Below are 115,343 nucleotides of genomic sequence, written 5' to 3'. Positions count from 1 at the left end.
GTATAGTCCTTCTGTCGATGGGAAAGGAGGTATGGAGGTGGGGACGCAACAACTCGGAGCCGCTATTGACCGTGCCTTCACGAATCACCAGCAGACGGATGAAAATGAGTCAGTCGCAATCTGAACCAGGCAGTACAGCACGAACGTTATACTACGTCACCTTTGAAGTGGAAAGTGGAGATCGGCTCGAATTCAAAGTCAATGGCGAAGAGTATGGTTTGTGTGCTGAGGGGGACGAAGGACGGCTCTCGTTCAAAGGAACGCGTTATGTAGGCTTCAAGCGATATAATCGCGTATATTCCGAACGCCTACGGGGTTAAACTGAGCAGCTTACGCCAGAATGGCGTGAGTTTTTTTTGATTATTTGTTGGACAAGCGTTTCTTAATGGGCCTAACGTGTTTTTATATAAGAAGAGGCTTATAAGATTATGATCGAAGGATCATTACAATAGAGGAGGCAATCAATATGTCATTTACAGATCAGGTCGTTGTTGTAACCGGGGCCGCTCAGGGAATAGGACGAAGTGTGGCTGAGGCTTATGCGGTCGCTGGAGCCAAAGTTGTACTTGCCGATCACAAGGAAGCCGAGGGTGCCGCAGCCGCAGCTTCCATTCGTAATGAAGGCGGAGAAGCCATTTTTGTGCAATGTGATGTTCGGAGCGAGCAGGATATTACGAATCTTTTTCGCACAACCATGGAAGAATTCAAGCAGATCGATGTTCTGGTGAATAACGCAGGGCTTGCAAAATGGAAGTCCCCCTATGAATTAACGCTGGAAGAATGGGACGATGTACTCAATACCAATGTGAGAAGTTGCTTTTTGGCGAGTCGGGAAGCAGCCAAACATATGAAAAGCAATGAACATGGAGGTGCCATTATCAACATGGCTTCTACCCGTGCACTGATGTCTGAACCAGATACCGAAGCTTATGCCGCATCCAAAGGAGCGATTGTAGCTCTGACACATGCGCTGGCGGTCTCATTGGGCAAAGACCAAATTCGGGTCAATTGTATCAGTCCGGGATGGATTGAGACAGGTGACGTGGAGAAATTGAAAAAGGAGGATCATGAACAGCATCCCTCCGGTCGTGTGGGTGTTCCTTCGGATATCTCCCGTGCTTGTTTATATTTATCTGACCCAAGCAATACCTTTGTCACAGGGACCAACCTCGTTATTGATGGAGGCATGACCCGAAAAATGATATATGAGGACTAGAACCGGGATTGAGCCGGGCGAGCCCTAAGCTGTCCCAACTTAAGAGTAATAAGCCCAAGTTAAGCACTTGGGCTTATTTGTTTTTAATAACTCGGTTGCTATAATAAATGTGATTTTACAACAGTAGAGGAATGGAGGGAGTATATGTTCGGGAAACAATCCCGGAAGGTATTTTGGCTGTTACTGCTGATCGGAGGGATGATAATGATAGGGAATGAGTCACCTGCTGAAGCTGACGGCGCAGATATACGGGCGGCCTGGGTATGGCAGGCACAGTCTGTCAACGGAGATGAGCTGTTGGCCAATGCAGCTAAACATAAGATAAACAGGCTGTACGTGAATGTAGACATGACGCTGCCCAAGGAGGTATACCAGACGTTTATAGCCAAAGCAAGCCATGCAGGTATTGCGGTTGAAGCGCTGGGAGGCGATCCATCCTGGGCACTCAGTGGCCGTGAGGGTCCCATGCTCAGATTAGCGTCGTGGGTAAGTGATTACAATCAAGCTGCTGAACCCAACGAGCAATTTGATGCCATACATCTGGATATCAAGCCCTATGTGTTACCAGCCTGGAAAGAAGATGCCAAGCCACTGGTGCAATCCTGGGTAGCCAATATGAATCTGTTATTTGAGCAAGTGAGACAGGATGGCGCAGTTGCAGTGAATATTGACCTGCCATTTTGGCTGGATTCCTATACCGTCACAGGAAATAGAGTTTCTGAGGATGCAGATAACGAACCATTGTCACGTTGGTTCATTGAACAAGTGGAGCATGTCACTTTACTCGCTTACCGTGATAACGCGCAAGGGAACAATGGTATTATACGTTTGATTGAACAGGAAATGAACTGGGCAGATGCCAGCCATGTGAGCGTCACGGTTGGGTTGAACACCAAGCCCATGCCTGGCGAGGAGTTCACGTCATTTGCCGGGAAAGGTGCAGCACAACTGGAAAGTGTTATTGAAGAAGTTGCCTCCGCATTCGGCGAGCATAGTTCCTACGCAGGTTCTGCTGTACATGACATCGTATACTGGGGACAACTGGAGCCGTCGGAACTGCCATCACCGGAGATTCCATCCAATCAGCCAGAGATTCGAGGAACGTATATCTGGGAGGCCTCTCAGGTGACGAATGACGGGGGAGAGCACATACTAGCATTTGCTAGAGAGCAGAATATTAACTGGTTGTATGTCCGTTTGGACCTGGATCAACCCTATTCCAGTTACCGCAGTTTTGTGAAACGGGCAAAAGCGCAGGGCATTGAGATCCATGCGATGGGTGGACACCCCATCTGGGGCAAAAAGGAGAATCGTCCACGCATTCAGCGATTGATTGATTATGTGAAAAACTATAATGCTGAGTCCGAACCGGATGAACGATTTGAAGGCATCCATCTGGATATTGAGCCTTACACATTGCCAGAGTGGGAGAATAGTCGGGACACCTTATTGACCGAATGGGCTGCCAACATTACATTTTTCCAGGAAGAAACAAAGAAGGACAGTGATCTCGAAACAAGCGCAGATCTTGCTGTATGGCTGGATAGCTTCGCGTTGCCAGGAAAGGATACATCTGTAGCGGAGTTTATGATCCGTACACTCGATCATGTGTCGCTGATGGCTTTCCGTAACAACGCCGAAGGTTCCAATGGGATTGCTGCTGTTGTGAGTCAGGAGATGGAGATCGCGGATCGTTTCGGTAAAAGTTTGATGATTTCGGTCGAAATGAAGCAGAATCACGAAGGTCCTCATATTTCTTTTTATGAAAAAGGGGCAGCGGAGATGGAACTTCAGCTTGCCAAGCTTCCGGATCTGTTGGCCGAATATCAGGCTTATCAAGGCAACATTGTTCATGCCTATGATTATTGGATTGAAGCCAAGCCTTAAACAGGCGAGTATTATAAGAAACGAGTTGCTTCGGGACTTCACCTTGGGTGAGGTTCCGGGCTTTTTTTTATGGAAAAAAGATGGAATCGTGTCACCGAATGGGCTCCTGCACAATACGATGTACGGTGATGAACAGCTGAAACAAGGGAGGAAACAGACTATGGCTGTTGTTAAAGCCAACTCAGAGGACGTCAAGCTGCTGGCTAGGCTCATGAGGGCAGAGGCTGAAGGTGACGGCGAACAGGGTATGTTGCTTGTGGGCAATGTAGGTGTGAACCGGGTGCTGGTGGATTGTCTAGACTTTAAGGATATTCGCGATATCAATCGTATGGTATTCCAGAATCCAGGAGGCTACGAGTCAACACAGAAGGGTTACTTCTACCAACGGGCGAGGCAATCCGAGATTCGTCTGGCACAACGGGTGATCAATGGAGAGCGCATCTGGCCAGCGAGCAATTCATTGTGGTTTTTCCGACCTGTGGGCGACTGCCCACCAACGTGGTATGACCAGCAAAATACAGGACGTTTCAAAGCGCATTGTTTCTTCAGTCCTTCAGGCGAAGACTGTCCGGAAGTATATTAAATTTTGGGAGGAATCATCATGATTAATCAGCCTTATCAACCAACAACTCAAACACTGGGTCAGCAAGCAAATTCTGTGTTGGGTCAACAAGCTAATTCTCAGGTTCAAGGTACTTCTTACAAAATCGGTAACGGAATGCCTACCATGTCACCAACGCCAGGGATGGTATCACCAAGCTCCACAAGTGTACCGCCACTCGTATCCAGTGGAAGCCCAATGACACCAACTGGTGCAGTGATTACAACAACAGCTCCACAGTTTGAGCAGTCATACATTGAGAATATTTTACGTCTGAACCTTGGTAAATTTGGTACGTTCTACATGACATATGAAGGTAACAAAGAATGGAACGCTCGCATATTCCAAGGTATTATTGAAGCAGCGGGCCGTGACCACATTATCATCAGTGACCCGAAGACAGGAAGACGGATCATGCTGTTGATGGTCAACTTCGACTATGCTACATTTGATGAGCCGTTGCTGTATCAATATCCAGGAGTGGTAGGCAATTACCCGCAAGCTCCAAGCAGATAATCATTGGCACCTCATCATGTTGATAGATAACTGACATGTCTAACACATATTGATATACTTTGCTGTCCTGAATGTGGAGGTAATCCGCAGACAGGACAGCTTTTTACATAAACATATATACGAAGGTTACTATAGGTTTAGAGTTATACGTAACCTTTTGGCGATAACATGGCACTTATACATGAATAGAACAAGCAGCATGCTTATATGAAGGGAGTCCATAGCATTGAATTCATGGATTGAAGGAGCGATGAAGGGCGAACCTGAAGCTTACGCACAACTGATGTCTCAATATCGCGGGATGGCTCTTGCTGTTGCCTATCACCGACTGGGGGATACATTTTGGGCTGAAGATGTCGTGCAGGAGGCGTTTACTGAAGCCTTTGGCAATCTATCCAAGTTGGAGGACTCAGAGGCTTTTCCCGGGTGGTTCAAGGTGATCGTGGAGAGGCAGTGTTATCGCTGGCTAAGACGCAAGCAACATACCATGATTCCAGTTCAGGAGCTGGAGCATGTATTCCATGAAGAGGATCAGGCGCATAATCCGGAAAAACAAGCGGTGCAAAACGAAATGCATCGTACGCTGCGTGATTCTATTGCAATACTGCCATCATCGATGCGGATTGCTATTGAACTGTTTTATTTGGAAGGATACTCGCTCAAGGAAATATCGGATTTCCTCGGGGTCAAGGTACCTGCATTAAAGAAAAGACTGTTCGATGCCCGATCCAAACTCAAGCGCTCTATTCCTGCAAGGGATCTGGTCTCTGTATTCAGTGACTTGTATGAAGGGGGAAAAGGATTGTTACACATTATGAATGGGGATCACGCTGCCAATCGTCTAAGAGAGAGTGGAATCGAGGGAGAGATCCTCGTATGGAGAGAATTGTACACGTTTGGACCGGTTGCCAAAGATATGAAAGATGCAAAGGAGCGGAAGAATCGGGCATACGTATTAGAACAACAGTTGGGCATTCCACCGGCGGAATACTTGAAGATTGAGGAGCTTGAGCGCAAGTTGCAGTCGTTTCAACAATATAAGGAAATTGTCTTATGGTTCGAATACGATCTCTATGATCAGACGATGTTATCGTATCTGTTACATTATTTCAGAGGACAAGCACTCCAGAATACGAAACTGAATCTGCTCTGTATTGACTCGTATTCAGAGATTGAGCACTTTAGAGGACTGGGACAGCTTACCTCCACACAGATTGAACGTCTGTCCGGCAGTTGGCATGTGATTGAGAGAAACGAGTTACAAGCCGGTGCACAGTTCTGGGAAGCCTATACGTCGACTGATTTCCGGCATCATCTGGATTACTTGCAGGCAGACACTTCTGCACTACCCTTTGCGAAAGCTGCCTTTAAGGCACATTTGTCCCGTCTGCCATCTGTATCGAACGGTCTGGGGCTGATTGAGCAGACCACACTGGAGACCATTAGAGCAGGGGTAGAGCATCCGTATCCATTATTTCGCGAGGTAGGGGACAAGCTGCATATTCTCGGGATGGGTGATCTTGAATACTGGGCACATCTGAAGCGGATGACAGAAGGACCTCATGCTTTACTTCAGATGAGCGGTGCAACCACTTTCCCTAATTTCAAGCAGCATGATGAAAAATTCCGTGACGGAGTCCTGTCGCTAACGGAACTCGGAATTCAGGTGTTGAATGAAGAAGTCGATTGGGCACTGCTGAAGCAGGATGAATTCTGGATCGGTGGATTGCATAACGCAAGCGGGAAACAAGCCAAGTGGCGCTGGAACCCCGCTTCGGAAACCGTAGTGGAGATTGAGTCGACATCGTAATCAGTGGATAGAATCTGAGAAAATAAAGTATTGCAAAAAGAGAGTATCCAGCCATGTCGAAGCATGAGCGACGATGCTCTCTTTGGTTTGATTAGGAATTAGTTGTGATTCTCAAAATGATTTCCTCCTTTTTTAATAGTTGTTTGACTAGATGTATACCTGTACAGTAAACTGTACATATTACAGTTTACTGTACAGGTATACACTAAAGTGTAAAGGAGTGAGGTTATGAATCAGTACACTGCAAAGCGTATCTCAGAAATTCTTCAAGAAGATGATACTAAGATGAATCTGAGGACGGTTCGGTACTATACACAAATAGGCATGGTTCCTCCGTTAGAGTTGGTAGGAAATAAAAGAGTATATACCGATAAACACATTCATTATTTTCGAGCAATTATAACTTTATCAAGAACTGGTGAGAACTTAGCATCCATCCAAGAAAAATTAAATTCTCTTTCTTTAAATGAAGTGGAAAAAATCGGCCAATTGATGAGTTTATATAGTCCAGACCGTGTCTTGGAAAACGAAACTCTGACAATAACAGATGATGTTTCAATTACATTAAGTCCTCGAGTTTCTGCCGAATTAAAACAGAAGGTCATTGATTCTGTTTCACAGGTTTTAAGGGGGGAATCTAATGATGTTTAATCTACGGCTGGCTAAAAAAAAGATGGAAAAAGAAGAAGGAATGAATCATTTATGGATTGAGCTCACCTATGTCAATAATTTAACTGAAAATGCATTATTACGTATTCATCTCCCAAAAGGCCTTTATCGAGGGTTGAATTTGAATGGGAATTTCGAAACAGAAACAGATGAAATAAAATTAGGTTCACAAGATAAAGACGTATTTATTGAGTTTTACACACAGTCCAGAATAGATTGTGATGAGGCATTGATTAATGTGGAATTATGTTATCAAAGTAGTCATGATAATTGGAAAGCAATAAAACAGGGCATAACAGTTCGCTTTGTAGACGAAGAAGATGTAAAAGATGAGCATATCGACCATCAAGTCATTGAACGGGTGATGAAACTCGAAATTAATTCGTCTAACAAGGCTGAATCAGATAAGGAATTATTAGTTATCAGACCAAGAACGTATCAAACAAGGGACAGTGAATATGCTTATCTTGAAAAGGACTATCGAATAAACTACTAGTAGAAGGGAGCGCTCAACGTATTTTACGAATGCGTAAACTTATTGATAATGTGATTGTAAAGCACAATAACAAAGGGCAGGTGATTAAAAATGGACAGAGAGGTAATCGAATATTCCGTAGAATTCCAAGATTCTTATGGAATCATATACACTCGAGAATTGAGAGCTGAAAGTATAGCTGAAGCCAAAATTATCATTCAAAATAACTACCCTGATGTTGTAGTTCGAGCAGTCACACGTATTACAGAAAATGAAAAGGAATAACTATCTGATGATCTGGAATTTAATCATTTATCAATACAAATACACACATTGCAGAGGATTCAACTAGTGTAAAAATAAGAATCATAACGGCGTATTTAGAAAAAATTATTTCCGGGAAACAGCGTAATCGAGACTTTTGTTAAAGAAAAAAGGCGTTTGTGCCATTTCGTTGTCATAGGACACGGATTGACTGTGTAGTGTAGAATTATATAATAAAAGAAGCATATCTTTTTTATTCGACAGAACAAGATGGAGGTGGAAGCATTGGGAAGTTGAAATTGCATATGAGCGGCAGAATGGCAAATATCCTACATTTTCGAAGGAGGTGGACCTATTTGCCGAAGAATGACGGCAAATAGGATGAAAATTTGAGTGACCCCTTACCGAGTATTTTAAATTTAGTAATCATTGGTTTACTTGTATTAATGAATGGTTTCTTTGTGTCGGCGGAATTCGCGATGGTGAAAGTTCGTGGAAGCCGGATTGAGGCTTTGGTGGAAACAGGCAACAAAAATGCCATCTATGCTTCCAATATCGTACGTAATCTGGATGCATATCTATCAGCTTGCCAACTAGGTATAACTTTGGCTTCACTGGGACTCGGGTGGCTGGGAGAACCGGCAATTGCACATCTGTTAGAGCCCATGTTTACCACATTTGGACTGGGACCAGTCTACGTTCATGGAATCTCTATTGCCATTGCATTTGTGATTATTACGATCTTGCACATTGTACTGGGAGAACTTGCTCCCAAAACGATGGCGATTCGAAAGTCTGAGACGATCACGTTGTGGTCTGCGGCTTTGCTAACGTTCTTCTACAAGTTAATGTATCCATTCATATGGGCACTGAACGGTATGGCTAACGGCTTGTTGAGACTGTTCCGAATGGCACCAGCTTCGGAGATGGACGACGCGCATAGTGAAGATGAATTACGTATTCTCATGAAAGAAAGCAATAAGAGCGGTTTAATTGATAACACTGAATTAGCACTTGTTGATAATATATTTGATTTTACGGATACAACCGCCCGTGAAATTATGATTCCGCGGACGGAAATGATCTGTCTGAATGCCAATGAGTCCATGCTGGAGAATCTGGAGATTGCCAGCGAAAGTATGCGAACAAGGTATCCGGTATATAACGGAGACAAGGATCATATTATCGGCTTTATTCACATTAAGGATCTGATGCGATCCCAACTTACGGATACCATCTCCGTAATCCGGCCCATCCTGGCTGTGCCAGATACCACCCTGATCAGTGATCTGCTCAAGCGTATGCAGCGTAGCAAGACACAGATTGCGATTCTAATTGATGAATACGGGGGAACCTCCGGGCTTGTCACACTTGAAGATATCATGGAAGAGATCGTAGGCGAGATTCAGGATGAATTCGACCAAGAACGTCCTGCCATTGAGCAAGTGGATGAGATGGAATACTCTATTGATGGATTGATGCTGATTGAAGAAGTCAGTGAACGATTTGGACTGGAGATGGATCGTGCCGATTACGATACAATCGGGGGCTGGTTATACTCCAGAGTAGATGCCATTCCACCTGAGGTCGGTCAATCGGTTGAGTATGGGGGTTATGTATTTGTCATTCAAGAGACAGAGCATAAGCGGATTTCCCGAGTAAATGTGATTAAGCTGGAACTGTTGGTTGAAGAAGAAGGCGCGTAAGCCGGATCGAAATTGTAACAAATGAAGCTGTATGGTGACGTAATGGTCAACGTACAGCTTCTTTGCATACTCATGATTCTTTGGGTGCATGAATGACAATATCAGCATAACGGTTCTCCGTGACAAAGCTATTTTTGATATCAATTCGCTTATAAGTGACGTAAACATTCTCTCCAGGAGCGAGATCATGCTGGATATTCAGCTTTTTTCGAGCAATCCCGAAAACACGTAAAAATTGGACATGGGAGAGGGTGCGACCGCTCTGCTTGAGGAAAAGAAAAGCAAGGATGGGAGACAGTACAAGTCCCCAGATCATAAAGGGCAATACATAGCGGTCAATCCCCATGCTTATCCAGCTTTCACGGGCTGTAGCCAATAAATATATTAAGGTCCCTGCGGTAAGCGCACTCACCAAGATAACAAGCCAACGTTTGAACGAGCCGGAAACTTCGATATGTAGTTCATTCGGATTGGAGCTGTGACGATGCCTTTTGGATTTGGATTGAAATTTACTCAAGTTATACACCTCATTTGCAAATCTTGTTGGTTAATATGGTTTCGTGTATCCATTACCCAATACATACGGGCTGGAATAATTTAGGTTTCAACCATGCTGGAGATGCATGCAAAGACAAAAGACGCTGCCGACAGAAACATCGGAGCGTCTAATTTTTTTTTGAAACCTGTCACCTGATCCGTCCGTTTATACCCTTACACAAAATCAAGTATGGAAGCGGAGGATGGATCAATATGCGGAAAATGAATAATAAGAGTGCAGCATCTATGCTAAAAATAACCTTTGTTGCCTTGTTAATGGTGCCAACAATCCTGGCTATACCTACGTCCGAACCAGCCGTTGCAAGCCCGATGATCAACGTGTCCTCTGGTGCCCTTACAGCTCCGCCACCGCCAGAACCATCCATCCATTCGCTTGCTACCACTCGAGAACTTGGACATATCTATCAAGCGGTCGGTGCACTCATTCCTGGGGGTGGACTATCGGCTATCGTCAATACCAAGACCATGACATATACAGCAATGAAGACACTTTCCGTAGATTATCGACTTGAGCGCTGGACAGGAACAGCATGGGTAACTTTTAAAACGAATTCCAACAATGCAACGAATACAAACTTACTGAATGCCGCATCGGATTGGACCGTTATGCCAGGATATTATTATCGCGTTACCAGTATTCATACAGCGTATGATGGAAGTACCACGGAAACAAGCAAACATGTCTCTGGCACCGTGTTATTCTGATCTTATCGACGGGTGCTGCCGGGAAACTTCTGCTCTTGAAAATCGTTGGCAATAGCAGTCATTTCTTCTTCCGAAAGGGTGCCAAACAGACTCATATTGTTGGAACCCATCATCCACTGAAAGGAGTTATAGGGTGGGCCGATATACATCAGTGCTTCCGTGCCATCCGCCAGCTTTACGGTGCTCATATCACGAAGCATGGCCCCTTCAATTTTCTCCCCAGGCATGACATAGATATAATCAAACTGGATAATCTCATCTTCTATGCTTTTGCCTTCACTGGTATATTGAACTCTCATTTGGTTGGACTCATAATAATCGTCTGGATTCACAGGGTTTTCAGTATCGAGCACGAGTTCGAATTTGACCTTGTTGAATCGCTCGGGAATGGCCTTGGATAAAAGAAAGTCACCCATGAACCCTTCACGTGCAATCTCTTCCGTAACAAGTACTGGACGAAACTGATGGCTCGATAACTCATACGAAGGTGTATTTAGAGCCTCTTCTTCTTGTACTTTAAGAATGTCGTCCAAGCTGGTTTCTGGTGGTGGAGGCGTTTTGGCTGTTGACGGATCAGCCCCCAGATGGGTCGTGCGATCCTCGATAATAATGGATTTCATGCCATTGCCCCAATCCTTGATGGATTGCACAAAAGGGGATACTGCTTGCGTACCGGACGGCAGGCTGAAAATAACGGCCCCAATAGTTACGGATGCAGCGACTACAACAGACAGCCGTAAAGTACGTATTCTTTTTTTGCGTAAACCGATTCTGTTAATTTCCCTGTGTACCTTCTGCCAGGATTGCTGCATGGATTCGGTATGGGAGGCGGAAGGGGCAGAGACGGCCTGATGGAAAGCCTCATCAAAAGCCAGATCAAACGCAGCGTCGAAATATTCATCTTCCAGCTCTGAATCGAATGGCTCCACAAGTTTATCGGACTTGCCTTTGCTCAATGCTTCCACCCCATTCCTTATGTAATTTCTTCTTGATACTGCCGCGGGCTCTGAACAAACGTTGCTTCACAATGTCTTCGGAGGTATCCAGCAGTTCGGCCATCTCTCGGTAGGAGAGACCTTTTTTCCACCGTAACTCCACCAGTACACGATATTCCGGTTTGAGCTGTCTGAGATAATATTCAATAGACTCTTCCATCATCTGCGTTTCTACCATGCTTTCCACGGAAGCTGCCGTCTGATTCATCGTCTCCATATCTATAAAAACACTATCCGTATCCACTTGGTTACGGTTATTTTTATTTTTTCTCAGATAATTAATAGCTGTGTTCCGCGTGACGACCTTGAGCCAGGCTTTCAGTTTGACCTCGTCTTCAAAGATGGGTTTGTTTTTAATGATTTTGATAAAAGCTTCCTGAATAATATCTTCTGCTGCAGCACGCTCCTTGATGATATAAACGATAAGACCATGTACCATATTATAATATTCATAATACACTTCTTCTTGAAGTGCAGAGCCTAAATTATGGAAATCTGAGGCTAGTAGTAACTGAAGCCGATTGGCCATGATGTTCTCCTTTCTGGTGAACAATCCACAAACATTGGTATCATTACATTTTACAACATAATATGGAAACGGTACAATGGGAGGTTGGTCCGGGAAAAACCAGATGAGGGAAGTGTGTATAACATGCGGGAAAGTTTGCTGAAAATTAATAAAAGGCCGTCTCGCCAACCATGAATACATGGTTGCAAGACAGCCTTTTCGACTGTTCAGAGAGTATACATTACAGGAGATAACTCTCCGTGATCAGTTAGAATGCCCAGTCTCCCTTAAGGAAGATGGCTTCACGTTCGCCGTTTGCCGTGATACCGTAGATGTCCGTCTCGGCAGAGCCCATCATGAAGTCCACATGGGTGATGCTGGTGTTCATGCCACGAGCTGCAAGCTCTTCAGGAGACATCGTTTTGCCACCTTCGATATTGAATGCATAGGAACTGCCAATCGCAAGATGGCAAGACGCATTCTCATCATACAATGTAGTGTAATACAGGATACCACTCTCAGAGATCGGTGAATGGAAGGGAACCAAAGCGACTTCGCCGAGGTAATGAGATCCTTCATCCATGGAAATGAGTCTTTCCAGCGTATCCTGACCTTCTTCAGCATGAAAATCAATGATACGTCCGTTCTCGAATGTGAGTGAAAAACGATCAATGATACTGCCGCCATAGCTAAGTGGTTTGGTGCTGGACACTTTGCCGTTTACGCCATGCTTGGCTGGAGCGGTGAATACTTCCTCTGTCGGGATATTCGCAACAAAAGGGGTGCCTTGCTCATTCACGCTACCCGCCTGCGCCCAGATATGACCTTCTGGAAGCTCGACAGTAAGATCGGTCCCTGGGGAGAGGAAATGCAACGCTTGATACCTCTTGTTGTTCAGTGCAACGGCTTTGGTCTCCAGTCGTTCAATATGCTGCTCCCAAGCCGCTACAGGGTCCTCCAGATCGGCTCTCACCGCAGCAAAAATGGCTTCCCACAACTGGCTAACCTGCTCAGCTGCCGGGAGATCCGGGAATACTTTGGCTGCCCAATCGGGGGAAGGACAAGCCACACCCGTCCAGCTCATTTTATCCGCCTGTTGATACTGACGGTACTTGGCCATCGCCTGACCAAATGTACGCTGATGGGTCGAGATCCGCTCAGGGTCAATACCTTTCATCAGGTCAGGGCTGGATGACAATACGGTCAGAAAGGCTGCATTATTGGCTGCCAATTCTTCAAGCTCCGCTGCATGCCATTTCGGCGGCTCTTGGAAGGATTCCTCAGGGGCCATCTCAAACCGCAATCGATTGACGGTTTCATCTCCGTATTTTACAATCACCTGCTTGGCTCCAGCTTCATATCCTTTACGTACCAGCAAACGTACGAATTCAGCGGTATCAATCATAGCAGAGATGACAAATACTTGCCCTGGTTGCACGTTAGCACCTACTCTTACAGCCAGTTCAGCGTAACGATCCAGTTTTTGTTCAAAACTTAACATATGAGTTCCCTCCAATTGTTGAATTGTTGACCTGTTGACACAGGAAAAGAGAGGAGTAATCTCCTCTCTCCTAAATCACATCAAACGGGATTAAAATGCCCAGTTTCCTTGCAGGAAGATCGGCTCTTCCGCACCTTCGGAGGTCACGCCGTGGATGTTCATTTCTCCAGATCCAATCATGAAGTCTACATGAGTGAGGCTTGAGTTCATGCCACGTTCAATCAATTCTTCTTTGGACATCGTTTTACCACCTTCCAGACAGAAGGCATAGGCATTACCAATCGCCAAATGGTTGGAGGCATTTTCATCAAACAAAGTATTGTAGAACAAAATATTCGTATCCGAAATTGGGGATTGATGTGGAACAAGGGCTACTTCACCCAGATAGTGTGCACCTTCATCCATCTCGATCAGGTTTTTGAGTGCATCCAGTCCTTGTTCAGCGGTGTAATCTACGATTCGACCGTTCTCGAATGTAAGGGAGAATCCGTCAATCAGGTTGCCGCCGTAGCTCAGTGGTTTCGTGCTGCGCACTGTACCGTTAACACCCGTTTTCAGCGGAGCCGTGAATACTTCTTCCGTAGGCATATTGGCAATAAAGACATGTCCTTGCTCATTCACACTTCCACCGGATACCCAGATATGGCCTTCTGGAAGTTCGATGGTCAAGTCTGTGCCTGGAGCTGTATAGTGAAGCTTCTTGTATTTCTTGTTGTTCAGCAGATCAGCGCGGGAATCCAGGTTTTGCAAATGGGTTTTCCATTCGGCAACAGCATCCTGTTCACCGATCCGTACTGTTTTGAAAATGACATCCCACAGGCGGTCCACTTGTTGCGCTTCCGGCAGATCCGGGAACACTTTAGCTGCCCATTCAGGAGAAGGAACGGCTACGATAGACCAGCTGAATTTGTCAGCCATCTGATAAGAACGATATTTTTCGAGCGCTTTGCCGCGCACTTTTTGGCTAGTAACAATCCGTTCCTGAGCTACACCGTTCAGCAGATCCGGATTTTCAGCGATGACGTGCAGAATAGCGGCACCTTCTTCAACGAGTTCAGTCATTTCAGCTGCAAACCATTTTGGTTCAATGGAGAAGGCTTCATCAGGGGCAAGATCGTAATGAAGACGTGTAACAGTTTCATCACTCCAGTTTACTTTGACCAATTTCGCACCTTTACCGTAAGCCGCTTTGACAATCAGTCGTACAAAATGTGCTGCCGAGATTGGAGCGTTAACCACAAGTGTCTGTCCAGGATGGACATTGACACCGACTTGTACAGCCAGTTCAGCATATTGCTGCAGATTCGTTTCAAAAGTATTCATGCTATTTTTTCCTCCAATGTGATAATAATATCGTAGCTTGTTGGCTATTATAGTCCTCATTACAACTATGTAAGGACTCAGAATGGTTCCTTCATTGAATAAGGTATACGTTGCTACGTTATATATTGTACAATTAACCAATAATAATTACCAAACTAGGTTTACCAGAAATGTTGGAGACCGACTGTAGATGAAAGATTAAAGGAGAGAATGATAGTGAATATTGAAATTATAAGTGCTGAAATGCGCCGTGAAGGTGAAAAAGGATACGTGGGAAATACCGTTTACCGCACAGAAGGCGAAAAGTCAGTATATGAAATTACCTTCATGAGCAAGAACGGAAAAGATTGGGACTATAGCTTGCATTTCACGGAGCAATCTGGAGATGAAGATGAGTTACTTCGTATGGACGAGCTGCTTGAGAATGATGACGATCTGTACAATCAATTGCTCGATGCTGCTCTGGAGGCATTTCCGGCTTAACTGGCCGAGATGTTCTTGTTCTATTGTGTTGTGTCGATGACTATACTAGACGGTGTATGCCCGAAACAGGGTGTATACCGTCTATTTTATTGGAAATGTTGAATAGATGATCCAGAAAAGGGAAGTCTACGAGATGATGGAACCAGAGAGACAATCCGCCTAATGGGAGGTAACCGTGAATGGCATCTGACAATCTGATTACAGAAGGGTTGACGGGACTTGAAGAAGTCGCGCCCGATATTCTCAGTCTACGTACACTATTCGTTAATGTCGTGTTCATCGGAGAGCCAGGAAGCAGGAACTGGGTCCTCGTGGACACCGGAATGGCGAGGTTCACAGATCATATTGTTCAGGTTGCAAGCGAACGTTTTCAAGGTCCGCCATCTGCAATCATATTGACACACGGTCACTTCGACCATGTAGGAACCGTTATTGAGCTGGAACAATTCTGGGGTGTGCCAGTGTATGCTCATCCGCTTGAAATTCCGTATTTAACGGGATTAAAAGATTACCCGCCAGCGGACCCTTCTGTAGGTGGAGGTCTAATGTCCAGATTGTCATTCGCTTATCCCAATGAGGCAATCAATCTGGATGATCGGATATTCAGTCTGCCCAAAGATCATTCCGTTCCAGGCGTATCGGGATGGGAATGGGTGCACACACCAGGTCACACACCTGGACATGTGTCACTGTTTCGGGAAGCGGATCGTTTGCTGATTGCAGGGGACGCAATCATTACGGTGAAGCAGGAATCGCTGTGGAGTGTGTTACTTCAGGACAAACAGTTGCATGGCCCACCATCTTATTTCACAACCGATTGGCAGGCTGCTCATCAATCTGTCCAGCATATAAGGCATCTGGAGCCGAAACTTGCAATTACCGGGCATGGGCATGCTTTGAGCGGAGATATGCTGAGTGAATCCTTGAAGCGGCTTGATCTGGACTTTGAAGAGAGCACTGTGCCGGATCACGGCAAATATGTGGATTAATTGAACCAACATATGAAAGCAAGCAGAGACAGCCGCAGCGGATTGCAGCTGTCTTTTTTGTCTTTATATCATGAATTTGTTCTCTATCATAGATTGGTATTTTGTGCTCGGGCATGATATAGTCGAGCCGTATAATATAACCTTAGTATGCAGGAGGTACATATAACGATGACACAGCAAAATGCAGCATTTGAAGAACAATTTGGAGGGATTCCAGCCATTTGGCTTCGTTTTAATCAGTTTGAAGCGGCAGTTATTCCAAGCGTGGGTGCCAACCTCGTTGCTTTCCGTGATACAGAAAAGGGTTTCCGTTATTTGAGAGAGCCGAATCAGGATCAGATGGATGAGTTTATGGCTGCACCAGCGGTCTATGGAATTCCGATTCTTTCTCCACCGAACCGTTATGAGGATGGACGTTTCCCTTGGAATGGTAAAGTCTATCAGTTGCCTGTGAACGAACCGGCTACAGGTAACCATTTGCATGGATTTTTGCATGATGCCGAGTGGAAGGTCGAGGGATATGGTTCTGACCAGCTAGAGAGCTATGTCTTGCTTAGCCAGGACGTGAAAGAAGGACATACATTCCATCAGTATCTGCCGTTTACATTCACGGTGACGCTTCGTTACTCATTGAGTAGCCAAGGACTTCAGCAACAATTGATCGTCCGCAACAACGGGACTGAATACATGCCGAATTTGTTTGCATTCCACACGGCGATTGCTGTACCTTTTGCACCGGATAGTCAAGCCTCGGATTACACGGCCAAAGTTACCATTGGACAACGTCGTGAATTGAACGAGCGTTCTCTGCCAACAGGACAATTTCAACCGCTTACACCTGAGGAAGAACAATTGAAGAAAGACGGGGTTAGTCCGTTCTTTGCTGCGATGGATAACCATTACACTGCGGAACCGCAGAATGGACGTAACTATATGGAACTTACGGACAACCGTACTGGAGACAAACTGGTATATGATGTGGGTACATCCTACAAGCACTGGATGATCTGGAACAATAACATGGGTGGCGAATTCTTCTGTCCTGAACCACAGATGAACCTGGTTAACGCTCCTAATGTTGAAGGCATCCCGGCAGAAGAAATCGGATTGGTCGGTCTGGAACCAGGTGAACTATTCGAACAAAGCAGCCGATTGTATCCAATTGCATCACAAAAATAATTCACGCTCGTTTTGCGCTACGCTTACAATTTTGTCGAAAAGGTGAAAACCTGCTCGCAAATCATGTATAATATGACGAGATACACAAGCTTTGTAGAGACCCAAACCATCTTTTTGGAGGAGGACAAGCAAGTGGAATACCGCATTGAGAGAGATACGTTAGGCGAAATGAAAGTACCAGCCGACAGGCTGTGGGGAGCTCAGACGCAGCGCAGCAAGGAGAACTTCCCGATTGGCAGTGAACATATGCCGATGGAAGTGATCCGTGCTCTTGCCATTTTGAAAAAAAGTGCTGCGGCCAGTAACCATAAATTAGGTAAATTATCTGCGGCTAAGTCCGATGCTATTGCTTATGCAGCAGACGAGATTATTGCAGGCCGAATTGATGACCATTTCCCATTGGTAGTATGGCAGACTGGTAGCGGAACACAATCCAATATGAACGTGAACGAAGTGATTGCGAATCTGGGGAACCAACTGCTGGAGCAAAAGGGCAAGGAAGAGCGTCTGCATCCGAATGATGACGTGAACATGTCCCAAAGCTCTAACGACACATTCCCAACGGCTCTTCATGTCGCAGGTGTTCTGGCTGTTGAGGATCAACTCTTGCCGGCCATTGCGGTATTAAAAGCTACTTTTGCAGACAAGTCGGAGGCATTCAAGGATATTATCAAGATTGGACGTACCCACCTCCAGGATGCAACACCAATTACGCTTGGTCAGGAGATCAGTGGTTGGGAAGCCATGCTTGGCAAGAGTGAGCGTATGATCCGTGAAAGTGTACAGTATCTGAAGGAGCTTGCAATCGGCGGTACAGCTGTCGGAACGGGCATTAATGCGCATCCGGACTTTGGGGACTTCACTGCCAAGGAGATTGGCAAACATACGGGGAAAGATTTTGTATCTGCACCAAACAAATTCCACGCACTTACAAGTCATGATGAAGTTGTGTATGCGCACGGTGCGGTTAAAGCGCTTGCAGCTGATTTGATGAAAATTGCCAATGATGTCCGCTGGTTGGCCAGTGGTCCTCGTAGTGGATTGGGCGAGATCCGTATTCCGGAGAATGAGCCAGGCAGCTCCATTATGCCAGGTAAAGTCAACCCAACTCAGAGCGAGGCCATTACTATGGTGGTTACGCAGGTCATGGGTAATGATGCAGCGATTGGTTTCGCGGCAAGTCAGGGTAATTTTGAACTGAATGTATTCAAACCGGTTATTATCTATAACTTCTTACAATCCGTGCAACTCCTGGCAGACTCCATTATTGCGTTTAATGACAAGTGTGCCGTAGGCATCGAGCCTAACCTGGATCAGATTGAACATAATCTGAACAATTCACTCATGCTGGTTACAGCGCTCAATCCGCATATTGGTTATGAGAATGCAGCCAAAATTGCGAAGCTTGCACATAAAGAAGGCTTGTCTTTGAAACAGGCGACGTTACAAACGGGTCTGCTTACCGAAGAGCAATTTGATCAATATGTCGATCCAGCCAAAATGATCGCTCCAAAGGCCTAAAATAAGCTAAAATGAGTAATATAGATCAATGATGAGGACGACCTGCAGAAGCAGGTCGTTTTTCTTATGCTTATCGATGAACTTAAAGCTTGTCAGACTATACGTATACATATAAACTACATATGCACCAGTTTTAATTTAATTGAATGGGATTCGTATATATTTGGAGGTTTCCGCGTTGTCAAAAACGAGAAGATTTACGATACGCTCCAAAATTTTATTGGGCTATCTTGTGGTTGTGCTTTTGTTTGGAGCTGTTCTGCTAGTGCTTACGGCCCAAATTAATGTGTTACAGAAGGAAAATGATTTTATCTCCCATCATGATCTGGAAGTACATAATCTGACCAACGCGATTGAAAAAAATGTCTTGAACATGGAGACAGGACAGCGTGGATTCATGATTACAGGCAATGAAAGTTACTTGGAGCCTTACTCCCAAGGCCTATCCCAGTGGAGTTCCAACTATGATCAGTTGAATGCTCTCATTAGCGATAATCCTTCACAACAGCAGAGTCTGCAAAACATCAAAGCTCATATTACACGCTGGATTGAGATTGCTGGGGAGCCGTCGGTGGACTTGAAAAAGCAAGGGGATCAAGCGAAAGTTGTTGCATTCTTTCAATCTGATCCGGGTAAAACTGAAATTGATCTACTGCGCTCTCAACTTACAACCTTCCGTAACACAGAGATCTCTCTGACCGAGGCGAGGGTTACTGAACTTGCCAGACGCAGTTCCACACTACTGACGATTATGTACACGCTGTGGGGTATTATTGCAGCATTATCCATTGCCGCTGCGATTGTGATATCAGGAAATATCGTCAAAACGTTGCGAGATGTTATGCAAACCATCAGTGATATCTCCAAAGGTGGAAACCTGAAGCAGAGGATCCAGGTTCGGACACATGATGAAGTGGGAGACCTGGGTCACGAAACCAACAAATTACTGGATGAAGTACAGGAACAGAATCGGGTCAAGGACCAGATCACAGGCATTGCCACACTCTTACAGAACCCGACCAATCTGGAGGGATTGTCCCGCTTGTTCCTGAACGAGCTTGCCAAGTTGTTTGAAGTTCCCTATAGCGTTTTATATTACTGGAAAGACAATCGACTGCTGCGCGTGGCTGCATATGCTGGGGATGGAGAGAAAGAACGTTCGCTCGGTAAAGTGTCGCTTGCCCCGGGTGAGGGGCTTGTAGGTCAAAGTGCTGTCGAGAAGCGAGTTCTACGCATGAATGATCTACCGCAGAACTATATCCGGATCTCTTCGGGGCTCGGGTATACATCTGCCACATCACTTACTGTAGTACCGATCCTGTTCGAAGGGCGAACGATTGCGGTAATCGAACTTGCTTCAATGAAGCCATTGCAAGAGAATGATATGAAGCTGATGCAAGAACTGACGGACATTTTTGGAGTTTCACTACACTCGACCGTCACTCGCATGGAATTACAGCAATTATATGATGAGTCACAAGTTCTGAATGAAGAATTACAGGCACAATCGGAGAAACTTCAGGCTCAGACCGAAGAGATGCTGTCTCAGACGGAAGAACTGCAAATGCAGACCGAAGAGCTTCATATGCTTAATGATCGCCTGGAAATACAGAAGAGTGCTGCTGAGACATCAGCCAATGAACTTGCAGTTGTGGCGGATCAGTTACGAACAAGCTCGGGATACAAATCCGAATTCTTGGCGAACATGTCTCATGAACTGCGGACACCGCTCAACAGCATGCTGATTTTATCCGAAATCTTGTCTGAAAATAAAAATCAACACTTGAATAGTGAAGAGCAGAACTATGCTTCGGTCATTCACAAGTCAGGTAAAGACCTGCTGAATCTGATCAATGATATTCTTGATCTATCCAAGGTAGAGGCCGGGCAGATGGAAGTGGATTTTGATGATGTTTATCTGAGCAGTCTGCCTGAAGTCATGAATCAATATTTCCTGAAAACAGCTGAGCAGAAAAAAATAGATTTCCGAATTCAGCTCCAAAGTCCTTTACCGGAAACCATCGTGACTGACGAGATGAGAATGCATCAGATTCTCCGAAATCTGCTCTCGAACGCATTCAAGTTCACCAGTGAGGGTGAAGTTGCCTTAACGATCTCCAGAATGAGTCTGGCTCATCCTGAGGTGAAAGACCAAGAGACCGACGTGATTGCTTTCTCCGTCAGTGACACAGGGATTGGCATAGCGGAAAACAAACTTCTCCAGATCTTTGATGCATTCAAACAGGCGGATGGGGCTACGGCACGTAAATATGGCGGAACAGGGCTTGGCCTGTCGATCTCTCAATCGCTTGCAACTTTGCTGGGGGGGTCAATCTCGGCAACAAGTCGTGAAGGACATGGCAGTGTGTTCACTCTGTTCCTGCCATTGCGAAGAGATGAACCTGAGACTATGAATGTATCGCGGTTGTTCTTGAATGAGGTGGCTAGCACTGCACCTGAGATTAATAAGCTTCCTTCAATGACTTCCGAACAATCGGATATTTTATTGACACCTCTGGAAGAGTCTTTGCTTAGTGGTCGGCAAGTGCTTGTCGTTGATGATGATATACGAAATGTATATGCGCTGGCTAACGCTCTCGAACAATACGGCATGAATGTCATATCAGCCCAGAATGGGTATGAATGTCTGGAATTGTTGGAGCGTGGAGGAGTCAAGCCTGATATCATCATGATGGATATTATGATGCCGGAACTGGATGGTTATGAGACGACTCGCCAGATCCGTGAACGGCTTGGCATGACCCAGCTTCCGATTATTGCACTGACAGCCAAGGCCATGAAAGAGGATCGGGAGAAATGTATTGCAGCAGGAGCTTCGGACTATCTCAGCAAACCGCTGAATATCAAAGATGTGTTATCCCGTATGAAATTATGGATGAATCACGAAACCATGGAAATCTGATCTAAAAACCTATGCCAATTACAGGGAAGTGCGCTGTAATTAGGTCATAGGTTTTATTTTTTTGCCGTGTAAGCTTTATTCAGAAAAATGATGTTATAATACTTAACAACAAATAAAAGTTAAACGACTGAATATGGATTTAATTCGAAAAATAATGCGAAATTTAGTTATAGTAATAAGAATGACATAATATCGTGTTATATATATGGGAGGTAGTGTCCATGCAACTTACGGTTAAAGAGGCTTTACAGGTATACCCGTTGTCAGAGGCTAAACTGGTTGCGGGTGGAGAAGGGACTTCACGGATGATGAAATCCGTTAATGTCATGGACGCTCCTGATATCGCGGATTGGATCAAATCCGGAGAAATGTTGTTCACTACCGCTTTTATTATGAAAGACAGTGAAACAGATGCACTGCGTTTGATGCGACGCTTGAATGAACGTGGCTGTGCAGGACTAGGCATCAAGCTGGGACGTTTCTGGCAGTCCATTCCCCAGGGTATTGTCGAGGAAGCCGATCGACTTCGTTTACCATTACTTGAACTTCCTTTTCAATTCACCTTCTCGGACCAGATGAATGCCTTGTTCAAGGCTGAACATGAACGTAGTAACCGATTGCTGCATGAGGTCGTGCAGAAGCAGAAGAAATTAATGCAGTTTGCACTGCAACAGCAGCCACACCGGAATGTGTTTGCCGAACTTGCCACAGTGTTGAACTATCCGCTTGCCGTTATTGGTTCTCGTGGGCATGTGCTCTATGGCAGTGAAGGCATTGCGGGAGATGCGGTAACACAGGGCTGGCCTTGGAAATCCGTCATGCACCGAGTGAAATGGAATCAAGGAAGCTGTCACCGCGTACCCATCAAGCAAAATGATGAAGAATACGGATCGTTGCTTGTGTTTACCGATTCAGCCCTATCGCTTCGAGCAGAAGAAGAGCTGTTCCAGCAGGCTGCCGATGTACTGGCATTTTATATGGATATGACTTATCGTGAGCATATTAATCCGACCGTGCAAGATGAGATGCGTACACTGCTTTCACAGTATCTGGATAACAAAATGACTGTTCAGGAATTGACCACCTTGAGTGAAAACAAAGGAATCCATCTGTTCCAGGGAACCTATCAGTGCGTGTTGATCACGCTTGAGCCGACTCTGTTTGCCGAGGGTAAGCTGCTTAAACAGATTCATCGTGAGTTGCAATACAATCCGCTGATGCAATTCACGGCCTCACAGCATTTTCAGATTGAAGATGGCATTCTGTCCATCTATACCTGTCCAACAGGGCGAGATTATGGAGAGGAACTGTCAGGTTTTCTGTTAAGCCGTTTCGGTGATGTTCTGGCAGCGCAAGAAGCAAAAGGGGCACCGGCTCCACGCTTCTGGATCAGCAAAATGAAACATGAACCCAAATCGCTCCGTGAAGCATACCAGGAGTGTCTGGATACACGACAACTGGCTCGTCGATTCGGCATGAAAGACCGTGCGTTGCAATTTGAAATGCTTGAATTTGCCTATGTGTTCCAACACGTACCGGATAACATCATGGAGAACTACTGCAATAAAGTACTCGAACCACTACTTGCTAGGGACGGTGATCCCAATCAGGTGCTGATGAATACATTAGAGTCCTTTATAGAAAATGATGGACTGATCAATGAAGCTGCCAAACAGCTGTTTGTGCATCGCAACACGGTCACTTATCGGATGGAGAAAGTTGGCAGCTTGCTGCAAATGGACTTTAAGAAAACGAATGATCTGCTTAAATTAAAGCTGGTATTCACCTTCCGCAAGTTTGTACGGGACAAAGCAGCTGCAAGACCGCACAATGTTCAACTTTAGACCGCACATTGTGCGACATGACAATGCTACCGGGTCAGACCCCCAAGAACCGCATTCCCTTGATGGAGTGCGGTTCTTTCATGTTTAAGGACCACAAAAGCTGATCTTCCCGTGCACAGCAAACAAATCACAACTCTGATGTTATGTTATATTACAAAATTGCGTAAATATTGTTGTCGCGACATTGAACGACACTTAGAATGAAGAACAATAATCCACAACAGACCGGAGGTTTTAACATGAGCGACTTAACTAAACTTGTTAACAACTGGTCTATCACACAGTTTGTGCATACGTTTGGCGGCTTATTTGAGGAATCACCATGGGTGGCTGAGCGGGCCGGGCTTTTAAGACCTTTCAATTCATTTGAACAAATGATGAAAGTGATGAAAAACGTGGTTCAGGCATCGGATGACCAGGTGAAGTTACAGTTACTTCGAAATCACCCGGATCTTGGAGCGCGAATCAGCATGAGCAGCAACTCCGTTCAGGAGCAGGCTGGTGCAGGACTTGATTCCCTCTCACAAGAGCAATACAACGAACTTCAACAATTAAACAAAGCATATACAAGCCAATTTGGCTTTCCTTTCATATTGGCCGTTAAAGGCCATACCGCAAGCTCCATCCTTGAATCCATGAGGCAACGTCATCGCCGAGGCAGGGAAGAAGAATTCGAGACTGCATTGAAGGAAGTCTTCAAAATTGCAGGTATTCGTTTGGAGCAGTGGCTTGCACAGATCGGTCATGAACATGAGTTCGTGAGCAAGCCAGCCGCAGTGCAGCAGCGGACCATGTATTACGGCAAAGGGGATGTGTGGATGTACCGTTCCTACGCCAAACCGTTAACGGGTATACAGTCCATCCCGGAATCTCCGTTCATGGGACGCAGCAATATTCTGTTTGGATTGAACATCAAGGTGGCTGTGCAGGGGGGTGAATTCTTGCCATCTTTTGCAGAAGGGGATAATTCGCTGGTGGTCGCAACCGATTCAATGAAAAATTTTATTCTCAAACATGCAGCGGATTACACAGGGGCAACGGTGGAAGGATTTCTTGCGCTGGTGAGTCGGCGTTTCCTGGAGACGTATCCGCAGATGAGCAAGGTTCAGATGACAGCGGACCAGATTCCTTTTGAAGATATACCCATTGGATTAGAAGGGAATTATCGACCGAGTGCGCTCGTATTTCGTTATTCGCAGAATGATCGTGCGACAGCTGCCGTGGAAGCGGAACGAACAGGAGACTCGATTGAACTCAGCAACCATTTCAGTGGTGTAGCCGATCTGAGACTGATCAAGGTCAAAGGCAGTGAATTTGCCGGATTTATGCAGGATGAATATACCACTCTTCCAGAGACATGGGATCGACCGTTATTTATTTTCCTGAACATCAATTGGCGTTATGAAGATCCGAGAGATGGTATGGATGATCAGCGTGGACGGTATGTGGCGGCGGAACAGGTTAGAGACTTGGCTGCTGCGGTATTTCATGAGTGTCGATCCGCTTCCATTCAACATCTGATCTACCAGATTGGACGAAGGTTGTTAAGTCGATTTGAGCAACTGAGTGAGGTTTCATTTGAATCCAACAATCGGACGTGGGAGACAGTGCTGGAGGAAGTGCAAGAGGGAGAAGGCAAAGTATTTACCGAGCCGAGGCCACCATATGGATTCCAGGGTTTCTCGATGACAAGGGATGATCTGGGAACAGACGGCCGTGACTCTGGGAAAGCAGGTGACGTCTAATGTCGATGTCTGAAGGACGAATTACAACACATGTGCTGGATACATCCAAAGGCGTGCCTGCTGCGGGTGTTCGGATCGAACTGTATACCCTGAAGAGGGATGGAGAACAGGAAAGCAAGACAAAAGTGGCTGAATCGGTGACCAATGCGGATGGGCGTTTGGATGCACCGTTGCTGGATGGAGGCAAGTTGGAGCCGGCGATATATGAGCTTCAATTCTATGTCGAGAGTTATTACGCACAGCGTTCGTTGGAGGAGCTGGGGCAGGCATTATGGACGATTGTTCCGATTCGTTTTGCCGTATCTGATGCCTTAAGCCATTACCATATTCCATTATTGATTGCTCCAGGAGGTTACAGTACATACCGGGGAAGCTGAATATGCACACATCCGGTTCTGATTCAGGGGGGGGAGGGTCATCCACATGACAACATTTGATACCATCATCCGGGGGGCCCGGGTGGTGCTGAGAGATCGGGTAGAACAACTGGATATTGGCATTACGGGTGAGAAAATAACGGAACTGTCCAAGCGGCTGACTGCTGGTGAAGCGACTTGCATCATAGAAGCTGAGGGGCTTACAGTGATGCCGGGTGTCGTGGACATTCATGTACACTTCAATGAACCTGGACTCGCCAGTTGGGAGGGATTCCGATCGGGTTCGGCAGCCCTTGCCGCAGGGGGAATCACCACCTATGTCGATATGCCACTTAACGGCGTACCGCCAACCACAAGGCCGGAAGCATGGGAAATGAAAATGAAAGCAGCGGCAGACCAATCGTATGTTGATTATGCGTTCTGGGGAGGCTTGGTTCCCGGCAACCGTGAGGAACTTGCTCCACTGTCACAGCTGGGTGCTGCCGGATTCAAGGCATTTATGTCCGAGCCGGGAGGCGAAGGGGAAGATATCTTTGCCAGAGCCGATGATCATACGCTATTGGACGGAATGCATGAACTTGCAACATTAAAACGTGTGCTGGCACTTCATGCAGAGGACGAAGGCATCGTTGCCGAACTCGGCGCGAAAAGCATTGCTAAGGGAAAGACGGAACCGATGGACTATGTCCAGTCCCGTCCTGTGGAAGCCGAAGTCGTCGCGGTTGCGCGAGCGTTGAAATACGGTGAACAGACTGAGTGTGCGCTGCATTTTGTGCATATTAGTACCCGGGAAGCCCTGGATCTAATTGCAGATGCAAAACGGCGTGGGCAGGATGTGACTTCGGAGACATGCCCTCATTATCTGACGCTGACCGATCAGGATGTTGTCCGATTGGGTGCTATAGCGAAATGCGCTCCACCTCTTCGCAGCTCTTCCGAGCAGGAGCGGTTGTGGGATGCACTGACTTCGGGATTGATTGATGTTATTGCCTCAGATCATTCTCCATGTCCGCCATCCATGAAACAATCTGATAACTTCTTTGAAATCTGGGGCGGCATATCCGGTGCACAAAGCACACTGCTAATCATGCTGGAGGATGGACATCTTCAGCGAAATATCGACCTCCCGTTGCTCGGAAGAGTTCTCTCCCTGCAACCTGCCAGAAGGCTTGGTCTGGAGAGTAAAGGGGAGATTGCCATTGGCAAAGATGCAGATCTGGTCCTGATTGACTGGGAGAAGAGCACAATCCTGAACATGGAGAATCTTCTCTATACGCATAAACAGAGTCCTTATGTGGGACGTACATTTAAGTGTCAGATTGCAGACGTATTTTGCCGTGGTCAGCGCGTTTACAACTCGGAATCCGGGTTATCTCCCGTGCCTATCGGGCAACACATTGCGGCTTACTCTGCTAGTCCCATTGAAGCGGGAACGGAGGAGACGTCATGAATGAGTCTGGAGTATATCGGTCATCCGGTACAAATAACGCACCTCTTACTTTGCCAGATGTGGAACAGGTGGAGCTGCAAGCCATGCTTGACTGGCTGTCGACCTATGGTGCGGATGCACAGGGCGGCGTCACACGACTGTTGTATGACTCGGCTTGGTGTGAAGCACAAGGTGCTCTTGCTGCCAAAATGCAGGAGAAAGGGCTGTCTCCCGAGTTCGACCAGTCCGGTAATCTGTATGGCACACTCAAGAGTGAGGGTAAGGAATCAGCGAATGGTGCTGAAGAATTACCGATAGTCACCGGATCACATATTGATACTGTGGTGTATGGCGGCAAATATGATGGTGCTTACGGTGTGGTGGCGGGTGTCCTTGCTTTGGAGTATTTGCAGAAGCATTTTGGAGCACCGAAGCGAACACTTCAAGTGGTATCCCTATGTGAGGAAGAGGGAAGCCGATTCCCTTTTGCGTATTGGGGTTCACGCAGTATAACAGGAATGACAGCTCTCCAAGACGTAGAGCAGTTGAAGGATCAAGACGGCGTTACATTTGCACAAACGATCCGGGATGCGGGTTTTGGACCTGATAGTGCATATAGACCTGCCGCGAAAAATTACGGTGCCTTTATTGAGCTTCACATTGAGCAAGGTCAGGTTCTGGAACGTCTCGGACATTCGATTGGAGTTGTATCCGACATTGTAGGTCAGAAGCGGTTCAGTATTACCGTAAGTGGTGAAGCAAATCACGCGGGAACGACGCCGATGTCCTGGCGCAAAGACGCACTTGCCGGAGCAGCCGAGATGATTACTGCAGTAAGAAATATCGCATTGGAAGCAGGAGAACCGCTGGTAGCCACGGTTGGGCGAATCACAGCCGATCCAGGTGTTGGGAATGTAGTTGCAGCACGGGCGGTGTTTTCATTGGATATCCGCCATATCCGGCAGGAGAGTATTGATCGCTGCTGGCAGGATATGCTTCGGGCTTTTAGTCGAATCGCAGCCGAGCAGCAGCTCGGACTGGACTGGGAAGAACATCTGTCGGTGACGCCCATTCCTATGAATGCAGAAATGATCTCAGACATTCAGGATACCTGTGAGCAGGAGCAGTTGTCCTATTGGCTGATGCCAAGCGGCGCGGGACATGATTCGCAGATTTTTCAGCCAGCTTGTCCAACAGCCATGATATTTGTGCCAAGTCAGGACGGTATCAGTCATAATCCACTTGAATATACAGCTGAGGCAGACCTGATGCACGGTTTTCGAGTTCTGGTCCGGCTACTCTATAAATACGGTTACGGGAGTTGAATGAAGATGTCCACCTATAAAGAGTTATCTCCGTCCTTGCGGACCATTATGACCCCGGGGCCGGTTGAAGTTGATCCACGTGTTCTTAGAGCATTATCCTTTCCGATCCTGGGTCAGTTTGACCCGGAGTTCACATCCTTAATGAACGAGACGATGGCGATGCTGCGTGAGTTATATATGACAGATAACGAGTGGTGTTATCCAGTCGATGGTACATCCCGTTCAGGCATTGAAGCTGTGTTGGTTAGTCTGATCCAGCCCGGTGACAAAGTTCTTGTTCCGATCTACGGACGATTTGGACATCTGCTGGTTGAGATCTCGGAACGCTGCGGTGCAGAGGTTGTCTTTTTTGAAACAGAATGGGGAACGGTATTTGATCCCGAAGAGGTGATCAAGGCGATCCATACCCATAAACCAAGTCTGGTTGCGATGGTTCACGGTGAGACTTCCACCGGACAGATGCAGCCCCTTGCCGAGATTGGCAAAGCCTGTCGCGACCTTGATATCTTACTCGTCGTGGATGCTGTAGCAACCATTGGCGGGACTCCGGTGGAGACGGATGCCTGGCATCTGGATGCGGTGATGGGTGGCACGCAGAAATGCCTGTCCGTTCCTTCAGGGATGGCACCTCTCACGTACAACAGTCGTGTGGAACAGAAACTGATGAGCCGCAAAACAGTTGAACGCGGACTGCGAGATGCAACCAGTGCGCGGGCAGAAGGCCGCACTATTGCCAGCAATTATTTTGACCTGAGCCAGTTGCAGGATTACTGGAGTTCAGCGCGGTTGAACCACCATACGGAGGCCACCTCCATGCTCTATGGTCTTCACGAAGGATTACGTATTCTGCTGCAAGAAGGATTGGAGGCCAGGTTCCAGAGACATCTGGTGAATGAACGTGCGTTGGTCGCTGGAATTCAGGGAATGGGATTGCAGTTGTATGGGGATATGTCCAGTAAACTTCCGGTGGTTACTTGTATCACAATTCCGGAGGGGATTGATGGTGAGTCGGTGCGCAGCATGTTGCTGGACGATTTCAGCATTGAGATTGCCAGTTCATTCGGACCGTTGAAAGGACAAATCTGGCGGATCGGTACAATGGGATTCAGCTGCCAACGCAAAAACGTACTTCATGTGCTGGGAGCGCTGGAAGCTGTTCTTCTCCGTCATCGTCACGTGTTACCAGCCGGTGAAGCGGTGCAGGCAGCGATGGATGTGTATGCAGGGAAGGAGGGCGCCTTATGTTAAACCAAATGCCAATCTCCAGAGAGGTGATGGTCACCACTCCTCATTATCTGGCGAGTGCAGTAGGAAGCTCAATCCTCCAGCAAGGCGGGAATGCTTATGACGCTGCTGTTGCGGTCAGTGCAGCACTGGGTGTGGTATATCCGCATATGACCGGACTTGGAGGGGATGCCTTCTTCCTGATTCATGACGGAGCCAGCGGTGAGATTACCGCCTATAACGGAAGTGGTCGCTCAGCAGCAGGCATTCATGCGGAGACGTTCAAAGCGATGGGCATGAATGCCATCCCTCAGCGCGGTGTGCTTAGTGCCATCACGGTTCCGGGAATGGTGGATGCCTGGTGGGAAGTCTGGTCCCGATACGGTAAGTTACCGTGGGAGCAACTGCTTGAACCTGCCGCGCAGTATGCGGAAAAAGGATGCCCTGTATCCCGAAATCTCCGCCTGTGGATGGAAAGGGATGAAGATTTCATTATGGGGCATACACCGCTGCGAGCGGTATTTGCCCCTTCGGGTACACTTTTACAGGAAGGCGAGCTGCTGATCCAGTATGAACTCGCTAACTCCATTCGTCTGATTCAGACGGGAGGGCGAGATGCTTTTTATACAGGGGAGCTTGCGGATCGTCTAACTTCGGCTATTCGTGAGGATGGGGGCATGCTTGCACCAGCAGACTTTGCAGGGCATCGGGGCGAGTGGGTGAAACCGGTTAGTACGGGGTATCGTGGCTATGAAGTTCATCAGATGCCGCCCAACTCGCAGGGATTCTCCATGCTGATGATGTTAAATATGCTGGAGCATACGGATCTGTCCTCGGTTGCACGTACTTCACCGGAATTCTATCATCTGATGGCGGAAGTGGTGAAAAAGGCGTTTCGTGATCGTGACCAGTATCTGACGGACCCGGATTTCAGGGACATTCCGCTGGAACATCTGTTATCCAAGGGTTACGGAGACCAATTGTGGAATGAGATTCAATCTGCTCCACCTGTGGCCCAGCCGTTTTTGTCCAAAACGATAGGCCAGGACACGGCGTATGCAGCGGTTGTTGATAGCGAAGGCAATGCCGTTTCCTTCATTCAGAGCCTGTATTTTGACTTTGGTGCAGCGTATGTTCCGGGGGATACGGGGGTTATCATGCAGAACCGGGGGTCGTTTTTCTCCTTAGATCCGAGGGATGCCAACGTACTGGAACCGAATAAACGCTCATTCCACACTCTCATGCCGGGCCTTGTTACACGAGATGGTAAACCATATATGCTCGTGGGAACACAGGGAGGAGAAGGCCAGCCGCAGACACAATTATCGGTGCTTACCGGAGTGCTAGATTACGGGCTGAACATTCAGGAAGCGATCAGCCTGCCGCGTTGGGTGTACGGACGTACCTGGGGTGAAGAAGGTGATACGATGCGTGTGGAGAACCGATATCATGATGACGTATGTGCAACCCTTGCCCAGTGGGGACACAACGTTGAAGCCAGAGCCCCGTGGGATGGGATTATGGGACAGTCGCAAGGCATTGTCATTCGTGAGGACGGCATGATTAGCGGCGCGGCAGATCCGAGAGGCGATGGCATGGCTATTGGGTGGTAACAGCTATAAGAACACTTATAAACTCAACTAGATATTTACACGATAACAGCGGTCGGAAGGTTAGTCTGTAATCGGCGTGCAGGTGTAAATAGGTATGAGTTGAACGATATAGACAGACACAGATAGGGGAGATTGGCATGGGAACGATCCTGCTGAAAGGCGCACAGCTTGTGACGATGAATGCAGAAGAGGAAGTGTTCATTGGAGATCTGTTAATCGAGGATAACAAAATTAAGGAGATTGCAGATCACATTGACGTTCAGGCTGACCAAATCATTGATGCTCGCGGCAAAGTGTTGTTGCCAGGCTTCATCCAGACGCACATTCATCTGTGTCAGACCTTATTCCGTGGACGTGCGGACGATCTGGAACTGATGGATTGGCTCCGTCAACGTATCTGGCCGCTGGAAGCAGCACATGACGAGGAGTCCGTCTATTATTCTGCAATGCTCGGATTGGGCGAATTGATCTCCAGCGGAACCACGACCATTCTGGACATGGAGACGGTACATCACACGGACTCGGCGTTTCAGGCGATGGCACAGAGCGGCATCCGGGTCATCTCTGGCAAGGTGATGATGGATCATGGGGACGAGGTTCCGGAACCCCTGCGTGAGGATACAGCAACTTCGCTGCAACAGAGTGTGGATCTGCTGGAGAAATGGAACGGGTTTGGCGGAGGTCGCATTCAATATGCTTTCTGCCCACGCTTCGTTGTATCGTGTACCGAAGAATTGCTGGTAGAGGTGCGCGACTTATCTAATAAATATCATGTCAAAGTCCACACCCATGCCTCCGAGAATCGTGGAGAGATCGAACTGGTAGAACACGAACGCGGAATGCGCAACATTGTATACCTTGATCATATCGGTCTGGCTACCCCAAGATTGGTGCTGGCCCACTGTGTATGGCTAAGTGAGGAAGAGAAAGAGATCATTCGCAAACGTGGTGTCAAAGTCACTCACTGTCCAGGATCAAATATGAAACTTTCCTCTGGGGTAGCGGATATTCCAGATCTGCTTAATCGTCAGATCGCGGTTGGAATCGGGGCCGATGGTGCGGCGTGCAACAACAATCTGGATATGTTTCAGGAAATGCGCCTCACCGCTCTGATGCAGAAGATTCCTCATGGTCCAACGGTGATGGATGCCCGGACCGTATTGCGCATGGCTACCATGGGTGGTGCAGAGGTGCTCGGCTTGTCGAAGGAAATTGGCAGTCTCGAAGTGGGCAAAAAGGCAGATATGCTGCTGCTGGATCTCGATGATTTCCACACGTACCCTTCCTATGAGACAGATGTCTATTCTCGCGTGGTCTATTCGGCAACACGTAGCTGTGTGGACACCGTTATTATCGATGGCAGCATTGTACTCAAGAATCGTAAGATTCAGACGATTGATCGTGGCATTGTGCTGCGTGAGTCGGATAAAAGCATTGCGAGATTGATGAAGCGCATCTGATCGAAGGAAGCTTATGCGATTCCAGAAAGGATGGAGACCGATATGGAAATGCATGATCTGTGTGCAATCGCAGCCCGTGATACGCGCTGCGTGCTCGCAACAGCGATCAAGGTAGAGGGTCATGCTTACCGTAAGCAGGGAGTCTCTATGCTGTTGACTGAGGATGGGCAAATGTATGGCAGTATCAGTCCGGGATGCCTGGAGAGTGATCTTCAGGCCCGGGTAAGCCATGTGCTGGATACAATGCAAATGGAATTTGCGGAGTACGACATGCGTCCCGAGGATGATCTGTCCTGGGGTGAGACGGTTGGCTGCGGTGGACTTGTTGTTGTGCTGCTTGAACCTGTGTGTGGTGAACTCCGACATACGTTACAGAAGATGCATGAGTGTTTTCAATCCGGCGTTTCAACAGCGTTAACCCGAACGTTCCAAAATGATTACACAAGGGTTCAATATGGCTGGAGACGGATTGAACCAGCGGGTACCGGGCGCCAGCCAATCTTGCGTCCTTCGCTCGTCCCTCCTCATGATCGCGTGGCGGATTATAATCCAGCTTCATTGCAGGTTAATGTACAGCATAGCAGTGGAAATACCAAGCATGAACATACGGGATCAACACAACATTCTCCGGATATACCTCACCTTATGCTTGTACCTGAAGTGGTACCTGCTACGTCAAATGGATCTCAATCTTCCCATCTATCCGGTGATTCACAACATATCTCTGATGCTGAGGCTGAAATATCGACAAACGATACGGTTTCAACGAATCCCTGGGACCTTCCGCAACAACTCACTTCGCTGTACACACCTAAACCTCGCCTGATTATCATCGGAGCCGGGAATGATGTTATTCCTGTTGCCAGACTCGCCTGGTCTGCAGGATTCCGTGTAGTGGTAGCCGATTGGCGAGAGTCCTTGTGCACCTCGGACCGGTTCCCAGGAACCGAACTTGTGCTGGGTTTCCCACGTGAGATCATGCCTCTGTTAAACATAAACAACGGAGATTATCTGATTCTGATGAGTCACAATTTCCCCCGCGAACGTGAACTGTTGGAGATGTTAGTGGACTGTGAGTATGCGTATCTTGGCATCATGGGTTCCAAAACACGAACAGCCCGTCTGCTGGATGGCTTACCACCGTTGAAATATGTGCATTCTCCCGTTGGTTTGAGCATCGGAGCGGACGGTCCGGAACAGATCGCCATCAGCATTGCAGCGGAATTGATCGCATGTAAACATAAGGTTTCTTCCTTAAGTTCCGAGTTCGGGCAGAAGGGGAGCGTTGCACATGCGAATGACGGGCATAGTTCTGGCGGCAGGTAAGAGTTGTCGCCTTGGTCGAGATAAACTCTCAGTTGTCATGCCAGACGGCAGGTCACTGGCTGCATGGTCACTGGAAGCTGCACTGAATTCGGAGCTGGATCAAGTGATCTGTGTAGTCAAACCGGAAGATTCATTGGCATGGCTGCCTATAAAATGGGTTGATTCAGCCGCATATGCTAATCATGCCACAGCACGACTTCGAATTGTGGCCTGTGCTGACTATGCTTGCGGTATGGCCAATTCTCTTCATTCTGGCGTATTGTCCGCCATGGAGTACAAACCGGAGGGCATTCTCATGTTACTGGGTGATCAGCCTTTGTTAAAAACGCAGGATATTAATCGGGTGACGACAGCACTGGCTACCCACAAACTGTGTGACTATGTCGCAGCTACCGACGGTGAGGGAGGCAAGCCGCCCGTTGCTTTTCGCTCCCACATGTTCGGACCTCTGTTGTCTCTGCATGGAGATGAGGGGGCACGCAAGATTATGCGCAGCGCTAACTATTCGGGTGTACATGTACCCCTGTCTGAGACTAGTTTCTGGGATGCGGATACGGAACCGGAATTGGAACGCATTTTGAATCATGTATATGAATCGGAGCAGACAGACTCATGAACAGGAGAAGATGAAAAATTATGTTTAATTTAATGACATGAACAGGTCAGCCAGGCAGTCTGGTTGGCCTGTTTGTCTTCTTTTATCATGTGATGAAAGAGAGTCTGTGTTAGCTTTCGATAGATCATAATGCATCAAGCACAAATAGAACGCAGGTTTTATACATTTATCCAAAACGATGTAAAGGTAATTGACGTTGCTGCTGAACTCTCATATGATTTGAAGAATTATCTGGATCAGACGGTTGAATTTCCTGCCCAAGGAAGAGAGAGAAAGGGGATGCAGCGATGGTAACACCGGCATACGGTTCTGGAGCATTGCCATCGGTATGGCAGCCTGAGAACCTGCAAGAACTGCACACGTTGAGAAGTAGACTCAAGGGGATATGTTGTTTTACGGGAGGCGGAACATTGCTGCGAACTCAATGGGAGGGTGGCTTGGTTCCAGCGCCTGAACACATGATAAGCCTGGCTCGTATTCCTGAAATGAGCGGTATATCTATTCTTGGAGATGAGATTGTCATTGGAGCAATGACCCGATTAAAGGAATGTGCTGCACAAGCGTTGCTGCATCAACTGCCGATCTTGCAAGAAGCGGTGAATGCAATTGCGGCCCCTTCCATTCGTAATGTGGCAACCATTGGCGGGAATATTGTGTCCGGAGTAGGTGATACGCTGCCTGCTTTGCTTGTATATGATGCGAAGCTGCAGTGGTTGACGGATAGCGGAATCGAGACCCGCAGCGTGTCTTCCTGGCTTCAGGGTGGACGGGATGGCAGCCGTAATCCAGGGGATGTATTAATCTCGATTCATATCCCGATGAGACCGTCCTCTCTGCTTAATGTGGACAGTGGACATAGGTCTGCTGTACGAGAAGTTTCCTTTTACCGCAAGTTGGGTCGACGGGAGACGTTCAGTGCATCGCTGGTGACGGTTGCGTTGTATGGAGAGATTGATTCGGATAACCGCTGGACCAAGATTGCGATTGCTGCGGGCGGGGGTTCAGGCATGGCGATGCGACTTCTGGAGTCGGAACAACAGCTTCTTGGTAGCGAAGCTTCTGTCATGCAAGCGGCAACTCTTGCAGCTGCAGTGGCTAGCGAATTTACGACTTATGGTGATGCATTTGCAACAGAACATTATCGCAAGCAGACCGCAGCCAACATGCTTGGCGCCGGGCTATGGGAGGTACTTCACGAATAGATTGATGGAATCAAGCAAAGGGGGAGAGGGATCATGCTGCTGAATCGGAAACAGAGCGGGAAACGCTGGCACCTGCGGCCAGATGGGGCACCCAAAGTAACAGGCCAGCTTCATTATCTGACGGATATGACGCTACCTGACATGATTCATGGCAGAGTATTGCGAAGCGAATATCCTTATGCACGGATATTGTCTATAGATACTTCGGAAGCTGAGGCGTTGGAAGGTGTCTATGCAGTTCTGACCTCCAAAGATGTGCCTGGTCTGAATCGTTTTGGTATTGCGACCCCGGATCAGCCCGTGTTCTGCGAGGATATTGTACGTTATGTTGGTGACGCCATTGCAGCAGTTGCTGCGGATTCTCCGGAACTTGCGGCACTTGCGCTGGACGCGATTTGCGTAGAGTATGAGGAACTCACTCCGCTGAATAGTACAGACGCTGCGTTGGCTCCCGGCGCACCAGAGCTGCATGAGCACGGTCCAGGTAATGTGCTGCATCGCACGGAGATCAAACGTGGAGACGCAGAGCAAGCCTTTGCCACTTGTGATCATATCGTGACTGAGACGTATTATACGCCTCGCCAGATGCATGCGTATATGGAGACAGAAGGTGGCCTGTTTGTCCCGGATGAAGAGGGAAGGCTGAATGTATACGCGGCAACGCAACATGGCTATAAAGACCGGATGCAGCTTGCGCGCATTATTGGTTGTCCTGAAGAAGATATCCGGGTGGTGTCTTCACCGATTGGTGGTTCATTTGGGGGAAAAGATGAACTCAACGTACAGCCCTATGGTGCTTTACTGGCCTTGAGATGCGGGCGTCCTGTGAAAATGCATAATTCACGTAAAGAATCCGTACGTGCAGGGTTGAAACGGCACCCAATGAAGATTGAAATGCAAACTGGCATGAGTCGAGAAGGTATCATCAAAGCGCATCGTGTCCGCATTACAGCAGATACCGGCGCTTATGCCACACTGGGTGCACCGGTGCTGAACTTCTGTACTGAGCATTGCCTTGGACCCTATGCCATCCCTCATGTGGATGTGGAAGGTGTGTCTGTGTATACCAATAACGGGCTGTCAGGTGAGTTTCGCGGATTTGGCGGGAACCAGGCGATTTTTGCCATGGAAGGCCAGATGGATCGCCTTGCAGAAATCATGAACATGGACCCTTGGGAGTTCCGCAGACGTAATATGAGGGAAAAGAATGATCCCGGACCGCTGAATCAACGGATTCTGGTTACGGATGGACTATCCCAAGTGTGGGAGGCATTGGATCGCTCCGAACTGTGGCAAAAACATCAGCAACCCCCGACAGATCCTTCTTTGCCGCCATGGATCAAGCGTGGAGTCGGAGCAGCCATCGCCATGCACGGTGCAGGGCTGGGATACGGGATTCCGGACCCTGCGGGAGGCCGTCTGTCCCTGAATAACGAAGGCAAGATTGAGGTTGCGTTCAGCTACGAGGAATTTGGTCAGGGGCTTATTGCAACGCTGGAAATTATGTTATGTGATCTATTCCAATGCAGTACATCGGATCTCAGTATCATCATTGGAGATACGGATCGTGTGCCACACAGCGGATCAAGTACAGCTTCACGTTCAACAACGATGGCCTGGATGGCTCTTCAACGTTTGCAGACTCCATTTCGTTCCCGTGCTCTCACTGTTGCGTCTGAAATGTCGGGCATTCCGGCAGATGAACTGGTGACAGGGCCTGGTGGTATATGGCGTAAAGGCCAGCTTACTGCCGAAACTTCAGAAGTAGAATCAGAATCAGGCTTTATAGTTTCGTATGCTGAACTCGCGACGCAGGGCAAAGCCGCTGAATGGATTTTCGATACAAAGTTTGATTACCCAACTACGCCTGACAATGTGGTAGGCGGGCATTATTTGTATACGTATGCGGCGGTTGCGGCAGAGGTGGAAGTGAATACTTTGACCGGAGAAACCAAGCTGCTGGATACACGCCATGTTGTAGCGGCAGGCCCGGTGATCAACCCTATGGGCTTTATTGGACAGATTGAAGGCGGTAGTGTGATGGCGCTTGGATTCACGTTGACCGAGGATGCGGTCATGCAGGATAGCCGTTATGTAACCACTAATCTGGATACGTATCTGATCCCAACCATTCAGGATATTCATACCAATCTGGAGGTTGAAGCTATTGAAGACTTGCCCGAAGGTGATGCGTTTGGACCGAGGGGGATTGGTGAGATTGGTTCCGTAGCGCTTGCGCCAGCCATTACAGCCGCAATTCATCAGGCGACAGGTGTATGGGTTAACCGTCTTCCTGTATCGAGGGAACAACTGGTCAGACCTTTAAATGTACCTTTGCAGGAAGGAGTGAGTCCATCATGAGTAAACCACTTGAGAATCACTGGACAGCCGTTGTGAATGGCGAAGAGAAACATCTTGAGATCGCGCAAACGACCCGACTTGTCGATGTGCTTCGGAGTCATTTGCAACTAACGGGTACCAAAGTATCCTGCGAAGTCGGTCGCTGCGGTGCATGTATGGTTCTGATGGATGGAGAGCCCGTGAATTCTTGTCTTGTCATGGCTTATCAATGTGATGGAAGTGACATTACGACGATTGAAGGTCTGCACGGGGACGAGAAAGGCACTCTGCATCCGATTCAACAGGCTTTTGTGGAGGAAGGTGGCTTCCAGTGCGGCTACTGCACTCCGGGCATGGTGATCTCAACCAAGGCATTACTGGATGCACATCCTGAGCCTTCTCAAGAACAGATTGAAACGGGATTGTGTGGGAATCTGTGTCGTTGTACCGGCTACGGTGGCATTATTCGGGCGGTATGCAAGGCAGGGGAACGCTGTGTGGTAAAGGAAACGTCTGCCGAGGAAACCGTTAGTTGAGCCGGGACGCAGGACGTAGACAAAAAAACAAGGAGAATTGAAGAAACATTCATTGAAAAAGCATCCGATCCAGGAATGCTTTTTTTGTTTTTGTAGGTTTTCTGCCAAGTACATTCATCTAACGGGAGATGAAGTTTAGGCCCGAAACTGGTTAGATAATGAACCGTTTTCGAATTGTCTTCAATATTGGTGGGACGATGGACAAATGGCGTTCAAAGTACTGGTACAAAAGAATTTCAAACATTCTCATTCACCATATATTTACAAAAATTGATGCACATGCTATGTTTAAAATGAAAGCGCCATCATGAATGGGTTCATTGACATTTCATTATCATATTTCACTTGGGAAGGAAGATGGAATTGATGAAAAATTTGCTCAAAAAGGCAACCGCAATGATGCTGGCATTGGCCCTACTGATTGGATTAATGACAGCGCCCGTTCATGCAGACACACCATTGTTCACCATCGAAAGCGAAGATGCGCAGCTCACCCCGGATCTTCAAGTTGTTACTTCAATCTATGGGCAACCCAAGCCCGGATTCTCAGGTGCCGGATTTGTCTGGATGCAGAACTCTGGCACACTAACTTTTACAGTGACTGTCCCGGAAACCGGCATGTACGCAATCTCCACACGATATATGCAGGAACTCAGTGCAGATGGCAGGTCACAAAATTTAATCGTAAATGGTGTTACGAAAGGTGCGTACATGCTGCCTTACAGGACAACATGGTCAGACTTCGATTTTGGCTTTCACAAGTTGAATCAGGGTGCCAACACGATTGAGCTGAAGGCTGGCTGGGGCTTCGCGTATTTTGACACCTTCACAGTGGATCATGCGGATCTGGACCCCTTGAATGTACAACCAGTTCTGAGTGATCCTGAAGCTACACCGGAAACTCAAATTTTGATGAATTATTTAACGGAGGTATACGGAAACAATATTATTTCTGGTCAGCAAGAAATCTATGGAGGAGGGAATGACGGAGATACAGAGCTTGAATTCGAATGGATTCATGATCTGACCGGAAAGTATCCGGCAATCCGTGGCTTTGATCTGATGAATTATAATCCGTTGTATGGTTGGGAGGACGGTACAACTGATCGCATGATTGATTGGGTGAATAACCGTGAAGGTATTGCAACAGCTTCCTGGCATATCAATGTACCTCGTAATTTCAATACGTATGAGCTTGGGGACTTTGTGGATTGGAAAGAGGCTACTTACAAGCCAACCGAAACGAATTTTAATACAGCAAATGCGGTAATTCCCGGTACCAAAGAGTATCAATACGTGATGATGACCATCGAGGATCTGGCAGAACAATTACTGATTTTGCAAGACAACAACGTGCCGGTTCTGTTCCGTCCGTATCATGAAGCAGAAGGCAACGGTGGGCTGAACGGGGAAGGTGCATGGTTCTGGTGGGCTTCGGCAGGCGCAGAAGTGTACAAAGAGCTATGGGATCTGCTATATACCGAACTGACCGAGACGTATGGCTTGCATAATCTGATCTGGACTTACAACAGCTACGTATACAGTACTTCTCCTGCCTGGTATCCGGGCGATGATCAGGTAGATCTCGTCGGATATGATAAATACAATACGATCTACAACCGTTATGACGGCTTGTCCGGCGTACCGAATGAGGATGCAATTACCTCGATTTTCTATAAGCTTGTTGAGTTGACGAACGGTACGAAAATGGTAGCCATGACGGAGAACGACACGATTCCAAGTGTGAAAAATCTGACCGAGGAGAAATCAGGATGGCTGTACTTCTGTCCTTGGTATGGCGAGCATCTGATGAGTTCTGCTTTTAATTACCCGGCAACATTGAAAACGCTTTATCAAAGTGATTATGTCATTACGCTGGATGAGCTGCCAAATCTAAAGGTTAACAATCCCAATCCCAGTGCATCCATCACACCTGGAAACGTTGAATTTGACAAATACACACCCAATCAAAGTGAAAAAACCGTAACTGTGAATGCAAACGGCAATACGCTAACTGCTCTCCGGGCAGGCAACAATGCGTTGACCGCAACAACAGATTATACCTTGAACGGAAGCACATTGCTGCTGAAAAAAGCTTACCTGGCAACTCTGCCAGTTGGCGAGCATTCGATTGTTCTGGATTTTAATCAAGGTCAGGACCCTGTTTTAAAAGTTAAAATTGTGGATTCAACACCGAGTACGAATGCTTCGATTTCTCCTGTGAATGCAACATTTGATAAAGCGACGAATCCGGCGCAGGATATTAGCGTATCTCTCACCTTAAATGGCCGTCAGCTTACAAGCATCACGAAGGGGGATGTTACGCTTGTATCAGGTCAGAATTATACAGCGTCCAGCTCTGCTGTTGTTCTGAACAAATCCTATCTTGCCACGCTTCCGCTGGGCCAGAACGTGTTGACCTTTCATTTCAATGGAGGAAATAACGCTGTGTTAACGGTGAATGTGGCAGACAGCACGGTTACTGTGCCAGCAGGGGATTTGACGATTCAAGCTTTTAACGGCAATACAAGTGCATCCACCAACGGAATTTCACCCAAATTCAAATTGGTCAACTCAGGCAATTCGGCTATTCCGTTAAGTGATGTAAAACTCCGGTATTATTATACAATTGACGGGGAGGAAGCTCAGAGTTTCTGGTCCGACTGGGCCAGTATGGGCAGTGCGAATGTAACGAGCCAATTTGTTAAACTGGCGACTCCAGTTGCCGGAGCCGATCATTATCTTGAAGTGGGCTTTACAAGTGCGGCGGGATCACTGAATGCGGGCCAGAGCGCAGAGATTCAAACACGCTTTTCCAAAAACAATTGGACGAATTACACACAGACTAACGATTACTCGTTCAAGGCATCTGGCAGCCAGTTCGCAAACCATGATAAGGTTACCGGGTATGTGAACGGTCAGCTGGTATGGGGAATTGAGCCGTAAAGGTAGATAGCACGTTTAATGGGCTGGATCAGGGATTGAACCTCTGATCCAGCCTTTTTATGGTGTAGAAGGTGTACACCGATTAGACGGAATGTTCTTTTTCACTTTTAGTATGTGACGATGTATCCATGTCTGTTAATATGCGATCTATTATCTTTTTCGTATGGCCCATGATGAACTGAAGAAGTACACCTGCACAACATACGGTTATCAACGTTCCAAGCCCGATTGGCCCACTTAGCAGAAACGCCAGAATTAAAAATACAAGGTAAATGAATGTTCTCGATACAAATAAGGGCATTTGAGTGATTTCATGCAAGATTAATGTTAAGCGGTCAATCGGAATGGGTGCAAAATTGGTCTGTAAATAAATCGCCGTGCCGATACTTATGATCACTAAACCAATGAAAAAAGTCATTAATTTGCTGTACCAAACTTCGGGTGTGATCAAGGAATCAGATACATAAAGCCAGATATCAATCCCCACACCAGTAATGAATGCGGTGACGAGTCCCAAAAACTCGGGTTTTTGCTGCTTCAAAAGCGAATTACATCCAATTAATAGGAAAGCAATGATGACCTCCCAGCTACCTACACTTAGCCCTACATGATGTGACAGCCCTACCAGAAGTGCATCAAACGGTGAGGTACCCAGTTCAGATTGAATGGTAAGGGAAATGCCAAGTGTTAAGATTAGAATACCTGCGACAAAAAGTACATATTTCAAATTCATTCAACCTCTTTTTGATATTATGTTGCAAACACAACAAAATTGAGATAAATTCAATGTAACCCTTTTTTATTGCATTTGCAACAAACGATTAACTTGTTAAAGGAATGTGAATATAGATGACGATTCGTATAGAGATATGTACCATTGAACATGTATGTGAACTGCAGGAGATTAGTTATGAGACGTTTAATGAAACGTTTAAAGAGCAAAATTCACCCGAAAATATGAAAGCTTATCTGGAAAAGGCGTTTAATCGGGAGCAATTGGAAACGGAACTGTCCATTGTGGATTCACAATTTCTTTTTATTTATGTCAACGATAAACTTGCCGGGTACATGAAGGTGAATATCAATGATGCTCAGTCTGAGAAGATGGGAGTGGAATCCCTTGAGATCGAGCGGGTATACATTAAGAAAGAGTTCCAAAAACATGGGCTTGGTAAAGTACTGCTCCATAAAGCCATAGAGATGGCAACTGAACATCAGAAGAGGAATATTTGGTTAGGCGTGTGGGAGAAAAATGAAAATGCCATCGCCTTTTATGAAAAGATGGGGTTTGTACAGACAGGAGCTCACGCTTTCGTTATGGGAGATGAGGAACAGATTGATTTTATAATGACCAAAACGCTACTGTAACTGGATCATCCAGGGAAAAGCTTGGGAGAAAAATGCTATTGAGCAGAATTCTTTTGAGCTTTTTTATGTTTTGCCAGAACCGTTGAATAATAAAATGAAGAAATCGATGAAATTTAATACATAATAAATATTATGTAAACTTATTATTTTCGATGACCTTCATAAGCTGCATCTATGGCTTTAGTAAAAGTTAAAGGCCTGATTAATACATAATTAGCAGTATAATTTTGCTCAATAATCGTGAAGGTAATAGGCTGATCTCAAGGATCACCAATACAATTTATTAGTTTATTTCTACGTTTGGACAGTCAGCCGAAAATCGTTTTCGTTCGTATTTTGTTAGATAGCGTTACGTTCTTAATAATCAGTAAATAAGTTGTATATACCTCATGTTAAAAGAACTTTTTGCGAATGAAACGGATGTGTTAATCCACCATGTTGAATTATTTAGTTTTAGAGCGGAAAATGGAAATTAAAATTAATATTTCAGGTGAGAAATCAGGAGGATTGACTCTTTAAACCAGCCGAAAAAAGGAGCGAAATCGATCAATATATTAATTGGATAAATAAGGTATATATCGTTAAAAAGGCGCTACTACGCCGATTATAGATCAATTTCATATGGATTTGCGATGGATTTAGTACCGCTTTCACGTTATGCTTTTGGAAATTGGAAAGGAAGTGGGAAAAATGGAACGCGAACTGGCGTTGGAAATTGTCAGAGTAACGGAATTGGCTGCGTTAGCTTCAGCACCCTGGATGGGACGAGGCGACAAGAACAGTGCAGATGAAGCGGCTACTTTGGCCATGCGCGCCATGTTCGATTCCGTGTCCATTCGCGGCACGGTGGTAATCGGTGAAGGTGAAATGGATGAAGCACCCATGTTGTACATTGGCGAGGAAGTGGGCAACGCTGAGGGACCTGAGGTTGACGTGGCTGTAGACCCGCTCGAAGGTACAGAAATCGTGGCCAAAGGACTAAACAACGCTCTATCGGTTATTGCAGTGGCGGGAAAAGGTAACCTGCTCCACGCACCGGACATGTATATGGAGAAACTGGCGGTAGGGCCTGCGCTTGTAGGCAAGGTCAGCATTGAAGACCCGGTAGAAGTCACATTGGAGAAAGCCGCTGCCGCATTGAACAAAAACATCTCGGACCTCACTGTGATGATTCTGGATCGTGTACGACATGAGAGTATAATCAAGACGCTACGCAAGGTTGGCGTGAGAATTAAGTTCCTCAGTGACGGTGATGTTGCGGGTGCAATGGCACCGGCCTTCCCGGAGGCGGGTATTGATCTCTATGTCGGATCTGGAGGAGCGCCAGAAGGTGTGCTGGCTGCCGCAGCGCTATCTTGCCTTGGGGGTGAGATTCAAGGTCGTCTGATGCCTGCCAACGCAGACGAATTCCAGCGCTGCTTGCAGATGGGAATTGATAATCCTTACAAAGTGTTAACGATGCAGGATATGATCGGCACAGAGGATGTCATTTTTGCCGCAACAGGTGTGACGCCAGGTGAGATCTTGGGAGGGGTACGATATCTTGCGGATGATAGAGCCGAGACGGATTCGATTGTTATGCGTGCCAAAACCAAAACAATTCGGTTTATTCGTTCCCAACACTTCCTGCCTAACAAAGAAGTACTGCACAAAGTAAGACAGCTCCAATCCACGCCAGAACCCTCGGATCGCATTTCGAGTCATGCGAAAACAATGGAACAGGCTGAATTTAGTCAATCCTCCGTTGATCATGGCGTTACAACGACGTTGTGAGCTGCACTCCCCATAATTGAACAAACAGGATCAACTTAAATCGTTTTATTGAGTTTGATAAGTAACTTGAACCCCTAAGATTACAGAGCATGAAGTTAATGAAAATACCATCTCTGGCAAGATAATAATGAGGGCTTGGATTAACCCAAGCCCTCATTATTTTTTATGTTAAAAGCATTGACAACGGTTACATGGCATGAGAAAATGTACGCGCGTACATAAATATTTATTTTTAATTACTATTTGATTTATTGATGAGCTATATATGTTGAACTAATCATTTGCACGATAACGGAGAGGATAGAAAAAACCTGAAAAAGCGAAGCTAAAAGCTTTCTGCAAGAAAGCTACTTCGGAAGCATATGCTTCGCCTTTATCCCCGGATTTTCCCCTTTAATAAAAAGGAATCGAAAAATCTGGGGGTAACAGCGATTGGAAGGTTATTCTTTCATCGTAGTGCCCGTGTAAATAATCTTTAGTTTAATTTATATAAAAGGGGGTGAAATTCATGGCATCTCGTAAAGAAGTAGCTGATCTTGCGGGTGTTTCCGAGGCGACGGTCTCCCGGGTGCTTAATGGGGTAGGTCCAATTAAAGAAGAGACACGCCGCAAGGTTCTTGAAGCTTCCGAACAGTTAGGCTATGTGCCCAGCGCTCTTGCTCGCAGTTTTGCCAGAAGTAAAAGCGGGAACCTTGGCGTAGTATTGCCTTATGTTCCGAAGGCGCATCTGTTCTCGGCGTATTTTTTCTCGGAAATGCTGAGTGGGATTGGAAGCAAAGCCAGAGACAATGGCATGGACCTGCTGGTTATGTTCCGGACACCCGGTGAAGTGATGAATTATACGGATCTGTTCCGGCGTCAGAAAGTGGACGCCTGCATTATCCTTGGTGCCAGAGATGATTATGAAGAACTGGCGGCCATGCAGCAACTTCATCAGGAAGGACACCCGTTCTGTGTCATGAATCAGCATTTTGAGGGCCAATCGTTCACGGAAGTGGATGCGGATCATGTGGAAGGAAGCAGACTTGCCATACGTCATCTTACGGATCAGGGGTATCGCAAAATCGCTTTTCTTAATGGTCCAGACAGTTATTCCAACAGCCAGGAGCGAATGGAAGGCGTTCGTCTTGGCCTGCAAGAAGCAGGTATGGAGCTGGACCCGAGTCTATTGCTTGAAGGGAATTATAGTAGACGGAGTGGCATTGAGGCGGCAGCGATTGTAGCAGATCGCCTACATGAGATTGATGCTGTATTTGCGGCCAATGACCGGATGGCTATTGGGGTCATGCATGGTTTGCGTGAGCGGGGAATCCGGGTGGAGGATTTTCCGGCATTAGTGGGTTATGACGATTCCGATGCCGCCGAGATGGCGGTTCCGCCGCTGAGCAGCGTCAGGGTTCCATTTTTTGAAATGGGTGAACTTGCAGCATCGAAGCTTATGCATGGGTCTGTGGGTGACACACATAAAGCGAATAACTCTGTTGTAGCGGTAACCGAATCAGCGAGAGCGTTGCTGCCTACCGAACTGATCATCCGTGCTTCTTCTATCCGTCAATAGTTTATTGGTACACATATTGAAAGACTTTTTATTATTCCAAAGGAGGAAATGACCATGTCAAATCGTCTTCGTGTCGGAATGGTTGGATACAAGTTTATGGGGAAGGCCCACAGTAATGCCTATCGCAGTCTGCCGATGTTTTTCCCGTCTGCCCCGCTGCAGCCTGAGATGTCTGTGATCTGTGGACGTAACGAGCAGGGAGTGCAGGAGGCAGCGAATCAGTTCGGCTGGTCCGAAAGTGTGACTGATTGGCGTGAACTAGTGAAGCGGGATGATATCGATCTGATTGATATTAACGCACCAAGTGATGCCCATAAGGAAATTGCGTTGGAAGCGGCTCGTCAGGGCAAACATCTGTTTTGTGAGAAACCACTTGCCCTGTCGCTTGCGGATTCGCGCGAGATGCTTCAGGCAGCAGAGGATGCTGGAGTCGCACATATGGTCGGGTTCAATTATCGTTTCTCACCAGCGGTGCAGTTGGCCAAAGATCTGGTGGAGAGTGGACGACTGGGTAAAATCTATCATTTCCGTGCGTTTTTCCTTCAGGACTGGATCATGGACCCTTCGTTCCCGCTGGTATGGCGTTTGCAAAAAGAAGTGGCTGGCTCCGGTTCCCATGGTGATCTGGGCGCGCATTTAATCGATCTGGCTCGTTTCCTTGTTGGTGAATTCCAGGAAGTCATCGGCATGAGCGAAACCTTCATCAAAGAACGACCACTTGCAGCCGAGATGACAGGACTGAGTGCAAAGGGCAGTTCGAATGCGGATGCACCCAAAGGAGAAGTGACCGTCGACGACGCTACGCTGTTCCTGGCACGATTCGCAGGAGGAGCGCTGGGCAGCTTCGAGGCTACACGTTTTGCAGCGGGGCATCGGAGTACAAACTCGTTTGAGATTAACGGCAGTCTCGGCAGTGTACGATTTGATTTTGAACGGATGAACGAACTGGAAGTGTATTTCACAAAGGATGAAGAGGACGTACAGGGATTCCGCCGTGTACTGGCGACCGATCCGGCACATAAATATGCTGAAGCCTGGTGGCCTGCCGGACATACGATTGGATTCGAGCACACGTTCACCCATGAAATGCTGGAGCTGGTGACAGCGATCTCTGAAGGACGACAACCATCACCAAGTTTCCACGATGGGGTCGCTTGTCAGGCTGTACTGGAAGCGGTAGAACGTTCGGTAACAGAACGGCGCTGGGTGACACTTGAAGAGATGTGAGCAAGCAAGACAGTGATGTCAGGAATAGGGTTGAACACAACTAAACTAGGCGAAAGCGAGTGAATAAACGATGAGTAAAGCACTGATTGTATGGGGCGGCTGGGATGGACATGAACCGGAGCAGGTAGCAGCGATTTTTGAACGTATTTTGAAGGAAGAGCAGTTTGAGGTTGAAGTCTCGAATACGTTGGAGTCTTATGCGGATGCAGAGAAGCTGATGGGTCTCGATCTGATCGTGCCGTTGTGGACAATGGGACAGATTGAGCAAGAACTGGTCAATAACGTATCCGCGGCTGTCCAGAGCGGTGTGGGCTTGGCTGGTCTTCATGGCGGCATGTGTGACGCCTTCCGAAATAATGTAGACTGGCAGTTTATGACGGGTGGACAATGGGTTGCTCATCCAGGAAACGATGGTGTGGAGTATATGGTGAACATGAAGCGTGGCTCTAGCCCGTTATTGGATCATATTGAAGATTTTCAGGTGAAAAGTGAACAGTACTACCTGCACGTAGACCCGGCAGTGGAAGTGCTGGCAACAACTCGTTTCCCAGTGGTGACTGGTCCGCATGCGGCGAATGGCCCCGTAGATATGCCTGTTGTCTGGACGAAACGCTGGGGCGCAGGACGGGTATTCTACAACTCCCTGGGACACCATGCAGACATTGTAGACATGAAACCCGTGACTGAAATGATGCGCAGTGGATTCAAATGGACAGCAGCAGGTAAAGAACTTGCCAAGAGTCGAGTAAGTTCAGCAACCGAAGTGTACACAGGTATGGCGGACAACCAGAACTAATGAGATTGTAGTTTGATTGCAAACGTAACTTCAGTGTTAACCATTCATCCTCAATGGATAAACCATTTCTGATCCACGGCGAAGGGAGCCCCAGGTATGAAAACAATGAAAGTAGGCATTATTGGCTGCGGTAAAATCAGCGGTATTTATATGGAAAACTGTCACCGGTTCGAGGTGCTGGAACTTGTTGCTGTTGCGGATCTCGACCGGAAACGTGCCGAGGAGCAGGCAGCAGCCTATAACGTGCCTAACGTATACAGCGTCGACGAAATCTTGGCTGATCCCGAGATTGAGCTGATCATCAACCTGACCATTCCTTCCGTTCATGCGGATGTATGCTTGCGTGCGCTTGAATCTGGTAAACATGTTTATGTAGAAAAACCACTCGCTGTTACCCGTGAAGAAGGGCAGGCAGTGCTCGAAACAGCCAAGCGTAAAGGATTGCTCGTGGGCTGTGCACCAGAAACGTTCTTTGGTTCAGGCATCCAGACTTCACTTCAATTGGTTGAGGAAGGGGTCATCGGTAAGCCGGTAGCGGCGACCGCATTTATGATGAGCCGTGGTCATGAGCACTGGCATCCTGATCCGGAGTTTTATTACGCCTCTGGTGGTGGGCCAATGTTTGACATGGGTCCGTACTACCTCACGGCATTGATCCAACTGATGGGCCCGATCAAGTCGATCGCAGGCATGACAGGTAAAGCCATGGAAGAGCGTACGATTACGAGTGAGAAAAAGAGAGGCCAGACGGTTCCCGTCGAAATTCCAACTCACGTTACCGGTCTGTTACAGTTTGAACAGGGAGCCATTGGCACACTGATTACGAGTTTTGACGTATTTGGCGGAAGTGCATTGCCACCGATTGAGATATATGGCACGCACGGTACATTGCAGGTACCTGACCCCAATACCTTCGGCGGTCCCGTTCGTTACCGTTTGTTAGGTGAACATGAATGGACGGAAGTTCCACTTCTCCCAGGATATCAGGAAAATACACGCGGCATCGGTGTGGCAGATATGGCCTATGCAGCCCACAGCGGACGTGCACACCGGGCGAGCGGGGAATTGGCATACCATGTTCTTGAGGCCATGTGGGCATTCCACGATTCATCAGATGAGCAGACGTTCTACCAGATGAAAAGCTCCTGTCAGCGCCCGGCTGCATTGCCGGTGGACCTGCCATTGTATACATTGGATAAGTAAGATAGCCATTATTCTTTATATCATGACGAACAGCCCCTTTTCCTTTAAACCAGGAAAGGGGCTGTTTTTTATTAATTCAAAAAATTTGGGGATAACAGCGGATCGAAGGTTGTTCTGTCATTGGAATGTCCAGTGTAATATTCTTTAGTTCAATTTATATAGCCATTTAGGGCTCAAATCCCGCCTGACTGATCCAGATTTCATCCTCGGCAAAATAGTCCTTCATCCGTTGAACCACAGTCTGATACGCATCTGGATGATACCAATGCTCCATCCCCACTTGCTGATAGAGCGACTCCATACCGAGTCGACGGGTCCGCTTGCCCTCACTGCCATCGCCCATGAAGTAATCGTCAATGCATACACGTTGAACCAGAGGTCTCAATATGGCCGCAAACTGTTCACTGCTGGGTAATACGGGAGCAATCGCAACCTGCGTGGGTATTCCGGCATCCCGCAACTGTTCCAGTGCACGTAATCGGCCTGCTATCGGGGGAGCAGAAGGACTGAAATGCTTGCGCATATCGTCCAGATCCGTCTCCACCGTCATGCTGACCCGAACCCGGTCACCTAAATGCTGTAGCAGATCTATATCCCGTGTAACGAGTGGACTGCGGGTCTGGACTAATACAAAATCGGGTGGATACTGTACCATCGTTTCAAGTAATGAACGCGTGATACACTCCTTGTACTCAGCGGGTTGATACGGGTCTGTACTGGATGACATGAAAAGAGTGACTTTCCCTTTCCTCAGAGCACGCTGCAATTCTCTTGCGAACACTTGGGAGGCCTCCTGTTTCACATCAACCCAGCTTCCCCAATCCTCTTTGCGAAACAAGGAGACAGGCATCTGTCTGACATAACAATAGGAACAACCGAAGGCGCAGCCTGTGTAAGGATTTAGCGTATGTGTATAGCCTTTAAGGAACCCTGTCCCCTTGTTGAGTAACGTTTTGGGTACTTTGTAAGTAAGATTCGTCTTCATAAGTTCTCATGCCTTTCACGGTAATGTGCAGGTGTGAGACCTGTATATTTGCGAAATACAGTAATGAAATAAGCTGAGTTGGGTATACCGACATGGCGGCCAATCTCGGTGACGGTGTGTCTGGTATGTTCAAGCAACTTCCGGGCTTCGGTGATTCGTTTTTCCTGTATATATTGAACCGGTGTGCGGCCTGTAATCCGCTTAAACACACGATGCAGATGATAAGGACTGCCATGACTTACGGTGGCAAGGACATCCAAGGTTAGAGGTTCGGCATAATGATGTTCGATGTAATCCGTGATCCCGTATATCCACTCCTGATCAGGTACCCGCTCGCCTGTAGGTTTACAACGTTTGCAGGGTCTGAACCTTCGTGCCAATGCTTCTTCAACATGTTGAAATATCAGCACATTTTCAGCTTTGGGTGCTCTGGACTTACAGGAAGGTCGGCAGAAAATGCCCGTTGTCTGCACGCCATAAAAGAACGTTCCATCATAAGAATTATCGTTGTGGATGATGGCATGCCAGTATTTTTCATCTATAGATTCGGGCAGTATGCGATCTTGATCTGGACTTTCCACGGTAATCACCTCATCTTTAATTATACCCCTGATTCCAAGCGATTGACGAAGTTTCAACTTAAAAAGCAAGATATCAATATTTGGGATAAAGTACCTTCCTTCAATCTGAACGAAATTTGAGCTACAATATACAAGATGGTATAAAGGTTTTGAACTCAAATGAAATTTATAGATGAAAGAGGTAGGTAGGCATGGTTCGTTTTGGCGTAGTGGGTACCAACTGGATTACAGAAAGGCTTCTGGAAGCCGCAGCACAGGTTGAAGGATTCAAATTAACCGCCGTGTATTCAAGAACTGAAGATAAGGCTAACGCATTTGCAGATAAATATGATGTTGAACACCGCTTCACCGATCTGGAAGAGTTGGCGGCAAGTGATGTGATTGATGCAGTCTACATCGCAACACCAAATACGGTTCATGCGGAGCAGGCTGAGCTTTTTCTGAGAAACGGTAAACATGTATTGTGCGAGAAACCTCTGGCTGCAAATAGCGCCGAAGTTCGAAGCATAATCGATACAGCACGAGAACACGAGGTTCTGCTCATGGAAGCGATGAAATCGACCCTTGTTCCCCAGTTCAAAATGGTGCAGAAGAGCCTGCATAAAATCGGTCCTGTCCGCAAATACGTAGCAGGATACTCTCAGTATTCTTCGCGTTACGACAAGTACAAAGAGGGGATCGTCCTGAACGCGTTTAAGCCTGAACTCGCTAATGGGGCGTTAATGGATCTCGGTGTGTATTGTCTCTATCCATTGATTACGTTATTCGGTGCACCTAACCGAGTTCAATCCCAAGCGATGATGCTGGAATCTGGCGTGGATGGACAAGGCAGTGTGCTGCTGGATTATGATGGGATGGATGCGGTTGTTACATACTCCAAAATCTCCAATTCTCATCTACCAAGCGAAATTATGGGGGAACTGGGCAGCATCATCATTGACAAGATTGGCTCACCGGAACATGCTGAGATACGATACAATGACGGTACGGTGGAGCAGCTCACAGTCGAACAAAACCATCCGGCAATGTATTATGAAGTGGAGGAGTTCGTGAATTTGGTTCAGGAAGGCAAAAAGGAATCTGACATGAACACGTATGAACGCTCTTATGTTACGATGCAGGTCATGGATCAAATTCGGAAGCAGATTGGGCTTGTGTTCCCTAACGATTGATTCAAGCGCAGGAAAGGAAGCTGAGACGAGATGAGCAGAGATGAGCATAGCAATAGTAGAGAAGAGCAGAAGAACAGCGGAGAAGATCAGCAGTCCAATGATTCTGGAGGTTTGGAACTGTCACAGATTGTTTTTATCGGAAGAACCTTCGAGGAATATATGAAGATGTTCAACCTGACGGTGGAGGATCTTACAGGCAAGTCCATTCTGGATTGTCCAGGCGGTGCTTGTTCATTTAGTAGCCAGGCGCGCAACTTGGGTGCCAACCCCATGGCCGTGGATATGGCCTACGAATATGAGATCGACGAGCTTGAAGTAAAGGGATTTCAGGACATTGAGCATACGATGAAACAGATGGAACCGGTGCAAAGCATATATGTGTGGGATCAATTTGGATCAATCCAGGGGTTAAAGGAAGAGCGAACTCGTGCCATTACAGATTGCGTCGCAGATATGAGAATGTTTCCTGACCGTTATGTGGCGTCTGTGCTCCCGGATCTACCCTTTGCGGATGAACAATTCGATCTGACGTTATCCGCCCATTTCCTGTTTACGTATGCGGATCGATTGGATGTTGATTTTCATGTTGCAACCGTAATGGAACTGCTGCGTGTGACCAAACGAGAGGTTCGCATTTTTCCAACAGTTGATCTGTCTGGCGAACGTTACAAACATATGGATGCTTTAAAATTAATACTCGAAGAACGTGGGTGCACCGTATCCGAAGAACCAACTTCATATGAGTTTCAACGGAATGCTCACACCATGCTTCAAATTGTTAAACATAATTGAACAAGATAGGAGGTTTTTTGGATGAATAAAGTTCTTATACTTGGGGGTACACGTTTTTTCGGTAAACGTCTGGTGGATCACTTGCTGTGGGAAGGGAAGTCTCAGATCACAGTCGCAACTCGTGGTAAAACGGATGTTGACTTCGGACCCGAAGTAAACCGAATCAAGATGGATCGTGAAGACCCGGAATCTCTGGCAGAGGTTGCGCAGACAGACATGTGGGATGTTGTGTACGACAATATCTGTTATTCACCGGATGCGGCGAAAGCGGCATGTGAAGCTTTTGCAGGACGCACCAAAAGATACGTTTTGACATCCACACTCTCGGTGTACGGTGATCCCAGACCTGGATTTAAGGAAACGGATTTTGACCCGTATACATATCCATTACAGTATGGGAGTGCGGAGGATTTTTCGTATGGAGAAGGCAAACGGCTTGCCGAGGCTGTATTTTTCCAGGAAGCGGATTTCCCGGTTGTGGCGATGCGCATTCCCATTGTACTCGGGATTGATGATTATACGAGAAGACTTCATTTTCATATTGAACATGTGCAAAAAGGAAAACCGATTGGCATGCCAAATCCGGATGCGGAGATTGGATTTATCAATTCCACCGAAGCGGCAAGATTTCTCGCTTGGCTTGGACATTCGTCCATTACCGGTACGGTGAATGCAGCTTCCAAGGGTGCGATTACGCTGTCAGCCATGATACATCTGATCGAGACGGTCACGGGCATGCAGTCCCAGATCCTCACGGAAACGGTGAAAGAGGACATGTCACCCTTCGGAATTGAGCAATCATGGACGATGGAGACAACCAAGGCAGAACAAGCAGGATATACGTTTGAAGCTCTGATGGACTGGTTCCCGGGACTTGTTCGTGAGGTCGCTCTTGCATTACAGTCGGAGCGGTAGAATATCGGCATGGATGGAACCAAAATGAAACTGAATGAACCTGACGAACTAACCGATTAGGATGAACGGGTCATTCTAACGAATGAACTTCAAACAGGGTGCAACGAGAGCGTAATCTCCGGTGCACCCTGTTTATGTTGTACATTTTTCTAATTTGAACGGGACTTAATTCAAATAAGTGGGACTAATCATTTACACGATAATATTTAGTCAACTCTTGCGCTTAACTCTATTTTGGCTCACGTGGGGGAGAGGCAGAAGCACGTATGCGCAGTTCTGACGGCAAAATGACGGTTTGGGCTTCGGAAGGGGCTTTTCCCTCAATCCGGTCAATCAGCATCTGTACCCCCTGAAACCCAAATTCATACGCGGGCTGTGCAGCTACAGTCAGGAAAGGATCAAAAGCAGAAGCCAGATCCAGATCGTCGAAACACACAACAGAAATGTCTTCTGGTACACGCAGTCCACGTTTGCGCAAAAGCCGGATGACCCCAATCGCCAGCATGTTGTTGGCGGCAAAAATGGCTGTTGGTTGATCCGGTTGTGAGAGCAGTCGATCCAGTCCCTCTTCATCGCTGAAATCCCGGTACCCGGTTCGAAGCACAAGCTCGGGATCAATATCAGCTCCGGCCTCACGTAAACCCGCTATATAACCTTCCTCCCGCAGTCTGGCGGTAGAAACCTCCGAAGAACCATTGACCAGTGCAATGCGCCGGTGACCCAATTGCACCAGATATCGGATCAGCTCAATCGCGCCTTCCCGGCTATCTCCGGCAATAATATCTGACGTAATGCCAGGTACGGTGCGGTCCAGAAAGACAAACGGAATGTGACGTTCCTGCAGCTGTTTCAGATGTTGGAGAGAACGATCTCCCGCCGGAGCATAAAGTACACCATCCACACGAGTAGACAGAATCGCATCTACGTAATCCTTTTCCTTATTATAATCCTCGTCACTATTGCCGAATAAAAGACGGTACCCACGAAGATGGGCTGCATCTTCAGCACCACGGGCCAGTGTTGTATAAAATGGGTTGGTAATATCCGTAATAAGCAGGGAGAGCATCTGGGTTCGTTGAAGCACAAGGCTGCGTGCATTGGAGTTCGGGATGTAACCCAGTTCGTCGATCACCTGTTGCACACGTTCACGTGTCGCGGAACTTATACGGCCTGTATGATTAATGACCTTGGAGACCGTCATGGCGGAGACGTTGGCTTTTTTGGCAATATCATAAATGGTAATCATTAGAATCTAACCTTTCCGCAACATAGTCTTACCATTCTATAGGATAATGCCAATTGACAGCAAGATAGGCTCATGCTATGTTAGGGTTACCGATAACCCTAAAGGGTTCTGAACGTCTTTACTACATAAACCATTCTGTTAAATTCGCTCATGCACGTTCCATTTTCTTGAATAGAGGAACTACATAGATAGCTGATTAATGAAATGGTTTATTGGTATTTTTTAACATGTAAACGTATTCAATTTTAAAGAAGGCTCTTGATCATCTGTGCTTGTAGCTTTTGCGTCCCACCCGGGTATCGGTTGTATCTCCGTCATTATCTCATTCTAATCAAGTGCATATGGATCAGACAGAAGGTTTCTCAATTCAACCCAAATTCTATGAAACGAATTGAAGGAGGACATTCCAGTATGACACATCAGGATTATCGTTATAAGCAGGCTTTCCCCAAGATTGGTATTCGTCCCACGATTGATGGAAGACGCAAAGGGGTTCGGGAGTCACTGGAAGAGCAAACGATGCAGATGGCGACATCCGTAGCCGAACTGCTCGCAGCCGAACTACGTTATCCTGACGGCTCCGCAGTAGAGTGTGTTGTGGCCGAGACCTGTATTGGCGGAGTTGCCGAAGCGGCCGCAGCATCAGAACTATTCAGCCGTTCCAACGTTGGCGTAACGATCACCGTGACACCATGCTGGTGTTATGGTACGGAAACGATGGATATGTCACCATCCATTCCAACAGCCATCTGGGGTTTTAACGGAACTGAACGTCCGGGTGCTGTATATCTGGCGGCAGTTCTCTCTGCCCATGCACAGAAGGGGATTCCGGCCTTTGGAATCTATGGAGAGGATGTGCAAGACGGCGGGGATACAACAATTCCCGATGACGTGCGTGAGAAATTGCTCCGGTTCAGCCGTGCGGGTCTTGCAGCCGCAACCTTGAAAGGGCAAGCTTATCTGTCCATTGGATCGGTATCCATGGGGATTGCAGGTTCGATTGTGAACGATTCATTTTTCCAAGAGTATCTGGGCATGCGCAATGAATACGTGGATATGAGTGAACTCACTCGTCGTATCGAAGAAGAAATCTATGACCCTGAGGAGTATAAGCTCGCACTGGCATGGGTGAAGGACAATTGTAGCGAAGGTCCGGACAACAACGCTGCCCATCTGCAAACAGATCGTAAACGCAAAGAGTATGAATGGGAAACGGTTGTGAAAATGACCCAAATTGTGCGTGACCTCATGGCGGGCAATCCAAGATTGGCTGAGTTAGGTTTCACAGAGGAATCGATGGGCCACCACGCGATTGTATCCGGCTTCCAGGGACAACGGCAGTGGACGGATCATTCTCCGAACGGAGATTTTCTGGAGTCGATATTAAACTCTTCCTTTGACTGGAATGGCAAACGTGCGCCTTATCTGGTTGCAACAGAGAATGATAGCTTGAATGGAGTGTCCATGTTGTTTGGTTCGCTGCTGACACATACGGCACAGATCTTCGCTGATGTGCGTACGTATTGGAGTCCAGATTCAGTACAGCGTGTGACGGGACACCAGTTGGAAGGAAACGCGAAGGATGGCATCCTGCATCTGATTAACTCCGGTTCCGCAGCTTTGGATGGTACTGGGCAACAGTCCAGAGATGGTAAGCCTGTACTCAAGCCATTCTGGGAAATTACAGATGAGGAAGTTCAGGACTGCCTGAAAGCAACATCGTGGAGACCAGCATCCGTAGAGTATTTCCGCGGGGGCGGCTATTCAGCGGATTTCCTGACCAAAGGTGGCATGCCTGTAACGATGACACGCCTGAATCTGGTCAAAGGACTGGGACCAGTGCTGCAAATCGCTCAGGGTTACACGGTCGATCTGCCTGAAGATGTGCATGATACGCTGGATCAGCGAACAGATCCAACCTGGCCATCCACCTGGTTTGCACCTGTTCTAACTGGATCGGGAGCGTTTACTTCCGTATACGAGGTTATGAATCAGTGGGGCGCCAACCATGGCTCCATCTCGTATGGACACATCGGTGCTGATCTGATTACACTTGCTTCCATGCTTCGCATACCGGTCAATATGCATAATGTCCCTGAAACGGAAATTTTCCGTCCGCGTGCATGGGGATTGTTCGGCACAAGTGAGCCGGAGAGTGCAGACTACCGTGCTTGCAGTGTGTTTGGCCCGTTGTATCGTTAAAATAAAGTTCCATTCCTGTCAAACGCCATGTTCCTTGTGAAATGAGGTAACATGGCGTTCTCTTGAAAGCTGTGTTCAGAACTCGAATACGGCTTATCGCGTAGAGTTAAGGAGGCATGAAAGAATGGGCGATCAAGCAACACATGTGCTTGCTGCCGATTACGGCGCCGGTAGTGGACGCGTAGTCCGGGGTTCTTTTGATGGAAACAGACTCTCGTTACAAGAAGTGCATCGATTCAACAACGAACCCGTGCAGCTGGGGGACGGATTGTATTGGGATTTCTTGCGACTTTTTCATGAATTAAAACAAGGCATTGTGAAAGGGACGCAAGGCATCTCTCCATCGGTCCGTTCTATAGCAGTGGATACGTGGGGAGTGGACTATGGACTGGTGGATGGTGCGGGAAGGTTGTGCTCGAACCCACGTCACTACCGGGAAGCGCGTAATGCACAGTGGATGGAAGAAGTTCTGCACCTTGTGAAAGAAGAAGAACTGTATGCCATGTCCGGCGTTTTGCCGCAGCAGATCAATACCGTATTCCAACTGCTAGGCAGTGTACGAGAGCAGGCCGAAGTTTTGCGTCCGGATGTGCGCATGTTATTTATGCCGGATTTATTTCACTATTATCTATCTGGTCAGCAGGCTTGTGAGTATACGATTGCAAGTACCAGCGGGCTGTTGCATGCAGGCGAGGCGCGTTGGAATGAACATCTGATCGGGCGTCTCGGTATACCGGAAACATTATTTCCAAAGCTCATTCAACCGGGTACCGTGCTGGGCGATTTAACAAATGAGTTGTGCGCGGAGTTACGGACTGGACCGATGCAGGTAGTCTCTGTGGGATCACATGACACCGCATCTGCCTTGGCAGCGATTCCTGCGATGGATTCAGATTTTGCTTTTATCAGCTGTGGTACCTGGTCTCTTATGGGGGTGGAGCGTGATGCACCTGTATTGGATGACCGAAGTCGTGCATGGGGATTCACGAATGAAGGGACGGTAAGTGGGAAAGTACGTACCCTGAAAAATCGTTCAGGGTTGTGGCTGCTACAGGAATGCAAACGGCAATGGGAGCGGGAGAATCGACTATATACACATGAAGAACTCATTCAACTGGCTACCTTGGTAACGCCGCATCAAAGTTATGTATCGCCGGGAGATGGCGTGTATTTGGCGCCAGGGAATATGGCTGAACGAATACGGCAACAATGCAGTGCCAGCGGACAGACAGTGCCCGGAACGACTGGAGCGATTGTACGCTGTATTCTGGAAAGTCTTGCATTGGAATTCAGACAGACGCTGGATGAACTGCAGTTGATTACAGGTACAAGACCTCGTGTCATTCATATGGTTGGTGGTGGTGTACACAATCGACTATTATGCCAGTTTACAGCCAATGCAGCCGGTGTCCCGGTGGTGGCAGGCCCGGCAGAGGCGACTTCAGCTGGGAATTGCATGCTGCAATTCCTTGCACATGGTGAAGTGAGTAGCTTGGCCGAGGTACGGGAGGTCATGGCTGCTTCCTTTTCCCCCGAGACCTATGAGCCTAAGGATACAGAGCTGTGGCAGGAAGCTTATGAAAACTACCAAAGTCTGAATCAACTCAAAAGGTAATGAACAGATTCAATGCAATGAGCATTAACGCAAAATGCTAAAAAGAAAAGTATGAGGAGTGGTGAGAAACATGTCTGAACAGCAAATAAGGGAAGAGTTGACGAAATATGCCCGCAGAGCAGTTGCCCAAGGGTTGGTGGTAGGACCGGGTGGGAATCTGAGCGCTCGTTCTGGGGGAACGATGTTGTTGTCTCCGAGTGGTTATGCACTTGAGGATCTGGAGCCTGACGAATGGATCGCTATTGATATCGAGACAGGGGAAACTAGCGCAGGATCAACACGTCCATCTTCCGAAGTATTAATGCATCTGTATAGTTATCGTGTGAATCCTGATATCCAAGCCATTGTGCATACGCATCCGGCATATACGATCGCACTTAGTCTCGTTTTTGATGAATTGCCACACTTGTTCCCTGATCAGTCCGCCTTGGTGGGCGATATCGGGTTTGTTCCATATGTTCTGCCAACGACGAAACTCCTTGCCGATGCAGTCTCAGCAAAGGTAGAAGAACATACAGCACTCATTCTCGTCAATCACGGATTGGTTACAACGGGTAAAAACCTCCGCGAAGCCTACTACCGCACCCAGGTGGTGGAAGAGAGCGCAAAAGTATATATGATCGCCAAGGCAGCTGGGGAACCCAAAGTGTTAACTGCTGAAGAATATAAGGAAATTCAATCCCTTGAGAGTGAAGCCTACCGTGTGCAGTTGCTGCAACAGCTCAAGTCCTGACACCTGATTTGACCATTAATGATTACATTCGTGATTTTAAAATATTGCTACGTTAAGGGCAGATTGCATCCGCCAGTTAAGCGCTGGAATAAAGGATGTGAAATGCTCTTTTTTAATTTTCATATTGAATTTGAGATGCTCAGAATTTAGCTGGAAAAATAAATCTCACTAATTTGATGAGAATTATTGAAATTACAATGTTTTGAAGTTATACTATCGTTAATCATCAATGAGTAACAACTACGAAGAAGTCAATTAGATAATAATTAAGTAACTAAGAGGGGTGAAATGTAGTGGGTCCTGAGCTAAACGAAATGGAGTTGGAATACGAACTGCTGAAGCAGCTTCGAGACGCGAGCGCTCCCATCGGGGCCAGTACGTTGGTTCATACTTTGGGCAAAACGTATGGTCTGAGTCAGGCAACCATCGGAAGAAGACTTATGGAGATGGATGTTGAAGGTTTTACAGTTCTGGAAGGTCGCAAGGGAAGGACTTTGACCGAACAAGGTCTGGATCGAATGAAGACGTTGGAAAGAGATTTGCAGCAAAAAAGTGTGAATTCACAGTTAATTCAGATGCTCAACCATTCCGGGGAAAAGGCTCTGTTGGATGTTCTCGTTGCCAGAAGGGCACTTGAGCGGGAGATCGCTTCCCTGGCAGCACAGCGTGCTTCGAAAGAATACATAGTACTGTTGCAAGCATCGATTGCGAACCAGCATGAATTGCTTTCCAAGAATATTATACCATACGAGGAGGACCGGGAGTTCCACAGATTACTGGCTTATGCTGCGCAAAACCAAATTCTTCTGCACGCGGTTGAACTGGTATGGGAGACAAGCCGCGATTTTCTGGAAACAGCGTATATTCGCCGGAGAGTAGGAAGTGAATTAGTTGTGGATCATCAGCAGATTCTGGATGCTATAGTAGCAGGCTCTCCGGAGCAGGCTGAAGCGGCAATGGTGAATCATATCAACCAAATGATTGATGATGTCAAACGTTATTTCGCCATGCAAAACCAATAACATTCCTTAGAATGAGACCCTGTGATAAAGGAGTTGAGCTTGTGGACACGATCTACCGTTTAGGCATAGATATCGGAGGTACTTTCACAGATGCGCTGGTGATGGACCATCAGGGCAGGGTGGTTACGGCGCTCAAGACGCCATCGATTGCAGCAGCTCCGGAACAGGCGATTTTTAATGCACTTGATCAACTCAAGGCGAATGGTGTGAACATTCGTGAGATTGATCTATTTGTGCATGGAACCACGCTTGGTGTAAACACGTTAATCGAACGAAATGGTGCAATTACAGGTCTGTTGGTGACCAAAGGATTCCGTGACATTCTTGAAATCCGGCGGTTGCGACTTGAGGATACAACCAATCTATACGGTGACAAAACAGATGCGTTAGTACCGAGACATCGTGTCAAGGAAGTTGATGAACGGGTGATTGCAAGTGGGGGAATACTTCAGCCACTGAATCAGGAACAGCTGCTGCAAGCGGTGGATGAGCTGGTGGAGGATGGTGTTACTGCTTTGGCGATCAGTTTTTTACATGCTTATGTGAATCCTGCTCATGAACAGCTTGCGGAAGATCTGATCAGGGAACGTTATCCGCAACTGTTCATCTGCCGAAGCAGCGCCATCTGGCCACAACAGCGTGAGTTCGAACGAACACTCGCAACGGCCATGAACGCTTATGTAGGTGACCGGATGGGGTCTTACTTCCTGCGTCTGCAAGAAGGGATTCAGGCATACGGCCTCAAAGCCAACTTGCTGTCCACCATGTCCAACGGTGGAATTATGACGGCTGCCAGAGCGGCTAATGAGCCGGTACGTACACTTCTGTCCGGGCCTGCTTCCGGTGTAATCGCCGCGACCCATATTGCTGAACGAGCTGGCATTCATCAGGTCATCACATTTGACATGGGTGGGACAAGTGTTGACGTTGCTCTCATCGACAAAGAACCAGCCTACTCATCTGAGAACAAGGTTGGAGATTTTCCTGTCATCATTCCTGCTGTTGATGTAACGGCTATAGGAGCAGGTGGTGGTTCAATTGCCTGGCTCGATTCCGTAGGCGTACTCAAGGTTGGACCGCGCAGCGCGGGAGCCAATCCCGGTCCAGCCTGTTATCAGCGCGGGGGAGAAGAGCCGACAACCACAGATGCCTATCTACAGCTTGGTATCCTGCATGCTGACCGTTTCCTTGGCGGACAAATGCGTCTGTATCCCGAACTTGCAGAGCGTACTCTGGGCAATCTGGGAGAGAAGCTTGGACTGAATGCCGAACAGACTGCGCAAGCCATTCTCGATGTGGCAACCGCCAATATGTATGCCCAGTTTTCCCCTCTAATGGCCCGCAAGGGCGTTGATCCTCGAGATTTTACGTTGCTCGCATATGGTGGTGCTGGTCCGATGCATGCTTTTCTGATGGCACGCGAGGTAGGTATCGGCAGAGTGCTGATACCGCCATCTCCGGGAACACTGTGTGCCATGGGCTGCACGGTCGCCAATCTCCGCAATGATTTCGTTCATACGTTACACAAAAGTACCCAAACTCTGGAGTCTGGTGAATTAAGCTCTCTTTTCACTGAATTGGAAAACCAGGGACGTAGTTGGGTCGTTGAGGAAGCCCGTGGTGGTGTCAAGCTGGACAATATTTATTGCCTATACAGTGCCGATATGCGATATGAGGGACAGGCCTTTGATATAGAGGTCACGCTGACATTGGAAGAAATTGAAGAGCCCAAGAAGGCAGGGATTAAATTCCATACATCTTACCAAAACGTGTTTGGCATCAGTCAGCCAGAGGCAGAAGTTATGTTTGTAAGTCTCAGAGCAACCATTGTTGGTGTTTTGCCTACCCATAACACGGTAGATCCGGCAAATTTGCCATTCGATGAGAGTACAGCGGAAGAACGGATCATAACCTTTGACCATGTACAGCAGACAGCCAAGGTACTGAAAAGGGGACAGATTCCATCGGTGGATGCTCCCATCCCCGGGCCCATTATTGTGGAGGAATATGATACAACGATCTTTATCCCGCCTGGATATAAGGTATACCGGGATGGCCACGGGAACGTGATTGGGGAGGTGGAAGCATGATCGGCGACAAGGTCTTTCTTGAGATTTTTAACAACCGGATTCAAGCTGCCGTGGAAGAAATGGCGAATGTTGTTCTGCGCACAGGATTCACCGCTTTTGTCAAAGAAACGGGCGATTTTGGAACCTACCTCTTATCTCCATCCGGGGAAACGTTCGGGTCACCGCTGGAGACGGGTTACAATCTGTCTCTGGGCATCCCTGCTGCTACGACCATTAACAGCATAGAAGACTGGAAAGAAGGGGATCTCGTCATATGTAATGATCCTTATTCCACCAAAGGCATGGTCACACACCTTCCAGACATTCATCTCATCAAGCCTTATTTTCATGAAGGACGAATCATCGCTTACGGCATGTGCTTTGTTCATTCATCCGATGTAGGCGGCAAGGTACCAGGGAGCGTATCTCCCAGCGCCTACGATATTCATATGGAAGGCATTCGAATCGCACCAGTCAAGCTGTATGAAGCTGGTGTTCTGAACGAACAGATCCTGCGCATGTTTCTGGACAACAGCCGAATTCCGGAGCAAAATCTCGGTGATCTCAAGGCGCTTATGGCTGCATTAAATCGGGGAGAGCAGCGGCTTGGGGAACTCATTGTACGATATGGTGTGGAGAAAATCGAGCAGGGCATCGAACATTTGCTGGAATACGCCGAGCTGAAGGCACGTGCCATCGTGCAGGATATCCCGGACGGTTCCTATGACTTCTGGGACTATCTGGAGAAAGGACCAGGGGGTTATCCTATCCGGTTGCGTTGCAAAATGACGATCGCAGGCACTGACATTCATCTGGACTTTAGCGGCACCGATCCTCAGGTGAGGGCTTCCTTCAACATTCCTACCCACAACCAACAGGGGCATTACATGTTGGTGCCCGCACTTATTCGTTATTTCCGTACGCTCGATCCAACGATTCCTTGGAATTCGGGTATGATTCGAATGGTGCGAAATTACGCGCCGCCTGCTTCCGTACTCAACCCTGAGCCGATGGCAGCTGTTGGGGCACGCGCCGCGACCTTTATTCGGCTGATGGACGTTATCACGGGAGCACTGGGGAAAGCTCAGGGCAGTATGGTTCCCGCGGCAGGAGCTGGACAAGCCTGCATCGTCATGATGGCGATGACAGATGCATCCGATGGTAAAAAAAAGGTGGGCGTGATACAGCCGATCTGTGGAGGTTCGGGAGCTAGGCCGATGAAAGACGGAATTGATGGCATGGATTTTGCGGTCGGTCATCTTCGGAATATTCCTGCGGAAACGGTGGAATCCGAGATGCCTGTGTTGATCGAGCATTATGGTCTTCGTGCCGACTCGGCAGGTGCAGGTACCTTCCGCGGTGGAAGCGGAATTGACCTGTGCGTAAGAATTCTAACACCGGATACGGTGATGACGGCCAGAAATATGGAGCGTATGGAGTTCCAGCCTTGGGGCAGACTCGGTGGCGGCGTAGGTTCACATGGAGAAGCGATTCTCAATGCTGGACGTGCAAGTGAGGATCATCTGGGAAGAATTGATGAGTTGCTACTTCAACCCGGAGAAACCGTTACATTCCTGTCGCAAGGCGGAGGCGGATATGGGGATCCATATGAGCGTGATTCTCGTCTGGTTCTGGAAGATGTAAGAAGTGGGCTGGTATCCCCCGAGAAAGCCCTTGAGTTATACGGTGTTGTGATTGACGGCCTGGAGTTGAATGAGAGCGATACCGAACAAATGCGAGCCAAGCGACCACGCCAGCAGGAGGAATTCGCCTATGGCAAGGCGCGGGAGCAATTTGAAGACATATGGAGCGATGAGATGCAGGTAACGCTGAATCAGGCCTTGCTGAATGCTCCGCTTGCACTCAGAGACTACCTGAAGCGTCAGACCATGGGCGTTGTAGAGGAGAAGTATAAGGATTCCCTATCTGTAGATCCACGGGAGATATCCAACATTATGGAAGGTTTACGCCAGCAAATAGGGTTGTATTGATCAAGTGTATAGAGACTATATAGTTCTGTCATATCGGTAAAACCAACTACATGGATGGGGGAATTTGCATGTTCAAATCCAATAAAAAACGCTTTCTCAGCCTCGCCTCTCTGACACTGGCCGGTATATTGGTGCTTTCCGCCTGCGGTGGAGCAGGCAGCTCAAGTAATACTTCCGGAGAGACCGACTCTTCAGGAGCAAGCGGAGACAAAGTTAAGCTGACGATGTTTATCTGGGCTGGTTCCAATCAGGATGTTGTTCCGAAAGAAGTGGTTGCCAAGTATGTGAAAGAACATCCCAACGTTGAAGTCACCTTTGAGGAATCCTCCAATTCGGTAATGTACCCAAAGATGGTTGCAGGCAAGCAGGCTGATGCCAACAATCCGGTGGTTAACTTCGGTTACTTCAATGCAGATGCGACGGCAAAAGGATTGAATGATGACATGTGGGAGCCACTGGATACCAGCATCGTGACCAATATCAAGGATATTCCAGAGTCCTTCCACAAGCCAGACAATAAAGGTGTGGTTTGGGGCGTGTCGAGCTTCGCCCTAGTGTATAACAAAGACCTTGTGAAAACGCCGCCTACCAGCTGGAACGATCTTTGGGATAACGAGGAGTTCAAAGGAAAAACTGCGCTCTGGGACTATATGTTCTATTCCTATATCTCCCCACTTATTGCTGCCAAAGGTCAAGAGATTGGCGCATCCTATGAAAATCCCGAGCCGGCCTTCCAGTTCTGGGCAGATCGCAGTGACCAGATTGGCACATTGGTTTCATCCAATGATCAGTTGAAGGCACTTCTGGAGTCAGGTGATGCTCTCATAGCCCCATTTAGTGCACAGGTTGCACAGACATGGATTGATGGCGGTTCTCCACTGGCCGTAGCATATCCGAGTGAAGGTGCCATCTCCTTCCCGTACACACTTCAGGTCGTGAAGGGTTCGACACCTGAGCAGGCACGTGTTGCAAACGAAATTATTAACGAATTGTTGAGCGCAGAGGCTCTGTCACAATACGCGGAAGCAACGGGTACGCCAGTAACCAGCACGACAGCTGCAGTTCCGGACAAGTACAAGGATGATCCTTCATTCTCCGTCGAAACGCAAAGTAGCGGCATTAATCCAAACTGGGATGTGCTTGCACAGAACAGTTCTTCCTGGAAAGAACTATGGGACCGGCTCGTGAAAACAAAGCTTCAATAAAAAGGATTGTTGCCAGGCACACAACGATTCCGGGTTCTGTTCTGAATCCGGAATGGAAGGGAGGGAATCAGAGATGAGCAGCGGACAAGAGACCATATCCATTGAAACAAGGGAAGTCACGAAGACTTATGGTGAACGAGCCGCCGTTGATCAAGTAACACTCCAAGTGAAAAAGGGGGAGTTCGTTTCCTTACTTGGTCCGAGTGGCTGTGGCAAAACAACACTGCTGCGCATGCTTGGCGGACTTGAGCAACCGGACCAGGGCACCATTATGCTGGGAGGCCGGGATGTTACCGGCATTCCGGCCTATGGACGCAACAGCAATATGATTTTTCAGCAGCTTGCGCTATTCCCTCATATGGACGTATTCAACAACATTGCCTATGGGCTAAAGGTGAAGAAGTTACCAAAAGCCGATATCCAACGGCAGGTAGGTGAAATGCTTGATCTGGTCCAGCTCGGAGACTATGGCAGGCGTGCGGTATCCGAGCTGTCCGGGGGTCAGGCTCAACGCGTCGCCATTGCTCGCGCACTGATCAACAGACCGGAAGTGCTGCTGCTTGACGAACCTCTCTCTGCATTGGACATGCAACTGCGTCTCGATATGCAGCGAGAACTGAAACGCATCCAGCGCGAATTCGGCGGAACGTTTATCTTTGTAACGCATGACCAGAGCGAAGCCATGAATATGTCTGACCGAATTGGTGTCATGCGCGCCGGAAAGCTGCTGCAATATGCAACCCCTGATGAAATCTATGAAAGACCGGCAGATAGCTTCGTAGCCAAGTTCATTGGAGATACCAATCTCTTCGAGACGGAAGTGTTGGGACATGATGTGAATGGAACTCGGGTAGAATGCTTCGGCAAGCCATTACTAGTGAAAGTCAGTGGTGGAAATGCCGTACCGAAAGCAAGAGTACGACATTCCTTATCGATCCGCAATGAGTATATTCGACTTGGAGAAGATGCATCTCATTGCCTGAACAAGCTGGATGGACAGGTGATTGAAGCGGTGTATGGCGGAGCAAATATTCGATACAGTGTGCAGATTGCTGAAGGTTTTCTGGTACAGGCTAGTGTGCTGCATCAGCGGGGAGCCACACGTTATAGTCCAGGTGAGCCAATACAAATTGGCTTTGACCCAGAGGACGCGCTCTTGTTATCCGAACCCATTGATGACCGTGTACAGGGGGCAAGAATATGAACCGGATCGCGGAACGGATCGTGAATCTGTATTCCTTTGGAAACCGCACATGGCTAACCCGGTTAATGCTTCTGTTGCCTGCGCTTGCTCTGATGGGCATCGTGTATCTGGGCGGGTTGCTGATCTTTGGCAGATATAGCTTTGATATGTATGAGAATGGAAAGCTTATTCGGGGTTGGGATTTGGGAGCTTATCGTGCTTTTCTGTCCGACCCTTATTATTGGAAGCTGATTGGCACGACGTTTCGCATTGCCTTCAAGGTTACGCTGTGGAGCCTTCTACTTGCCTATCCGCTGGCGTATTGCATTGCCGGTCTAAAGAAGCCTGGCATGAAGCAATTGTTGTTGCTGCTCACGTTTCTTCCGCTGCTTGTCAGTGCAGTTGTGCGTTCTTACGGATGGCAGCTGTTGCTGTCCAAACAAGGCTTCATGAACTGGTTGTTCATCCGGTTGGGGCTCACTGAGGAAGGATTCAGCATGATATACAACGAGACAGGTGTTGTCGTGGCCCTTGTCCATATTTTCCTGCCATTTATGGTCTTTCCAATCCTGAATGTATTGTCCCAAAGTGACGCTTCCTTAAAGGCAGCTGCTCAGGATCTGGGGGCGGGCAGCTGGAGAACGTTCCTGACCATTACCCTGCCTTTATCGGCAAGAGGTATTGCAAGCGGGGTACAGATTGTGTTCACGCTATGCCTCACCGCCTTCACCACACCTCAGTTGATCGGTGGGGGAAGAGTCATGACACTTCCAGTATTTATATACCAGCGTACCTTGGATACCAACTGGCCGATGGCTGCGGTTGCCAGCTTGTTCTTGCTTGTGTCTTCCATCGTTGTCTCGTTGCTTGTGAATAAAGGAGCAGAAATGCTGATGTTCCGTCGTTCCCGTAAGGGAGGTCAGGCGTATGGTTAAGTCGCATAGGGGCACCAAGCTGTTGCTCTATGTCTTTGTAGGCGCGGTAGCAATTTATTTGCTGCTGCCACTGCTGATGATTATGTTAACGTCCGTAGGCTCTGGTTCAGCAAGCAAATTTCCGCCCGAAGGTCTAACCTTGAAATGGTATGCCAATCTGAGTGAACAGACGCAGTTTCTCGATGCATTCAAGAACAGCCTTATTGCTTCTACAGGGGCGGTTCTGCTGGCTTTGATTACAGGTACACTTGCAGCGCTAGCCATCGTGCAGTACCCTTTCCCGGGTTCTGGTATCTTAAGGGCATTTTTTGTATCTCCGATGGTTATGCCGAAAATTACGCTGGGTATCGCATATCTGATTTTGTTCTCGAAAATGCATATTGCTGGCGGACTGTTTGCGCTTATTTTGGGTGAAGCGGTCATTGTGCTTCCATTCGTGCTCACTCTTGTAGGCAGTGCGTTAGCCAATCTGCACCCGGCTCATCGGGAAGCTGCCGCGGACCTTGGCGCAGGGCCGTTGCGTATTTTTTTCACAATTACACTTCCACAGCTCCGCCTATCCCTGCTTCTGTCAGGGTCAATCGCTTTTGTCTTCACTTTCGATCAGGTCGAGGCTGCACTGCTGCTGCTCCGTCAGGACAGCTACACGTTGCCAATACAGCTATTCCTGTATATGGAGAAATGGCAGGACCCAACGATTGCCGTGGTGTCTGTAGTTCTGATCGCTTTTGCGCTGGCTCTGTTTATGACGATTAAACTAGTGCTGCGCTCTGTACCAGGACTTGAGAGTTTGTTTGGTCGCAGGAAAACAAAAGGAGGTCTGGATCAAAATGAATAATTCACAGCATCTATCCCATAGCTCAGGTCTGAACCGGGACCGGGCGGAAGAAGTGATGAAAGCTCAGGGGCTAAGCGCCCTGATCGCAACTACTCCGGAGAACATTCATTATGTCATCGGTTCCCAGCTGCGTGCAAGCAACTGGACCATGCAGATTTATGCGGTTCTACCTGCCGACAGATCTGCTAAGCCATGCATCATCATTCCGACGAATCGGTTGGGCGTTGTGGCTCAGTTTGGTATTACGGGGGTGGACATATTTGCCTATAGTGACTTTTTCGTGGAAGGTTCGATCGAAGGCAAACCTTCCACTGACGACATTGATCTGTTCTATTCTCTCCTGCAAACAACGGCTATTCATCCAGGTCCGGCAGAAGCACTCAAGGCAGCATTAAAACAGCTTGAGATCGAAGATCAGCCGATTGGAATCGATGAGATGCGGATTGCTCCCGACATTCTGACGAGAATCAAGGAGGAGGTTCCTGACAGACCGGTAATACCCGCATATAAGTTGTTCCGAGAAATCCGCCTGGTCAAGACACCTTTTGAAATCGAGCAACTGCGTCAGGCTGCCCAATTAAATGAACGGATTGAGCAGGAACTAATTGACCTGATTGCCGCAGGTGTTCATGAGAAGCAACTTGCCGATCATTATCGTCTGGCTGTGATGAGAGCAGGTGGAACTCCTGCAATGACAGCGGTAGGGGCAGGACCACGCAGTGCGTTGCCACTCATCGAAAATTATTTTCATAGGATTGAGAGCGGAGATCAGATCCGTTTTGATCTTTGCCTCCAACTGGAAGGATACTGGGGAGATACGGGCCGCACGGTTGTTGCAGGGGAGCCTATCGCCTGGATGAAAAAACATTTTGCTGCGGTCAAAAGTGGATGGGAGACGGCACTTGAAACCGTGCGCCCTGGAGTCAGGGCGTCGGAAGTATTCCATGCTGCAGTGTCTCGCGTACAGCGTGAGGGGATTCCGCATTACCGACGTCAGCATGTCGGACATGCCATCGGGTTGGAACTGTACGACGATATAACCCTCTCCCCGGGTGACCAGCGGATACTGGAGCCCGGTATGGTGTTATGTGTGGAGGTACCATATTACGAGCTAGGTGCTGGTGGATTCCAAATCGAGGATACAATTGTTGTAACGCCAGATGGTTATGAGTTTCTGACTCATATGGAGCGGAAACTGTTCACTAAATAACGATAAATGGAAGGCTTCACTGACCGGCGATCAGGCCACAGTCGATCCAAGAAGCTTTCTTACTGAGAAAGTTGGAACATCCATGATTCAGCAGGGAACTAAGACGTTTCGTAACATTAGCCTTGCACTGTTCGCCGGAGGTTTTGTCACCTTTGCTTTGCTCTACAGTCTCCAACCCCTAATGCCTGAGATTAGCGATGCATTCTCCATTACACCGGCACACGCCAGTCTTACGTTATCGGTAACAACGATCGCCATGGCACTGACGATGCTGTTCATCGGGTCCTTGTCTGACTCTGTGGGCCGACGCTTTATTATGACAGCGGCACTGGTGATATCTTCTGTAATTGCTTTGCTGAGCGCATTCAGCCCGGGATATACGGAACTTCTTCTGCTTCGTATTCTTCAGGGGGTGGCACTCGCAGGGTTGCCAGCGATAGCCATGACATATCTGTCAGAAGAAATTGAACCTAGAAGTCTTGGTTATGCCATGGGCCTATATATCAGTGGCAATTCGATAGGAGGCATGGCCGGCCGTTTCATCAGCGGTGTGGTGACAGATTGGTTCAGTTGGCGCGCTGCTGTGGGTTTCATTGGTATTCTTGGACTGTGTGCAGCCGTTGTTTTTTGGCTTGTCATCCCGCCATCCCGTCATTTTGTCAAAGCTGCACCCGGATTCAAAAATCCAATACCTCTTTTGTGGTCACAATGTCGCAATCCAAGGCTGTTATGCCTGTATGGACTCGGGTTTCTCCTGATGGGGGGATTCGTGACCCTGTTCAACTATATCGGTTTTGAATTAACGGGAGAACCCTATCAACTTAGCCAGTCCATCGTTGGGAGTCTTTTTGTGGTGTATCTGATGGGTACAGTGAGCAGTACCTGGATGGGCAGGCTTGCCGATCGTTACGGTAGATCACATGTGCTTGGAATCGCGCTGGGCATTATTCTGGCTGGTGCAGTCTGTACCTTTCATCCAGCGCTTTGGGTCAAAATTATCGGACTCGCCCTGTTTGCCTTCGGTTTCTTTGGTGGTCATTCCATCGCAAGCAGCTGGGTTGGACTCGTGGCCAATCAGCACAAATCCCAGGCCAATGCGTTGTATTTATTTTTCTACTATCTTGGTTCAAGCGTAAGTGGAACAGGGGGTGGACTGCTTTACAGTCATCTTGGATGGATAGGCATTGTGGGGATGATCGGTGTGTATGTTTTGATCGGTTTTGTCTTGTGTAATTTGCTTGTTCACAGGTTGAAGGGACAGGTTACATAAATCAACTTTTTCCGACAGCTATTGCATATCCTGAAATACCGAGTATAATACTTGGTAAATAGACGAAAAGGGGATGCAATAAACGATGAAAACACATGCTGAATTGAACTCACTTCTTGTTGACGATTATCTGGATCTCCTGAACATTGCGAAACAGCTGGGTGATGACGAATGGAAAGATGCTATTCTGCAAGCATTGAAGGAAGAAGTCGATGCGAATCATCATCTGGATTCTAAAGAGGTAAGACAGGATTTATGGATTCAATTTGAAGGCATCAATGAACAAATGCATGATCTGTTAATGCAACTGAAGCATGCTGACAGTCCTGAGGAGAAAGAGCAGATTATTGAAATGATCTGGGGATTAAAAGTAGACCGTCATGCGATCACACGTAAACTTGAAACCATGAGCCGTGCCAGCGCTGGACATCAATAAGCTCTAGGTTGATTATACATTGAAAACCCGCGTGTTTCCTGGGATTATCCCCAAGGTCGCACGCGGGTTTTATTTTTGCTCTAATTTAATTGTTTACTACACTGCTAATGATGCCACTAGGCATCATTCGTAATCAAAAGCGGACTTTTTGAACTACCTCTCTTAAAACTGTTTTGCGAAAGTGCGTGCTTGCTCTATAGCCTGTTGCTTGATCTCATCCGCACGATCTTTATACTGGTTATGCCCCTCAACAAAAATGCCATCAAGCTTCGGCACGCCAAGGAAAGACATGATAATACTCAGATAACGATGACCGGATTCCATCTGAGCTGCTGGGCCTTCGGAATAAATGCCACCGCGAGCCTGAATATGCAACGCTTTTTTGTCGGACAACAGTCCAACAGGACCTTGTTCGGTATAACGAAATGTTTTGCCAGCTACGCAGATCGAGTCGACATAAGCCTTCAGAATTGGAGGGAACGAGAAGTTCCACATCGGGGTTACAAAAACATATTTATCTGCTGAGGCAAATTGATCCGACAGTTCATTCAAACGGCTAACTTTGGTCTGTTCTTCGGCAGTCAGATCACTGCCCGATTGCAGTTTGCCCCAACCACTGAAGACATCCGCGTCGATATGCGGAATATCCGAACGATACAGATCGAGGTGAACAACCTCATCAGAAGGGTGACTTTCACGATAAGCATCAATAAATGCTTTGCCCGTAGCCATGCTGAAGGAGGTTTCATGATCATGAGGATGGGCAGTAATATACAATAAGGTAGACATACAATTCTTCCTCTCTGTGCGATTAATGGGGTGAAGCATTCTTGGCAATGATGAAGCGACCGCAGTAGTATGCATCGTTTCCCCCGTTTTATACGTCAGAAAGGGATATGAATGGATTGATCATGATACTGAATTGGATGCTACGTAGTGACCAGATACTCAATCCATGTATAATATACAGGACGAGTATTTATTTTCCAAAGACAATAGGATGAGTGAGATGAGCGCACATGGGAATGGACCTGGAGAAGCAACGATTAAGCATTGAAGCAGCGAAATTGTATTATCAGTCCGATTATAGCCAGCAGGATATCGCCGCAAGGTTGGGCGTGTCGCGTCCAACCGTATCAAGGTTACTTCAGTACGCCAAAGATCGTGGATACGTCCGGATAGAAATTATGGACCCGCTGGAGGATATCGATATCATTGCCGGAGAACTCAAGTCGAAATATGATCTGGATACGGCACTTGTGTGTTTTGCCCCGTTGAAGAGTGATGAGGAAATACAGAAGCATATCAGCAAACGAGCAGCAGACTACCTTCAGGAGACGGTTCAGGATGCAGATATCATTGGGGTGACCTGGGGAACAACCATGCATGCTGTAGCACGCCAACTTCGTCCGAAGCAGGTTAAAGGTGTCGAAGTCGTGCAATTGAAGGGGGGCGTAAGCCACTCCCATGTCAATACGTATGCCGCTGAGATTGTTCATTTGTTCGCTGAGGCATTCCATACGGTACCAAGGTATCTGCCACTGCCTGTTATTTTCGACAACATTGAAGTAAAAAACATGGTGGAAGCGGATCGACATATCGGCAGAATCGTGGAACTTGGCAGACAGGCCAACATTGCTTTGTTTACCGTGGGTACTGTGAAGGAAGATGCATTATTGTTCAGGCTCGGTTACTTCAATGAAGAAGAGCAACAATTGCTGATGAACTCCGGTGCAGGTGACATTTGTTCACGCTTTTTCGACGCGGAAGGTCAGTTGATCAGTGAAGAGATTAACAGCAGAACCGTTGGAATTGATCTAGCCGAGTTGAGAAATAAGGAAAAATCAATTCTTGTTGCCGGGGGACAACGCAAAATTGAAGCCATTCATGCGGCTCTTAAAGGTCATTACGCAAATATTCTGGTCACGGACCAGTACACAGCGCAGGCATTACTTCGATTTTAATTTCAAATGGATATGGATGACAACATCTGCCACGCAAAAAGGGCGGATGTTTTGCTTTTTTAGGAAGAAAATATAACGAAGAAGAAATGTAAGTGCAACTGTGAACAAAAGTTCAAGTTGATTTTTACATATGTTCATGTTAGTGTAAGGGTATAGAAAATAACTAGTTCAGATAAGGGAGAGATTCAATTGACTACACCACAATTAGCTAAAATGATCGACCATACGTTGCTTCGTGCGGACGCAACGCAAAGTGAAATGGCCAAGTTAACCGAAGAAGCAAAGCAATATCAGTTTGCTTCCGTATGTGTTAACCCAGGCTGGGTTGCTTATGCTGCTGAGCAGTTGCAGGGTTCTGGCGTAGATATCTGCACCGTTATTGGTTTCCCTCTGGGAGCATCTACATCGGAGACAAAAGCTTTCGAAACGAAAGATGCGATTGCTAAAGGTGCAACTGAAGTCGATATGGTCATCAACATCAGTGCTTTGAAAGATGGCAAAGATGATTTCGTTGAACAAGATATTCGTGCTGTTGTTGAAGCGGCTGCGGGTAAAGCTTTGGTGAAAGTTATTATTGAAACTTGTCTGTTGACGGATGAAGAGAAAGTACGTGCTTGTCAGGCAGCTGTGCGTGCTGGAGCTGATTTTGTTAAAACTTCTACAGGTTTCTCCACAGGTGGAGCAACGCCAGAAGATATCGCTTTGATGCGTCGTACTGTAGGTCCTGATGTTGGCGTTAAAGCTTCCGGTGGCGTACGTAGCCTGGAAGATATGCAGAAAATGATCGAAGCGGGTGCAACTCGTATCGGTGCAAGTTCTGGCGTGAAGATTATGCAGGGTGGTCAGTCTACATCTTCTTATTAAGCAAAAGCATCTTATCAAGAAAAAGCTTAATAAATAAAAGTAATGTTATATTCTCTGTACTTGGGCGTTCGACTCAGGTACAGGGAATACAACTTACACTTATATTTTAATTAACGGAACTTATTGTAAGCGCTTCATAAGTTTTCTGAAAGATTACTGATAAGAATGCTTAAGAACCCTTTGAGCTGAATTTCCACATCCGGCTTAACTACCTTCAAAGGAGAGATCAAATGAAATTTCTAATTGCCCTTCTTGGTTTACTCGTTGTTTTTGGACTGGCTTATATCGCAAGCAACGGTAAAAAGAAGATTCGTTACCGACCACTGGTCGTTATGGTTGTTTTACAAGTGATCCTGGCGTATGCCTTGCTGAATACAGGAGTCGGGACATGGTTGATTGGCGGCTTCGCGTCCGTATTTAAAAGTTTGCTTGATTATGCGAATGAAGGAATTGCGTTTGTATTTGGTGATTTGACTACCGTAGGTGCAGATACCGTAGGGACACCATTTTTCCTCAGCGTATTGATGCCGATTGTTGTCATCTCTGCACTCATTGGGATATTGCAGTATATCCGAATCTTACCTTTTGTTATAAAATATATTGGTCTGGTATTAAGCAAAATCAACGGAATGGGCAAACTGGAATCATATAACGCGGTTGCTTCGGCTGTATTGGGGCAATCTGAAGTGTTCATTTCTGTGAAAAAACAAATTGGGTTGTTGCCAAAACATCGGCTGTACACCTTGTGTGCCTCGGCGATGTCCACGGTATCGATGTCGATTGTCGGTGCCTATATGTCCATGATTGATCCGAAATATGTGGTTACGGCACTTGTGCTGAACCTGTTTGGCGGTTTTATCATTGCTTCCATTGTGAATCCTTATGAAGTTACAGAGGAAGAAGATATATTGGAAGTACAGGAAGAGGAAAAACAGTCCTTCTTCGAAATGCTCGGCGAATACATCCTGGATGGATTCAAAGTTGCCATCATCGTAGCTGCGATGTTAATCGGTTTTGTTGCCTTGATTGCACTTGTTAACGGAATTTTCAGTGCGGTGCTTGGTATTTCGTTCCAGGAACTGCTTGGTTATGTGTTTGCACCATTAGCCTTTATTATGGGTGTTCCTTGGAAAGAAGCGATTCAGGCGGGAAGTATTATGGCAACCAAAATGGTATCCAACGAATTCGTTGCCATGCTTGCTCTAGCGAAGGAGACCTTATTGTCTGCCAGAACAACAGGGATCGTATCCGTCTTCCTCGTATCGTTCGCTAACTTCTCTTCCATCGGTATCATTGCCGGTGCGGTGAAGGGACTTCATGAGAAACAAGGTAATGTGGTAGCCCGCTTCGGTCTGAAACTGCTTTACGGTGCATCGCTTGTCAGTGTATTGTCAGCGATCATCGCCGGACTGTTCTTGTAAACCGGATTATTGGAAGGAGTGCTTAGGTTATGTCAACATTCAAAAGAGTACATCTGATCGTTATGGATTCTGTAGGGATCGGCGAAGCGCCGGATGCAGCAGAATTTGATGATTTTGATGTAGATACCTTCGGTCACATTGCACGTGAACGCGGAGGTCTGAAAATGCCTCACATGGCCAGTCTCGGACTGTCCAACATCAAAGAAATCGAGGGTGTCCCTGTAGCGGATGCACCTAAAGCGTATTACACCAAGATGCAGGAAGCATCCAGAGGCAAAGACACAATGACAGGTCACTGGGAGCTGATGGGTCTTTACATTGATACACCTTTCCGTGTGTTCGAGAATGGTTTTCCCGATGAGTTGATTCAGCGCATTGAAGAGAAAACAGGCCGCAAGGTAATTGGAAACAAACCGGCCAGCGGCACGGAAATTCTGGATGAGCTGGGTGCAGAGCATGTCGAAACTGGCGCACTCATCGTGTACACATCCGCGGATTCGGTTCTACAAATTGCAGCACATGAGGACGTTGTCCCATTGAAGGAACTGTATGAAATCTGTGAGTTCTGCCGTGAAATTACACTTGAAGATCCGTACATGCTGGGCCGCATTATTGCACGTCCATTTGTAGGTGAAGCGGGTAACTGGAAACGTACTGCGAATCGTCATGACTATGCACTCAAACCTTTTGGTCGTACGGTTATGAATGAACTGCAAGATGGCGGATTTGATGTGATTGCCTTGGGTAAAATCGCAGATATCTATGATGGAGAAGGTGTGACCAAGGCTGTTCGTACCGTCTCCAACATGGATGGTATGGACAAGTTGTCCGAAACGATGGATGAAGAGTTCACTGGACTCAGCTTCCTGAACCTGGTTGATTTTGATGCCCTGTACGGTCACCGTCGTGATCCGCAAGGTTATGCTCAGGCACTTGAAGACTATGATGCACGGCTGCCAGAGATTTTTGCCAAAATGACCAATGATGACCTGCTGCTGATCACAGCTGACCATGGTAACGATCCAACATACCGAGGTACAGACCATACGCGTGAATATGTACCACTGCTTGCCTACTCTCCGCGCTTCAGCGAGGGCAAAAAGCTTGATCTGCGTAGCACATTTGCTGACCTTGGTGCAACCGTAGCCGAGAACTTTGGAGTGAAAATGCCGGAATACGGTACCAGCTTCCTGAAGGATTTGAAATAAGTTTTTTTGAAAACGGGATAGGGGATGTCGGGGTAGCTGTGGCTGCTCCGCTCCTTCCATCATAATAGACTAAATGTATAACTGGAGGAGATTCATTCATGAGTACACATATTGGAGCAAAACCCGGAGATATCGCAGAAACGATCCTTTTGCCAGGAGACCCATTGCGCGCGAAGTATATTGCAGATACTTACCTTGAAGATGTTGTATGTTACAACGAGGTTCGTGGAATGCTCGGTTACACAGGTACATATCAAGGACACCGGATTTCGGTGCAAGGTTCAGGGATGGGTATTCCGTCCTTCGCAATCTATGCCAACGAATTGATCAGCGAATATGGCGTGAAAAACCTGATTCGTGTAGGTACTTGTGGCGGTATGCAGGAGCATGTACGTGTACGTGACGTCATCCTTGCACAAGCAGCATGTACAGATTCCAGCATGAACAAACACGTATTCGGTGGATATGACTTCTCACCAATCGCTACGTTCTCCCTGCTGAAAGAAGCATATGACCGTGCAACAGCTAAAGGTATGAAGATTCATGTCGGTAACGTGTTCAGCTCCGATTCTTTCTATCGCGATGACCGTTCAGTAACTGAGAAGTTGATGAAACACGGCGTACTGGGCGTAGAGATGGAAACAACAGCATTGTACACTATCGCTGCCAAGTTTGGTGTTAACGCACTGACCATCCTGACGGTAAGTGACCACTTGCTGACAGGCGAAGAAACATCTGCCGAAGAGCGTCAAAAAACGTTCAACGACATGATGGTAGTTGCCCTGGACACAGCAATCACACTGTAATTGTTGTATTTAATATTCAAAATCAATTGATTTTAATCGAAACTTTTGTTTGAAGCACGGAGTGAAGGAACCGGAATCGATTCTGAAGAAGCGAAGCGTTCGCCTAAAAGCTTTCTGAAAGAAAGCTGCTTCGGAAGGATATGCTGTCTCCAAGTTTTCTCCATCGCAAATGGAATCAGAAAAACTTGGAGACAACAGCGATCGAAGGAACGATCCGGAGCCGGAACGAATTAACATCAAAATGTTGTATAAGATGACAACAGATGTTTTTGTATTTTATATACAATAATCATTTGATTTTAATCGAAACTTTTGTTTGAAGCACGGAGTGAAGGAACCAGAATCGATTCTGAAGAAGCGAAGCGTTCGCCTAAAAGCTTTCTGAAAGAAAGCTGCTTCGGAAGGATATGCTGTCTCCAAGTTTTCTTCATTGCAAAAATGGAATCAGAAAAACTTGGAGACAACAGCGATCAAAGGAACGATCCGGAGCCGGAACGAATGGTGCTCAAAGTGTTCTATACAATCAATACACACACAAGGAGAGATCATCATGAGAATGGTAGACATTATTGCTAAGAAACGCGACGGAAAAGAACTGACAACAGCTGAGATTGATTTTGTTGTTCAAGGATACACACAAGGAGAAATCCCCGACTATCAAGTCAGCGCTTGGGCGATGGCAGTTTTCTTCAAAGATATGACAGACAAGGAACGCGCCGATCTGACGATGTCGATGGTGAATTCCGGTGAGACGATCGACCTGTCCGCTATCGAAGGCATCAAAGTAGACAAGCACTCCACGGGAGGAGTGGGCGATACAACAACACTGGTACTGGCTCCGCTTGTTGCTGCGCTGGATGTACCTGTTGCCAAAATGTCCGGCCGTGGACTTGGTCACACGGGTGGTACAACAGACAAGCTGGAATCCGTTGCTGGTTTCCACGTAGAGCTTGAAAAAGAAGAGTTCATTCGTCTCGTAAACGAACACAAGGTTGCAGTTATCGGACAAAGTGGTAATCTAACGCCTGCAGACAAAAAGCTCTATGCACTGCGTGACGTAACAGCTACCGTTAACTCCATTCCACTGATCGCCAGCTCCATCATGAGTAAGAAAATTGCAGCAGGTGCAGATGCAATCGTATTGGATGTTAAAACGGGTGCTGGTGCATTCATGAAAACAACGGAAGATGCTAAAGAATTGGCACATGCCATGGTAAGCATCGGTAACAATGTTGGACGTAAAACGATGGCTGTTATCTCCGATATGTCCCAACCACTGGGTCTGGCGATTGGTAACGCGCTTGAAGTGAAAGAAGCCATCCTTACCCTGCAAGGTAAAGGTCCAAAAGATCTGGAAGAACTGTGTCTGGCACTTGGACGTCAGATGGTATTCCTTGCTGGCAAGGCAGATTCCTTGGAGCATGCCGAGGAGAAATTAAAAGAAGTGATCCAGAATGGTAAAGCGCTGGAGAAATTCAAAGATTTCCTGGCAAACCAAGGCGGAGACGCTTCGGTTGTGGATCATCCAGATCGTTTGCCACAAGCAAAATACCTGGTTGAAGTTCCAGCAGACAAAGACGGCTATGTTGCCGGAATCGTCGCTGACGAAATCGGAACGGCAGCAATGCTGCTCGGCGCAGGTCGTGCAACAAAAGAATCTGAGATCGATCTTGCGGTTGGTCTGATGCTGAACAAAAAAGTCGGTGACCCAGTCAAAGCTGGTGAGTCCCTCGTAACGATTCATGCCAACCGTGAAGACGTAGCAGACGTCATCGCGAAGATCAAAGAAAACATTACGATTGCGGATCATGCCGATGCTCCTGTATTGGTTCATGATATCGTAACGGAATAATACAATCAGATCAGACGAGATGTAATCTCTTCCTGATTGAACATGAAAGCCCCAAAGCAATGTAATCCATCGCTTTGGGGCTTTTTGTCGTTGAGGTGCAAGTTGTTACTACTACTAGCAACTACTGGCTCTTTATTTTCTCATACGCCATCACCGAGTCCGCATTGGTATAAATATAAGGCGTGGATGGCTCAGCTACACGTGTCACCTTTTTTGCCCGAATTTCAATCGTATCCTTACCATTCACCTGTGCTGAGCCGATGCTGCCATCGATTTGCACCCAGCTATCTGTTGGAAAGCTATCTGCTTCTGGAATGTGAATCATCACGCCAAAGGGAGCCGCATCCGCGGGGCAGCACATGACGAGAAATCGTCCCAGCGCAAAGTGTGATTCATGATCCATGCTTTTGTCCCGATAAACGAACCCGGTTAAGGAGATATCTTTGCCTGCAAATTGTCGCTGGAACATATCAATCGTGCCGAGGGTTTCAGAGAAGATCTCGGGATAGACTCGGATAACCTGTTCTGCATACAACTTCTCCGCTAATTCAGCGAATTCGCGGCTATACTCGTCTGGGGGAATGAATTGTACTTTGGGAGCCGATGCAGGCTGAACGGTCGTTGGTTTTTGTGTGTGATCTTGTACATTCAATTGCGTTGCCGGGTCAGGTAAAGGCTCTTTGCGACGAATCTCGGGAGGTGCATAGGTGAGAGACATGCCTTTCTGACTGGCCATGGAGCTGCCGAGAGCCCGATCAGGTAACAGAAATCCCAGCAACAAGGGTATGGCAATCAGACCATATACCATTGAACTACGAAGGAACCCCGAGGGTGGTGGATGCTCACAGTCGCAATGAACCTCGTTTCTACCGAACAATCCATGCCATGCCATGATAACAGCAATAAACAATAAGGGAACAGGGCAGCATAACAGCAGTTTTTGCATGGTAGGAGCCAAATAATAATGAAGCGAATCACTTGAATTCAAATGAATAATGTATACCGCAAGACCGCCCATCCAGACCGCACGGATCAGGTTATGCCATTGAATGATGTGTGACCTTGGAACAGGAGGTTTGGTCATCGTATAGATAGTGTGGTTCATATCATTACCTCATTTCTATTAATCATCAGGATGAAAGTTCATAGGATTAACCATTTAAGTCATGAAGTATTTTGCTCAACCTTTATACCAGCAGATTAATCAACCATGAGCCAGCGAAGACAAGCGTAATAATGGCTAGACTTAGACCAATAACAAACCGGGTACGGAAGGTCGAGAGCAGCATCAGGGTGCTTTTGAAATCCAGCATTGGACCAAGCACGAGGAAGGATACCAGCGGCCCCAGTGCAAACGTATGTGAGAACGCAGAAGCCACAAAAGCATCAGAAGTGGAGCAGAGAGACAATACATAAGCAAATCCCATCATGAATACATAGGAGGCAACAGGACCATTACCAAGTGAGATCAGATCGCTGCGGCTAATGAATGTCTGGATGCAGGCTGTAATCAGGGCACCGATCACCAGATATTTGCTCATATCGACAAATTCATCTCCGGCGTGAATGAAGAAGCTGCGCCAGTTTTTTACATGGTTATGATCATGTGCATTTGCATGAGGTTGCGCCATTTTAAACCCAGGATGTGTCTTGACCTCTGTCCCAGCGACCTTTGGCATCCGAAGGGGATTTCGACGAACGAACAGATACACGAGCATACCTATGGAAGCAGCTACAGCAAAGGCCAGTCCCATGCGGGCAATGGTAATCTCAGGATGGGAGGGAAAGGCAAGCAAGGTTGCGGTAAATACGATGGGATTCACTACGGGACCACTCAGGATGAATGTAACTGCGATATAGGCTGGCATGCCTTTGTGCATCAACCTTCTCACTACCGGGATCATGCCACATTCACAAATGGGAAAAATAATACCGAGCAACCCTGCAACCAGCACCCCACCGATCGGATTCTTGGGCGTGAGTTTGCGGACCATTTCTTCGGATACGAACCACTGCATGAGCGAGGACAATAACACACCCATGAGCAGAAAAGGTGCGGCTTCAAGGAAAATACCTATGAATACGGTTTTCATATTTTGCAAAGCTTCACTGTTCCATGCTTCCTTCAAGTCTGGAGCCATTGTGATCAACACGGGAACAAGAAATGCACAAGGGATCAGGAAAGACAGGAGCTTCAGATTGGCTGCCATTTTCATGAAACAGACCTCCACAACTAGGACTTTGCTAAAATATATGCTTGTACGTGCAGCAACATACATCATTCCTATGTTCTAATCAACATTTTTACGATTAATCAAGATTTTTCATCATATTAGAGTTGACAACCGAGAGAAAACTGCGGTATAGTTCGGATTGCATCTTTAATAGTAATAATTACTATTAAAGTTAAAACTTAAACAGAGTGGAGGAAGCAGAAATGTCAGATCAACAGGTTCAACAGCGGGTTCCAGTAACCGTACTTAGTGGATATTTGGGTGCAGGCAAAACGACACTTCTCAATCATGTGCTTCATAACCGCGAGGGGATGCGGGTTGCTGTTATCGTTAATGATCTCAGTGAGGTTAACATCGATGCAGGTTTAATACGAGATGGTGGAGGATTATCACGTATTGATGAGAAACTGGTAGAGATGTCCAATGGTTGCATCTGCTGCACCTTACGGGAGGATCTGCTGAAAGAAGTCGAGCGGCTTGCGCTGGATGGTTCTTTTGACTACATACTGATTGAATCTACGGGTATTGGTGAGCCGGTACCTGTTGCGCAGACGTTTACGTATATCGATGAGGAACTCGGCATTGATTTGACGAAGTTCACTCGTCTCGACACGATGGTTACGGTTGTTGATGCTGCCCAGTTCTGGCGTGATTTTTATTCCAAAGAAACACTGAAGGATCGTGGACAGGAAGCGGGGGAGGACGATGTTCGCGGAATCGTTCATCTGCTGACGGATCAAGTGGAATTTTGTGATGTACTGATTCTGAACAAATGTGATCTGGTGTCGGAGGAAGAACTTTCGAAGCTTGAGAAGGCGTTACACGCCATGCAGCCAGAAGCTAAGCTTATTCGAACAACACATGGGCATATTGATCCAAGAGAGATATTGAACACAGGACGTTTTGATTTTGAAAAGGCAAGCCAGTCAGCGGGTTGGATCCGCGAATTAATGAAAGAGGAACATACCCCGGAGACTGAAGAATATGGAATTCATTCATTTGTCTATCATCGTAAACGTCCATTCCACCCGGAACGGTTGCTGCGTTGGATTGCGAAATGGCCAGATAATATCGTGCGATCCAAAGGCCTGATGTGGCTGGCAACAAGGAACCATATGGCGATCTCTTTCAGTCATGCAGGCACATCAAAGCAGCTTGCGCCAGCAGGAATATGGGTAGGTGCGATGAGTGAGGAGGAAAGGCAACTTCATTTTGGCGACACGCTGCCAAGCAGACCGGACTGGGATGATGAGTGGGGTGACCGGGTGACGAAATTGGTATTCATCGGCATTGACATGGACCGGGCGGAGATTGAACGTACATTGGATGAGACCCTTCTTACGGAGGAGGAGATGTTGATGAACTGGCGTGAACTGAAAGATCCTTTTCCAGCGTGGAGTTGAAGTGAAAAGAAAAGATCTTCAAGTGCAATAGTGCCCCTGAAGATCAATGATTATATTGTATTAAGGACTTTAGCTAAAGTACAAATCGCCAAGATAAAAATCACCGTTGCCGCTTTTTTGCGGACTAAACACAAAGGTAAGGTACACTCCATAGGAACCCGTCCATCCTTGTGGATAATAAATGGCTTTGTAACTGTGTCTTGTTTTGGTTTTATCGTTCATTGCAATCACTTTAAAATCAGCTGATTTGATGTTAATCAACTGATCTGCATATTTAGTCAGCGTTTTTTTATCATTTGCTGCAATGATACCTTTGACTGTAGTCTTAAATTTATCTTTCTGGGATTGCTTACCCAGATCAAAAATGTCGATCTCGGGATTTTCAATAACTTTAGCATCTATGTACTTATCAAATTCACTAGTGCTACCTGTTTTAAGTGCTTTACCATACATTTTGATCAATGTTAAAGATTCTTTTTGCAATTTGACTATCATCTGAGCGTCAGTTCCAGTCATCTTGACTGAGCCAGAAGTGCTTGAGTTACTTGAACTACCTGGTTTACTTGAATCTTCAGAACCTTTGGTACCTGTACTGCTGTTATTACTACTCGAACTGCTTGACTTACCGCTACCTGAATTAGTGATACTTACAACTTTGTTGCTAACATTCAGAGATACGTTGGCTCCGAGTGCTTCTGCTGTGGTACTTACAGGCAAGTATACATCACCGTCATATACCAGTGCATTCAGTTTGTCTCCAGCTTCATTCTTGGGTGTCCAAGATAAACCGTTTACTTTAAAGCTAATGTTGCTGTCGAGTGCCGCTTCAATATCCTGAATTCCGTTTGAAGCTGCTACACCCAGGGCACCGAAAGCCAAACTGCATGCTACCAATGACCCAATAAAAGTTGATTTTTTGATCTTCATCTAGTTCCTCCGTAGGTAAAGTATAATGATACCAAAGCAGTATATCATATGAAATTATATTGTGCATACAAAATTTTACTGTAACAGATATGGAGTTGACAAAAGAAAAAGCATAGGCTACTATCATTAAATAGTAATTATTACGATTAAATAAGAGGAGGCAACAACCATGAGAGTCATTGTAACTTTAGCCTGCACCGAGTGCGGGGACCGCAACTATACAACAACCAAGAACAAACGTAACCATCCAGAGAGACTTGAGATGAAGAAGTACTCTCCGCGTTTGAAGAAAATGACGATCCACCGGGAAACCAGATAAAATTTTTTTGATATTTTTAAATCGTAATATTTACGAAAAGAGGGAAAGTCATGATACTATCCTCCATGCGTGATGTTGTATTTGGATATGGCAAAGAGCCGGTCATTGATCAACTGTCGCTAGATATCCATGTGGGAGAGTTCATAGGCATCACAGGTCCCAACGGTTCTGCCAAAACGACCCTGTTAAAGCTGCTACTAGGGCTATTGAAGCCCTGGAGCGGCACGATACATATGAATCCGCAGTTGAAACGTGGGAACAAGTCCAATATCGGTTATGTGCCCCAGCAGGTGGCATCGTTTAATAGTGGATTTCCCAGTACGGTGAATGAACTGGTCCGGTCCGGGTGTTACACCAGGTTGGGATTATTCCGCAGATTCACAGCAACGCAGAATGCCATCGTTGAACGCAGTCTGCGGGAAGTTGGCATGTGGGAATATCGGAATACACGCGTCGGTGAGCTGTCCGGTGGACAGAAGCAGCGGATCTGTATTGCAAGAGCTATGGCTGGGCAACCGCAGGTTCTGGTACTGGATGAGCCAACAACGGGGATGGACCGCCACAGCCGTGAAGGATTTTACAATCTGATGCGCCACTATGTTGATGCTCATGGGATAACGATTATTATGGTTACTCATGGACTGGAAGAGATGGGAGATCGATTGGACCGATCAATTACTCTGGAGCGGCAAGAAAGTGAGGAATGGCAGTGTTTGAGTACGAATTCATGCAACGTGCCTTCTGGGCAGGTGGACTGATTGGAGTCATCGCTCCAATTCTCGGGGTCTATCTGATGCTCAGGCGGCAGGTACTAATGGCAGACACGTTATCCCATGTCTCACTTGCAGGGGTTGCGCTCGGTTCGGTCATGAATCTTAACCCGGTGATCTGCGGATTCGCCATTGCAATTATCGGTGCATTACTGGTTGAACAACTGCGTCGAAGTTACCGAACCTACAGCGAGGTACCTGTGGCAATCATCATGACTTCGGGGCTGGCTCTTGCTGTAGTGTTGATGAGTCTCAAAACCAATCTGTCCAAGACATTCAGCTCATACTTATTCGGATCTATTGTTGCGGTTAGCGATATACAGTTGTGGATGATGGCAGGAGTATGTGTCATGGGTTTACTTTTTTTCATCCTGCTCCGAAGACCGCTCTATAGCTTTACGTTTGATGAAGAGACAGCTTCCATTGGGGGCGTTCAGGTAAAAGGTTTATCGTTTGCATTTGCCATTCTGACAGGAATGACTGTAGCTTCAGCCATGCCGATCGTCGGTGTGTTGCTGGTGTCTGCTCTCATTGTATTACCTGCTGCCTTGGCACTAAGAGTGTCTCGCAGTTTTACAGCAGCGATTATTGTCGCGGTAATCACGGGGTTAATTGGTATTTTTAGCGGACTCACAACATCTTACCATCTAAATACACCACCGGGAGGAACAATTTCACTCATCCTGTTGGTCATCCTATTGACTGGAATATCAGCGCAAAAGCTGATTGCACGATATAACCGCAAGCGTCACCGTAAAGAAACGAAATCACAGCACGTTATTCTGGTCAACCATTCTAGGAGGAATACATCACATGAAATTCAGTAAAAAAGCTACGCTCGGATTGTTGTTCAGTCTCACACTTATCGTCGCAGGCTGCGGACAAAAATCCGCTTCTGATGCAAATACAGCTTCGACAGGCACTTCCGTTCCAGTCGAGACGGAAACCGCAAAATTAAACGTGCAGGTCAGCTTCTACCCGATGTATGAGTTCACCAAAAATGTGGCAGGTGATCTCGCTGAGGTGCATACCCTCGTTCCAGCGGGGATGGAGCCTCATGATTGGGAGCCCACACCACAAGACATTGCCAGCATTGAAAAAGCGGATGTGCTTGTCTACAACGGTGCTGGTATGGAATCATGGATTGATCAGGTCACCGGAAGTCTAAGCAACGCTTCACTCATTCAGGTGGAAGCAAGCAAGGGCATCAACCTGCTTGAAGGTGGAGAGCATGATCACCATCATGAAGATTCAGAGGCAACAGAACATGACCACGATCATGACCATGACCATGCGAATGAAGCGACTACAGAAGAACATGATCACGATCATGCGGATGAAGCGACTACAGAAGAACACGACCACGATCATGACGCCGAGGCAGAAGCAGGACATGATCACGATCACGGTGGACTCGATCCCCACGTATGGCTGTCACCTGCATTGGCTGTCAAAGAAGTACGTAATATTGAAGCGGGATTAGCGCAGGCTGCTCCAGAACACGCTGAACAGTTAAAGCAAAATGCAGATGCCTATGTTGCTCAACTGGAGTCACTGGATCAAGACTTCAAGGCGGCTGTGACGGATAGCAAACGAAAGGATTTCATCACACAACACGCTGCATTTGGCTACCTTGCACAGGAATACGGATTGCAACAGGTGCCCATCGCAGGATTGTCTCCTGAGCAAGAACCTTCGGCAGCACAGATGGCATCCGTTATTGATTTTGCAAAAGAGCATCAAGTGAAGACAATTTTCTTCGAAACACTGGTTTCATCCAAAGTGTCTGAGACGATTGCAAGTGAAGTGGGAGCCAAGACGGCTGTATTGAACCCGATTGAGGGACTCACCGAGGAAGAAATTGCGGCGGGAATGGACTACATTAGCGTGATGAGACAGAATCTGGAGGCTCTAAAACTGGCGCTGAACGAATAATAAAAGATCAGTTTGATGCCTTTCACCGAAAAAGGTACAATAATACAACATGCTGAGGAATGGATCGCCATTCCTTTGCCTTTTTGCAAAGCAGAGAGCACAGGGATGTGCTCTCTCTTTGTTGAATAAGGTGACCGGATCGAGGAGAACAGGAGGACACATTGCATGAGTTTAAATGAGGAACATGAAGTGCTGTTAAGTGAACAGCCTGCCCATCTGTGGAGACGACGTAAGCTGGAGCTGATGCACTGGACGGAACGTGACAAACATACGGTATCCGCGAAGAAAACAGAGATTTGGAACGGTGTTGAAGTCGATGCCGAACTTGTGAAAGCATTGTCCATACTTCAGAGTGCGGGCGTGAGGACGGAATTTTCATGTGCAGGGGTGAGTCCGCTTGATGAACCTGTCGATCATTCCCTGTATGCTTATGTTACCCTGATACAAAGTGAAGTTGCAGATCAATTCGTTCACTATGCGCTCCGTCGGATGCGGAACCGACTGCTCGTTACGCTAGAGACCGAAAAGGGCCGCTATGATCTATCTTCTTTTTTCATTGGACACAATCGGAGCTTCTGCTGGTGGATGGAGCACTGCGCCTTACAGTTCGGAAGCCGAAACGAATCGAGTGAAAAAAGCGTAGTATAAGTGCGTGTTCAAAAAGATCGGTTTTCAGTACCAAGAAGATGGAATGAAGCTAGAAATGGAGTAGCGGAGCGTAGGAAACTACGTGAGCAACGGACATTTCGGCTGAATGCCATATTCGACGCTGATGATGCCTTTAGGCATCCTTCGTAATCAAAAGCGGACTTTTTGAACAACCTCTATAAAGGATAGGCTTGTTTATTTGAAGGTAAAGGAGGTATGGTCGATTGAATAAGTGGATCAAAACGATACTGTTCCTACTAGGCTCCGTCTTTCTTACACGATTCATTCCATTTTCGTCCTTGTTTCGTAACCTGGATACGATGATTCACGAATTCGGTCATGCACTAATGACACTTGTATTGTCCGGTAAAGTGTTACGCATTGAATTGTACGCTGATCATAGTGGTGTAACTTACTCTTCCATGCTGACGCCAGGCAGATCGATCCTGGTTTCTCTGGCGGGATATATCAGTGCATCACTGTTCGCCTGGCTATTGTTCTACTTATACCGCAAAGGCTTGCACATGTGGGGACTTGGGATTATGACGGCTGTAGCTCTGGTGTCGCTCCTGTTATATGTAAGAGGGGAGTTCGGCATGTTATGGCTGACCGGGTTCATCGTCCTGAATGTGGTCATTATGATATTTGGTGCCAAGATCGTGAAGTTCTACTATCTTCTACTAGCGTTTCTTACGCTGGAAGAGTCGGTCGTTAGTGCCGTATACGTTGGATTTATGTCCTGGACTCAGCCTTCACGGGCAGGGGATGCAGCGAATCTCGCTCAGCAGACATTCCTTCCCGCTCTATTCTGGGGCACGCTGTTTGCTTTGTTTGCACTGTGGTGTGCGAACAGAGCACTCACTCTGTTTTTCCGCAAAGAAGGCACTTCGCGATCGTCACGGTCTCGGGGATTACGAAGAGCGTAAAAGGTTTAAAGGTATACAAAGCAAAAAAAGGCACTTCCTTTCTTCATGAAAGGAGAGTGCCTTTTGCTTTTGGACGTACATCTGATATTAGAGTCTGATATTGAACACATTGAACCTAATCTCCAAGATTATCCCATAACACATAAAAGTAATAAATCTCTTCCATAATCGCCTTATCATCCTCTGCCGCAACGCCGCCCTTGATCCGAGCAAGCGTGCCCAGAATATCATATATCGTTTCACGCTCTACACTGAACTGAATGCGGTTAACGACCTTATCCCAAGCTTGCATTGCGTAATTAACTTGAGACTTGGCTTCAGTCCATTGTTTTCCCTCAACCTGTTTCTCTAACGTTTGTATAGATTCAAGCAAGCGATCATCGTTGCCAAAGGGCTTTTTGAGAAAGGCTCCGCTAGCCATAATCGCAACGAATACAAGAATGAGGAAGATCGGAAGCACATATAGCAGCCAGAAACGCGTTTTCATTCAACCGCCTCCTTCATGTAAAGAGTTTAGAAAGGCCCCTCATAATCGCCCATATCGATTTTTTCGGTGATCTTATCCTTGAACAGGTCCACATACAATTTGTCATTGGGTAATATGGCGGCAAAAGCGATATCCTGTATCGTAATGTTTTGCTTTTTCAGCTGTTCACTGAGCCAATTAATATCTTTGTGTCTTTCCTCAAGATTTTGCTTAATCAGCAGGCCATCAATGATAATCTCGGTCATCAGCTTGCTCTTCGGCGGGTGCATATGCATGTCTTTTGCGGTTACCGGTTGATTCTCAGGTTTCAAAACAACCGAGAGGCTGCCATCCGGTTCCAGAATCGCATAATCTAACGTCGTAATATCAAATACATCCTTTTGCCGCAGCATCATGGTCAATTCATCAAATTTGACTCGCATTTTACTCAGGTTCTGTTCGAGAATTTTACCGTTCTGGATGATCAATGTGGGATCTGAGTCCATTAATTTGGAGATGGTGCGATTCTTCAGCGTAATATACTGAAAGATGATCGTAATGATTGTGAAAATGGTCAAGGCCACAAAATGAATCCAGGCCTTGGACGAGAGATCGGTTGCAAACGTACCTGCAATGGAACCGATTGTGATGCCGTTAATGTAATCAAAATACGTCAAGTTACCCATCTGCTGTTTGCCCAGCACCCTTGTATAGATGATCAGGGTCAGAAAGGCAATAATAGACCGTACGGCAACAACCCATGTTTCTTCCATCATATATGTATCACCTTCCTTTATTTCACCGTAGCTGTATTATGAGGTTGTTTAAAAAGTTTGCTTTTGAACATGCATTATAATAAGCTTCTCCTATGCTGGATGATCTTATGCTTGAACGCAAAAAACCGAAACCTGGGTATGTATCCCAAGCTTCGGTCTCTATAAATTCTCTATATTAGTTGAACTGATTCATTTGCACGTAACGGAGAGGAAAGAAAAAACCTGAAAAAGCGAAGCGCTCGCCTTTATTCCCGGATTTCTCCTTCGGAGAAGTGAATCGATAAAATCTGGGGATAACAGCGATTGGAAGGTTGTTCTTTCATCGGAGTGTCTGTGTAAGAAATCGTTAAACACCGGAATATGCCATAAATCCGCCATCTACCGGAATGACTGTGCCAGTGACAAAGCCGGACTGTCTTTCATCCGCAAGCCACATTAATGTGCCAAGCAGGTCTTCCGGTTTGCCAAAGCGGCGCATGGGTGTATGCGCAATAATTTTACTGGAACGTTCCGTTGGTGAGCCGTCTGGTTGCAGTAATAGATTACGGTTTTGCTCGGTCAGGAAAAATCCGGGTGCAATAGCGTTGACACGAATACCGGATTCGGCCAGATGAACGGCGAGCCACTGCGTGAAGTTGTTAATGGCTGCCTTCGCAGCGCTGTAAGCTGGAACTTTCGTCATGGGAGATGGGGCGCTCATGGAAGAAATGTTTATGACAGTAGCGGGAACATCGCGCTCTATCATATGTTTTGCAAAGATCTGAGTGGGGATGAGAGAACCGACAAAATTCAGATCCATCACCTGACGAAATCCCTCTACACTTACATCGAAAAATGTAGTGACATCACTCTTTTCCAGATCTTCCAATCTAAAAATTTCATTTGTGGTGTTGGCACTGGCGTTATTGCCACCGGCGCCATTAATAAGAATGTCGCATGGTCCAAGCTGTTCCAGTACAACATCTGCCGCCGCTTGTACACTATCGGCCTGGGTTACGTCACAGGCAATAGCAATCGCTCTGCCACCGGCAGCTTCAATCGCAGCTACAACTTCCTGCCCCTTGGACACGGTGCGGTTCAGGATGGCTACACTTGCACCGTGCCGAGCGAGTTCTTCCGCCATGGAGCGGCATAGTACTCCAGCACCTCCGGTGATTACAGCCGTTCTGCCTTCGAGACGAGATGAGCGTTCATATTGACGTTCACTCATGCTTTTGCCCTCCTTTGCAGGGAATCCCAGACGCCCCAGAGATACATGATCCCCAAAGCCCGGTCATAGAGTCCATAGCCAGGTCGGCACTGTTCTCCCCAGAGATGACGACCGTGGTCGGGTCTTGCATAACCTTCATAACCGATATCGTGATAAGCCTCAACAACCCCTGCAATATCAACACTTCCATCCTGACTGCGATGTGAGGTTTCGATAAAGTCGCCGTTATCGTAGATTTTTACATTACGAATGTGGGCAAATGGAATCCGATCCTTGAACTCGTGTATCATCCCGATAATGTCATTATCAGCATTCGCTCCCAAAGAGCCACTGCATAGTGTCACGCTGTTGTAAGGGCTATCATAAAGATTCAAATATTTCCGAACATTCTCCTGACTTGTAATAATCTTTGGTAATCCAAAGATTGGCCATGGCGGGTCATCCGGATGGATGGCCATTCGAATCCCCAGCCGTTCGGCTGTAGGAATAATCTCTTGCAGGAAATAACGTGCGTGCTCCCACATATGATCCTCGGTTACATCCTTGTAGGCTTCGAACAGACCTGTTAAATACTGCAATCGTTCCGGTTCCCAACCTGGCATGGTGAGTGCGGAGTTCTCCGTAATGCGTCGAACGAGTTCTAGAGGTTCTATATCTGCGAGTTTACTGTGCTCATAGAAGAGGGCAGTTGAGCCATCCTCCATTTCCTTGTGCATATCCGTGCGAAGCCAGTCGAAGATCGGCATAAAGTTGTAACAGATGACCTTCACACCCACCTGAGCCAGTTTCTCCATTGTTTTAATATAATTTGCAATGTATTTATCCCTTGATGGCAGGCCCAACTTGATATCCTCATGGATGTTCACACTCTCAACGACATCCAGATGTAACCCGGCCTTGTCCGCTGCTGTTTTGACAGCGAGTATTTTGTCCATCGGCCATTCCTCGCCAGCAGGAACATCGTGCAGTGCCCACACAATACCTTCAACACCCGGAATCTGCCGGATATGATCCAGCGTTACCGTATCATTGCCTTCGCCGAACCAGCGAAAAACCATTCTCATCACGTTCACCTCATCATGAATAGTAGGAAGAAAAATTCAGTCATTGAAAATAGGACGGATATGTATCCTGCAGGACAGCCAAATCGGTGACAGTTAAATGCAAGTGTTCCTGCATCAGTCGCTCTGCTGTGTCGGCATCATGCTGCTGAATGGCCTTGACCATAGACCGGTGCTGTTCAATCAGGTGATCCCACTGGTGGTCCGAGGACAGGCGTAACATGCGACTTCGATTCAAATGTACATTCATCTGCTGGATAACAGTCCAGGTGTTGCTTTTGTTGCAGCCTGCAAAAAGAGTGCTATGGAATTCCTCATCCAATTGGAACATTCGTTCATCATCCGGTTTGACCCTGCATTCCTGTTGCCATGCAAGGTTCCGTTCAAGAGCTACCATCTGTTCGTTCGGAAAGTTCTCGCAGGCTAGCCTGATGACGGCTCGTTCGAGCTGTTCACGCATGAACCGTGCTTCCTCAACGAGATCAACCTGAATCAGAGAGACGTATGTGCCACGCTGTGGATACACTTCCAGCAGACCTTCCTGAGCAAGCCTTACAAAACTTTCTCGAACAGGTGTCCGGCTGACCTGGAACTCCAGCGAAATTTCCTTCTCGGAAATAGCTGTTCCCGGAGGCATTTTTAGACTCAAAATGTATTGTTTCAGCGTGAAGTAAACGACATCTCGCGTTGAGTAAGATTGCTGCTTATTCATGGAAGACATACTGCTCGCAACAGGCAACAAACCAGCTTTGGATGATAACTTTGGGGTATATTCCACAACTTCAACTCCTTCATTGATATACTACCATACTTGTATGGTAGTATGGAAGCGCTTTATCGGCATTATATTAAATTTAGTTGATGGTTCACTTGCAGTTCAAGTGAATAAAGAGTACAATTCTGTTATTAGGTTCAAATGTTTAAACCAACAGACGTCAAACAGAGAAAATATACGCAGAAATATTGAAGAAATAGTACAGAGGTGAAACCATGGGACAAAAAGCAATTAGCGTTTTTCAAACCTGTATCCCGTTATTTCAGGTGTTAAGTGACAACCATCGTCAATCCATTTTGCTGACACTCACCGAGAAGGGTAGAATGACAGTGAATGAAATTACCGAACAGTCCAGCCTATCCCGACCAGCCATATCTCATCATCTCAAGCTGTTGTTAGAGAAGGGGCTAATATCTGTGGAACAGAAGGGCACACAGCGATATTATTCGGCTTCATTGAATGCATCGGTGGAACTGCTGAAGGAATTGGTAGCTGCTTTGGAAGAAGAGTGTCTGTAGATTAAAAGTGATAAAACATGCTTTTGCATGTGCCTTATAGGTTCGTAAGTTTAAACGCTTAATCAATAATAAATAGAGGAGTATGTATATATGACAACAACTATACAGGAAGTAACCAGTCAGGAAGTTGAACAGATTTTGGAGCAGCAACGAAAGTTTTTTCGTTCCGGGGCCACACGATCGGCAGAAGCTAGAATTGCCCGTCTGAACCAACTCAAGCAGGCGATTCAAAAGTATGAGACCAGACTGACTGAAGCTCTCTATCAGGATTTGGGCAAAAGTGAGTTCGAATCCTACACAACCGAGATCGGATTTATGATGGACAGCATCACACACACCATTCGTAAAGTGAATAAATGGGTGAAGCCCGTTAAAGTAAAAACGCAGATGGCTCTCCTTGGTTCGAAAAGTTATATCATACCCGAACCCTACGGGGCGGTTCTGATTATCGGACCGTTTAATTATCCTTTTCAACTCTTAATCGAACCATTGGTAGGTGCGATTGCAGCAGGTAACACAGCCGTGCTCAAAGCATCAGAGAATACACCTGCGGTGTCGGCTGTTGTACGTGAGATGATTGCGAGTGTGTTCGAACCGGCTTACGTACAAGTGCTTGACGGTGCAAAAGACACAACGACAGCGCTGATTAACGCGCCATTCGACTATATCTTTTTTACAGGCAGTGTGCCGGTAGGCAAGATTGTGATGGAGGCAGCTGCCAAAAATCTCGTTCCCGTTACGTTGGAACTGGGCGGTAAGAGTCCGGTCATTGTTGATGAACAGGCGGATATCAAAGTAGCTGCGGAGCGCATTATATGGGGCAAACTGCTCAATACAGGACAGACCTGTATCGCACCCGATTATTTGCTCGTACATGAGCGCGTGAAGGAACCGTTAATTACGGAGATGAAAGCAGCGATTGTGTCCTTCTTTGGTTCGGATATCCAGCACAACAAGGACTATGGGCGAATCGTGAACAAGGGACATTTTAAACGTCTGACAACTTTGATTGAGCGGGATCAGGCCAAAGTGATCTATGGGGGAGCTTCGGATGAGGAAGATCGCTTTATTGAACCAACACTGATTGATGCGGAGTCTTGGGATGCAGCAACGATGGAAGATGAGATTTTTGGACCAATTCTGCCGATCATTAGCTACCGTAACCTGGATGAAGCCATTGTAGAGATCGTAAAGCGGCCGAAACCACTCGCCTTGTATCTGTTTACTTCCGACACCCGGGTTCAGGACAAAGTGCTGCGCGAAGTTTCTTTTGGAGGCGGCTGCATTAACGATACGATCACGCATGTTGCGAATCCGCGTCTGCCGTTTGGCGGTGTTGGTCATTCCGGTGTTGGTTCGTATCATGGGCAGTACAGCTTCGAAACCTTCTCTCATCTCAAAAGTGTACTGAAAAAAAGCACCAAATTGAATCTGCCGATTCTGTATCCACCGTATGATAACAAGCTGAAGCTGATTAAGCGTTTGTTGAAATAAATAAGAAAGACAAAAAGCCTGCTACTGGACCTTATTCCAGAGCAGGCTGTTCCTGTCGGTAACGGGAGGGTGACATGCCGGACCAGCGCTTGAATTGACGACTGAAATGGGCAATATCCTTATAACCAAGCATGACGGCAATATTCTGAACAGACAGCTTCGGATTGCCCAGAAGAAGCTTCGCTTCATGCAAAACCAACTGGGACAATACAGCACGTGGAGACTGACCAAACACCTGTTTGAACACGCGATTACAGTGAGAAGAACTGATGCCCAGCTCTGCTGCAATGTCATCAATGCCATAGTGACCGTTGGACTCGTGTCCCTGTTTGAATTGCTGACTCATCAGGCCTTGCAATCGATTACGAATCTGGTGGGCGAGTTCGATCTTTTCATGTCCGTCGGTAAACCATTGCGCTGCCTCTTGCGAGACCGCCTCCCACAGATGGCCAAATAGTTCAAATACCGCAGATTGCAGCTGCATACGCTGTACCATCGTATTGGCTGTTTCATCATCCGCTGATGACATCAATTTGCGCAAAACCGGCTCGATCTGCTGTGTAACCGGACTATCCGCACTGAATCGCACTTGTTTGATGCGTGCCAGCAACGATAGGAACAATTGATCATCAATGTCAAAATGCATGCAAAAATACGTGAATCCCTTGCCGTTATGGCTCTGGCTGGAATGAATGCTTCCCGGAGGAATCAGGAGCAGTTCGCCAGCCTTTTGAATGTATAGGGTACCATTCACCATCATGCGTTGCTCGCCTTCCGTGACATAATTCAATTCATATTGAGGGTGCTCATGCGCCGGATAATCCCAGTCCATACCCACACTTCGTAAATGAATGGCGAACAGATTAACCGTTGTTTGCACATCTGGATAAAAAACTTCATGGACACTTTCTCCCAAAGTAGGAGGCAAGTACGTTGAAGACATGGAAGATTCCTCCCTTTATAGAGGTTGTTCAAAAAAAGAGCTTTTGATTACGTAGGATGCCTAGTGGCATCATCAGCATCGAATATGGCATTCAGCCGAAATGTCCGTTGCTCACGTAGCTCTATCTACGCTCCGCTACTCCATTTCTAGCTTCATCCCATCTTCTTGGTACTGAAAACCACTCTTTTTGAACTCGAATTTATATCAAATGGAATGGTTTTGTGTAACCGCTTTAATCCATTATAGTCTATCAGCTTGATTTGGGTAAATATCCGATTGATTTGATCATGGTCTGAGGTGGAACCACGTGTTAGGATGGGGCTAATGAAAACGCATGCAATCCATTTTGAGAGGGGTTATGATTCGTGAGCACATCCAAATCCATCTTTTATAATGCACATCACGCACCGATTGGTGCTTTTGCGAGTTTTACACTGGGATACAAAGGAGCCAAAGGCGGGCTGGGTCTTGAACTTGGCAAGCCGGCAGACCAGAATGTATATATTGGATTACAATCTCGCGATGGCGACAATTATCAGGCACTTCCTTTTTATGAAGCTTCCGAGGATGAGAGCAGCCGCTATGATGTAGAGAAGTTGGAGAATGGGGGCACGGCGTCGACAACAGCGTCCAAAGTTCCACAACCTCTTATTACGGCTTTTCGCGATGACGATATTATCCGTGAATTCACCTCAGGTACGGATACATGGACTGCTGGAGATCTGACGTTCCGTATCTACTCGCCTGTTCGTCCAGTACCTGATCCAACGAATGGGGATCGTGAAGAATTAATGGATGCACTCGTACCTGCCGTATTGGTGGAGATGACGATTGACAATACACAAGGTCAACAACGACGCAAAGCCTACTTTGGCTATCAGGGCAATGATCCGTACTCTGCGATGCGTCTGATCGGGGGACCGGAAGGTGGCTCCATCACAGGTGTGGGACAAGGTCGACTTACAGCAATTATGTCAGCAGATGACGGACTGTGGCCCGCACGTGGATTTACGCTGGAGAAACTCTTGCAAGAGAAACATCGGGAGAATCTGGCATTTGGACTTGGCTCAACCGCTGCACTACTGATGGAGGTGCCGGCTGGAGAGAAACGTACGTATCAATTCGCAGTATGTTTCTATCGCGGGGGCATTGTGACGACCGGAATGGACACAACGTATTGGTATACGCGGTATTTCGCCGATATTCAGGCAGCAGGCGAGTATGCACTACAACGCTTCAGTGAATTGACAGCTTCCTGTGGAGAGGTTGAACAGCGCCTTGGATCGGCTGCTTTGACCGAAGATCAATCATTCATGCTGGCTCATTCCATTCACAGCTATTATGCCAGTACTCAACTGCTGGATGCCGATGGTGAGCCACTCTGGGTGGTGAACGAAGGGGAGTATCGGATGATGAACACACTTGATCTGACAGCTGATCAGTTGTACTTCGAGCTTGCCTTGAATCCATGGACGGTGCGTAATGAGCTGGAGTGGTTTGTGAAACGATACAGTTATACGGATCAGGTTCGTTTCCCGGGGGAAGAAAAGCTATATCCGGGCGGAATTACCTTTACCCATGATATTGGTGTTGCCAATGTGTTCTCACGCCCTGGACACTCGGCATATGAACTGGTTGGCATTGACGACTGCTTCTCACAGATGAGTCACGAAGAACTGGTGAACTGGCTCTGCTGCGCGACAGTGTACATTGAACAGACACAGGATCAAGCTTTTGTGAAAAATATGTTGCCTGTTATCCAGGATTGCTTCGAAAGTATGCTTAATCGTGACCATCCTAACGCTGAGCAGCGTAACGGCCTGATGGGTCTGGATAGCAGCCGTACCCAAGGTGGAGCGGAGATTACAACCTATGATAGCCTGGATGTGTCACTTGGACAGTCTCGCAATAATATCTATCTGGCGGGTAAATGTTGGGCGGTCTATGTTGCATTGGAGAAGCTGTTCGCAACTGAGAAGTTGGCCGATCTGTCCCATCAAGCAGGGCTTCAAGCGGATCGCTGCGCTGCCAGTATTGCTGCACAGTTGACTGATGGCGGCTACATTCCAGCTGTAATTGCAGAAAATAATGATTCTCGAATCATTCCGGCGATTGAAGGTTTGGTGTTCCCGTACTTTACAGGCTGTGAAGCAGCACTGGATGTCAATGGTCGTTTTGGACCTTATCTGAAAGCTCTCCAAACTCATCTGAAGACGATTCTTGTACCGGGAACATGCCTGTTCGAAGATGGAGGATGGAAACTGTCCTCAACAAGTAATAACTCGTGGTTAAGCAAAATCTATTTGTCCCAGTTTATCGCTAGAGAGCTGCTGGATGTGGAATGGGATGAGACAGGCAAGGCAGCAGACGCGGCTCATGTCAACTGGCTGCTGCATCCGGAGGAATCCTACTGGTGCTGGAGCGACCAGATCCTGTCTGGTGTAGCGGTTGGCAGCAAGTACTATCCGCGTGGTGTAACGTCGATTCTATGGCTACTCGAAGGAAAAGGGAATCGCCTTGCGCAGATCTATGCCAGTAAGGAGGCGGTACAATGAACCAATCCGTCGTTCAAACTGCCTTGTCAGGTCCACAGTACGATGCGTGGCTGGGGTATCACTCCGAATTGCCAAGAGCGAATGGACTTGCCCAAAAGACGGCTCCTGCGTGGAGCAAGCGGATACTCGCGGAAGAGAACCATGGAGTAATCACAACAGCTCTGACCGAACTTTCACGAGGACTGGAGAAGTTGTATGGCGTGAAACCGTCGGTCAGTCATCTGTCTGATACTCAGCAAAGTGAGCGGGACAATAACACTTCCGCTCCCGCGATACGAATCGGTACTTGGACAGGAAGCAATTCGGTGGCTGGTTCGTTCAGTGAGAAAGAGCGTTCAACTGTTCAAGGAGAAGGGTACATCATTCGTGAGAACGAGACCGAGGGTGTACTGGTCATTGGTTCAGAGACCCCCCAAGGTGTGCTGTATGGTACATTCCATCTGCTTCGGGAACTGACAATGGATCAAGGAAGTGCAAGTAAGGCGGATGACGCTGTGAGCAAGTGGAGCTATATTACAGAGCAGCCTATCAATGCACTACGAATGATTAATCAGTGGGATAACGTGGACGGCAGTATTGAACGGGGTTACGCAGGAGACTCCATTTTCTACGATAACGGGGAATTTACGCTGGACTTGGGACGTATCCGGGATTACGCACGTTTACTCGCTTCCACGGGAATCAATGCTATATCGATCAACAACGTCAATGTACACCGCCGTGAGAGTCTGTTTCTGACCGAACGTTATCTTGGTGATGTGGCGAAAGTTGCCGCTGAATTCAGAGCATATGGCATTCGATTGTTCCTGAGCGCCAACTACGCAAGTCCAATTGAGATTGGTGGATTGCATACGGCAGATCCGCTGGATGCGAAGGTACGGGAATGGTGGAACATTCAAACGGCGAAGGTGTACGCAGCGATTCCGGATTTTGGTGGTTACCTGATCAAGGCAGACTCCGAGAATCGACCGGGACCGTTCACGTATAACCGTGATCATGCCGATGGTGCAAACATGCTGGCTGAAGCTCTTCGGCCATTCGGTGGATTGGTCATCTGGCGTTGCTTCGTCTATAACTGCAAGCAGGACTGGCGGGATCGTTCCACTGACCGTGCACGTGCAGCCTATGACCACTTTACGCCGCTGGACGGGCGTTTTGCCGAAAATGTCATTTTGCAGATCAAAAACGGGCCGATGGACTTTCAGGTGAGAGAGGCGGTATCCCCGCTGTTCGGCGCCATGGAAAATACAAATCAGGTGATTGAGTTTCAGATTACACAGGAGTATACCGGGCAACAGCGTCATCTCTGTTATCTGGTTCCCCAGTGGAAAGAAGTATTGGACTTTGACACATACGCCAAAGGCGAGGGTTCAGAGATCAAGCGAATCGCGGACGGTTCTCTGTATAAACGACCTCAGAGTGGCTTCGCCGCAGTATCCAATATTGGTGCAGATGCCTGTTGGACAGGACATCCACTCGCGCAGGCGAATCTATATGGATACGGAAGACTTGCGTGGAACCCGGAGCTGTCCGCGGAAGAGATTGCCGATGAGTGGGTGAGACTCACATTTGGACATGAAGACGAAGTTGTGCGGCAGGTTACGGGCATGCTTTTGACTTCATTAGATATCTATGAGAATTACACGGCGCCTCTCGGTGTGGGTTGGATGGTTAACCCGGAACATCATTACGGGCCGAATGTAGATGGATACGAGTATTCCAAATGGGGAACGTATCACTTTGCCGATTGTCATGGCATTGGTGTAGATCGAACCGTGAACAGCGGCACAGGATACACTTCACAGTATCACCCTGAGAATGCTGATCGTTATGAGTCCGTAGACACCTGTCCGGATGAGCTGATCTTGTTTTTCCATCACGTGCCGTACACCCATGTTCTGCATTCGGGTAGAACGGTCATTCAGCATATTTATGATACACACTTTGAAGGTGTTGTGCAGGCAGAGGCGTTAGCCGAGACATGGAGAGGGCTGGAGGGCAAAATCGACCCGGTTATTTTCAGTAAAGTAGCTTCATTACAGGACAACCAGGCCGAACATGCGAAGGAATGGCGGGACATGATCAATACGTACTTCTATCGGAAGAGCGGCATTGCGGATGAACAAGGTCGAACAATCTATTAAGTGGAATTACGGATGCAGATGAACTTGGCAATTAGGAAGGAAGAAAGAAGATACCTTATTTTCTTTGATGTAGAATAGACAGCATGGACATACATGAGGAGGAGATACGTGTGCGACAACATCAACTGCCCGAGACCATGAAAGCTGCTGTCATGACAGAGCCAGGACACATCATTATTGAGGAACAACCCGTCCCGCAACCAGCAGCGGATGAAGTGTTAATCCAGGTGATGGCTGTTGGGGTGTGTGGCTCGGATGTGCATTATTTTGAACATGGACGCATTGGCAGATTTGTGGTGGAAAAACCGATCATTCTGGGCCATGAGTGTGCGGGGATTATTGCTGCTGTTGGCTCGAACGTATCACGTCTGAAAATAGGGGATCGGGTTGCTATTGAACCCGGGGTGACTTGCGGACGGTGCACGGCATGCAAGGAAGGTCGTTATAACTTGTGTCCGGATGTACAATTTCTAGCGACCCCTCCGGTGGATGGGGCATTTGTACAATACATGGTTATGCGTGAAGATATGGTATTCCCGATCCCGGATCATCTGTCTTATGAGGAAGCAGCTATGAACGAGCCATTCTCTGTTGGTATTCACGCTGCACGCCGCAGCAAACTGGCTCCGGGTACAACTCTGGCGATTATGGGCATGGGTCCCGTTGGACTCATGGCTGTGGCTGCTGCCAAATCTTTTGGTGTAGAGAAGATCATTGTAACGGATCTGGAGGAAGTTAGACTGGAAGCAGCTCGCCGCATGGGTGCCACGCATACCATTAATGTGCGGAATGAAGATGCGCTGGCTGTGATTCGCGAGTTAACAAATGGTGTGGGTGTCGATACCGCATGGGAAACAGCGGGGAATCCGAAGGCGCTACAATCCGCTCTGTATTCACTTCGACGTGGAGGGAAACTTGCGATTGTGGGCCTGCCTGCACAGGACGAGATCGCACTCAATGTTCCATTTATTGCGGACAATGAAGTTAATATCTATGGCATATTCCGTTATGCCAATACGTATCCGGCAGGAATTGAATTTCTGAGCTCCGGTCAGCATGACGTCATGTCCCTGATTACAGATCGTTATTCACTCGAAGAGACACAGCAAGCGATGGAGCGCGCATTACACAATAAAAGCGGCAGTCTGAAGGTCATGGTATATCCGAACGGTATGTAAGAACAACCTGGAAAGAGTCCTGCGGTTCAGGACTCTTTTTTGTTTTTTTTTGCGAAAAGTATGGGTCAAGCTCCCATAACATGGTATAATTCATGAAGATTTTAATATATAAATGGATACACACCATATTGGTGAATAAGTACTTAGCGAAAGGAACTGAAGGTTGTGAGAGTACATGAATTTATGATACACGCTGATTTTCATCGGGATGATCTGATGTCGGTATCTTCTCAAGCGTCACGTTTTTCCTCGGATATTATTTTGTCGTATATGGAGTCTGAGCATGAGCATCGTGTAGATGTCAAAAGCCTGCTTGGAATGGCGTTACTACCCATTCGATATGGTAGTGTTGTCAGATTACAGACAAGAGGCAGGGATGAACTGGAGGCTTTGGAGTACATGTTGAATGTACTGGAGAAAGGGACGGCGTGACACCTGATTAGGTGCAAAATCACATATATCATAATTTTTTTAGCTAATCCTCAAATCCTGCTGGTACTTTGTCCAAAAAAAGAGTATAATAAAATTTAGTTTGATTCTAAAGAAGTACCCATATTAAAGGAGTGTAAATAGATTATGCCAAAAGTTGACATCCATCCAAAGACACAACTCGTAATTTTTTACGATGCAAGTGCTGATTTCAAATTCCTGAGTTCTTCCACGAAGTTCTCTAACGAAACTATGGAATGGGAAGACGGTAACTCTTACCCAGTAATCCGTGTGGACACTAGTTCTGCATCCCACCCGTTCTTCACTGGTAAACAAAGAAACGTGGATATCGGTGGCCGTGTTGATAAATTTAACCGTAAATACAACATCAACAAATAAGTTTGTCCATACATTACAAAAAACCTCGGGATTTGTCCTGAGGTTTTTTGTGTACATTAAAAATTAATTCAACCAATTATTGCGCTTACAACACATTCGGATGTACACTAGGAAACAGAGTACGAACATATTGGAGGAGGAAATAGAGATGAGCAGCATCACACATATGGTAACGTTTACACTTTACGCGGGTAAAGATACACCGGAGGCCGAAGCTTTTTTGAAGGAAAGTTCGGATGCACTGGCTGTCATTCCTGAGGTAGAGCAATTTCAGGTTCTGAGACAGGTAAGTGAAAAGAATGAGTTTGACTACAGCTTCTCGATGGTCTTTGCAGATCAGGCTGCGTATGATGCATACAACAATCACCCGGTTCACCGTCAATATGTAGAAGAGCGTTGGGAAAAGGAAGTCAGTCGCTTCCAGGAAATTGATCTTATTCAACATCATAATTAATAGTCTCCACATATAGGAAAAAAGTTGAACTACCTTATACAGCATTGAACAATGCTGTATATCTCTTTGAATATCGCGTAATTAATGAACAAAAATAACAACTTTCCGAAATCGTTTTCGAACAAATGAATTCTAGGAGGTTTTCACTGTTATGCAATTGGATCTCTCAGGAAAAACGGCTCTGGTTACAGGCGCAACCGGACAACTGGGGCGAGTCATCGCCCGCACGTTGGCAGCCTGTGGCGCCAATCTGGCTCTACATTACATAAATAATGATACCAAGGCTCGGGAGCTTCAAGGTGAGATTGAAGCACTCGGTCGTAAGGCTGTAATTGTACAGGGGGATATTACAAAGCAGGATACAGCATTTCGGATGCGTGATGAAATTCAGTCTGTCCTCGGCGGAGTGGATATCGTTGTTGCCAATGCAGTCATTCAATATGAATGGACAACGGTGTTGGAACAGTCTCCTGAAGATTACTTGAGCCAGTTCGAATCCTGTGTCATGCAGAGTGTGTATCTTGCCAAAGCTTTCATTCCACATATGCAAAGTATCAGAGCCGGTCGGTTCATTGGTATCAATACGGAATGTGCGATGCAAAATTTTGCTCACCAATCGGCCTACACCGCTGGTAAGCGTGGAATGGATGGCGTATATCGCGTACTTGCCAAGGAGGTTGGTGAGTATCAGATTACCGTAAACCAGGTTGCACCTGGATGGACAATCAGTGAACGTGATCGGTCCAGTGAGCCGGGACATGATGAGGCATATACTCGCACCGTGCCGCTGAAGCGCAGGGGTGAAGATCAAGAAATTGCCAATGCGGTAGCTTTTCTCGCTTCGGATCTGTCCTCATTTATCACAGGTGCCTATATCCCGGTAAGTGGTGGCAATGTGATGCCTGCTATCTAGTGTCTGATTTGGATTAGGGAATCTACATGAAATAACAATAAACCTAGTTTAACCGTGATCCGTTTGTCATTCGACAAGCGGATTTTTGGCATTTTGCTAACAATGAAATAACGGTTCAAGGGGCAGGTTTTTGTTTCATATATCCAGACATACATATGAGTTGGTTCGGTTTTCGGAAGATTGGGGTATAAGAATAGGTATATTAACCGAGTGGAAACATAATCAAAATGAGCAATTAAAGGAGACTCACCTATTATGAAAAAAACAGTAGCGGACGTTCTGGTTGAATCCTTATTGAACGCTGGCATCAAACGCATATATGGCATTGTTGGAGACTCCTTGAATGCGGTACTCGACTCCATCCGTCGTTCGGGTAAGATCGAATGGATTCATGTACGACATGAAGAAGTAGCTGCATTTGCTGCTGGTGCGGACGCCGAGGTCAGTGGAAGTATCGCTGTCTGCGCAGGTAGCAGCGGTCCTGGTAATATGCATCTGATTAACGGTCTGTACGACTGTCATCGCAATCGTGTTCCTGTACTCGCTATCGCTGCACATATCCCAAGTGACGAGATTGGCAGTGAATATTTTCAGGCGACCCATCCTGAGTATCTGTTTCAGGAATGCAGTGATTATTGTGAAGTCATTACAACAGCAAAACAGATGCCGCGTTCTCTGACGATGGCCATTCAGACAGCAGTCGCACGTTCTGGCGTGTCTGTCGTTGTATTGCCGGGTGATGTAGCTGGACTGGAAGCGGCGGATCTGCCTGTGCCTGAGCATGTGTATCACGCAACCAACCCCGTGGTACATCCTTCTGAGCCTGAACTCGTGAAACTGGCGGAGTATCTGAATCAAGGCAAAAAAATTACGTTATTGTGCGGTGCAGGCTGCGCGGGCGCTCGAGAACCCCTTATGCAGCTCTGTGATCGTTTGAAATCCCCGATGGTTATTGCGCTACGAGGCAAGGAATATTTGGAGTATGACAACCCCTATTCCGTGGGGCTTACGGGTCTAATTGGGTATTCATCCGGTTATCATGCCATGATGGACTGTGATGTATTATTGATGCTCGGAACGGATTTCCCATATCGTCAATTCTATCCCGAAGATGCGAAAGTCCTTCAGGTCGATATTCAATCTTCCCATCTCGGTCGGCGTACGAAGCTGGATTACGGCGTATGTGGGGATGTGAAAGCGACCATTAAAACTTTGCTTCCTTATCTAACAGAAGAACACAGTGACAAACATCTGCGTAAAAGTGTGGATCGTTACGTGAAAGTACGCAAAGATCTGGACGAGCTGGCCGTTGGAAAACCGGGTAAAAAGCCCATCCATCCGCAGTACCTGACCAAGGTTATTAGTGATGCCGCAGCTGAAAATGCCATCTTCACCTGTGATGTCGGTACTCCGACAGTATGGGCAGCCCGTTATATCGAGATGTCTCGTAATCGCAGGCTGCTTGGTTCATTTAGTCACGGGACAATGGCAAACGCTTTGCCACAGGCAATTGGTGCTCAGGTCGCTGACCCCGGCAGACAAGTCATCTCGTTGTCGGGTGATGGTGGTATTACGATGCTGATGGGTGATCTGTTGACACTGAAACAGCATAATCTGCCGATCAAAGTTGTGGTGTTTAATAATGGAGCACTCGGTTTTGTTGAGCTGGAGATGAAAGCTGCCGGATTCCTGGAATCGGGAACAGAGCTTGTCAATCCCAACTTTGCGATGGTTGCTCAAGCCATGGGCATGGAAGGTATTCGGGTTGAGGATCCGGATGAACTGGAAGGAGCTGTGCAGCGTGCGCTTCAGCATGATGGTCCTGTGTTGATTGACGTGGTGGTGAATCGTCAGGAATTGTCCTTACCTCCGAAGATTGATATCAAACAGGCGGAAGGATTCACGTTATGGATGATGAAAGCCGTGCTCAACGGACGCGGGGACGAAATTATTGAATTAGCAAAAACCAATTTGCTAAGATAGCCGTTTCGATAAAGCGGAAATGCACCGTGTGAAGTTGTAGAGATACCGACTTTCAAAGTATTGTTTATGTAAAAGAGGTAAAAGAGGTAAAAGAGGGGCACGTGACAAGACACTATCGTTGCGTGCTTCTTGAATAGAATGCTGAAAATGTGACATGTAATATAGTATGAATGCATATTATATGATTTGTTTTTATGTCGAAAGTCTATTAGAATAGGTAAAGTCAGGAAGGTTTTATGCCATTTTTGACCTACATATTGCATCATTGCATGTACGTACGTTTCATATCGTATTCATCGATCCAATCACAAGATGACACACACACATGGAGGAGAACAACATGAGTCACGCAGGAAAAGTAGCCATTATTACTGGAGCAGGAAGTGGATTGGGCCAAGCAGCAGCGCTAAAGCTGGCTGAGAAGGGCGCATCCATTGTCGTTGTGGATCTTGTCGAAGAGACAGGTCTTGAAACCGTTAAGCAGATTGAGAAGCTTGGAAGTAAAGCTATTTTTGTACAAGCAGATGTGAGTAAAGCACCTGAAGTTGAGAATTATGTGAAAAAAGCAGTCGAAGAGTTCGGACGAATCGACATGTTCTTTAATAATGCAGGGATTGCAGGTCCTGGGATCAAGCTGATTGAACATACGATTGAGCAGTTTGACCAGATTATTGATATTAACCTGAGAAGTGTATTCTACGGGTTGAAGTATGTAATTACTGAAATGCTCAAAACAGGTGGAGGTTCCATTCTGAATACAGCCTCCACAGCCGGTATTGTCGGTGTACCCGCGGTTGCACCTTACGCAGCAACCAAACATGGCGTGGTGGGTTTGACCCGAACAGCTGCAATTGAATATGGCAAGGACAACATTCGTGTAAATGCGATTGCTCCAGGTACAATTGAGACGCCGATGGTTGTTCAGTTTGGTAAAGACAACCCTGAAGTGTTCAAGGCAACCGTTGATAGCATTCCATCTGGACGCCTTGGCAGACCGGAAGAGATCGCTAACCTGGTTTCCTTCCTGCTTGGAGATGAAGCGCCGTATATTAATGGTGCAGTATATCCGATCGATGGTGCAGTTACGGCCCAATAAGAGTTCAGCTTATCGGCAATAAAATAGCTGTTAAAATGTTTAAAGAGAGGTCACTGTATGCGTACAGAGCCTCTCTTTTTAATTTCTCTTTTATACTACGCATAGTACTGCGAATCCATATCAGGCAACGTTGTGTGATGCATTGGTTTGTTTACTTTTCGTAGATGCTGAACGGTACGAACTTATGACGATGATAACGGCAATAACGACCCCGACAGCCCCAATCCAGGTGATGGATGACAATGAGACGCTGCTTACTGCGATGCCACCAATCCCTGCTCCGGCGGCCATAGCTAATTGCATGACCGAACTATTCAGACTAAGCATAATACCTGAGGATTCGGGAGCCATAGTCACGAGGTTATACTGCTGAGTTGGACCCGAGGACCACGCGGCAAAAGACCACAAAATCAGAACAAGCAAGACAGCGAGATGAGAGCTTGCCGTTATATTCAGCAGGACCAGACTCATTATATGCAGTGTCATGCCTGTGATCAACGTTCGTTTGACACCCCATCTGTCAGCACCGAATCCTCCTACTTTTGAACCGATCAGACTAGCAATACCAAATGCGAGTAAAGCTGAACTGAGTAGTGCTTCGCTCATTCCTGCAACGGTTACGAGATAAGGTGAGATATACGTGTAAGCAATGGAATAACCACCTAACCAGAAAAAGGTCACCAGCAGTGCCAGTACAATTCGTGGCTGTTTGAGCAAAGAGAGTTGATTCTTCAGCGGAACAGGCGCTTCTGCTTTGGAAGGCGGAATGGCGGCCGCGATCACCAGCATGGCGAGAATGCCAAGAACGGCGATACCGGCAAAAACGAGCTTCCAATCCCAAGATGCAGCCACAAGCCTTCCGAGCGGAACGCCAACAATTAAAGAAGCCGTAAATCCAGTGATTACTGTGGCGATTGCACTAGCTTGTTTGCCCTCAGCCGCTATTTGGGAAGCAACCGTTAATGCCGTGACAACAACAACGCCCGCCCCTAAAGCCATCAACACGCGTGCTGCGACGAACAGTCCATAACCCGGCAACAGATAGGCAAGAACATTAGCCAAAACGAATAGACCGAGGAAGTATAGCAACAGCTTGCGACGGTCCCAGCGCGAAGTCAGTGCAATAATGACAGGTGTACCTAGCGCATATACGAGTGAAAAAATCGTAATGAGCTGTCCGGCAGCGATTAAAGAGATATTCATGGTATCTGCAATGCGATCCAAAATGCCGGCAATGACATATTCGGACGTTCCTACAAGGAAGCTGACCAAGGCAAGAACATAGATTTTGAGCGTAGAAGAAGACATGGAAACATAACCTCTTTCTAATTGTAATTATTATATTTTTAGAAATATAGAAATAAAGACGATAGAACAAGACATGAATGCTCTGAATGCACCCTATCTGCGCGAATGGTAATGTTACAACCTGACAATGAATATTGGTATAAGCGTAAACTTAGGTGACCTAGTGCTACTAATAAATGTTGAGGTACTGTTTCGATATTTCTAATTATATAGAAATATAACTCAAATTTTTTATTTATTTAGCAGATAGGGAACAAACTTTTGTGCAGTCTCCGTGTTTAGGCTGTAGTAGATATACGTACCTTTCTTCTGCGATGTAAGCAGGCCACAATCGGATAGCTGTTTCAAATGATGAGACAGAGTCGATAGGGCAACCGTAACAAGGCGGCTCTCCAGATCGGCGGGACACAGGTTGCTTTCGCTCGATAAAATCTGAATGATTTTGTAGCGTGTTTGCTCGCCCAGCGCTTTATGAATTTTGACGACTTGTTCAATCTCATTCGAGTTTGATTGCATCATGATCCGTCCTTTCGTCTTTATTTCTTATTTCTAGTAATATAGAAATAACAGTAGCATATGTCGTTAGAAAAGTAAACTCTCGGTGAAGATTCCACACTTTCTACTGCGTCTGTGTTAACAACCGAAAGTCTGGAGTAACTTCCCCGGAGAGTTATGTGAGTTGTATATTACCGATCTAGGGAATCAACATAGTCTTTGGCTTCCTTCAACGAAAGACCTCGGGCTTCACGCAGTCGTTTGATCGCCATAATTTTTTTCCCTTGTTGTATAAGTGTAAGCAGTTCCTGATCCAGATCCGATTGGGCTGGTTGGCTTGTGTGAGATGTTTCCTTCGGCGACAATGTGTAATTGAAGTCAGAGCGGGCGCTGACTGTTGAACCGTTCTCCAGACGCTCCACATCACTTTTCAATTCATTTAATTGGCGTTGCAGACTGGTGACTCTGACCAGTAACACAAGGATCAGAAGCAGCAGAACGATCCATACCAAGGTGTTCATTTCCATGATGTCATGTGCCTCGCTTTCATTTATTCATATTTAGCTATTATTTAAGTTGAACCGGGATTTCCTTGACACCACGAACAATCATGCCAGGTCTCCATTCCAGTTCATTCACATCTGCCTGAAGCTGTATATTTGGAAAACGATTCAGAAGTGTGCTGACTGCAATCTCACCTTCCAGACGAGCAAGCGGTGCTCCCAGGCAGAGATGAATGCCTTTGCCAAAAGCCAGATGCGAACTTTTTTCGCGGGTAATGTCGAAGATATCAGCATCCTTAAACTGCTGTTCGTCCCGGTTGGCGGAACCAAGCGCAACAATGACAAGTTCACCTTGAGCGATATGCTCTCCACGGAATTCAATATCTTCCAGAGCCCAGCGAGATGTGCTGAACTCCAAAGGCCCGTTATAACGAAGCATCTCTTCAATGGCATTGTGAATAAGCTCGGGCTGCTTGATGAGCAGTTCGCGTTGCTCTGGATGCTCCAGCAGGGCGAGAATCCCATTGCCGATGAGATTAACAGTTGTTTCATGACCGGCAATGATTAATAAGGAGACCACGCCAAGCAGTTCTTGTTCAGTTAAGTGCTGCCCGGATTCTTCTGCAATGACAAGCTGGCTGATCAGATCAGTGCCGGGATCTCGGCGAACTTTTGCAAACCAGGCCGTAAGGTAATCCGTAAACTCCCTTGCATGCTGCTCAAACAGCTCGGCGCTCTCGGCTGTGGAAGCATCGATTACCGTATTGGACCACAAGCGGAATTTGTCACGATCCTCAAGAGGTACTCCCAGAATTTCACTAATGACAATGATAGGCAGCGGGAAGGCAAAGTCATCGATCAGATTCATTTTTTCCTGTGACGGGAGGTTGTCCAGCAGTTCATCAGCAATGTCCCGAATATGGCTTCGCATGTCTGCGACCAGTTTGGGTGTGAATGCTTTCTGCACAAGTCCCCGAAGACGTCTATGATCTGGCGGATCGGAGAACAACATATTATTCGAGAAGATGCTTTGATTGTCAGCGCCGTAACGTCGGACCATGTCTTTGCTGAATCGAGGATCTTTCAGAATCTGGACTGCATCCTCGTATCGGGTAATAATCCAGCCGAATTCCCCATGAGGAAACATGACTCTGAAAACGGGCTCATCTTTTCTTAACTTTTCATACACCGGGTAAGGGTTATGCGTGAATTCTTTCGTGAAAAACGCTGGCTTTGAGGACTCGTTGGGTTCATTCGGGTTCAAATGTAATATCTCCTCTCATATTCCTGCATAATACCTGCACCCTCTATATATTCAATACACAAGCTTTTGAAACCTTGTTTTTTCTTCATATGGATGATAGAGCAGGAAAATAGAGGAAGATGGAAGAAGACATGGTAGAGAGAATCGATTATTATGCTTGGTAAAAATGAAAATGAGGTGAACGCTGACATGTCTTACGCACAACTTCCTTTGCATCACCACCAGATTCCGGCAAGTCGAATGGTTCTTGGCTGTATGCGGTTTGGGGGTGAATGGGATGGGCTCCCCATTACTTCAGATCTTGTCGTAGAAGGTCATCGAGCGGTAGAAGCAGCTCTCGAAATAGGCATTAACCACTTTGATCTGGCGGATATTTACACACGTGGTAAGGCAGAGCATGTCTTGGGGCGAGTTTTATCCGAAACTCCCGGCTTGCGTGAACAGATCATTATACAGTCGAAGTGTGGTATACGTCTTGTGGGTGATGATGAAGGACCGCAGCGTTATGACACCTCAGGTGCACATATTCTGGCGAGTGTGGACGGTATCCTGGAACGGCTCGGCATCGATTATCTGGATATTTTGCTGTTACACCGTCCTGATCCGCTCGCCCATCCGCAAGAGATTGGAGAAGCACTGGCTGAGCTGCATCATTCCGGTAAAGTGCGCCATTTTGGTGTGTCCAACATGGGTTCGGAACAGATTCGCCTCCTTCAGCTCCACAGTAATGTGCCTCTGATTGTGAACCAGCTGGAGATGAGTCTGGACAAAATCGGATTCGTAGAAGCTGGTGTTACGGTGAATCGATCCCAAGCTAGAGATAACGTGTTTCCCTATGGCACGATGGAATATTGTCAGGCAGAGCATATTCAACTGCAAGCTTGGGGTCCCCTTGCTCAGGGGCGTTTTACTGGCAGGGTAGTTGAGGGACAGCGTCCTGAAATTGAGCATACGGCTCAATTGGTTGATCGAATGGCTAAGGAGCGTGGAGTTACACCGGAGTCTATTGTACTGGCTTGGTTAATGAAGCATCCAGCAGGGATACAACCTGTCATTGGTTCGATTCGACCAGAACGTATTCTGGCCTGTCGTGATGCAATAAATATTGAGCTTACCCGTTATGAGTGGTACGAGCTGTATTCCGCTTCATGCGGGCGTAGAATGTAAGTAGGGAATTCTGAGAGAGTGGTTCGTTTCGATCAAAATTCATAGATATTGGGTGAAATTTGAACATATAAGAAGACACAAGCTGCTGATGGCCTGTGTCTTCTTTGTAATAATGGGCTTCATTTGGTTGAAACACATGATCGAAAGTGTAATGAATCCTAAGGTCATATGGCCTACAATGCGTTTGCATGGGTAATAAGCATGCTGATTCGGAGCCGAAAACAGTGTTTAGGCACGGTTGTAAGGATAATTCACCTTCATATTTGTGCTAGAGGCTATGTCCATGGACTTAGGAAGAGTGCTGATAAGAAGGACGTTTCAACCATTTTTATCGTTTTACCGGGTAGTTGTTCGAGGGCTGTGATAAAATGATAGGAATAAGAACATACGATCTGTTTACGTGAGAGGAGACACCTTGACGATGGAGATGCTTAAACCACCCGCCGAGACATTATACGAGGTTGAATTACGTGCGCTGCGAGAGGAAGATCAGGGGAAACGTCCCCCGAACTGGCTGTTATCTCCCGCCTATGTGCGCGATTTTATTATAGGCAGGGATAAGCCTGCGTTATTAAATGGAGAAGAGATCACGATTACCCGCAAATTCTATGGCAATGACGTGTTAATTGAACGTGCCGTGGTTACTCTGGCAGGCAATCGAGGATTAATGCTCGTGGGAGAACCCGGGACAGCCAAGACCATGCTTAGCGAACTGCTGACCGCAGCGATCTCCGGTACCAGTCTAAACACGATTCAAGGTACAGCAGGCACGACGGAAGACATGATCAAGTACTCATGGAATTACGCCATGCTGCTTGATAAAGGCCCTTCGGAAGCTGCGCTTGTGCCATCACCGTTATATAACGGCATGAAGAAAGGAATTCTTACCCGTTTTGAAGAGATTACACGTTGTCCAGCTGAAGCGCAGGATAGTCTGATCAGTATTCTCAGTGACAAGGTCATGAGCATCCCGGAACTGGATGGCGGTGTGCTGTTTGCCCAACCGGGATTTAACGTCATTGCTACAGCCAATATTCGCGATAAAGGTGTTAACGAAATGAGTGGTGCATTGAAACGCCGGTTCAATTTCGAAACAATCAAGCCCATTCATAACGTGAAGATGGAAGCCAAAATTATTGAATCCCAGGCACGAAGCCTGTTATTACATAGTGGAATTGATATTGACATTAACCCGGATGTGGTTGAATTGCTGGCTACAACATTCATGGAACTGCGCACCGGCATGACACGGGAAGGCTACAAACTTGACACCCCTCAAGCATCCATGAGTACGGCGGAAGCGGTGTCTGTCTATGTCCAGAGTGCGATGACTTCCTATTATTACGAAGATAAGGCTATTGCGCTGGATCGGTTGGTGCAGAACATGCTGGGGACCATTGCAAAGGAAAACGACAAGGATCTGTCCATTCTCAAAACCTATTTCTCTAAGGTCGTAAAAGAGCGTTCCAGAGAAGAGGGAATGTGGAAGGACTATTATGAGGAGAGAAAATGGATCGGTTAACAGCGGTACTGGACCCTGATGTTGAGCAGTTACAATCCTTGTTCGAATCCCAGGTATATAACCTGAGTAATCATACGGTCTATTATCCTATTAGACACCATAGCCCTGCATGTTCGTATCACTTGTTACGATTAATTGAGGAGTACAAGCCAGATATCATTTTGATTGAAGGACCGGAGAGCGGTAATCCATTAATTTCGGTGCTGAGTGATGAGGCAACCTTACCTCCTGTCAGTCTGTACTATACCTATGAGAGTGAATTGGAGAGAGAAGCCTGCTATTATCCGATGCTTCGGTATTCACCTGAATATGTAGCTTTGAAAGAAGCAAAACGCCTGAACATTCCGGCGAAGTTTATTGATTTGGACTATCAACACTTCTCCACTCGTGCATCCAAATCCGGCCAGACAGAACAAAAGGAGATCTCCATTCAGGACGAAACCTTGCTTGCGGGCTCTGACTTCATTAACCGTTTGTGTCAAAAAACAAACTGCCGCAGTTTTGATGAATTGTGGGAAAAGGTGTTTGAGATCGGTGGCCTGGAGAAGTCTACTGAGGAATTCGTGAAGGATGTATTCACGTATTGTACCTTATCCCGAATGTGTTATTCCACGGAACGATTACAGTCTTCAGGTGATCTGGCAAGAGAAGCATATATGAAGCAACATATTAATCAAGCGGTGCGGGAGCATGACCGTGTGCTTGTCATTACCGGTGGATTTCATACGTATGGACTGTTGATGTCAGAGAAACATGAATCGGAATTGGAACAGCCAGAAATGGATAAACGGCATACAGACCGACGTTTGGAGGGACAAGGTAAACCAGGAACGTCTCAACAAAGTGCGGTTAATCCAGACACGGTTCACCAACAAATGTACCCGATGGTCTATACCTTTGCTGAAGCGGATCGGCTCAATGGATATGCGAGCGGCATGCCTTATGTAAATTATTACGATCAGATCTGGAACCAGCTGCTTCGCAAAAAGAGTACACCGTATAATCTAACGGCTCTGGACTTGTTATCCCGGCTGATGCGCCAATTAAGGGATGGTCACGAACATGTATCAACGAGTGATGCGATTGAGGCGTACAGCATGATTCAAGGTCTTGCCGGGCTTCGGGGTAAAAGGGAAGGCGGCGTCTATGAGTTGATGGATGCAGCACTCTCTTCCTTTGTGAAGGGGGAGCTTACCTTGGCGACCGATAAACCGCTGCAAGAGCTGCAGCAGTTATTGACTGGAGACGTCATTGGAAGCGTGGCTCCCAATTCATT

General features: G+C 47.0%; 103 protein-coding genes (2 of these 103 running past the window's edge). 80 read left to right on the top strand and 23 right to left on the bottom strand.

What is annotated here, in order from left to right; genetic code table 11:
* The 10 genes from MKY87_RS02785 to MKY87_RS02740 all read left to right on the top strand — a co-directional run.
* On the top strand, window positions 1-320 hold the 3' portion of the coding sequence (locus MKY87_RS02785) for a DUF2500 domain-containing protein (RefSeq protein ID WP_340962833.1). The gene continues 73 nt to the left of window position 1, outside the view; the window shows 320 of its 393 coding nt (coding positions 74-393); its start codon lies beyond the left edge, outside the window; its stop codon occupies window positions 318-320.
* A 146-nt stretch (window positions 321-466) separates the two neighbouring features.
* Window positions 467-1,216 carry a glucose 1-dehydrogenase gene (locus tag MKY87_RS02780; RefSeq protein ID WP_340962832.1) on the top strand — a complete coding sequence of 250 codons (750 nt, stop codon included), beginning with the start codon at window positions 467-469 and terminating at the stop codon, window positions 1,214-1,216.
* A gap of 204 nt (window positions 1,217-1,420) precedes the next feature.
* Complete coding sequence (locus MKY87_RS02775) at window positions 1,421-3,103, top strand: hypothetical protein (protein ID WP_340962830.1); 1,683 nt, start codon at window positions 1,421-1,423, stop codon at window positions 3,101-3,103.
* Between the two features lie 160 nt (window positions 3,104-3,263).
* Complete coding sequence (locus MKY87_RS02770; protein WP_340967368.1) at window positions 3,264-3,686, top strand: cell wall hydrolase; 423 nt, start codon at window positions 3,264-3,266, stop codon at window positions 3,684-3,686.
* A gap of 75 nt (window positions 3,687-3,761) precedes the next feature.
* A complete protein-coding gene (gerQ, locus tag MKY87_RS02765; RefSeq protein WP_445669447.1) occupies window positions 3,762-4,220 on the top strand; it encodes a spore coat protein GerQ in 459 nt (152 codons plus the stop codon).
* Between the two features lie 226 nt (window positions 4,221-4,446).
* A complete protein-coding gene (locus MKY87_RS02760; RefSeq protein ID WP_340962828.1) occupies window positions 4,447-6,030 on the top strand; it encodes a sigma-70 family RNA polymerase sigma factor in 1,584 nt (527 codons plus the stop codon).
* A 228-nt stretch (window positions 6,031-6,258) separates the two neighbouring features.
* Window positions 6,259-6,681: a MerR family transcriptional regulator gene (locus MKY87_RS02755; protein WP_340962827.1), complete on the top strand. Its 423-nt coding sequence runs from the start codon at window positions 6,259-6,261 to the stop codon at window positions 6,679-6,681.
* Complete coding sequence (locus MKY87_RS02750) at window positions 6,671-7,195, top strand: hypothetical protein (RefSeq protein ID WP_340962826.1); 525 nt, start codon at window positions 6,671-6,673, stop codon at window positions 7,193-7,195. Before MKY87_RS02755 ends, MKY87_RS02750 begins: the two co-directional genes overlap by 11 nt.
* A gap of 90 nt (window positions 7,196-7,285) precedes the next feature.
* The gene (locus tag MKY87_RS02745) at window positions 7,286-7,459 is read left to right on the top strand and encodes a hypothetical protein (protein WP_340962824.1); all 174 of its coding nucleotides are present in this window, start codon (window positions 7,286-7,288) and stop codon (window positions 7,457-7,459) included.
* 368 nt (window positions 7,460-7,827) lie between these two features.
* Complete coding sequence (locus tag MKY87_RS02740; protein WP_340962822.1) at window positions 7,828-9,144, top strand: hemolysin family protein; 1,317 nt, start codon at window positions 7,828-7,830, stop codon at window positions 9,142-9,144.
* A gap of 70 nt (window positions 9,145-9,214) precedes the next feature.
* On the opposite strand, the gene MKY87_RS02735 is transcribed toward MKY87_RS02740, so the two are convergent.
* Complete coding sequence (locus tag MKY87_RS02735) at window positions 9,215-9,661, bottom strand: hypothetical protein (RefSeq protein WP_340962820.1); 447 nt, start codon at window positions 9,659-9,661, stop codon at window positions 9,215-9,217.
* 233 nt (window positions 9,662-9,894) lie between these two features.
* Here MKY87_RS02735 and MKY87_RS02730 point away from each other — a divergent pair, with 233 nt between their 5' ends.
* A complete protein-coding gene (locus MKY87_RS02730) occupies window positions 9,895-10,407 on the top strand; it encodes a hypothetical protein (RefSeq protein ID WP_338587156.1) in 513 nt (170 codons plus the stop codon).
* Between the two features lie 2 nt (window positions 10,408-10,409).
* On the opposite strand, the gene MKY87_RS02725 is transcribed toward MKY87_RS02730, so the two are convergent.
* The 4 genes from MKY87_RS02725 to MKY87_RS02710 all read right to left on the bottom strand — a co-directional run bounded on the left by MKY87_RS02725 (window position 10,410) and on the right by MKY87_RS02710 (window position 14,734).
* On the bottom strand, window positions 10,410-11,363 hold the full coding sequence (locus tag MKY87_RS02725) for a hypothetical protein (RefSeq protein ID WP_340962818.1): 954 nt from the start codon (window positions 11,361-11,363) through the stop codon (window positions 10,410-10,412).
* Window positions 11,341-11,931 carry an RNA polymerase sigma factor gene (locus MKY87_RS02720; protein ID WP_338587152.1) on the bottom strand — a complete coding sequence of 197 codons (591 nt, stop codon included), beginning with the start codon at window positions 11,929-11,931 and terminating at the stop codon, window positions 11,341-11,343. Before MKY87_RS02720 ends, MKY87_RS02725 begins: the two co-directional genes overlap by 23 nt.
* Before the next feature lie 247 nt (window positions 11,932-12,178).
* Window positions 12,179-13,411, bottom strand: a complete 1,233-nt coding sequence (locus MKY87_RS02715) for an aminopeptidase (protein ID WP_340962816.1) — start codon at window positions 13,409-13,411, stop codon at window positions 12,179-12,181.
* Window positions 13,412-13,501: 90 nt separating this feature from the next.
* Window positions 13,502-14,734 (bottom strand): aminopeptidase, encoded by a 1,233-nt coding sequence (locus MKY87_RS02710; protein ID WP_124115192.1) that lies wholly within the window; start codon window positions 14,732-14,734, stop codon window positions 13,502-13,504.
* 210 nt (window positions 14,735-14,944) lie between these two features.
* Here MKY87_RS02710 and MKY87_RS02705 point away from each other — a divergent pair, with 210 nt between their 5' ends.
* The 20 genes from MKY87_RS02705 to MKY87_RS02610 all read left to right on the top strand — a co-directional run bounded on the left by MKY87_RS02705 (window position 14,945) and on the right by MKY87_RS02610 (window position 41,812).
* The gene (locus MKY87_RS02705; protein WP_339783347.1) at window positions 14,945-15,217 is read left to right on the top strand and encodes a hypothetical protein; all 273 of its coding nucleotides are present in this window, start codon (window positions 14,945-14,947) and stop codon (window positions 15,215-15,217) included.
* Window positions 15,218-15,396: 179 nt separating this feature from the next.
* Window positions 15,397-16,206 carry an MBL fold metallo-hydrolase gene (locus MKY87_RS02700; protein ID WP_340962814.1) on the top strand — a complete coding sequence of 270 codons (810 nt, stop codon included), beginning with the start codon at window positions 15,397-15,399 and terminating at the stop codon, window positions 16,204-16,206.
* 168 nt (window positions 16,207-16,374) lie between these two features.
* Window positions 16,375-17,385 (top strand): aldose 1-epimerase, encoded by a 1,011-nt coding sequence (locus MKY87_RS02695; RefSeq protein WP_339783349.1) that lies wholly within the window; start codon window positions 16,375-16,377, stop codon window positions 17,383-17,385.
* 132 nt (window positions 17,386-17,517) lie between these two features.
* Window positions 17,518-18,906 carry a class II fumarate hydratase gene (gene fumC / locus MKY87_RS02690; RefSeq protein WP_074095411.1) on the top strand — a complete coding sequence of 463 codons (1,389 nt, stop codon included), beginning with the start codon at window positions 17,518-17,520 and terminating at the stop codon, window positions 18,904-18,906.
* Between the two features lie 178 nt (window positions 18,907-19,084).
* On the top strand, window positions 19,085-21,829 hold the full coding sequence (locus MKY87_RS02685; RefSeq protein WP_340962812.1) for a CHASE3 domain-containing protein: 2,745 nt from the start codon (window positions 19,085-19,087) through the stop codon (window positions 21,827-21,829).
* Window positions 21,830-22,050: 221 nt separating this feature from the next.
* Complete coding sequence (locus MKY87_RS02680) at window positions 22,051-23,673, top strand: PucR family transcriptional regulator (RefSeq protein ID WP_338587141.1); 1,623 nt, start codon at window positions 22,051-22,053, stop codon at window positions 23,671-23,673.
* Between the two features lie 239 nt (window positions 23,674-23,912).
* Window positions 23,913-25,418: a factor-independent urate hydroxylase gene (gene pucL / locus MKY87_RS02675; protein ID WP_340962810.1), complete on the top strand. Its 1,506-nt coding sequence runs from the start codon at window positions 23,913-23,915 to the stop codon at window positions 25,416-25,418.
* Entirely contained in the window at window positions 25,418-25,795 is a 378-nt protein-coding gene (gene uraH, locus MKY87_RS02670; protein ID WP_339783357.1) for a hydroxyisourate hydrolase, read from the top strand. Before pucL ends, uraH begins: the two co-directional genes overlap by 1 nt.
* 46 nt (window positions 25,796-25,841) lie before the next feature.
* Window positions 25,842-27,245 carry an allantoinase AllB gene (gene allB / locus MKY87_RS02665; RefSeq protein WP_340962808.1) on the top strand — a complete coding sequence of 468 codons (1,404 nt, stop codon included), beginning with the start codon at window positions 25,842-25,844 and terminating at the stop codon, window positions 27,243-27,245.
* A complete protein-coding gene (locus tag MKY87_RS02660; protein WP_339783361.1) occupies window positions 27,242-28,549 on the top strand; it encodes a M20 family metallo-hydrolase in 1,308 nt (435 codons plus the stop codon). The genes allB and MKY87_RS02660 overlap by 4 nt, the downstream gene beginning before the upstream one ends.
* A 6-nt stretch (window positions 28,550-28,555) precedes the next feature.
* Window positions 28,556-29,797 carry a pyridoxal-phosphate-dependent aminotransferase family protein gene (locus MKY87_RS02655; protein WP_340962806.1) on the top strand — a complete coding sequence of 414 codons (1,242 nt, stop codon included), beginning with the start codon at window positions 28,556-28,558 and terminating at the stop codon, window positions 29,795-29,797.
* A complete protein-coding gene (gene ggt, locus MKY87_RS02650) occupies window positions 29,791-31,386 on the top strand; it encodes a gamma-glutamyltransferase (RefSeq protein WP_340962805.1) in 1,596 nt (531 codons plus the stop codon). The genes MKY87_RS02655 and ggt overlap by 7 nt, the downstream gene beginning before the upstream one ends.
* Before the next feature lie 137 nt (window positions 31,387-31,523).
* Window positions 31,524-32,846: a 5'-deoxyadenosine deaminase gene (locus MKY87_RS02645; protein ID WP_338587130.1), complete on the top strand. Its 1,323-nt coding sequence runs from the start codon at window positions 31,524-31,526 to the stop codon at window positions 32,844-32,846.
* Between the two features lie 42 nt (window positions 32,847-32,888).
* Window positions 32,889-34,172 (top strand): XdhC family protein, encoded by a 1,284-nt coding sequence (locus MKY87_RS02640; RefSeq protein ID WP_340962804.1) that lies wholly within the window; start codon window positions 32,889-32,891, stop codon window positions 34,170-34,172.
* Entirely contained in the window at window positions 34,138-34,788 is a 651-nt protein-coding gene (locus MKY87_RS02635) for a nucleotidyltransferase family protein (protein ID WP_340962803.1), read from the top strand. Before MKY87_RS02640 ends, MKY87_RS02635 begins: the two co-directional genes overlap by 35 nt.
* A 129-nt stretch (window positions 34,789-34,917) precedes the next feature.
* Window positions 34,918-35,082 (top strand): hypothetical protein, encoded by a 165-nt coding sequence (locus MKY87_RS02630; protein ID WP_340962802.1) that lies wholly within the window; start codon window positions 34,918-34,920, stop codon window positions 35,080-35,082.
* Window positions 35,076-35,990 (top strand): FAD binding domain-containing protein, encoded by a 915-nt coding sequence (locus MKY87_RS02625; RefSeq protein ID WP_340962801.1) that lies wholly within the window; start codon window positions 35,076-35,078, stop codon window positions 35,988-35,990. The genes MKY87_RS02630 and MKY87_RS02625 overlap by 7 nt, the downstream gene beginning before the upstream one ends.
* 33 nt (window positions 35,991-36,023) lie before the next feature.
* Window positions 36,024-38,351 carry a xanthine dehydrogenase subunit D gene (pucD, locus tag MKY87_RS02620; RefSeq protein WP_340962800.1) on the top strand — a complete coding sequence of 776 codons (2,328 nt, stop codon included), beginning with the start codon at window positions 36,024-36,026 and terminating at the stop codon, window positions 38,349-38,351.
* Window positions 38,348-38,866 (top strand): (2Fe-2S)-binding protein, encoded by a 519-nt coding sequence (locus MKY87_RS02615; RefSeq protein WP_340962798.1) that lies wholly within the window; start codon window positions 38,348-38,350, stop codon window positions 38,864-38,866. Before pucD ends, MKY87_RS02615 begins: the two co-directional genes overlap by 4 nt.
* A 366-nt stretch (window positions 38,867-39,232) precedes the next feature.
* Window positions 39,233-41,812: a glycosyl hydrolase gene (locus MKY87_RS02610; RefSeq protein ID WP_340967366.1), complete on the top strand. Its 2,580-nt coding sequence runs from the start codon at window positions 39,233-39,235 to the stop codon at window positions 41,810-41,812.
* Window positions 41,813-41,894: 82 nt separating this feature from the next.
* On the opposite strand, the gene MKY87_RS02605 is transcribed toward MKY87_RS02610, so the two are convergent.
* Window positions 41,895-42,539, bottom strand: a complete 645-nt coding sequence (locus tag MKY87_RS02605; protein ID WP_340967364.1) for a YczE/YyaS/YitT family protein — start codon at window positions 42,537-42,539, stop codon at window positions 41,895-41,897.
* A gap of 122 nt (window positions 42,540-42,661) precedes the next feature.
* On the opposite strand from MKY87_RS02605, the gene MKY87_RS02600 reads away from it, so the two are divergent.
* The 6 genes from MKY87_RS02600 to MKY87_RS02575 all read left to right on the top strand — a co-directional run bounded on the left by MKY87_RS02600 (window position 42,662) and on the right by MKY87_RS02575 (window position 49,737).
* Window positions 42,662-43,180: a GNAT family N-acetyltransferase gene (locus MKY87_RS02600; RefSeq protein ID WP_340962796.1), complete on the top strand. Its 519-nt coding sequence runs from the start codon at window positions 42,662-42,664 to the stop codon at window positions 43,178-43,180.
* Window positions 43,181-43,870: 690 nt separating this feature from the next.
* Window positions 43,871-44,953 (top strand): class II fructose-bisphosphatase, encoded by a 1,083-nt coding sequence (gene glpX, locus MKY87_RS02595; protein ID WP_340962795.1) that lies wholly within the window; start codon window positions 43,871-43,873, stop codon window positions 44,951-44,953.
* Window positions 44,954-45,461: 508 nt separating this feature from the next.
* Window positions 45,462-46,511, top strand: a complete 1,050-nt coding sequence (locus MKY87_RS02590; RefSeq protein WP_340962794.1) for a LacI family DNA-binding transcriptional regulator — start codon at window positions 45,462-45,464, stop codon at window positions 46,509-46,511.
* A gap of 54 nt (window positions 46,512-46,565) precedes the next feature.
* On the top strand, window positions 46,566-47,738 hold the full coding sequence (locus MKY87_RS02585; RefSeq protein ID WP_036613779.1) for a Gfo/Idh/MocA family protein: 1,173 nt from the start codon (window positions 46,566-46,568) through the stop codon (window positions 47,736-47,738).
* Between the two features lie 70 nt (window positions 47,739-47,808).
* The gene (locus tag MKY87_RS02580; protein WP_076217226.1) at window positions 47,809-48,534 is read left to right on the top strand and encodes a ThuA domain-containing protein; all 726 of its coding nucleotides are present in this window, start codon (window positions 47,809-47,811) and stop codon (window positions 48,532-48,534) included.
* Between the two features lie 96 nt (window positions 48,535-48,630).
* Window positions 48,631-49,737: a Gfo/Idh/MocA family protein gene (locus MKY87_RS02575; RefSeq protein WP_100527455.1), complete on the top strand. Its 1,107-nt coding sequence runs from the start codon at window positions 48,631-48,633 to the stop codon at window positions 49,735-49,737.
* A 166-nt stretch (window positions 49,738-49,903) separates the two neighbouring features.
* Here MKY87_RS02575 and MKY87_RS02570 read toward each other — a convergent pair whose 3' ends face one another.
* Both MKY87_RS02570 and MKY87_RS02565 read right to left on the bottom strand, forming a co-directional pair.
* Window positions 49,904-50,722, bottom strand: a complete 819-nt coding sequence (locus MKY87_RS02570) for an SPL family radical SAM protein (protein WP_340962792.1) — start codon at window positions 50,720-50,722, stop codon at window positions 49,904-49,906.
* Window positions 50,719-51,303, bottom strand: a complete 585-nt coding sequence (locus tag MKY87_RS02565; protein WP_340962791.1) for a bifunctional transcriptional activator/DNA repair enzyme AdaA — start codon at window positions 51,301-51,303, stop codon at window positions 50,719-50,721. The genes MKY87_RS02570 and MKY87_RS02565 overlap by 4 nt, the downstream gene beginning before the upstream one ends.
* Before the next feature lie 191 nt (window positions 51,304-51,494).
* Between MKY87_RS02565 and MKY87_RS02560 the strand changes: the two genes are divergently transcribed.
* The 3 genes from MKY87_RS02560 to MKY87_RS02550 are packed head-to-tail and all read left to right on the top strand — an operon-like array spanning window position 51,495 to window position 54,182.
* Window positions 51,495-52,475 carry a Gfo/Idh/MocA family protein gene (locus MKY87_RS02560; RefSeq protein ID WP_340914345.1) on the top strand — a complete coding sequence of 327 codons (981 nt, stop codon included), beginning with the start codon at window positions 51,495-51,497 and terminating at the stop codon, window positions 52,473-52,475.
* 30 nt (window positions 52,476-52,505) lie between these two features.
* Window positions 52,506-53,267: an SAM-dependent methyltransferase gene (locus tag MKY87_RS02555; protein ID WP_340962790.1), complete on the top strand. Its 762-nt coding sequence runs from the start codon at window positions 52,506-52,508 to the stop codon at window positions 53,265-53,267.
* 21 nt (window positions 53,268-53,288) lie between these two features.
* Entirely contained in the window at window positions 53,289-54,182 is an 894-nt protein-coding gene (locus tag MKY87_RS02550) for an NAD-dependent epimerase/dehydratase family protein (RefSeq protein ID WP_340962789.1), read from the top strand.
* A 229-nt stretch (window positions 54,183-54,411) separates the two neighbouring features.
* Here the strand turns inward: MKY87_RS02550 and MKY87_RS02545 are convergent, their stop codons facing one another.
* Window positions 54,412-55,428: a LacI family DNA-binding transcriptional regulator gene (locus MKY87_RS02545; protein WP_340962788.1), complete on the bottom strand. Its 1,017-nt coding sequence runs from the start codon at window positions 55,426-55,428 to the stop codon at window positions 54,412-54,414.
* 411 nt (window positions 55,429-55,839) lie between these two features.
* On the opposite strand from MKY87_RS02545, the gene MKY87_RS02540 reads away from it, so the two are divergent.
* From MKY87_RS02540 to MKY87_RS02480, 13 genes are all read left to right on the top strand, one after another.
* The gene (locus MKY87_RS02540) at window positions 55,840-57,630 is read left to right on the top strand and encodes an L-fucose isomerase (RefSeq protein ID WP_340962787.1); all 1,791 of its coding nucleotides are present in this window, start codon (window positions 55,840-55,842) and stop codon (window positions 57,628-57,630) included.
* 124 nt (window positions 57,631-57,754) lie between these two features.
* Window positions 57,755-59,245, top strand: coding sequence for a rhamnulokinase (locus tag MKY87_RS02535; RefSeq protein ID WP_340962785.1), 1,491 nt, complete (start codon window positions 57,755-57,757; stop codon window positions 59,243-59,245).
* Between the two features lie 70 nt (window positions 59,246-59,315).
* Entirely contained in the window at window positions 59,316-59,978 is a 663-nt protein-coding gene (locus tag MKY87_RS02530; protein ID WP_340962783.1) for a class II aldolase/adducin family protein, read from the top strand.
* A 293-nt stretch (window positions 59,979-60,271) separates the two neighbouring features.
* Window positions 60,272-61,000 (top strand): FCD domain-containing protein, encoded by a 729-nt coding sequence (locus tag MKY87_RS02525; protein WP_338587102.1) that lies wholly within the window; start codon window positions 60,272-60,274, stop codon window positions 60,998-61,000.
* 41 nt (window positions 61,001-61,041) lie between these two features.
* Window positions 61,042-63,090, top strand: a complete 2,049-nt coding sequence (locus MKY87_RS02520) for a hydantoinase/oxoprolinase family protein (RefSeq protein WP_340962781.1) — start codon at window positions 61,042-61,044, stop codon at window positions 63,088-63,090.
* Window positions 63,087-65,060: a hydantoinase B/oxoprolinase family protein gene (locus MKY87_RS02515; RefSeq protein WP_340962779.1), complete on the top strand. Its 1,974-nt coding sequence runs from the start codon at window positions 63,087-63,089 to the stop codon at window positions 65,058-65,060. The genes MKY87_RS02520 and MKY87_RS02515 overlap by 4 nt, the downstream gene beginning before the upstream one ends.
* A gap of 68 nt (window positions 65,061-65,128) precedes the next feature.
* Window positions 65,129-66,265 carry an ABC transporter substrate-binding protein gene (locus MKY87_RS02510; protein WP_340962777.1) on the top strand — a complete coding sequence of 379 codons (1,137 nt, stop codon included), beginning with the start codon at window positions 65,129-65,131 and terminating at the stop codon, window positions 66,263-66,265.
* 73 nt (window positions 66,266-66,338) lie between these two features.
* Window positions 66,339-67,469: an ABC transporter ATP-binding protein gene (locus tag MKY87_RS02505; RefSeq protein ID WP_340962776.1), complete on the top strand. Its 1,131-nt coding sequence runs from the start codon at window positions 66,339-66,341 to the stop codon at window positions 67,467-67,469.
* Window positions 67,466-68,383 (top strand): ABC transporter permease, encoded by a 918-nt coding sequence (locus tag MKY87_RS02500; RefSeq protein WP_340962774.1) that lies wholly within the window; start codon window positions 67,466-67,468, stop codon window positions 68,381-68,383. Before MKY87_RS02505 ends, MKY87_RS02500 begins: the two co-directional genes overlap by 4 nt.
* Window positions 68,376-69,221 (top strand): ABC transporter permease, encoded by an 846-nt coding sequence (locus MKY87_RS02495; RefSeq protein ID WP_340962772.1) that lies wholly within the window; start codon window positions 68,376-68,378, stop codon window positions 69,219-69,221. The genes MKY87_RS02500 and MKY87_RS02495 overlap by 8 nt, the downstream gene beginning before the upstream one ends.
* Window positions 69,214-70,431, top strand: a complete 1,218-nt coding sequence (locus tag MKY87_RS02490) for a Xaa-Pro peptidase family protein (RefSeq protein WP_340962770.1) — start codon at window positions 69,214-69,216, stop codon at window positions 70,429-70,431. Before MKY87_RS02495 ends, MKY87_RS02490 begins: the two co-directional genes overlap by 8 nt.
* Window positions 70,432-70,513: 82 nt before the next feature.
* Complete coding sequence (locus tag MKY87_RS02485) at window positions 70,514-71,701, top strand: MFS transporter (RefSeq protein WP_340962768.1); 1,188 nt, start codon at window positions 70,514-70,516, stop codon at window positions 71,699-71,701.
* An 85-nt stretch (window positions 71,702-71,786) separates the two neighbouring features.
* Window positions 71,787-72,137 (top strand): hypothetical protein, encoded by a 351-nt coding sequence (locus tag MKY87_RS02480; RefSeq protein ID WP_036613800.1) that lies wholly within the window; start codon window positions 71,787-71,789, stop codon window positions 72,135-72,137.
* A gap of 162 nt (window positions 72,138-72,299) precedes the next feature.
* Here the strand turns inward: MKY87_RS02480 and MKY87_RS02475 are convergent, their stop codons facing one another.
* Window positions 72,300-72,926: an FMN-dependent NADH-azoreductase gene (locus MKY87_RS02475; protein ID WP_036613802.1), complete on the bottom strand. Its 627-nt coding sequence runs from the start codon at window positions 72,924-72,926 to the stop codon at window positions 72,300-72,302.
* A 236-nt stretch (window positions 72,927-73,162) separates the two neighbouring features.
* Here MKY87_RS02475 and MKY87_RS02470 point away from each other — a divergent pair, with 236 nt between their 5' ends.
* The 6 genes from MKY87_RS02470 to MKY87_RS02445 all read left to right on the top strand — a co-directional run bounded on the left by MKY87_RS02470 (window position 73,163) and on the right by MKY87_RS02445 (window position 80,252).
* Window positions 73,163-74,101, top strand: a complete 939-nt coding sequence (locus MKY87_RS02470) for a sugar-binding transcriptional regulator (RefSeq protein WP_062836066.1) — start codon at window positions 73,163-73,165, stop codon at window positions 74,099-74,101.
* 213 nt (window positions 74,102-74,314) lie between these two features.
* Window positions 74,315-74,965 (top strand): deoxyribose-phosphate aldolase, encoded by a 651-nt coding sequence (gene deoC, locus MKY87_RS02465; protein WP_076215422.1) that lies wholly within the window; start codon window positions 74,315-74,317, stop codon window positions 74,963-74,965.
* Window positions 74,966-75,195: 230 nt separating this feature from the next.
* Window positions 75,196-76,386 carry a NupC/NupG family nucleoside CNT transporter gene (locus MKY87_RS02460; RefSeq protein ID WP_315935721.1) on the top strand — a complete coding sequence of 397 codons (1,191 nt, stop codon included), beginning with the start codon at window positions 75,196-75,198 and terminating at the stop codon, window positions 76,384-76,386.
* 29 nt (window positions 76,387-76,415) lie between these two features.
* Window positions 76,416-77,594: a phosphopentomutase gene (deoB, locus tag MKY87_RS02455; RefSeq protein WP_017688192.1), complete on the top strand. Its 1,179-nt coding sequence runs from the start codon at window positions 76,416-76,418 to the stop codon at window positions 77,592-77,594.
* 98 nt (window positions 77,595-77,692) lie between these two features.
* A complete protein-coding gene (gene deoD, locus MKY87_RS02450) occupies window positions 77,693-78,400 on the top strand; it encodes a purine-nucleoside phosphorylase (RefSeq protein WP_017688193.1) in 708 nt (235 codons plus the stop codon).
* Between the two features lie 550 nt (window positions 78,401-78,950).
* On the top strand, window positions 78,951-80,252 hold the full coding sequence (locus MKY87_RS02445; protein WP_215077629.1) for a pyrimidine-nucleoside phosphorylase: 1,302 nt from the start codon (window positions 78,951-78,953) through the stop codon (window positions 80,250-80,252).
* 121 nt (window positions 80,253-80,373) lie between these two features.
* Here MKY87_RS02445 and MKY87_RS02440 read toward each other — a convergent pair whose 3' ends face one another.
* Window positions 80,374-81,357, bottom strand: a complete 984-nt coding sequence (locus tag MKY87_RS02440) for a TIGR03943 family putative permease subunit (RefSeq protein ID WP_340962764.1) — start codon at window positions 81,355-81,357, stop codon at window positions 80,374-80,376.
* Window positions 81,358-81,439: 82 nt separating this feature from the next.
* The gene (locus MKY87_RS02435) at window positions 81,440-82,468 is read right to left on the bottom strand and encodes a permease (RefSeq protein ID WP_340962762.1); all 1,029 of its coding nucleotides are present in this window, start codon (window positions 82,466-82,468) and stop codon (window positions 81,440-81,442) included.
* Window positions 82,469-82,689: 221 nt separating this feature from the next.
* Between MKY87_RS02435 and MKY87_RS02430 the strand changes: the two genes are divergently transcribed.
* On the top strand, window positions 82,690-83,889 hold the full coding sequence (locus MKY87_RS02430; RefSeq protein WP_340962759.1) for a GTP-binding protein: 1,200 nt from the start codon (window positions 82,690-82,692) through the stop codon (window positions 83,887-83,889).
* Between the two features lie 69 nt (window positions 83,890-83,958).
* Here MKY87_RS02430 and MKY87_RS02425 read toward each other — a convergent pair whose 3' ends face one another.
* Window positions 83,959-84,816 carry a stalk domain-containing protein gene (locus tag MKY87_RS02425; protein ID WP_339783414.1) on the bottom strand — a complete coding sequence of 286 codons (858 nt, stop codon included), beginning with the start codon at window positions 84,814-84,816 and terminating at the stop codon, window positions 83,959-83,961.
* Window positions 84,817-84,985: 169 nt separating this feature from the next.
* Between MKY87_RS02425 and rpmG the strand changes: the two genes are divergently transcribed.
* The 6 genes from rpmG to MKY87_RS02395 all read left to right on the top strand — a co-directional run bounded on the left by rpmG (window position 84,986) and on the right by MKY87_RS02395 (window position 89,414).
* Complete coding sequence (gene rpmG / locus MKY87_RS02420) at window positions 84,986-85,135, top strand: 50S ribosomal protein L33 (RefSeq protein WP_036613813.1); 150 nt, start codon at window positions 84,986-84,988, stop codon at window positions 85,133-85,135.
* 50 nt (window positions 85,136-85,185) lie between these two features.
* A complete protein-coding gene (locus tag MKY87_RS02415) occupies window positions 85,186-85,893 on the top strand; it encodes a metal ABC transporter ATP-binding protein (RefSeq protein WP_339783416.1) in 708 nt (235 codons plus the stop codon).
* Window positions 85,839-86,732, top strand: coding sequence for a metal ABC transporter permease (locus MKY87_RS02410; protein ID WP_340962756.1), 894 nt, complete (start codon window positions 85,839-85,841; stop codon window positions 86,730-86,732). Before MKY87_RS02415 ends, MKY87_RS02410 begins: the two co-directional genes overlap by 55 nt.
* The gene (locus tag MKY87_RS02405) at window positions 86,719-87,840 is read left to right on the top strand and encodes a metal ABC transporter solute-binding protein, Zn/Mn family (protein WP_340962754.1); all 1,122 of its coding nucleotides are present in this window, start codon (window positions 86,719-86,721) and stop codon (window positions 87,838-87,840) included. The genes MKY87_RS02410 and MKY87_RS02405 overlap by 14 nt, the downstream gene beginning before the upstream one ends.
* Before the next feature lie 165 nt (window positions 87,841-88,005).
* Window positions 88,006-88,488 carry a hypothetical protein gene (locus tag MKY87_RS02400; RefSeq protein ID WP_340962752.1) on the top strand — a complete coding sequence of 161 codons (483 nt, stop codon included), beginning with the start codon at window positions 88,006-88,008 and terminating at the stop codon, window positions 88,486-88,488.
* A 224-nt stretch (window positions 88,489-88,712) separates the two neighbouring features.
* Entirely contained in the window at window positions 88,713-89,414 is a 702-nt protein-coding gene (locus MKY87_RS02395; protein WP_340962751.1) for a M50 family metallopeptidase, read from the top strand.
* A 115-nt stretch (window positions 89,415-89,529) separates the two neighbouring features.
* On the opposite strand, the gene MKY87_RS02390 is transcribed toward MKY87_RS02395, so the two are convergent.
* The 5 genes from MKY87_RS02390 to MKY87_RS02370 all read right to left on the bottom strand — a co-directional run bounded on the left by MKY87_RS02390 (window position 89,530) and on the right by MKY87_RS02370 (window position 93,648).
* Entirely contained in the window at window positions 89,530-89,901 is a 372-nt protein-coding gene (locus MKY87_RS02390) for a DUF4363 family protein (RefSeq protein WP_091029627.1), read from the bottom strand.
* A 26-nt stretch (window positions 89,902-89,927) separates the two neighbouring features.
* Window positions 89,928-90,656 carry a DUF421 domain-containing protein gene (locus MKY87_RS02385; protein ID WP_091029630.1) on the bottom strand — a complete coding sequence of 243 codons (729 nt, stop codon included), beginning with the start codon at window positions 90,654-90,656 and terminating at the stop codon, window positions 89,928-89,930.
* A 346-nt stretch (window positions 90,657-91,002) separates the two neighbouring features.
* Complete coding sequence (locus MKY87_RS02380) at window positions 91,003-91,866, bottom strand: SDR family oxidoreductase (RefSeq protein ID WP_340962748.1); 864 nt, start codon at window positions 91,864-91,866, stop codon at window positions 91,003-91,005.
* Window positions 91,863-92,930 carry a mannonate dehydratase gene (gene uxuA / locus MKY87_RS02375; RefSeq protein ID WP_091029633.1) on the bottom strand — a complete coding sequence of 356 codons (1,068 nt, stop codon included), beginning with the start codon at window positions 92,928-92,930 and terminating at the stop codon, window positions 91,863-91,865. Before uxuA ends, MKY87_RS02380 begins: the two co-directional genes overlap by 4 nt.
* Window positions 92,931-92,970: 40 nt before the next feature.
* On the bottom strand, window positions 92,971-93,648 hold the full coding sequence (locus MKY87_RS02370) for a GntR family transcriptional regulator (RefSeq protein WP_340967363.1): 678 nt from the start codon (window positions 93,646-93,648) through the stop codon (window positions 92,971-92,973).
* A gap of 269 nt (window positions 93,649-93,917) precedes the next feature.
* Between MKY87_RS02370 and MKY87_RS02365 the strand changes: the two genes are divergently transcribed.
* Entirely contained in the window at window positions 93,918-94,220 is a 303-nt protein-coding gene (locus MKY87_RS02365; RefSeq protein ID WP_017688208.1) for an ArsR/SmtB family transcription factor, read from the top strand.
* A gap of 90 nt (window positions 94,221-94,310) precedes the next feature.
* Entirely contained in the window at window positions 94,311-95,714 is a 1,404-nt protein-coding gene (locus MKY87_RS02360; protein ID WP_339783423.1) for an aldehyde dehydrogenase, read from the top strand.
* A gap of 31 nt (window positions 95,715-95,745) precedes the next feature.
* On the opposite strand, the gene MKY87_RS02355 is transcribed toward MKY87_RS02360, so the two are convergent.
* Window positions 95,746-96,657, bottom strand: coding sequence for an AraC family transcriptional regulator (locus MKY87_RS02355; RefSeq protein WP_338587069.1), 912 nt, complete (start codon window positions 96,655-96,657; stop codon window positions 95,746-95,748).
* A 365-nt stretch (window positions 96,658-97,022) separates the two neighbouring features.
* On the opposite strand from MKY87_RS02355, the gene MKY87_RS02350 reads away from it, so the two are divergent.
* The 9 genes from MKY87_RS02350 to MKY87_RS02310 all read left to right on the top strand — a co-directional run bounded on the left by MKY87_RS02350 (window position 97,023) and on the right by MKY87_RS02310 (window position 107,808).
* Entirely contained in the window at window positions 97,023-99,212 is a 2,190-nt protein-coding gene (locus MKY87_RS02350; protein ID WP_339783425.1) for a glycoside hydrolase family 52 protein, read from the top strand.
* A complete protein-coding gene (locus MKY87_RS02345; protein WP_339783427.1) occupies window positions 99,209-101,356 on the top strand; it encodes an alpha-glucuronidase family glycosyl hydrolase in 2,148 nt (715 codons plus the stop codon). The genes MKY87_RS02350 and MKY87_RS02345 overlap by 4 nt, the downstream gene beginning before the upstream one ends.
* A 137-nt stretch (window positions 101,357-101,493) precedes the next feature.
* Window positions 101,494-102,534: an NAD(P)-dependent alcohol dehydrogenase gene (locus MKY87_RS02340; RefSeq protein ID WP_445669446.1), complete on the top strand. Its 1,041-nt coding sequence runs from the start codon at window positions 101,494-101,496 to the stop codon at window positions 102,532-102,534.
* Between the two features lie 183 nt (window positions 102,535-102,717).
* Entirely contained in the window at window positions 102,718-102,966 is a 249-nt protein-coding gene (locus MKY87_RS02335; RefSeq protein ID WP_017688214.1) for an HPr family phosphocarrier protein, read from the top strand.
* A 144-nt stretch (window positions 102,967-103,110) separates the two neighbouring features.
* Entirely contained in the window at window positions 103,111-103,362 is a 252-nt protein-coding gene (locus MKY87_RS02330; protein ID WP_062834756.1) for a type B 50S ribosomal protein L31, read from the top strand.
* A 148-nt stretch (window positions 103,363-103,510) separates the two neighbouring features.
* Entirely contained in the window at window positions 103,511-103,816 is a 306-nt protein-coding gene (locus MKY87_RS02325; protein ID WP_340962742.1) for a Dabb family protein, read from the top strand.
* Between the two features lie 151 nt (window positions 103,817-103,967).
* A complete protein-coding gene (locus MKY87_RS02320; protein WP_133385095.1) occupies window positions 103,968-104,729 on the top strand; it encodes an SDR family NAD(P)-dependent oxidoreductase in 762 nt (253 codons plus the stop codon).
* Window positions 104,730-104,984: 255 nt separating this feature from the next.
* The gene (gene poxB, locus MKY87_RS02315; protein WP_340962741.1) at window positions 104,985-106,712 is read left to right on the top strand and encodes a ubiquinone-dependent pyruvate dehydrogenase; all 1,728 of its coding nucleotides are present in this window, start codon (window positions 104,985-104,987) and stop codon (window positions 106,710-106,712) included.
* A 340-nt stretch (window positions 106,713-107,052) separates the two neighbouring features.
* A complete protein-coding gene (locus MKY87_RS02310) occupies window positions 107,053-107,808 on the top strand; it encodes an SDR family NAD(P)-dependent oxidoreductase (protein WP_062834752.1) in 756 nt (251 codons plus the stop codon).
* Window positions 107,809-107,928: 120 nt separating this feature from the next.
* Here the strand turns inward: MKY87_RS02310 and MKY87_RS02305 are convergent, their stop codons facing one another.
* From MKY87_RS02305 to MKY87_RS02290, 4 genes are all read right to left on the bottom strand, one after another.
* Entirely contained in the window at window positions 107,929-109,116 is a 1,188-nt protein-coding gene (locus tag MKY87_RS02305) for an MFS transporter (RefSeq protein WP_091029658.1), read from the bottom strand.
* 231 nt (window positions 109,117-109,347) lie between these two features.
* A complete protein-coding gene (locus tag MKY87_RS02300) occupies window positions 109,348-109,632 on the bottom strand; it encodes an ArsR/SmtB family transcription factor (RefSeq protein ID WP_176872808.1) in 285 nt (94 codons plus the stop codon).
* 170 nt (window positions 109,633-109,802) lie between these two features.
* Window positions 109,803-110,138, bottom strand: coding sequence for a ribosomal protein L7/L12 (locus tag MKY87_RS02295; RefSeq protein WP_289389402.1), 336 nt, complete (start codon window positions 110,136-110,138; stop codon window positions 109,803-109,805).
* 40 nt (window positions 110,139-110,178) lie between these two features.
* The gene (locus tag MKY87_RS02290) at window positions 110,179-111,378 is read right to left on the bottom strand and encodes a cytochrome P450 family protein (RefSeq protein ID WP_339783437.1); all 1,200 of its coding nucleotides are present in this window, start codon (window positions 111,376-111,378) and stop codon (window positions 110,179-110,181) included.
* A 153-nt stretch (window positions 111,379-111,531) separates the two neighbouring features.
* Between MKY87_RS02290 and MKY87_RS02285 the strand changes: the two genes are divergently transcribed.
* The 3 genes from MKY87_RS02285 to MKY87_RS02275 form a co-directional block, all read left to right on the top strand.
* Window positions 111,532-112,545 carry an aldo/keto reductase gene (locus MKY87_RS02285; RefSeq protein WP_445259824.1) on the top strand — a complete coding sequence of 338 codons (1,014 nt, stop codon included), beginning with the start codon at window positions 111,532-111,534 and terminating at the stop codon, window positions 112,543-112,545.
* A gap of 421 nt (window positions 112,546-112,966) precedes the next feature.
* Window positions 112,967-114,067, top strand: a complete 1,101-nt coding sequence (locus tag MKY87_RS02280) for an ATP-binding protein (protein ID WP_074095349.1) — start codon at window positions 112,967-112,969, stop codon at window positions 114,065-114,067.
* Window positions 114,055-115,343 carry the 5' portion of a DUF5682 family protein gene (locus tag MKY87_RS02275; protein ID WP_340962739.1) on the top strand. It continues 1,180 nt past the right edge of the window, so 1,289 of the gene's 2,469 nt are visible here — the first part of the coding sequence; it begins with the start codon at window positions 114,055-114,057; its stop codon lies off the right edge, out of view. The genes MKY87_RS02280 and MKY87_RS02275 overlap by 13 nt, the downstream gene beginning before the upstream one ends.

The sequence above is a fragment of the Paenibacillus sp. FSL R7-0198 genome (assembly GCF_038000415.1).
GTDB lineage: Bacteria > Bacillota > Bacilli > Paenibacillales > Paenibacillaceae > Paenibacillus.
This window is presented reverse-complemented; position numbering and strand designations above follow the sequence as displayed.

What these genes read in the sequence shown, in the direction of transcription:
- MKY87_RS02780 (WP_340962832.1), top strand. Translation starts at nt 467, where the DNA reads ATGTCATTTACAGATCAGGTCGTTGTTGTAACCGGGGCCGCTCAGGGA.
- MKY87_RS02775 (WP_340962830.1), top strand. Translation starts at nt 1,421, where the DNA reads ATGATAGGGAATGAGTCACCTGCTGAAGCTGACGGCGCAGATATACGG.
- MKY87_RS02770 (WP_340967368.1), top strand. Translation starts at nt 3,264, where the DNA reads ATGGCTGTTGTTAAAGCCAACTCAGAGGACGTCAAGCTGCTGGCTAGG.
- MKY87_RS02755 (WP_340962827.1), top strand. Translation starts at nt 6,259, where the DNA reads ATGAATCAGTACACTGCAAAGCGTATCTCAGAAATTCTTCAAGAAGAT.
- MKY87_RS02750 (WP_340962826.1), top strand. Translation starts at nt 6,671, where the DNA reads ATGATGTTTAATCTACGGCTGGCTAAAAAAAAGATGGAAAAAGAAGAA.
- MKY87_RS02745 (WP_340962824.1), top strand. Translation starts at nt 7,286, where the DNA reads ATGGACAGAGAGGTAATCGAATATTCCGTAGAATTCCAAGATTCTTAT.
- MKY87_RS02730 (WP_338587156.1), top strand. Translation starts at nt 9,895, where the DNA reads ATGCGGAAAATGAATAATAAGAGTGCAGCATCTATGCTAAAAATAACC.
- MKY87_RS02720 (WP_338587152.1), bottom strand. Translation starts at nt 11,931, where the DNA reads ATGGCCAATCGGCTTCAGTTACTACTAGCCTCAGATTTCCATAATTTA.
- MKY87_RS02715 (WP_340962816.1), bottom strand. Translation starts at nt 13,411, where the DNA reads ATGTTAAGTTTTGAACAAAAACTGGATCGTTACGCTGAACTGGCTGTA.
- MKY87_RS02710 (WP_124115192.1), bottom strand. Translation starts at nt 14,734, where the DNA reads ATGAATACTTTTGAAACGAATCTGCAGCAATATGCTGAACTGGCTGTA.
- MKY87_RS02705 (WP_339783347.1), top strand. Translation starts at nt 14,945, where the DNA reads ATGATAGTGAATATTGAAATTATAAGTGCTGAAATGCGCCGTGAAGGT.
- MKY87_RS02700 (WP_340962814.1), top strand. Translation starts at nt 15,397, where the DNA reads ATGGCATCTGACAATCTGATTACAGAAGGGTTGACGGGACTTGAAGAA.
- MKY87_RS02695 (WP_339783349.1), top strand. Translation starts at nt 16,375, where the DNA reads ATGACACAGCAAAATGCAGCATTTGAAGAACAATTTGGAGGGATTCCA.
- MKY87_RS02680 (WP_338587141.1), top strand. Translation starts at nt 22,051, where the DNA reads ATGCAACTTACGGTTAAAGAGGCTTTACAGGTATACCCGTTGTCAGAG.
- pucL (WP_340962810.1), top strand. Translation starts at nt 23,913, where the DNA reads ATGAGCGACTTAACTAAACTTGTTAACAACTGGTCTATCACACAGTTT.
- uraH (WP_339783357.1), top strand. Translation starts at nt 25,418, where the DNA reads ATGTCGATGTCTGAAGGACGAATTACAACACATGTGCTGGATACATCC.
- allB (WP_340962808.1), top strand. Translation starts at nt 25,842, where the DNA reads ATGACAACATTTGATACCATCATCCGGGGGGCCCGGGTGGTGCTGAGA.
- MKY87_RS02660 (WP_339783361.1), top strand. Translation starts at nt 27,242, where the DNA reads ATGAATGAGTCTGGAGTATATCGGTCATCCGGTACAAATAACGCACCT.
- MKY87_RS02655 (WP_340962806.1), top strand. Translation starts at nt 28,556, where the DNA reads ATGTCCACCTATAAAGAGTTATCTCCGTCCTTGCGGACCATTATGACC.
- ggt (WP_340962805.1), top strand. Translation starts at nt 29,791, where the DNA reads ATGTTAAACCAAATGCCAATCTCCAGAGAGGTGATGGTCACCACTCCT.
- MKY87_RS02645 (WP_338587130.1), top strand. Translation starts at nt 31,524, where the DNA reads ATGGGAACGATCCTGCTGAAAGGCGCACAGCTTGTGACGATGAATGCA.
- MKY87_RS02640 (WP_340962804.1), top strand. Translation starts at nt 32,889, where the DNA reads ATGGAAATGCATGATCTGTGTGCAATCGCAGCCCGTGATACGCGCTGC.
- MKY87_RS02635 (WP_340962803.1), top strand. Translation starts at nt 34,138, where the DNA reads ATGCGAATGACGGGCATAGTTCTGGCGGCAGGTAAGAGTTGTCGCCTT.
- MKY87_RS02630 (WP_340962802.1), top strand. Translation starts at nt 34,918, where the DNA reads ATGCATCAAGCACAAATAGAACGCAGGTTTTATACATTTATCCAAAAC.
- MKY87_RS02625 (WP_340962801.1), top strand. Translation starts at nt 35,076, where the DNA reads ATGGTAACACCGGCATACGGTTCTGGAGCATTGCCATCGGTATGGCAG.
- pucD (WP_340962800.1), top strand. Translation starts at nt 36,024, where the DNA reads ATGCTGCTGAATCGGAAACAGAGCGGGAAACGCTGGCACCTGCGGCCA.
- MKY87_RS02615 (WP_340962798.1), top strand. Translation starts at nt 38,348, where the DNA reads ATGAGTAAACCACTTGAGAATCACTGGACAGCCGTTGTGAATGGCGAA.
- MKY87_RS02610 (WP_340967366.1), top strand. Translation starts at nt 39,233, where the DNA reads ATGAAAAATTTGCTCAAAAAGGCAACCGCAATGATGCTGGCATTGGCC.
- MKY87_RS02600 (WP_340962796.1), top strand. Translation starts at nt 42,662, where the DNA reads ATGACGATTCGTATAGAGATATGTACCATTGAACATGTATGTGAACTG.
- glpX (WP_340962795.1), top strand. Translation starts at nt 43,871, where the DNA reads ATGGAACGCGAACTGGCGTTGGAAATTGTCAGAGTAACGGAATTGGCT.
- MKY87_RS02590 (WP_340962794.1), top strand. Translation starts at nt 45,462, where the DNA reads ATGGCATCTCGTAAAGAAGTAGCTGATCTTGCGGGTGTTTCCGAGGCG.
- MKY87_RS02585 (WP_036613779.1), top strand. Translation starts at nt 46,566, where the DNA reads ATGTCAAATCGTCTTCGTGTCGGAATGGTTGGATACAAGTTTATGGGG.
- MKY87_RS02580 (WP_076217226.1), top strand. Translation starts at nt 47,809, where the DNA reads ATGAGTAAAGCACTGATTGTATGGGGCGGCTGGGATGGACATGAACCG.
- MKY87_RS02575 (WP_100527455.1), top strand. Translation starts at nt 48,631, where the DNA reads ATGAAAACAATGAAAGTAGGCATTATTGGCTGCGGTAAAATCAGCGGT.
- MKY87_RS02570 (WP_340962792.1), bottom strand. Translation starts at nt 50,722, where the DNA reads ATGAAGACGAATCTTACTTACAAAGTACCCAAAACGTTACTCAACAAG.
- MKY87_RS02560 (WP_340914345.1), top strand. Translation starts at nt 51,495, where the DNA reads ATGGTTCGTTTTGGCGTAGTGGGTACCAACTGGATTACAGAAAGGCTT.
- MKY87_RS02555 (WP_340962790.1), top strand. Translation starts at nt 52,506, where the DNA reads ATGAGCAGAGATGAGCATAGCAATAGTAGAGAAGAGCAGAAGAACAGC.
- MKY87_RS02550 (WP_340962789.1), top strand. Translation starts at nt 53,289, where the DNA reads ATGAATAAAGTTCTTATACTTGGGGGTACACGTTTTTTCGGTAAACGT.
- MKY87_RS02545 (WP_340962788.1), bottom strand. Translation starts at nt 55,428, where the DNA reads ATGATTACCATTTATGATATTGCCAAAAAAGCCAACGTCTCCGCCATG.
- MKY87_RS02540 (WP_340962787.1), top strand. Translation starts at nt 55,840, where the DNA reads ATGACACATCAGGATTATCGTTATAAGCAGGCTTTCCCCAAGATTGGT.
- MKY87_RS02535 (WP_340962785.1), top strand. Translation starts at nt 57,755, where the DNA reads ATGGGCGATCAAGCAACACATGTGCTTGCTGCCGATTACGGCGCCGGT.
- MKY87_RS02530 (WP_340962783.1), top strand. Translation starts at nt 59,316, where the DNA reads ATGTCTGAACAGCAAATAAGGGAAGAGTTGACGAAATATGCCCGCAGA.
- MKY87_RS02515 (WP_340962779.1), top strand. Translation starts at nt 63,087, where the DNA reads ATGATCGGCGACAAGGTCTTTCTTGAGATTTTTAACAACCGGATTCAA.
- MKY87_RS02510 (WP_340962777.1), top strand. Translation starts at nt 65,129, where the DNA reads ATGTTCAAATCCAATAAAAAACGCTTTCTCAGCCTCGCCTCTCTGACA.
- MKY87_RS02505 (WP_340962776.1), top strand. Translation starts at nt 66,339, where the DNA reads ATGAGCAGCGGACAAGAGACCATATCCATTGAAACAAGGGAAGTCACG.
- MKY87_RS02500 (WP_340962774.1), top strand. Translation starts at nt 67,466, where the DNA reads ATGAACCGGATCGCGGAACGGATCGTGAATCTGTATTCCTTTGGAAAC.
- MKY87_RS02495 (WP_340962772.1), top strand. Translation starts at nt 68,376, where the DNA reads ATGGTTAAGTCGCATAGGGGCACCAAGCTGTTGCTCTATGTCTTTGTA.
- MKY87_RS02490 (WP_340962770.1), top strand. Translation starts at nt 69,214, where the DNA reads ATGAATAATTCACAGCATCTATCCCATAGCTCAGGTCTGAACCGGGAC.
- MKY87_RS02485 (WP_340962768.1), top strand. Translation starts at nt 70,514, where the DNA reads ATGATTCAGCAGGGAACTAAGACGTTTCGTAACATTAGCCTTGCACTG.
- MKY87_RS02480 (WP_036613800.1), top strand. Translation starts at nt 71,787, where the DNA reads ATGAAAACACATGCTGAATTGAACTCACTTCTTGTTGACGATTATCTG.
- MKY87_RS02475 (WP_036613802.1), bottom strand. Translation starts at nt 72,926, where the DNA reads ATGTCTACCTTATTGTATATTACTGCCCATCCTCATGATCATGAAACC.
- MKY87_RS02470 (WP_062836066.1), top strand. Translation starts at nt 73,163, where the DNA reads ATGGACCTGGAGAAGCAACGATTAAGCATTGAAGCAGCGAAATTGTAT.
- deoC (WP_076215422.1), top strand. Translation starts at nt 74,315, where the DNA reads ATGATCGACCATACGTTGCTTCGTGCGGACGCAACGCAAAGTGAAATG.
- MKY87_RS02460 (WP_315935721.1), top strand. Translation starts at nt 75,196, where the DNA reads ATGAAATTTCTAATTGCCCTTCTTGGTTTACTCGTTGTTTTTGGACTG.
- deoB (WP_017688192.1), top strand. Translation starts at nt 76,416, where the DNA reads ATGTCAACATTCAAAAGAGTACATCTGATCGTTATGGATTCTGTAGGG.
- deoD (WP_017688193.1), top strand. Translation starts at nt 77,693, where the DNA reads ATGAGTACACATATTGGAGCAAAACCCGGAGATATCGCAGAAACGATC.
- MKY87_RS02445 (WP_215077629.1), top strand. Translation starts at nt 78,951, where the DNA reads ATGAGAATGGTAGACATTATTGCTAAGAAACGCGACGGAAAAGAACTG.
- MKY87_RS02440 (WP_340962764.1), bottom strand. Translation starts at nt 81,357, where the DNA reads ATGAACCACACTATCTATACGATGACCAAACCTCCTGTTCCAAGGTCA.
- MKY87_RS02435 (WP_340962762.1), bottom strand. Translation starts at nt 82,468, where the DNA reads ATGAAAATGGCAGCCAATCTGAAGCTCCTGTCTTTCCTGATCCCTTGT.
- MKY87_RS02430 (WP_340962759.1), top strand. Translation starts at nt 82,690, where the DNA reads ATGTCAGATCAACAGGTTCAACAGCGGGTTCCAGTAACCGTACTTAGT.
- MKY87_RS02425 (WP_339783414.1), bottom strand. Translation starts at nt 84,816, where the DNA reads ATGAAGATCAAAAAATCAACTTTTATTGGGTCATTGGTAGCATGCAGT.
- rpmG (WP_036613813.1), top strand. Translation starts at nt 84,986, where the DNA reads ATGAGAGTCATTGTAACTTTAGCCTGCACCGAGTGCGGGGACCGCAAC.
- MKY87_RS02415 (WP_339783416.1), top strand. Translation starts at nt 85,186, where the DNA reads ATGATACTATCCTCCATGCGTGATGTTGTATTTGGATATGGCAAAGAG.
- MKY87_RS02410 (WP_340962756.1), top strand. Translation starts at nt 85,839, where the DNA reads ATGGCAGTGTTTGAGTACGAATTCATGCAACGTGCCTTCTGGGCAGGT.
- MKY87_RS02405 (WP_340962754.1), top strand. Translation starts at nt 86,719, where the DNA reads ATGAAATTCAGTAAAAAAGCTACGCTCGGATTGTTGTTCAGTCTCACA.
- MKY87_RS02400 (WP_340962752.1), top strand. Translation starts at nt 88,006, where the DNA reads ATGAGTTTAAATGAGGAACATGAAGTGCTGTTAAGTGAACAGCCTGCC.
- MKY87_RS02390 (WP_091029627.1), bottom strand. Translation starts at nt 89,901, where the DNA reads ATGAAAACGCGTTTCTGGCTGCTATATGTGCTTCCGATCTTCCTCATT.
- MKY87_RS02385 (WP_091029630.1), bottom strand. Translation starts at nt 90,656, where the DNA reads ATGATGGAAGAAACATGGGTTGTTGCCGTACGGTCTATTATTGCCTTT.
- MKY87_RS02380 (WP_340962748.1), bottom strand. Translation starts at nt 91,866, where the DNA reads ATGAGTGAACGTCAATATGAACGCTCATCTCGTCTCGAAGGCAGAACG.
- uxuA (WP_091029633.1), bottom strand. Translation starts at nt 92,930, where the DNA reads ATGAGAATGGTTTTTCGCTGGTTCGGCGAAGGCAATGATACGGTAACG.
- MKY87_RS02370 (WP_340967363.1), bottom strand. Translation starts at nt 93,648, where the DNA reads ATGTCTTCCATGAATAAGCAGCAATCTTACTCAACGCGAGATGTCGTT.
- MKY87_RS02365 (WP_017688208.1), top strand. Translation starts at nt 93,918, where the DNA reads ATGGGACAAAAAGCAATTAGCGTTTTTCAAACCTGTATCCCGTTATTT.
- MKY87_RS02360 (WP_339783423.1), top strand. Translation starts at nt 94,311, where the DNA reads ATGACAACAACTATACAGGAAGTAACCAGTCAGGAAGTTGAACAGATT.
- MKY87_RS02355 (WP_338587069.1), bottom strand. Translation starts at nt 96,657, where the DNA reads ATGTCTTCAACGTACTTGCCTCCTACTTTGGGAGAAAGTGTCCATGAA.
- MKY87_RS02345 (WP_339783427.1), top strand. Translation starts at nt 99,209, where the DNA reads ATGAACCAATCCGTCGTTCAAACTGCCTTGTCAGGTCCACAGTACGAT.
- MKY87_RS02340 (WP_445669446.1), top strand. Translation starts at nt 101,494, where the DNA reads ATGAAAGCTGCTGTCATGACAGAGCCAGGACACATCATTATTGAGGAA.
- MKY87_RS02335 (WP_017688214.1), top strand. Translation starts at nt 102,718, where the DNA reads ATGATACACGCTGATTTTCATCGGGATGATCTGATGTCGGTATCTTCT.
- MKY87_RS02330 (WP_062834756.1), top strand. Translation starts at nt 103,111, where the DNA reads ATGCCAAAAGTTGACATCCATCCAAAGACACAACTCGTAATTTTTTAC.
- MKY87_RS02325 (WP_340962742.1), top strand. Translation starts at nt 103,511, where the DNA reads ATGAGCAGCATCACACATATGGTAACGTTTACACTTTACGCGGGTAAA.
- MKY87_RS02320 (WP_133385095.1), top strand. Translation starts at nt 103,968, where the DNA reads ATGCAATTGGATCTCTCAGGAAAAACGGCTCTGGTTACAGGCGCAACC.
- poxB (WP_340962741.1), top strand. Translation starts at nt 104,985, where the DNA reads ATGAAAAAAACAGTAGCGGACGTTCTGGTTGAATCCTTATTGAACGCT.
- MKY87_RS02310 (WP_062834752.1), top strand. Translation starts at nt 107,053, where the DNA reads ATGAGTCACGCAGGAAAAGTAGCCATTATTACTGGAGCAGGAAGTGGA.
- MKY87_RS02305 (WP_091029658.1), bottom strand. Translation starts at nt 109,116, where the DNA reads ATGTCTTCTTCTACGCTCAAAATCTATGTTCTTGCCTTGGTCAGCTTC.
- MKY87_RS02300 (WP_176872808.1), bottom strand. Translation starts at nt 109,632, where the DNA reads ATGCAATCAAACTCGAATGAGATTGAACAAGTCGTCAAAATTCATAAA.
- MKY87_RS02295 (WP_289389402.1), bottom strand. Translation starts at nt 110,138, where the DNA reads ATGGAAATGAACACCTTGGTATGGATCGTTCTGCTGCTTCTGATCCTT.
- MKY87_RS02285 (WP_445259824.1), top strand. Translation starts at nt 111,532, where the DNA reads ATGCTTGGTAAAAATGAAAATGAGGTGAACGCTGACATGTCTTACGCA.
- MKY87_RS02280 (WP_074095349.1), top strand. Translation starts at nt 112,967, where the DNA reads ATGGAGATGCTTAAACCACCCGCCGAGACATTATACGAGGTTGAATTA.